Source organism: Methanomicrobiales archaeon HGW-Methanomicrobiales-1, assembly GCA_002839675.1.
Taxonomy (GTDB): Archaea; Halobacteriota; Methanomicrobia; order Methanomicrobiales; family Methanospirillaceae; genus Methanoregula.
The window spans coordinates 57,672-171,282 of the sequence record PGYM01000003.1; the positions used below are offsets into that span (position 1 = coordinate 57,672).

The 113,611-nt window shown below is 52.7% G+C and carries 120 protein-coding genes, 2 pseudogenes and 1 CRISPR repeat array (2 of these 123 only partly in view); of the genes and pseudogenes, 62 read left to right on the forward strand and 60 right to left on the reverse strand.

What is annotated here, in order from left to right; translation table 11 throughout:
• The 9 genes from CVV30_09715 to CVV30_09755 form a co-directional block, all read right to left on the reverse strand.
• On the reverse strand, positions 1 to 491 hold the 5' portion of the coding sequence (locus CVV30_09715) for a sugar kinase (GenBank protein PKL68198.1). It extends 409 nt beyond the left edge of the window; only the first 491 of its 900 coding nucleotides appear in the window; the start codon lies at positions 489 to 491; its stop codon lies beyond the left edge, outside the window.
• Positions 488 to 826, reverse strand: a complete 339-nt coding sequence (locus CVV30_09720) for a hypothetical protein (GenBank protein PKL68199.1) — start codon at positions 824 to 826, stop codon at positions 488 to 490. The genes CVV30_09715 and CVV30_09720 overlap by 4 nt, the downstream gene beginning before the upstream one ends.
• A gap of 13 nt (positions 827 to 839) precedes the next feature.
• A complete protein-coding gene (locus tag CVV30_09725; protein PKL68200.1) occupies positions 840 to 1,367 on the reverse strand; it encodes a nitroreductase in 528 nt (175 codons plus the stop codon).
• Positions 1,354 to 1,710: a hypothetical protein gene (locus CVV30_09730; protein PKL68201.1), complete on the reverse strand. Its 357-nt coding sequence runs from the start codon at positions 1,708 to 1,710 to the stop codon at positions 1,354 to 1,356. Before CVV30_09730 ends, CVV30_09725 begins: the two co-directional genes overlap by 14 nt.
• 123 nt (positions 1,711 to 1,833) lie before the next feature.
• Positions 1,834 to 2,160 carry a hypothetical protein gene (locus CVV30_09735; protein PKL68202.1) on the reverse strand — a complete coding sequence of 109 codons (327 nt, stop codon included), beginning with the start codon at positions 2,158 to 2,160 and terminating at the stop codon, positions 1,834 to 1,836.
• Positions 2,161 to 2,243: 83 nt separating this feature from the next.
• Positions 2,244 to 4,100, reverse strand: a complete 1,857-nt coding sequence (locus tag CVV30_09740) for a Glu-tRNA(Gln) amidotransferase GatDE subunit E (GenBank protein ID PKL68203.1) — start codon at positions 4,098 to 4,100, stop codon at positions 2,244 to 2,246.
• Entirely contained in the window at positions 4,090 to 5,316 is a 1,227-nt protein-coding gene (locus CVV30_09745) for a Glu-tRNA(Gln) amidotransferase GatDE subunit D (protein PKL68204.1), read from the reverse strand. The genes CVV30_09740 and CVV30_09745 overlap by 11 nt, the downstream gene beginning before the upstream one ends.
• Before the next feature lie 8 nt (positions 5,317 to 5,324).
• On the reverse strand, positions 5,325 to 6,806 hold the full coding sequence (argH, locus tag CVV30_09750; GenBank protein PKL68523.1) for an argininosuccinate lyase: 1,482 nt from the start codon (positions 6,804 to 6,806) through the stop codon (positions 5,325 to 5,327).
• 45 nt (positions 6,807 to 6,851) lie between these two features.
• Complete coding sequence (locus tag CVV30_09755) at positions 6,852 to 7,385, reverse strand: transcriptional regulator (GenBank protein ID PKL68205.1); 534 nt, start codon at positions 7,383 to 7,385, stop codon at positions 6,852 to 6,854.
• 200 nt (positions 7,386 to 7,585) lie between these two features.
• Between CVV30_09755 and CVV30_09760 the strand changes: the two genes are divergently transcribed.
• From CVV30_09760 to CVV30_09780, 5 genes are all read left to right on the forward strand, one after another.
• Positions 7,586 to 8,593 carry a sulfonate ABC transporter substrate-binding protein gene (locus tag CVV30_09760; protein ID PKL68206.1) on the forward strand — a complete coding sequence of 336 codons (1,008 nt, stop codon included), beginning with the start codon at positions 7,586 to 7,588 and terminating at the stop codon, positions 8,591 to 8,593.
• 111 nt (positions 8,594 to 8,704) lie between these two features.
• Positions 8,705 to 9,493 carry an ABC transporter permease gene (locus CVV30_09765; protein ID PKL68207.1) on the forward strand — a complete coding sequence of 263 codons (789 nt, stop codon included), beginning with the start codon at positions 8,705 to 8,707 and terminating at the stop codon, positions 9,491 to 9,493.
• Positions 9,494 to 10,255, forward strand: a complete 762-nt coding sequence (locus CVV30_09770) for a nitrate ABC transporter ATP-binding protein (GenBank protein PKL68208.1) — start codon at positions 9,494 to 9,496, stop codon at positions 10,253 to 10,255.
• 121 nt (positions 10,256 to 10,376) lie between these two features.
• Positions 10,377 to 11,114 (forward strand): 50S ribosomal protein L16, encoded by a 738-nt coding sequence (locus CVV30_09775; GenBank protein ID PKL68209.1) that lies wholly within the window; start codon positions 10,377 to 10,379, stop codon positions 11,112 to 11,114.
• A 174-nt stretch (positions 11,115 to 11,288) separates the two neighbouring features.
• Positions 11,289 to 11,573 carry a nucleotidyltransferase gene (locus tag CVV30_09780; protein PKL68210.1) on the forward strand — a complete coding sequence of 95 codons (285 nt, stop codon included), beginning with the start codon at positions 11,289 to 11,291 and terminating at the stop codon, positions 11,571 to 11,573.
• Positions 11,574 to 11,796: 223 nt separating this feature from the next.
• Here the strand turns inward: CVV30_09780 and CVV30_09785 are convergent, their stop codons facing one another.
• Positions 11,797 to 12,009: a hypothetical protein gene (locus tag CVV30_09785; protein PKL68211.1), complete on the reverse strand. Its 213-nt coding sequence runs from the start codon at positions 12,007 to 12,009 to the stop codon at positions 11,797 to 11,799.
• A 147-nt stretch (positions 12,010 to 12,156) separates the two neighbouring features.
• On the reverse strand, positions 12,157 to 12,660 hold the full coding sequence (locus tag CVV30_09790) for a hypothetical protein (GenBank protein PKL68212.1): 504 nt from the start codon (positions 12,658 to 12,660) through the stop codon (positions 12,157 to 12,159).
• Positions 12,661 to 12,918: 258 nt separating this feature from the next.
• On the opposite strand from CVV30_09790, the gene CVV30_09795 reads away from it, so the two are divergent.
• A complete protein-coding gene (locus CVV30_09795) occupies positions 12,919 to 13,191 on the forward strand; it encodes a hypothetical protein (protein PKL68213.1) in 273 nt (90 codons plus the stop codon).
• A gap of 160 nt (positions 13,192 to 13,351) precedes the next feature.
• On the opposite strand, the gene CVV30_09800 is transcribed toward CVV30_09795, so the two are convergent.
• From CVV30_09800 to CVV30_09840, 9 genes and pseudogenes are all read right to left on the reverse strand, one after another.
• Positions 13,352 to 13,768, reverse strand: a complete 417-nt coding sequence (locus CVV30_09800; GenBank protein PKL68214.1) for a hypothetical protein — start codon at positions 13,766 to 13,768, stop codon at positions 13,352 to 13,354.
• Entirely contained in the window at positions 13,765 to 14,331 is a 567-nt protein-coding gene (locus tag CVV30_09805; protein ID PKL68215.1) for a hypothetical protein, read from the reverse strand. The genes CVV30_09800 and CVV30_09805 overlap by 4 nt, the downstream gene beginning before the upstream one ends.
• Positions 14,332 to 15,180: 849 nt before the next feature.
• Positions 15,181 to 15,609, reverse strand: coding sequence for a hypothetical protein (locus CVV30_09810; GenBank protein PKL68216.1), 429 nt, complete (start codon positions 15,607 to 15,609; stop codon positions 15,181 to 15,183).
• Positions 15,610 to 15,689: 80 nt separating this feature from the next.
• Positions 15,690 to 15,875: pseudogene (locus CVV30_09815) on the reverse strand (hypothetical protein).
• Positions 15,876 to 16,322 carry a hypothetical protein gene (locus tag CVV30_09820; GenBank protein PKL68217.1) on the reverse strand — a complete coding sequence of 149 codons (447 nt, stop codon included), beginning with the start codon at positions 16,320 to 16,322 and terminating at the stop codon, positions 15,876 to 15,878.
• 225 nt (positions 16,323 to 16,547) lie between these two features.
• Positions 16,548 to 16,853: a hypothetical protein gene (locus CVV30_09825; GenBank protein PKL68218.1), complete on the reverse strand. Its 306-nt coding sequence runs from the start codon at positions 16,851 to 16,853 to the stop codon at positions 16,548 to 16,550.
• A 348-nt stretch (positions 16,854 to 17,201) separates the two neighbouring features.
• Complete coding sequence (locus tag CVV30_09830; protein ID PKL68219.1) at positions 17,202 to 17,411, reverse strand: hypothetical protein; 210 nt, start codon at positions 17,409 to 17,411, stop codon at positions 17,202 to 17,204.
• A complete protein-coding gene (locus CVV30_09835; GenBank protein ID PKL68220.1) occupies positions 17,389 to 18,015 on the reverse strand; it encodes a PIN domain-containing protein in 627 nt (208 codons plus the stop codon). Before CVV30_09835 ends, CVV30_09830 begins: the two co-directional genes overlap by 23 nt.
• A gap of 127 nt (positions 18,016 to 18,142) precedes the next feature.
• Positions 18,143 to 18,283, reverse strand: a pseudogene (locus CVV30_09840) (DUF1016 domain-containing protein).
• A gap of 208 nt (positions 18,284 to 18,491) precedes the next feature.
• On the opposite strand from CVV30_09840, the gene CVV30_09845 reads away from it, so the two are divergent.
• Positions 18,492 to 18,695, forward strand: a complete 204-nt coding sequence (locus CVV30_09845; GenBank protein ID PKL68221.1) for a hypothetical protein — start codon at positions 18,492 to 18,494, stop codon at positions 18,693 to 18,695.
• Here the strand turns inward: CVV30_09845 and CVV30_09850 are convergent.
• Together CVV30_09850 and CVV30_09855 are read right to left on the reverse strand one after the other, a co-directional pair.
• Positions 18,662 to 18,991: a hypothetical protein gene (locus tag CVV30_09850; GenBank protein ID PKL68222.1), complete on the reverse strand. Its 330-nt coding sequence runs from the start codon at positions 18,989 to 18,991 to the stop codon at positions 18,662 to 18,664. The two genes, CVV30_09845 and CVV30_09850, sit on opposite strands and share 34 nt — an antisense overlap.
• Entirely contained in the window at positions 18,988 to 19,260 is a 273-nt protein-coding gene (locus CVV30_09855) for a hypothetical protein (GenBank protein ID PKL68223.1), read from the reverse strand. Before CVV30_09855 ends, CVV30_09850 begins: the two co-directional genes overlap by 4 nt.
• A gap of 521 nt (positions 19,261 to 19,781) precedes the next feature.
• On the opposite strand from CVV30_09855, the gene CVV30_09860 reads away from it, so the two are divergent.
• From CVV30_09860 to CVV30_09870, 3 genes are all read left to right on the forward strand, one after another.
• On the forward strand, positions 19,782 to 20,423 hold the full coding sequence (locus CVV30_09860; protein PKL68224.1) for a hypothetical protein: 642 nt from the start codon (positions 19,782 to 19,784) through the stop codon (positions 20,421 to 20,423).
• A 109-nt stretch (positions 20,424 to 20,532) separates the two neighbouring features.
• A complete protein-coding gene (locus CVV30_09865; GenBank protein PKL68225.1) occupies positions 20,533 to 21,687 on the forward strand; it encodes a hypothetical protein in 1,155 nt (384 codons plus the stop codon).
• Entirely contained in the window at positions 21,675 to 22,052 is a 378-nt protein-coding gene (locus CVV30_09870) for a diadenosine tetraphosphate hydrolase (GenBank protein ID PKL68226.1), read from the forward strand. The genes CVV30_09865 and CVV30_09870 overlap by 13 nt, the downstream gene beginning before the upstream one ends.
• Before the next feature lie 38 nt (positions 22,053 to 22,090).
• On the opposite strand, the gene CVV30_09875 is transcribed toward CVV30_09870, so the two are convergent.
• On the reverse strand, positions 22,091 to 24,010 hold the full coding sequence (locus tag CVV30_09875) for a hypothetical protein (protein ID PKL68227.1): 1,920 nt from the start codon (positions 24,008 to 24,010) through the stop codon (positions 22,091 to 22,093).
• Between the two features lie 114 nt (positions 24,011 to 24,124).
• A complete protein-coding gene (locus CVV30_09880) occupies positions 24,125 to 24,340 on the reverse strand; it encodes a hypothetical protein (GenBank protein PKL68228.1) in 216 nt (71 codons plus the stop codon).
• Positions 24,341 to 24,564: 224 nt separating this feature from the next.
• Here CVV30_09880 and CVV30_09885 point away from each other — a divergent pair, with 224 nt between their 5' ends.
• Genes CVV30_09885 through CVV30_09895 form a run of 3 tightly spaced genes read left to right on the forward strand, consistent with a single transcriptional unit; the run spans position 24,565 to position 25,865 of the window.
• Positions 24,565 to 24,858 carry a DNA polymerase subunit beta gene (locus CVV30_09885; protein PKL68229.1) on the forward strand — a complete coding sequence of 98 codons (294 nt, stop codon included), beginning with the start codon at positions 24,565 to 24,567 and terminating at the stop codon, positions 24,856 to 24,858.
• On the forward strand, positions 24,855 to 25,193 hold the full coding sequence (locus tag CVV30_09890) for a hypothetical protein (GenBank protein PKL68230.1): 339 nt from the start codon (positions 24,855 to 24,857) through the stop codon (positions 25,191 to 25,193). Before CVV30_09885 ends, CVV30_09890 begins: the two co-directional genes overlap by 4 nt.
• Entirely contained in the window at positions 25,194 to 25,865 is a 672-nt protein-coding gene (locus CVV30_09895) for a hypothetical protein (GenBank protein PKL68231.1), read from the forward strand.
• A gap of 463 nt (positions 25,866 to 26,328) precedes the next feature.
• Here the strand turns inward: CVV30_09895 and CVV30_09900 are convergent, their stop codons facing one another.
• The 6 genes from CVV30_09900 to CVV30_09925 form a co-directional block, all read right to left on the reverse strand.
• A complete protein-coding gene (locus CVV30_09900; GenBank protein PKL68232.1) occupies positions 26,329 to 26,550 on the reverse strand; it encodes a hypothetical protein in 222 nt (73 codons plus the stop codon).
• Entirely contained in the window at positions 26,528 to 26,989 is a 462-nt protein-coding gene (locus tag CVV30_09905; GenBank protein ID PKL68524.1) for a PIN domain-containing protein, read from the reverse strand. Before CVV30_09905 ends, CVV30_09900 begins: the two co-directional genes overlap by 23 nt.
• A 554-nt stretch (positions 26,990 to 27,543) precedes the next feature.
• A complete protein-coding gene (locus CVV30_09910) occupies positions 27,544 to 28,662 on the reverse strand; it encodes a DUF1016 domain-containing protein (GenBank protein PKL68525.1) in 1,119 nt (372 codons plus the stop codon).
• Positions 28,663 to 28,986: 324 nt separating this feature from the next.
• Positions 28,987 to 29,709, reverse strand: coding sequence for a TetR/AcrR family transcriptional regulator (locus CVV30_09915; protein PKL68233.1), 723 nt, complete (start codon positions 29,707 to 29,709; stop codon positions 28,987 to 28,989).
• Positions 29,710 to 29,745: 36 nt separating this feature from the next.
• Positions 29,746 to 30,570, reverse strand: a complete 825-nt coding sequence (locus CVV30_09920) for a ferredoxin (protein ID PKL68526.1) — start codon at positions 30,568 to 30,570, stop codon at positions 29,746 to 29,748.
• A gap of 120 nt (positions 30,571 to 30,690) precedes the next feature.
• Entirely contained in the window at positions 30,691 to 31,089 is a 399-nt protein-coding gene (locus CVV30_09925) for a flavin-nucleotide-binding protein (protein ID PKL68234.1), read from the reverse strand.
• A 257-nt stretch (positions 31,090 to 31,346) separates the two neighbouring features.
• On the opposite strand from CVV30_09925, the gene CVV30_09930 reads away from it, so the two are divergent.
• From CVV30_09930 to CVV30_09950, 5 genes are all read left to right on the forward strand, one after another.
• On the forward strand, positions 31,347 to 31,979 hold the full coding sequence (locus CVV30_09930) for a glutamine amidotransferase (protein PKL68235.1): 633 nt from the start codon (positions 31,347 to 31,349) through the stop codon (positions 31,977 to 31,979).
• Between the two features lie 176 nt (positions 31,980 to 32,155).
• Positions 32,156 to 32,545 (forward strand): DNA-binding protein, encoded by a 390-nt coding sequence (locus CVV30_09935; GenBank protein PKL68236.1) that lies wholly within the window; start codon positions 32,156 to 32,158, stop codon positions 32,543 to 32,545.
• Positions 32,515 to 32,856, forward strand: coding sequence for a DNA polymerase beta (locus tag CVV30_09940; protein ID PKL68237.1), 342 nt, complete (start codon positions 32,515 to 32,517; stop codon positions 32,854 to 32,856). Before CVV30_09935 ends, CVV30_09940 begins: the two co-directional genes overlap by 31 nt.
• Positions 32,857 to 33,148: 292 nt before the next feature.
• Positions 33,149 to 33,970 (forward strand): hypothetical protein, encoded by an 822-nt coding sequence (locus tag CVV30_09945; protein PKL68238.1) that lies wholly within the window; start codon positions 33,149 to 33,151, stop codon positions 33,968 to 33,970.
• A 149-nt stretch (positions 33,971 to 34,119) separates the two neighbouring features.
• The gene (locus CVV30_09950; protein ID PKL68239.1) at positions 34,120 to 34,572 is read left to right on the forward strand and encodes a hypothetical protein; all 453 of its coding nucleotides are present in this window, start codon (positions 34,120 to 34,122) and stop codon (positions 34,570 to 34,572) included.
• A gap of 364 nt (positions 34,573 to 34,936) precedes the next feature.
• Here the strand turns inward: CVV30_09950 and CVV30_09955 are convergent, their stop codons facing one another.
• Entirely contained in the window at positions 34,937 to 35,683 is a 747-nt protein-coding gene (locus tag CVV30_09955; GenBank protein PKL68240.1) for an SAM-dependent methyltransferase, read from the reverse strand.
• A gap of 809 nt (positions 35,684 to 36,492) precedes the next feature.
• On the opposite strand from CVV30_09955, the gene CVV30_09960 reads away from it, so the two are divergent.
• From CVV30_09960 to CVV30_10005, 10 genes are all read left to right on the forward strand, one after another.
• On the forward strand, positions 36,493 to 36,759 hold the full coding sequence (locus CVV30_09960) for a hypothetical protein (GenBank protein PKL68241.1): 267 nt from the start codon (positions 36,493 to 36,495) through the stop codon (positions 36,757 to 36,759).
• A 312-nt stretch (positions 36,760 to 37,071) separates the two neighbouring features.
• Positions 37,072 to 37,902 (forward strand): fumarate hydratase, encoded by an 831-nt coding sequence (locus tag CVV30_09965; GenBank protein ID PKL68242.1) that lies wholly within the window; start codon positions 37,072 to 37,074, stop codon positions 37,900 to 37,902.
• Positions 37,899 to 38,462 (forward strand): fumarate hydratase, encoded by a 564-nt coding sequence (locus tag CVV30_09970; protein ID PKL68243.1) that lies wholly within the window; start codon positions 37,899 to 37,901, stop codon positions 38,460 to 38,462. The genes CVV30_09965 and CVV30_09970 overlap by 4 nt, the downstream gene beginning before the upstream one ends.
• A 76-nt stretch (positions 38,463 to 38,538) precedes the next feature.
• Entirely contained in the window at positions 38,539 to 38,811 is a 273-nt protein-coding gene (locus CVV30_09975; protein PKL68244.1) for a 4Fe-4S ferredoxin, read from the forward strand.
• On the forward strand, positions 38,808 to 39,908 hold the full coding sequence (locus CVV30_09980; protein ID PKL68245.1) for a 2-oxoglutarate synthase subunit alpha: 1,101 nt from the start codon (positions 38,808 to 38,810) through the stop codon (positions 39,906 to 39,908). Before CVV30_09975 ends, CVV30_09980 begins: the two co-directional genes overlap by 4 nt.
• Positions 39,905 to 40,693 (forward strand): 2-oxoglutarate synthase, encoded by a 789-nt coding sequence (locus CVV30_09985; protein ID PKL68246.1) that lies wholly within the window; start codon positions 39,905 to 39,907, stop codon positions 40,691 to 40,693. The genes CVV30_09980 and CVV30_09985 overlap by 4 nt, the downstream gene beginning before the upstream one ends.
• Positions 40,690 to 41,220, forward strand: coding sequence for a 2-oxoglutarate ferredoxin oxidoreductase subunit gamma (locus tag CVV30_09990; GenBank protein PKL68247.1), 531 nt, complete (start codon positions 40,690 to 40,692; stop codon positions 41,218 to 41,220). The genes CVV30_09985 and CVV30_09990 overlap by 4 nt, the downstream gene beginning before the upstream one ends.
• Positions 41,217 to 42,302: a succinyl-CoA synthetase subunit beta gene (locus CVV30_09995; protein ID PKL68248.1), complete on the forward strand. Its 1,086-nt coding sequence runs from the start codon at positions 41,217 to 41,219 to the stop codon at positions 42,300 to 42,302. The genes CVV30_09990 and CVV30_09995 overlap by 4 nt, the downstream gene beginning before the upstream one ends.
• Complete coding sequence (locus CVV30_10000) at positions 42,299 to 43,174, forward strand: succinate--CoA ligase subunit alpha (GenBank protein PKL68249.1); 876 nt, start codon at positions 42,299 to 42,301, stop codon at positions 43,172 to 43,174. Before CVV30_09995 ends, CVV30_10000 begins: the two co-directional genes overlap by 4 nt.
• An 83-nt stretch (positions 43,175 to 43,257) precedes the next feature.
• Entirely contained in the window at positions 43,258 to 44,601 is a 1,344-nt protein-coding gene (locus CVV30_10005) for a hypothetical protein (GenBank protein PKL68250.1), read from the forward strand.
• A 436-nt stretch (positions 44,602 to 45,037) separates the two neighbouring features.
• Here the strand turns inward: CVV30_10005 and CVV30_10010 are convergent, their stop codons facing one another.
• On the reverse strand, positions 45,038 to 46,507 hold the full coding sequence (locus tag CVV30_10010) for a ribonuclease II (GenBank protein PKL68251.1): 1,470 nt from the start codon (positions 46,505 to 46,507) through the stop codon (positions 45,038 to 45,040).
• On the opposite strand from CVV30_10010, the gene CVV30_10015 reads away from it, so the two are divergent.
• The 9 genes from CVV30_10015 (at position 46,473) to CVV30_10055 (ending at position 55,015) form a co-directional block, all read left to right on the forward strand.
• Entirely contained in the window at positions 46,473 to 47,321 is an 849-nt protein-coding gene (locus CVV30_10015) for a hypothetical protein (protein ID PKL68527.1), read from the forward strand. The two genes, CVV30_10010 and CVV30_10015, sit on opposite strands and share 35 nt — an antisense overlap.
• A 112-nt stretch (positions 47,322 to 47,433) precedes the next feature.
• A complete protein-coding gene (locus tag CVV30_10020; GenBank protein PKL68252.1) occupies positions 47,434 to 47,715 on the forward strand; it encodes a hypothetical protein in 282 nt (93 codons plus the stop codon).
• A gap of 57 nt (positions 47,716 to 47,772) precedes the next feature.
• Positions 47,773 to 48,186 carry a hypothetical protein gene (locus tag CVV30_10025; protein ID PKL68253.1) on the forward strand — a complete coding sequence of 138 codons (414 nt, stop codon included), beginning with the start codon at positions 47,773 to 47,775 and terminating at the stop codon, positions 48,184 to 48,186.
• Between the two features lie 78 nt (positions 48,187 to 48,264).
• Complete coding sequence (locus CVV30_10030) at positions 48,265 to 49,776, forward strand: hypothetical protein (protein PKL68254.1); 1,512 nt, start codon at positions 48,265 to 48,267, stop codon at positions 49,774 to 49,776.
• Positions 49,777 to 49,895: 119 nt separating this feature from the next.
• Complete coding sequence (locus CVV30_10035) at positions 49,896 to 51,251, forward strand: hypothetical protein (protein ID PKL68255.1); 1,356 nt, start codon at positions 49,896 to 49,898, stop codon at positions 51,249 to 51,251.
• Between the two features lie 324 nt (positions 51,252 to 51,575).
• Positions 51,576 to 52,778 (forward strand): S-adenosylmethionine synthetase, encoded by a 1,203-nt coding sequence (locus CVV30_10040; GenBank protein ID PKL68256.1) that lies wholly within the window; start codon positions 51,576 to 51,578, stop codon positions 52,776 to 52,778.
• Positions 52,779 to 52,796: 18 nt separating this feature from the next.
• Complete coding sequence (locus CVV30_10045) at positions 52,797 to 53,723, forward strand: ATP phosphoribosyltransferase (protein PKL68257.1); 927 nt, start codon at positions 52,797 to 52,799, stop codon at positions 53,721 to 53,723.
• A 6-nt stretch (positions 53,724 to 53,729) separates the two neighbouring features.
• A complete protein-coding gene (gene hisA / locus CVV30_10050) occupies positions 53,730 to 54,440 on the forward strand; it encodes a 1-(5-phosphoribosyl)-5-[(5-phosphoribosylamino)methylideneamino]imidazole-4-carboxamide isomerase (GenBank protein PKL68258.1) in 711 nt (236 codons plus the stop codon).
• The gene (locus tag CVV30_10055) at positions 54,437 to 55,015 is read left to right on the forward strand and encodes an imidazoleglycerol-phosphate dehydratase HisB (GenBank protein PKL68259.1); all 579 of its coding nucleotides are present in this window, start codon (positions 54,437 to 54,439) and stop codon (positions 55,013 to 55,015) included. Before hisA ends, CVV30_10055 begins: the two co-directional genes overlap by 4 nt.
• Before the next feature lie 502 nt (positions 55,016 to 55,517).
• On the opposite strand, the gene CVV30_10060 is transcribed toward CVV30_10055, so the two are convergent.
• The 3 genes from CVV30_10060 to CVV30_10070 all read right to left on the reverse strand — a co-directional run bounded on the left by CVV30_10060 (position 55,518) and on the right by CVV30_10070 (position 57,680).
• Positions 55,518 to 55,721, reverse strand: coding sequence for a histone (locus tag CVV30_10060; protein ID PKL68260.1), 204 nt, complete (start codon positions 55,719 to 55,721; stop codon positions 55,518 to 55,520).
• A 196-nt stretch (positions 55,722 to 55,917) separates the two neighbouring features.
• Complete coding sequence (locus CVV30_10065) at positions 55,918 to 56,682, reverse strand: phosphotransacetylase (GenBank protein ID PKL68261.1); 765 nt, start codon at positions 56,680 to 56,682, stop codon at positions 55,918 to 55,920.
• The gene (locus CVV30_10070; protein ID PKL68262.1) at positions 56,667 to 57,680 is read right to left on the reverse strand and encodes a methanogenesis marker 2 protein; all 1,014 of its coding nucleotides are present in this window, start codon (positions 57,678 to 57,680) and stop codon (positions 56,667 to 56,669) included. Before CVV30_10070 ends, CVV30_10065 begins: the two co-directional genes overlap by 16 nt.
• Positions 57,681 to 57,772: 92 nt before the next feature.
• Between CVV30_10070 and CVV30_10075 the strand changes: the two genes are divergently transcribed.
• Positions 57,773 to 59,257: a replication protein C gene (locus CVV30_10075; GenBank protein PKL68263.1), complete on the forward strand. Its 1,485-nt coding sequence runs from the start codon at positions 57,773 to 57,775 to the stop codon at positions 59,255 to 59,257.
• Here the strand turns inward: CVV30_10075 and CVV30_10080 are convergent.
• Positions 59,234 to 59,653 (reverse strand): hypothetical protein, encoded by a 420-nt coding sequence (locus CVV30_10080; GenBank protein ID PKL68264.1) that lies wholly within the window; start codon positions 59,651 to 59,653, stop codon positions 59,234 to 59,236. The two genes, CVV30_10075 and CVV30_10080, sit on opposite strands and share 24 nt — an antisense overlap.
• Positions 59,654 to 59,670: 17 nt before the next feature.
• On the opposite strand from CVV30_10080, the gene CVV30_10085 reads away from it, so the two are divergent.
• The 3 genes from CVV30_10085 (at position 59,671) to CVV30_10095 (ending at position 62,337) form a co-directional block, all read left to right on the forward strand.
• Positions 59,671 to 60,216 carry a peptidase M54 gene (locus tag CVV30_10085; protein PKL68265.1) on the forward strand — a complete coding sequence of 182 codons (546 nt, stop codon included), beginning with the start codon at positions 59,671 to 59,673 and terminating at the stop codon, positions 60,214 to 60,216.
• A 124-nt stretch (positions 60,217 to 60,340) separates the two neighbouring features.
• Entirely contained in the window at positions 60,341 to 61,030 is a 690-nt protein-coding gene (locus CVV30_10090) for a hypothetical protein (protein PKL68266.1), read from the forward strand.
• A gap of 317 nt (positions 61,031 to 61,347) precedes the next feature.
• The gene (locus CVV30_10095; GenBank protein PKL68267.1) at positions 61,348 to 62,337 is read left to right on the forward strand and encodes a histone deacetylase; all 990 of its coding nucleotides are present in this window, start codon (positions 61,348 to 61,350) and stop codon (positions 62,335 to 62,337) included.
• A 3-nt stretch (positions 62,338 to 62,340) separates the two neighbouring features.
• Here the strand turns inward: CVV30_10095 and CVV30_10100 are convergent, their stop codons facing one another.
• Together CVV30_10100 and CVV30_10105 are read right to left on the reverse strand one after the other, a co-directional pair.
• Positions 62,341 to 62,904 (reverse strand): hypothetical protein, encoded by a 564-nt coding sequence (locus tag CVV30_10100; GenBank protein ID PKL68268.1) that lies wholly within the window; start codon positions 62,902 to 62,904, stop codon positions 62,341 to 62,343.
• 169 nt (positions 62,905 to 63,073) lie between these two features.
• On the reverse strand, positions 63,074 to 63,589 hold the full coding sequence (locus tag CVV30_10105) for an RDD family protein (protein ID PKL68269.1): 516 nt from the start codon (positions 63,587 to 63,589) through the stop codon (positions 63,074 to 63,076).
• Between the two features lie 148 nt (positions 63,590 to 63,737).
• Here CVV30_10105 and CVV30_10110 point away from each other — a divergent pair, with 148 nt between their 5' ends.
• On the forward strand, positions 63,738 to 64,979 hold the full coding sequence (locus CVV30_10110) for a hypothetical protein (protein PKL68270.1): 1,242 nt from the start codon (positions 63,738 to 63,740) through the stop codon (positions 64,977 to 64,979).
• Between the two features lie 135 nt (positions 64,980 to 65,114).
• Here CVV30_10110 and CVV30_10115 read toward each other — a convergent pair whose 3' ends face one another.
• Positions 65,115 to 66,731: a pyrophosphatase gene (locus tag CVV30_10115; GenBank protein ID PKL68271.1), complete on the reverse strand. Its 1,617-nt coding sequence runs from the start codon at positions 66,729 to 66,731 to the stop codon at positions 65,115 to 65,117.
• 236 nt (positions 66,732 to 66,967) lie between these two features.
• Here CVV30_10115 and CVV30_10120 point away from each other — a divergent pair, with 236 nt between their 5' ends.
• The 5 genes from CVV30_10120 to CVV30_10140 all read left to right on the forward strand — a co-directional run bounded on the left by CVV30_10120 (position 66,968) and on the right by CVV30_10140 (position 73,935).
• A complete protein-coding gene (locus CVV30_10120; GenBank protein PKL68272.1) occupies positions 66,968 to 69,775 on the forward strand; it encodes an excinuclease ABC subunit UvrA in 2,808 nt (935 codons plus the stop codon).
• Complete coding sequence (gene uvrC, locus CVV30_10125) at positions 69,772 to 71,337, forward strand: excinuclease ABC subunit C (protein ID PKL68273.1); 1,566 nt, start codon at positions 69,772 to 69,774, stop codon at positions 71,335 to 71,337. The genes CVV30_10120 and uvrC overlap by 4 nt, the downstream gene beginning before the upstream one ends.
• 129 nt (positions 71,338 to 71,466) lie before the next feature.
• Positions 71,467 to 72,414 (forward strand): magnesium transporter, encoded by a 948-nt coding sequence (locus CVV30_10130; protein PKL68274.1) that lies wholly within the window; start codon positions 71,467 to 71,469, stop codon positions 72,412 to 72,414.
• Positions 72,415 to 72,532: 118 nt separating this feature from the next.
• The gene (locus CVV30_10135; protein PKL68275.1) at positions 72,533 to 73,096 is read left to right on the forward strand and encodes a hypothetical protein; all 564 of its coding nucleotides are present in this window, start codon (positions 72,533 to 72,535) and stop codon (positions 73,094 to 73,096) included.
• A 65-nt stretch (positions 73,097 to 73,161) separates the two neighbouring features.
• Entirely contained in the window at positions 73,162 to 73,935 is a 774-nt protein-coding gene (locus CVV30_10140) for a hypothetical protein (protein ID PKL68276.1), read from the forward strand.
• Between the two features lie 4 nt (positions 73,936 to 73,939).
• On the opposite strand, the gene CVV30_10145 is transcribed toward CVV30_10140, so the two are convergent.
• From CVV30_10145 to CVV30_10165, 5 genes are all read right to left on the reverse strand, one after another.
• Positions 73,940 to 74,428, reverse strand: a complete 489-nt coding sequence (locus tag CVV30_10145) for a peptide-methionine (S)-S-oxide reductase (GenBank protein PKL68528.1) — start codon at positions 74,426 to 74,428, stop codon at positions 73,940 to 73,942.
• A 116-nt stretch (positions 74,429 to 74,544) separates the two neighbouring features.
• Positions 74,545 to 74,958 (reverse strand): hypothetical protein, encoded by a 414-nt coding sequence (locus CVV30_10150; GenBank protein ID PKL68277.1) that lies wholly within the window; start codon positions 74,956 to 74,958, stop codon positions 74,545 to 74,547.
• A 131-nt stretch (positions 74,959 to 75,089) separates the two neighbouring features.
• Entirely contained in the window at positions 75,090 to 75,770 is a 681-nt protein-coding gene (locus tag CVV30_10155; GenBank protein PKL68278.1) for a hypothetical protein, read from the reverse strand.
• 132 nt (positions 75,771 to 75,902) lie between these two features.
• Complete coding sequence (locus CVV30_10160) at positions 75,903 to 78,473, reverse strand: calcium-translocating P-type ATPase, PMCA-type (GenBank protein PKL68279.1); 2,571 nt, start codon at positions 78,471 to 78,473, stop codon at positions 75,903 to 75,905.
• A gap of 170 nt (positions 78,474 to 78,643) precedes the next feature.
• Positions 78,644 to 79,039, reverse strand: coding sequence for a hypothetical protein (locus CVV30_10165; GenBank protein ID PKL68280.1), 396 nt, complete (start codon positions 79,037 to 79,039; stop codon positions 78,644 to 78,646).
• 213 nt (positions 79,040 to 79,252) lie between these two features.
• Between CVV30_10165 and CVV30_10170 the strand changes: the two genes are divergently transcribed.
• A complete protein-coding gene (locus CVV30_10170; protein ID PKL68281.1) occupies positions 79,253 to 81,238 on the forward strand; it encodes an excinuclease ABC subunit B in 1,986 nt (661 codons plus the stop codon).
• On the opposite strand, the gene CVV30_10175 is transcribed toward CVV30_10170, so the two are convergent.
• From CVV30_10175 to CVV30_10185, 3 genes are all read right to left on the reverse strand, one after another.
• The gene (locus CVV30_10175) at positions 81,239 to 82,588 is read right to left on the reverse strand and encodes a hypothetical protein (GenBank protein PKL68282.1); all 1,350 of its coding nucleotides are present in this window, start codon (positions 82,586 to 82,588) and stop codon (positions 81,239 to 81,241) included. It abuts the gene before it with no gap.
• A 267-nt stretch (positions 82,589 to 82,855) separates the two neighbouring features.
• Entirely contained in the window at positions 82,856 to 83,818 is a 963-nt protein-coding gene (locus CVV30_10180) for a transcriptional regulator (protein PKL68283.1), read from the reverse strand.
• 80 nt (positions 83,819 to 83,898) lie between these two features.
• Complete coding sequence (locus tag CVV30_10185; GenBank protein ID PKL68284.1) at positions 83,899 to 84,807, reverse strand: hypothetical protein; 909 nt, start codon at positions 84,805 to 84,807, stop codon at positions 83,899 to 83,901.
• Between the two features lie 271 nt (positions 84,808 to 85,078).
• Between CVV30_10185 and CVV30_10190 the strand changes: the two genes are divergently transcribed.
• Positions 85,079 to 85,294, forward strand: a complete 216-nt coding sequence (locus CVV30_10190) for a hypothetical protein (protein PKL68285.1) — start codon at positions 85,079 to 85,081, stop codon at positions 85,292 to 85,294.
• Between the two features lie 5 nt (positions 85,295 to 85,299).
• On the opposite strand, the gene CVV30_10195 is transcribed toward CVV30_10190, so the two are convergent.
• From CVV30_10195 to CVV30_10205, 3 genes are all read right to left on the reverse strand, one after another.
• Complete coding sequence (locus tag CVV30_10195; protein PKL68286.1) at positions 85,300 to 86,034, reverse strand: hypothetical protein; 735 nt, start codon at positions 86,032 to 86,034, stop codon at positions 85,300 to 85,302.
• 290 nt (positions 86,035 to 86,324) lie between these two features.
• On the reverse strand, positions 86,325 to 88,799 hold the full coding sequence (locus CVV30_10200; protein PKL68287.1) for a DNA polymerase: 2,475 nt from the start codon (positions 88,797 to 88,799) through the stop codon (positions 86,325 to 86,327).
• Position 88,800: 1 nt separating this feature from the next.
• Positions 88,801 to 89,667, reverse strand: a complete 867-nt coding sequence (locus tag CVV30_10205; protein ID PKL68288.1) for a lactate dehydrogenase — start codon at positions 89,665 to 89,667, stop codon at positions 88,801 to 88,803.
• Positions 89,668 to 89,718: 51 nt separating this feature from the next.
• Here CVV30_10205 and CVV30_10210 point away from each other — a divergent pair, with 51 nt between their 5' ends.
• Entirely contained in the window at positions 89,719 to 90,606 is an 888-nt protein-coding gene (locus CVV30_10210; GenBank protein ID PKL68289.1) for a dihydroorotate dehydrogenase, read from the forward strand.
• Positions 90,599 to 91,372 (forward strand): dihydroorotate dehydrogenase electron transfer subunit, encoded by a 774-nt coding sequence (locus CVV30_10215; protein ID PKL68290.1) that lies wholly within the window; start codon positions 90,599 to 90,601, stop codon positions 91,370 to 91,372. Before CVV30_10210 ends, CVV30_10215 begins: the two co-directional genes overlap by 8 nt.
• A gap of 146 nt (positions 91,373 to 91,518) precedes the next feature.
• Here the strand turns inward: CVV30_10215 and CVV30_10220 are convergent, their stop codons facing one another.
• From CVV30_10220 to CVV30_10240, 5 genes are all read right to left on the reverse strand, one after another.
• Positions 91,519 to 92,970, reverse strand: coding sequence for a histidine kinase (locus CVV30_10220; GenBank protein PKL68291.1), 1,452 nt, complete (start codon positions 92,968 to 92,970; stop codon positions 91,519 to 91,521).
• Positions 92,967 to 93,824 carry a hypothetical protein gene (locus CVV30_10225; GenBank protein ID PKL68292.1) on the reverse strand — a complete coding sequence of 286 codons (858 nt, stop codon included), beginning with the start codon at positions 93,822 to 93,824 and terminating at the stop codon, positions 92,967 to 92,969. Before CVV30_10225 ends, CVV30_10220 begins: the two co-directional genes overlap by 4 nt.
• Before the next feature lie 130 nt (positions 93,825 to 93,954).
• On the reverse strand, positions 93,955 to 94,548 hold the full coding sequence (locus CVV30_10230; protein PKL68293.1) for a molybdenum cofactor guanylyltransferase: 594 nt from the start codon (positions 94,546 to 94,548) through the stop codon (positions 93,955 to 93,957).
• Between the two features lie 38 nt (positions 94,549 to 94,586).
• A complete protein-coding gene (locus CVV30_10235) occupies positions 94,587 to 95,051 on the reverse strand; it encodes a cysteine methyltransferase (protein ID PKL68294.1) in 465 nt (154 codons plus the stop codon).
• A complete protein-coding gene (locus CVV30_10240) occupies positions 95,039 to 97,048 on the reverse strand; it encodes a helicase (protein PKL68295.1) in 2,010 nt (669 codons plus the stop codon). Before CVV30_10240 ends, CVV30_10235 begins: the two co-directional genes overlap by 13 nt.
• A gap of 731 nt (positions 97,049 to 97,779) precedes the next feature.
• Here CVV30_10240 and CVV30_10245 point away from each other — a divergent pair.
• Positions 97,780 to 98,193: a hypothetical protein gene (locus CVV30_10245; protein ID PKL68296.1), complete on the forward strand. Its 414-nt coding sequence runs from the start codon at positions 97,780 to 97,782 to the stop codon at positions 98,191 to 98,193.
• Between the two features lie 200 nt (positions 98,194 to 98,393).
• Here CVV30_10245 and CVV30_10250 read toward each other — a convergent pair whose 3' ends face one another.
• Together CVV30_10250 and CVV30_10255 are read right to left on the reverse strand one after the other, a co-directional pair.
• Positions 98,394 to 98,837, reverse strand: coding sequence for a hypothetical protein (locus CVV30_10250; protein PKL68297.1), 444 nt, complete (start codon positions 98,835 to 98,837; stop codon positions 98,394 to 98,396).
• Positions 98,767 to 99,009, reverse strand: coding sequence for an AbrB family transcriptional regulator (locus CVV30_10255; protein ID PKL68298.1), 243 nt, complete (start codon positions 99,007 to 99,009; stop codon positions 98,767 to 98,769). The genes CVV30_10250 and CVV30_10255 overlap by 71 nt, the downstream gene beginning before the upstream one ends.
• A gap of 158 nt (positions 99,010 to 99,167) precedes the next feature.
• Between CVV30_10255 and CVV30_10260 the strand changes: the two genes are divergently transcribed.
• Positions 99,168 to 99,359, forward strand: coding sequence for a hypothetical protein (locus tag CVV30_10260; GenBank protein ID PKL68299.1), 192 nt, complete (start codon positions 99,168 to 99,170; stop codon positions 99,357 to 99,359).
• Positions 99,360 to 99,433: 74 nt separating this feature from the next.
• Here CVV30_10260 and CVV30_10265 read toward each other — a convergent pair whose 3' ends face one another.
• The 3 genes from CVV30_10265 to CVV30_10275 form a co-directional block, all read right to left on the reverse strand.
• Positions 99,434 to 99,718: a hypothetical protein gene (locus tag CVV30_10265; GenBank protein PKL68300.1), complete on the reverse strand. Its 285-nt coding sequence runs from the start codon at positions 99,716 to 99,718 to the stop codon at positions 99,434 to 99,436.
• Positions 99,718 to 99,912 (reverse strand): hypothetical protein, encoded by a 195-nt coding sequence (locus tag CVV30_10270; GenBank protein ID PKL68301.1) that lies wholly within the window; start codon positions 99,910 to 99,912, stop codon positions 99,718 to 99,720. The genes CVV30_10265 and CVV30_10270 overlap by 1 nt, the downstream gene beginning before the upstream one ends.
• Before the next feature lie 625 nt (positions 99,913 to 100,537).
• Positions 100,538 to 101,818, reverse strand: coding sequence for an ATPase (locus CVV30_10275; GenBank protein ID PKL68302.1), 1,281 nt, complete (start codon positions 101,816 to 101,818; stop codon positions 100,538 to 100,540).
• A gap of 183 nt (positions 101,819 to 102,001) precedes the next feature.
• On the opposite strand from CVV30_10275, the gene CVV30_10280 reads away from it, so the two are divergent.
• The 9 genes from CVV30_10280 to CVV30_10320 form a co-directional block, all read left to right on the forward strand.
• Entirely contained in the window at positions 102,002 to 102,373 is a 372-nt protein-coding gene (locus tag CVV30_10280) for a hypothetical protein (protein PKL68303.1), read from the forward strand.
• 16 nt (positions 102,374 to 102,389) lie between these two features.
• Positions 102,390 to 104,570: a CRISPR-associated helicase/endonuclease Cas3 gene (locus CVV30_10285; GenBank protein PKL68304.1), complete on the forward strand. Its 2,181-nt coding sequence runs from the start codon at positions 102,390 to 102,392 to the stop codon at positions 104,568 to 104,570.
• Positions 104,571 to 104,577: 7 nt separating this feature from the next.
• On the forward strand, positions 104,578 to 105,243 hold the full coding sequence (cas5c, locus tag CVV30_10290; GenBank protein PKL68305.1) for a type I-C CRISPR-associated protein Cas5: 666 nt from the start codon (positions 104,578 to 104,580) through the stop codon (positions 105,241 to 105,243).
• A complete protein-coding gene (gene cas8c, locus CVV30_10295) occupies positions 105,240 to 107,129 on the forward strand; it encodes a type I-C CRISPR-associated protein Cas8c/Csd1 (GenBank protein PKL68306.1) in 1,890 nt (629 codons plus the stop codon). Before cas5c ends, cas8c begins: the two co-directional genes overlap by 4 nt.
• Entirely contained in the window at positions 107,126 to 107,977 is an 852-nt protein-coding gene (gene cas7c, locus CVV30_10300; GenBank protein ID PKL68307.1) for a type I-C CRISPR-associated protein Cas7/Csd2, read from the forward strand. The genes cas8c and cas7c overlap by 4 nt, the downstream gene beginning before the upstream one ends.
• Positions 107,974 to 108,660 (forward strand): CRISPR-associated protein Cas4, encoded by a 687-nt coding sequence (gene cas4, locus CVV30_10305; protein PKL68308.1) that lies wholly within the window; start codon positions 107,974 to 107,976, stop codon positions 108,658 to 108,660. The genes cas7c and cas4 overlap by 4 nt, the downstream gene beginning before the upstream one ends.
• A 54-nt stretch (positions 108,661 to 108,714) precedes the next feature.
• Positions 108,715 to 109,746, forward strand: a complete 1,032-nt coding sequence (locus CVV30_10310) for a subtype I-C CRISPR-associated endonuclease Cas1 (GenBank protein ID PKL68309.1) — start codon at positions 108,715 to 108,717, stop codon at positions 109,744 to 109,746.
• 10 nt (positions 109,747 to 109,756) lie between these two features.
• Positions 109,757 to 110,047: a CRISPR-associated endonuclease Cas2 gene (cas2, locus tag CVV30_10315; protein PKL68310.1), complete on the forward strand. Its 291-nt coding sequence runs from the start codon at positions 109,757 to 109,759 to the stop codon at positions 110,045 to 110,047.
• Between the two features lie 232 nt (positions 110,048 to 110,279).
• Positions 110,280 to 112,841: direct repeats of the CRISPR family, unit length 32 nt; unit sequence GTCACACCCTTCGCGGGTGTGTGGATTGAAAT.
• A gap of 191 nt (positions 112,842 to 113,032) precedes the next feature.
• Positions 113,033 to 113,611 carry the beginning of an adenylosuccinate lyase gene (locus tag CVV30_10320; GenBank protein ID PKL68311.1) on the forward strand. It continues 762 nt past the right edge of the window, so only the first 579 of its 1,341 coding nucleotides appear in the window; its start codon is at positions 113,033 to 113,035; the stop codon falls past the right edge of the window.

Sequence of the window (113,611 nt, forward strand, 5' to 3'; positions counted from 1 at the left end):
ATCGTCTCGAGCTGTTCCCTGGAATAATAGAAAACATCCTGCCCGGGATCGAACGAGGCAAACTCGCTTCGCTCCGCAACCCGGCAGTTGAACGTTGGATCCGCCGTTGCCATGTGAACGAACGGGAGTGACGGCGCATCGGAAGTCGCGAATGCCTTTGAAGCCCCCCACTCGAAAAAGGTCATCTGGTCGCCGCAATCATCGGTGAACATAAACGCAGTCGGGGTATGGGTGCCCGGCACCGCAAAGAACTGCTGACCGATGCCGAGTTTATGCATCCAGCGATCATAGTCGCTGCCGGTAAAATCATCGCCAATGCAGGAGACTAAGGTTACCTTCTCGCCCAGCATCGCGATACCTGCTGCAATATTTGCCGCACCGCCGCCGAAATAGATCTGCCGGTCAGAGATATGGGTCGAGCAGTTCTTTTCGGGCAGGTGGGCTACCCGGGATATATGATCGATAGCCGTGTGCCCGACAATATGGATCATTGTTCCTGCACGTCCAATAATTTTAAGGGAACATCCCGCAGGGCTTTTCCAATCGTCTGCTTGGCGATCCGGCCGGCATGTTCCGGTGTCTCGGCGCGGAAGACTTTCATCTCCAGCACGAGCCCGACAAGGGCGGTATCTGCCACAACGATTGCGCTTGAGAGCGTCTCTTCGCAGTAGGGGCAGGCTAAAAATCCTGCTTCGACTTCAACGTACTTTGCCTGGGGATTCAGGCGTTTTCCCGCTTCACTGATGGCAATCCCGATCGCGTCATCCAGCGTCTTGACATCGCGAACGAGCCAAGCGGATTCAATTGTTACAAGATAATCTGGCATTTTTCCTCTCCATTTACCACGTATTCAGGTGCACGTGCTCTCCTTCTGCCATGCGCCCGCTCAGTTGTGCCGGCGGGTGGCCTTTTCCTACGGCAAGCAGGGAGACCGGGCGGATGTGTGGGGGCAGCGAGAGTACGGTGCGTACTTCCTCGTCATCGAATGCGCCGGTCCAGCAGGACTGGAGTTTGCGTGCATGGGCGGCAAGCATCATGTACGTGCAGGCAATCGTTGCATCCTCAAGCCCGTACAGGATTCCCCGGTCCCCGTAGCGCGACATCCCCCGCACATAATTGGCACACACGACAAAGATCGCGGGCGCTTTTTCGATATGCTCCTGGTCGAGCGCAGCTTCGGCCAGCATAGCTTTTGTCTCTTCATCCGTGACCACGACCACGTCCCAGGACTCAAGATTCCCGGCACTCGGTGCGGTACCTGCACAGGTCACGAGATAATCGATCTCTTCCTGGGTCAGGGGCTCGTCACTGTACTCGCGCACCGACGAACGGCTGGTTAAAAATCCTAAAAATTCAGAGGAGTCCATGTTCTGAAAGTACCTGCCATGCTTCCTGCGCAGGCGTAGTGGATGAGCTGATTGCAGCGGCAACCTTCTGCGATGCCTGGTCGAACTCGTTGCTCTCAACCAGCGAGATCGCTTCCGAGAGCGCATTGATCGCTTTTTGGAATTCGCTCTGCCCGGTGCTCTTGAAGGCAAACTGGAGCTCGTTACGGACCTGGTCCATCATCATGATGAGCATCCGTTTTCCCCCGGCCCGCTCCTGTTCTGAGAACCCGGTCAGTGCGATACTTAACTGGGATATAATAATCAGTTCGGATTTTGCCTTTTCACCGAACTGGTAACTTCTGACTGCAGTCTTGAGATCCATACTCACCATAGTTGTTATGGATAAAAGATAGTTATCCTTGACGGAATAGATCGCAAAAAATCAATTCAAAAAACCAGGGTGGGTGGATCTTTTTTATCCACCCGGCACGGGCGTATTGTTATATTACCGTGCAGATTTTGCCTTTGCACCGAGCGCGGACACCTTGGGCCGGGCCATGCGCCTGCGGATCATCGGGTTTGCCGTTGACTCGTTCAAACCGGAGCCGCCGGACCTGTCGCCCCTGCTGCCTCCGCGCCTGCCGCCGCCACGCTTGCCGCCGCGTCCCTGCATTGCTTCTGCCATGGCGTCGACCTGCTTGACGTTTGCGCCTGCCTTGAATCGCTGGTTCGGGCCGGGAGTCTTTGCCTGTCCTTCCTTCTTCGGGACGAGCCTGATCTTACCTTTTACTCCCTTAATCTGTGCCCATATTGTTGTTCCTGTCTTGCCCATAATTAAACTCCTTATCTAATTCTGTCCCACCACTCATAAATGTTCGCGCCTGCATCCGGGCGTGCAGGGAAAAAAAGAGAGGATTATTCTTTCCTGCCGGCAACTGCCGCATCGATCTCTTTTCGTAAGATCTCGCTGACCCGCTTGCCGTCAACCGAGCCCCGGACCTCTTCCATCACGAGTCCCATGAGCGGTCCCAGTGCGGCCTTTCCCTTTTCCTTAACAAAGTCCGAACGGGTGGCGATGATCTTTCTTACGACGGTCTCGAGTTCTGCGCGCGAGATCGCAGGCGCGAGCTGGGCGAGGGCAGCATCCACGGTACTTCCGGCAGCGATACTGCGGAGAAGATCGGGGATTGCTTCCTTTGCTGCACGCCCGGTCTCCACGGCATGCCAGATCGCGAGATAACTCTCATCGGTTACCGCACGCACATCAACGCCTTCGCGCCGGAGTTCGGTTGCGGTGGAGAGGATGGTGAATGCCGCAAGCTTGGGCTTGATCTTTTCGCTGACTGCCCGTTCAAACAGCGGCAGCTTGTCAGATGCCGCCAGCTGGAGCGCGTAATTCAGGTCAATCGCATAGTCCTTTGCGTACCGCTCGGCCTTGTGCGTGAGCAGTTCCGGCACGGTGACTGCCTTCCAGCGTTCTTCCCCGATCACGACCGGCAGGACATCCGTCTCCGGGTACATCCTCGCTGCGCCGGGCAGCGGGCGCATGTACGCGGTGCTGCCTTCTTCCAGCATCTTCCGCGTCTCTTCCGGTACCGGAGAATCAGAGAGTGCCATGCCGGCCCGGATGACGACCTGGCTGAGGGCACAGGCCGCCTGCTTCTCGTTAGCTCCCGAGACAATGATCACGCAGTCCCCTGCCTCCGCGTGCATGTGGCTGCGCAGCATCGCGACTTCCTCTTCCGTCACACCGTATGCAGGCAGCTCATCGGTGTGGAAGATTCCCCCCACCCCGCATTTCTTGGCATAGTCCGACATCTCACTGCCGAGACGGCGGCCCGGCTGGATCTCGCGACCCACGATCCCGGCAAATCCTTTGAGCGTGATCGCAGAGATCCGCTTGGCCTTTTTCAGGACCGTTGATTTCGTGTCTTTGAAGAGTCCGGTCACGTCCTGTGCCGTCGCATGGGCAACCGATGCACCCTTCGCCCGCAGTTCATCGCGGATCGCAAGCAGTGCCTGCTGGCGCTGGACCTCGCGTTTCACGACTTCTGCAATCAGGTCGAGTTCCTGCACGCCTTTGATCTCAACCCGGGCACCGCTTGCAATCGAGATATTCACGTCCTGCCGGATCGTGCCGATCCCGCGCTTGACTTTTCCGGTGGAGCGCAGCACCATGCCGATATACTCGGCCATCTTCTGCACCTCTTCGGGTGTGTGCATGCAGGGCGAGGTGGTGATCTCGATCAAGGGGATGCCCAGCCGGTCGAGCGAGAAGTGATCGTCTTTTACCCGCTGCGCCGCTTCTTCTTCAAGGCAGATGGTCTCGATCTCCCCGCCGTTCGGGAGGATTCCTTTTACCGCGACAAGACCCGTGCGCTGGAACCCGCTCGTGTTCGAGCCGTCAATGACCAGCTTGCGCATCGTGTGGATCTGCGGGATGGGGGTCATACCAAACATCTTGCCGATCGTCAGGCAGACCGAGAGTGCCTCATCATTGAGCGGTGCCGGGGGTTCCTCATCATTCTCGACAAGACACGTGGTATCGTACGTAGAGTACAGGAACTTCCGGTCGCGTTTCATCTCTTCCTTAGCTGCCCGGTCGATCTCGCCCATCTCGCTCTCGGTTGCCCGGAGGTAGCGGAAGAATTCCCCGCTGTGTTCGGTAACTTCGCGGAGCAGGGTCGGGCAGTGACAGAAGAGTTTCTCCTTAGTATCCAGCTGCTGGTGGATCTCGATGCCCGCAACCAGTCCCAGCGCCTTATAATCCATGAGCAGACCTCCGGTTCAGTTCGCCTTTGCAATCGCTCTGCATCATCGCCGCCGCTTTTGTCCTGTCTTTCTCGTTGCCCAGCACCCACATCATCTTCACGAGCGCCACTTCGGGAAGCATGTCGCCGCCTTCGATGACTCCCGCGTTGAGAAGGTCGCGCCCGGTATCATAGACCCGGTCGCAGACCCGGCCATGCATGCACTGCGAGGTCATGACAACGAGCGTGCCCGCCTCGATGAGCTTCTTTATGGCCGGGATGAGCAGCGTGCTGACATGCCCGAGACCGGTGCCCGAGAGCACGAGGCCCTTGTAGCCGGCATAGGCGTTGATCAGGTCCGGTGACATGCCCGGGTAGAACTGCAGAAGTGCGCAGTGCGGTTCGAGCTGGTCGCGGAGTGCGAGTTTACAACTGCCGCGCCGGACTGCATCCGGTGTAAGTGTTACGGTGCGGGACGGGTACGCAACCGAGCCGATGGCCGGAAGGCCCACGCTCTGGAACGCGTCGCGGCGTGAGGTGTGCATCTTTCGTACTCGTGTACCCCTATGGATGGCGCAGGTGTCGTCGTTGGTGGTTGCGTGCATGACGACTGCAACTTCGCCCAGTTCACTGGTTGCTGCAGCAGCGGCACAGATTGCGTTCATCGCATTGTCGCTGGACGGCCGGTCCGCGGAACGCTGCGAGCCGACAAAGATGATCGGGACGGGCGTGTCGAGCATGAAACTGATCGCAGCCGCACTGTAGGCCATCGTGTCGGTGCCGTGCGTGACGATGATACCAGCTGCGCCGTTTTTGATCTCCGCATGGATCGCCCGGGCAAGTTCCTGCCAGATCGCCGGTGTCATATTCTCTGAGAGGATTGCGGCGAGCGGGAGCGTGCGGTAATTGGCAATCTGCGCAAGTTCGGGGATCGCGGTCAGGATATCGCTCGCATCGAACTGGCTGGAGACCGAGCCGGTCCGGTAATCGATCCGGCTCGCAATCGTTCCGCCGGTCGAGATGATCGAAAGTTCCGGCAGTCCTTCGGTTTTTTTCACTTCGCGGGATCGCGGGGGTGTCGGGACTGCCTGTTCAATGCAGGTGCAGGATACCGGCGGCACCCCGATATTGTAGCCCGAGCTGAGCTTGACTACAGCCATGCCGTCCCGGCTCGTGATGAAGATCCCCTTGTGGGTCTTGCCCCCGTATTCGCAGGACACGAGATCGCCGGATTTCATTGCGTTGGTTATGCTACCAGCCTCCGGGCATCCCTGATGAGCTCGTCCTTTGCTGTTGCCAGTTTTGCCAGCCGTTCGTCGATCAGTGCGGAATCCTTATCGAGTTGTTTCCGGCGTTCATCGAGAGCAATCTTTGTTGCAAACGGTGCCGGGCCCCCGGGCGCTTTTCGCAGCGCAACCGAGTGGACCGGATCGAGCGCCTCATCGATCTTCTGCTGGGTGAGCCCTTTCGCGGAAAGCGAGATGCCGGCATCGAGTTCTTTTGCCGCCTCATCCAGCGTTGCCAGCGAGAGGCTGCCCTTCTGCACGGCCCGGCCAACAATATTGTGGGCGGTGCGGAACGGCAGGCCATAGTTCCTCACCAGCGTGTCGGCCAGTTCGGTTGCGGTGGAAAATCCCTTGCCCGCTTCCTCCTTCATCCGCTCCGTATCGAACGTTGCGCTCGCGAGCATATCGACGAGCAGCCGCACGCAGACTTTCGCGTCATGCATGGCCCGCCAGATATTGGGCGTGAGTTCCTGGAGGTCGCGGTTGTAACTCATGGGCAGTCCCTTGACGGTCATCATGGCGGCTGAGTACGCGCCAAAGACCGAGCCGCTCTTTCCCCGCATGATCTCGGCGGTATCCGGGTTCTTCTTCTGGGGCATAATGGATGAGGTTGAACAGAAGGCATCGTCGAGCGAGACGAACTTCACAAACGAGGTGCTCCAGATGATCAGTTCCTCGCAGAGCCGGCTCGTGTTGGCCATCAGGATCGAGAGATCGGCAAGCACTTCGAGCGCAAAGTCCCGCCCGGCCACTGCGTCCATCGTGTTGGTGACAAGGCCGTCGAACCCGAGCAGGCGTGCGGTGAGTTCGCGGTTGATGGGATAGCCGGTGGAGGCAAAGGCTGCTGCGCCGAGCGGGGAGAGGTTCACCCGCACGTACGCATCTTTGAGCCGGTCGAAATCCCGGGAGTACATCTGCTCGTAAGCGAGCAGGTGGTGGGCAAGGGTGGTGGGCTGGGCATGCTGGAGGTGGGTGAAACCCGGCATGACCGTATCCCTGTTTTTCTCGGAAATGGCAACAAGCACTTCGCGCACTTTTAAGAGCGCTGCCATCTGCTTGAGGAGTTCATCGCGCAGTTTGATACGGATGCAGGTGGCAACCTCGTCATTGCGGGACCGTCCCATGTGCATCCGTCCGCCGACATCTACGCCGACCGACTCGATCAGCATGGCTTCGATCCCGGCATGCACATCCTCGAACCGGTCATCAAAGACCTCTTCGGGAATACCGTTATCGAACAGTGCCAGCAGTGCCGGGATGAGCTGCCGGGTGATATCGTGGTCAATGATCTTCTGCTTGTCCAGCATCAGCACGTGAGCGATATCCACGAGCACATCTGCATCGGCAATATGCCGGTCGGCATCCATCGAGGAGAGAAAGTGCATCATCTCTCCGGACCTCTCTCCTGAAAGGCGTCCCAGCCTTACAACATCGGTTCGCATCTTTTCACCCACCAATAGTACTTCTCTTTTTGGGCGGCGGACTGATTAAATCCACGCCTTTTTAGCCGCAAGTTCGATCGCTGCCTGGACCGATTCCCGGGGAATGATCGTTGCCACGGGAACCCGGACCAGCTGTTCGATCACACTGGATACAATAGGAGCGCAGACAATGGCGATCGCACCCTCACGCTCTGCCCGGACTGCCGCAACAATCGCATCTTCCATCGTGTGCACCGGGTATTCCCGCACCCGCATGCGGTGTCCTTCGATATCGGTCACCCGCTCCTCAACGCTCTCAAGCACCGACCGTGCAGCGATAAGGCCGATGAATGCCTCGTCGCCCACGTGATACAATTGTCGCAGGGCATGGATGATTGCCCGGAGCGTGGAAAGGTTTGGGGATCGTTTCCCGTGCATGATCTTGTAGAGCGAGCTCTGGGCAATCCCGCTCTTTTCCGAGAGCTCCCGCACGCTGATGCGCAGGTCGTGTTTGAGGAGATCATTGAGCGTGGTCACAAACTCCTCATCCGAGATCAATGCTGCGCGCATGAGCCGGTCGATTGGGTCCACCTGTGCCATATAATAGATACAATCAGGTTAATTGCAGATTAATTTTTTCTGTCTTGTCCAGTATTTTTGTAAATCGGTAATGGGTTTCTGGACAGTTATGATGAATTTATGATACAATTGTAAAAATGAAATAAGTAAATTAATACAATAGGAAAGAATTAATGTCCTGATTGAACACTTTTAAATTATCGACTGGGCAACACTCCCTTATGAACAAGATGAGGATTACAGCAATTGCACTCATTGCCATTGCTCTTTTACTGATCACTGCCGGCTGCACGCAACCTGCGACAACTCCCGGCACGACCACAACCGCAGCCCCGATCAAGGATCTCCGCATCGGGTACCAGCCCAGCACCCACCAGATGGCGGCAATAACCGCACTGGAGAAAGGCTGGTTTGCCCAGGACCTTGCGCCTCTCGGTGTCGTGAATGTGTCTGACAAGGTCTTCCCGAGCGGCCCGCCCGAGATGCAGGCAATGCTTGCCGGCGAACTCGATGTTGCCTATGTTGGTGCAGCACCGGTCCTGACCGCCCTTGCCACCGGGCTTGACGCCAAGATCGTTGCCGGGGTCAACACGCAGGGCTCTGACCTTGTTGTAAGAAATGATCTCGATTACAAGGATCCGCAGAGTCTCAAGGGCTTAACCATTGCCACCTTCCCGGCCGGCAGCATCCAGGACACCGTGCTTCGCGACTGGCTCAAGAAGAACAACCTCGTGCCGGACACGGATGTCTTCATCAAGGGCATGAGCCCGGGCGATGCCGTTACGGCAATCATTGCCGGTAAAGTCGACGGGATCTTCCTGCCAACCCCCTCCCCGAGTACGGTCGTGAACCAGGGCAAGGGAAAAGTCGTCGTCCACTCCGGTGAGATGTACCCCGACCACACCTGCTGTGTGCTCGTCGTCAGCGGCAAGATGATTCGCGAGCACCCGGAGATCGTCCGGCAGATCATCAGGACCAATGACAAGGCCGTTCTCTGGAACGAGCAGAACTTAGACGAGGCAGCAGTCATCTACTCGAAAAAGACCGGCGCCAAACTCGAAGATGTCACCGCATCGTTAAAGGAGTGGGACGGCAACTGGGCCTCTGATCCCAACATCATTGTAGCCCCGGTCCTTGACTACGCGAAGATCCAGTACGATCTCGGGTACATCAAGAAGCCGCTCACCAAGGACGAGATCTTTGATCTCTCGTTCTACTCCAAGAACTAAAAAATCCCCGACCAATCTTTTTTTCCCTTTAGGTTCATTACTATACAGAAACATTTGCGGACTACCGTCCCGGGAATTCCGGCCGGGAGCTGCAAAGAGGAATAACCCCCCATGGGCAGACACACAGACAAGAATGGCAAAGACTGGCGGCTCGGTGTTGTTGCGATCCTGCTGGCAATCGTCGCCTGGCAGTTCATTGCGGCAGTGATCATAAATTATCCCTTCATCCTCCCCGCACCTACGGATGTGTTCGCTGCATTTGTCAGCCTGCTCCAAGGCGGCGATATCTTCCTTGATATCGAAGCGAGTCTCGTCCACTTTGCCATCGGCATGGGTCTCGCACTCCTGGTCGGGATCCCGATCGGGATCCTCATCGGCTGGAGCCGCCGGGTCGAGTCGTTTTTAGACCCGCTCATCGAACTCCTCCGCCCGATCCCGCCCCTGGCCTGGATCCCGTTTGCGATCATCTGGTTCGGGCTGACCGCCTTTTCTGCAGGGTTCATCATCTTTGCCGGGGCAGTCTTTCCCATCATCATCAACACCTACAGTGGTTTCCGGGGAGTCCCCCGCGTCTTTGTCGAGGCCGGAAAGATGCTCGGGTGCACAAAGACCTGGGACCAGATACGCTACATTGCGTTTCCCGCTGCGCTCCCTTCCGTGGCCGCAGGCATACGGATTGCGACCGGTGTCGGCTGGATGTGCCTGGTTGCCGCAGAACTCTTCGGGGTCTCGAACTACGGGCTGGGCCAGAAGTTATGGTTCTTCTATTCCCTCCACCAGATGGACAGCGTGGTCGTGTACATGATCCTCCTTGGCATGATTGGCCTTGCGTTCGATATGATATTCCGGTATTATGTTGACCGGCACTTCCTGAAGTGGCGAACCGGGGAGGTGGCATAAATGGGAAACCTTGAAGTCCGCGACCTGAACCAGTCCTTCCCCCGCGACGACGGCTCGACTTTAACCGTGCTCGAGAACGTCTCGTTCGAGGTGAAGGACAAGGAGTTTGTCTGTATCCTCGGTTCATCCGGCTGCGGCAAGACAACCCTGCTGCGCCTGATCGCCGGTCTCGATACGGCCCGGAGCGGATCGATCATCCTTGAGGGAGAAGAGATCACGGGAACCAGCCCGAAGGTGGGTTTTGTCTTCCAGGAATACTCCCTCTTCCCGTGGCGCACGGTAATCGACAACATTGCCTTCGGCCTCGAGATGAACGGGATGTCCAGGGAAGACCGGTACAAGGTTGCCGAGCGGTACCTTGAGCTCATCAACCTTGCGCAGTTCCGGGACAGTTACCCGTCGGAACTTTCGGGAGGCATGCGCCAGCGGGTGGCGGTGGCCCGGGCGCTCACGCTCGACCCGGTCCTGCTCCTGATGGACGAGCCGTTCGGGGCGCTTGACGCCCAGACCCGGAACATGCTCCAGATGGAGTTGCTCCAGATCTGGGAGAAGACAAAGAAGATGATCGTCTTCATTACGCACAGCGTGGATGAGGCGGTGTTCTTATCGGACCGGATCATTGTCATGACCCCCCGCCCGGGTCGGGTCTGCCGGGTCTTCGATATCCCGCTCCCGCGCCCCCGCGATCGTACCTCTATAGAATTCGCGCAGGTCAGGCGCGATGTCCTTGACCTTATAAACCAGAATTGCGCTATCCAGTAAGGTTTAATACGACTCATCTCCATTTTATAAAAGCAGTTTGTGAAGCGTACAGGCAGGGTCATCTGATTCTCTATGGATGATTCTGCCCGCTTTTTGCAATATATTACAGGAGTAGGACGCGATGGTTAGAAAACCGGCAAAGATGTACAGGAACATTTCCAAGAAAGCCTATACCCGGCGCGAATATATGGGTGGTGTTCCCGGAAGCAAGATCGTTCAGTTCGAGATGGGCAACCTCTCGCAGGAATTCCCGACCGAAGTTGACCTTATTGTCGAAGAGTCATGCCAGATCCGGCACAGCGCACTCGAGGCAGCCCGTATCACGACCAACCGGCGTCTTATGAAGGAAGTCGGCAGGTCGAACTTCCACTTCAAGGTAAGGGTTTTCCCCCACCATGTGCTTCGCGAAAATAAGCAGGCAACCGGTGCCGGTGCGGACCGTGTCTCTGAAGGCATGCGTCTTGCCTTTGGAAAAGCAGTCGGGACTGCCGCCCGGGTCAGCGCCGGCCAGAAGCTCCTGACCGTCTACTCCACTCCCAATTACCTTGAAAAGATCAAGGATGCTCTCCACCACGCGGGCTACAAGCTCCCGACTCCCTCCCACTTGAAGGTAAGCGAGATCAAGGTCAGCGGCAGGATCATTGCAGCACCGAAGCTCGTTGGTGAGAAGGTTGTTGCAGCACCGGTCGTTGCCGAAGAGGTAGCAGCTGAGCCCGCAAAGGAAGCAATCAAGGGTAGCGGCGCAATCCATGCAAAAGGCGGCAAGGACGCCAAGGCAGCTGAGCCCGCAAAGGGAGCAGCACCGGCAAAAGGCGGCAAGGACGCCAAGGCAGCCCCTGCAAAGGGCGGCAAGAAGTAAAATTTTTTTAGATTATTTTTTTATTTTTTTTAGATTTGATTTTTGTGAGATCCCGGGTTTTGCGGATCGCCGGTTTTTAGATTATTGTTGCCTGCCCAAATCCCAAAACAACCCGTAGCAGGTAATCCCAAGAGCAACGTTAAGTGCATCTACGATCATACCAAAATACTAATCATGGACGCACTCGCCCTCCTCCGGCAAGCCGAACCGGTGGTCAAAAAACGGTACGGGGTAGCAAAGATCGGCATCTTTGGCTCCTTCGTACGCGGGGAAGAGCGGAAGGAGAGCGACGTGGACGTGCTCGTAACCTTCCGGAAAGGGCAGAAGACCTTTGAAAATTATATGGACTGCAAATTCTTCTTAGAAGACCTGTTCCAGAGGAAAGTTGATCTCGTCTTAAAAAATACGATAAAATCCCGGCTCAAGCCCTACATTCTCGGCGAGGTCGTCTATGCATAGGACGGCACTCCTCAATTACGAGATCCTCTGGGAGATCATCACCAATACCCTGCCAAAATAGAAAATACTTGCAAAAATGTGAGAAATGAAAAATAGAATTATCCTCGCTTTGGGCTGCCTTTCTTGGCTCCGGCTACGATCTTTCCTGCTACGGGAGCAGTCTTTGCTGCGGGGGCAACTACTTTCTTTGCTTTATTTGACGTGGTTATCACTTCCTTTTCAGTTATTTTTCATTGATGGTGGTATTTGCCACATATTCATGTTCTTCCGGTGCCGGGATATACGCTTTGTCCCAGTTCAGGAATTTAAACGATTTTAAAGGGCTATTTTTGTGGACGGGGGATGGGAAATGCGCCGGGAAATTTGAGGGTGGGGAGCCGGATAATTTTTCAAAAAAAAATCCCGGCAGGGGAAATTCCCCCACCGTTGTCCGCATCGCATTACTTTGGGTTGTTGCTCTCTTCCATGTGGTCGAGCACCCGGTCCCACATGACGAGGAGGCCGGGAACAATCACATACGCGAGCAGCCCGGTGCCGAGGAATGCCCCGGTGAGGATGAGTTCAGTGTCCATCATCATCACCCTCAGGCAAGTGCCGGCACGGTGTCGGCCCAGGTCTCGACCTTTGTCCGGATGCTGTCGTCCGAGTAGGACGTGAGCCCCATGCTGTCGCGGCTGAACGTGACCATGTAGATCTCCCCGTTGCCATCGTGGCACTTCAGGGTTGCCGAGAACGTCTCGTTGTCGGTGTCCCGGTAGGGCGAGCCCCCGTGCGCTGAGGTCAGGGCTGCATTTGCAAGGATCGCAGCTGCCCCGGCATTGAATCCCGCGATGGTATTGTACCGCCCGGACTCGTTTCCCACCGTGTTGGCCGCGTTGTCCTGGTACACGATCTTTGCCCCATAGTATTCTTTGGTCTTTTCCACGCCTGCATGGTTGGTGCCGGCGGTCATGTAGGCTACGCATTCGAACGGGTTGTCCGTCAGTACTGACTGGACGATCGTGTTGAACGTTGCTACATCTTCGATCGGGTTTGCGAGTTTGCGCACCGCGGTCTTTACGGTTGTTTTCTGTACGAAATCTGCCATAATCTATCACTCCTTCTTCTCTTTCCCTCATCCGGGAATCACAAAACGCCGGGCCGGCTGTGGCGAGCCGACCTCTCAAAATGCTTTTAAGATCCTCCGGATCTTTTTGTAGCATGGCAGACGAGGGCTCTTAACCGGTCCTGGCCATTTCATTCTTCCCGGATTTGGCGGGAGGCAACGTGTTGTGCAATCGCCTCCCTGTTTTGTTCGGACTTCTTTACTGTCGCGGGGCCCCTTTGACATACCAGTATACGACGTATGAGGGGATGGGTCTGGCTGAATAACGAACTGGCAGGTATATTCCGGCGATTATCCGGGCAGGATGGCGTATTCCAGGCGATATTCAGGCAGGGAGCATTTCGCAAAAACGGGAACTGGCAGGTTCTTGGTTTTCGTGCGTTTGGCACTGGCTGTTCCCACGGTCCGGCCAACAGGCCAACGGGTATCCGGACCTCACTCCAAACTGCACGGTACTGGCATGTTTTACTCTCCTTAAAAACGGTTGATCTGCCAATCCGGGTTGTTCTGTGAGGAATCCCAAAAGAACCGGCCGGGAAAACCGCTTAACTGGCAGGTTGGGGTGACTGACCCGGGGAAAATACCTCCGCATTGAGCCCGGATTAGCGTATCCGGATTATGAGCGATACCCGGTTTTCGAAAGGGAAACGGTGGCTCCATACTATTGACGTTTTCATGGCCTGACCAACTCGTACACCCGTCGTGCTGATGCGACGACGATACGGGCGGATTCCTCGTTATAGATGCAACCGTAATCAGCACCTTCCCGGAGATCCATGGCAAAAGAAAAGTGCTCCAGTACTGCCGGTTCGAGTGCTCCCTCATCAACAAGAAGGGCTTCTATCGCGTATTTCAGGCAGCGGTGGCTCTTCTCCCGGTAGCCTTTACCAAACACCTGTGACCGGAGTGAATGGAAAAGAGAATAATATCCCTGGATGATCGCCCATTTTTCCTGGTGATCCCAAAGTGATCGCTCTGCAGCTAAAAGATCTGCCTCAGCTTCGTTGAGTTCTTTTGTAACAAGGCCCTGGTCGATGGGGATTTTTACGATTTTTCCCCGTTCAAGGCATTCATCGAACCGGTATCTCACAGCTGCTCACCCGCAAGAATCCTGCCGGATTGTATCCGCTCGAACAGCGGGCGGTCACGTGTACGGAGCTGAACTGCTTCTTCCGGTGAGACAATGATAGGAGAGATCTTCCGTGGTATATCCGGTTCATACCGTGAGATGAGATTTTTTACGGCAGAGCGATCAGTTGATTCTATGTAGAGATCGATATCGCTCTCATCGGAATCTTCTCCCACCGCACAGCTGCCAAAGAGAATCATGCGTGTGATACAGGGTTGGCCGGCTGCAATGAACATTGAGAGTTCAAGCAGAGTTGCAAAAATTTTTGCTTCCCTAACGATCGGATGAGAGATATTGGCACGAAACAAGAGTGTCCTTCCTTTCTGTTCGCTGGTCACCAGACCCGATTCTGCCAGTGCCCGGAGCTGTCCGCTTGCCGAACCGGTACTGATTGAGCGTATCTTTGCGAGCTCCCGGACATAGTAGCTGTTCCGCGGGTGCCGGCCGAGGAATATGAGTGTCCCGAATGAGGGGGTTTCGAGCATGTTCATTTTTTTGAACATATGTTCAATATTATGAACCATAATATTTAGGTATTTTGTCGTACCTGCCCGCTTATTCCCAATGTTTCCTTGCAACCTCAATCCAAACTGCACAGTACTGGCATGTTTTACTCTCTTTAAAAACGGTTGATCTGCCAATACGGGCTGTTTTTTGAGGAATCCGGAAAGAACCGGCCGGGAAAACCACTTAACTGGCAGGTTGGGGTGACGGATCCTGGGAAAATACCTCCGCATTGAGCCCGGATTAGTGTATCCGGGTTGAGGGTATGGTGAGGCCGGGACGAACCTGAAAATAAGACGCGATAATTTCCGGAACCTGCATAAATCCAGATAATCTCCGGACCTCAATCCAAACTGCACAGTACTGGCATGTTTTACTCTCCTTAAAAACGGTTGATCTGCCAATCCGGGCTTTTTTGTGAGGAATCCAAAAAGAACCGGCCGGGAAAACCGACGAACTGGCAGGTCGGGGTGGCTGACCCGGGGAAAATACCTCCGCATTGAGCCCGGATTAGTGTATCCGGATCGATGGGTTGGTGAGGCCCGGGCGAGCCTGAAAATAAGACGCGATAATTTCCGGAACCTGCATAAATCCAGGGAATCTCCGGACCTCAATCCAAACTGCACAGTACTGGCATGTTTTACTCTCCTTAAAAACGGTTGATCTGCCAATCCGGGCTTTTTTGCGAGGAATCCAAAAAGAACCGGCCGGGAAAACCGACGAACTGGCAGGTCGGGGTGACGGATCCGGGGAAAATACCCCCGTATTGAGCCCGGATTAGCGTATCCCTCTTGAGGTATAGTGAAACAAAAAAGGGGTATTCCTTTTACGTTTCCCGGGAGGGGGTACCCGGTACCTGCCCGGATTACTCATCCTGGCTCCCTGGTTCCCGACGCCAAATCCCGGGCTGGCACCGGTGTTTTTAGTACCGGAGCAGTTCCCCCCGTAAGGAAAGGAGTTCCATTGGAGAGGATCTCGGAGACCCGGTCATGGTCGATGCGGAAATACTGCCAGACTCCCCACGATGCGAGAGCATGGATCTCCCGTACGATTGCGGGGTTCTGCGGCACGGTGCGGAGATCCAGGATCGTTTCCCTGAAGAGCTGTTCGATATCCCGGGGCTCGCACGCATGCATGCGGCTCCTCCGGACCCGGATGAAGACGAGCTGCGAGCCCGAAAGAAGCAGAAGATCGCCGGGAAATCCCCGCACCCGGGAGATATCCAGCACCGGCCCCCGCCCGGAAGCTATCCGTACCGCTTCTTCAATTGCCTTTGCCGGTCGTGGCCCGTGCGTCATGCCTCGCACTCCACGCAGGGCGCATTGTTGCCGGTGCCATCGCCGGGGAATTTCCATCCCGGGAATGTTTCCGGTACGCTGCTCGCCGGTGCAAGTTCCTTTGGCAGCGCCTTGACCCGGACCGAGATATTGTAATGGTGCCAGTGCGTCCGCTTGACACTGATGCGGTACACGCTGTCACCCACCCGGTTGATCTGGTACGCGATTGCCCGGGGCAGGAGGTAGAGCGGGACGGTCGTTGTTTTGCACGAGAGGCTCCGGGTCATTTAAGACCGCCTCTCATCGCGCTTCTGCATCCTGCGGTCTTCAAGCTTGTTTAACCTCCGGTCGAGCCGGTGGATCTTCCGGTTCAGCCGGTCATAGGTTCGCTCGTACCGCTCGAAGCTGGAGAAGATGAGATTTACGGATGGTTCGGCCGGGTCCGGTTCGGGAGCAGCGGGTGCCGTGTTGTTGTTCCTGGCGACACCTGCCCCCGGGCTGCAGGCCGGGACTGTTCCCGGTGCTACCAGCGTTGTCCTGCCATTATAGAGTACCCCCATTCCGAGGACGATCCGGTTTTTCTTTGCGGTCTTTTCCTGAGGTGCCGCATTTCCCATCATCCCGTGTTCAACAATTCCCGTCTTCCTTTCATTCTTCAGTCCGGTCCCGGCCACACCGGACGCTGACTGGTCCGGGTCGGCCACATCCTGACGGTTCATCAGAGAAATTTCCATACACATCACCTTTTTTTCTTGGTTTTGTTCTCCTGCATTTTTCCGGGAATTTTTTTCCCTCCCTTGGTGACCGGGATCGTATCTGCTCCCGGGTCACTGCCTTTTCAGCGCCGGTTCCGGCGGGAGCCGCAGCTCTATGCAGCGACTCCTTAAGTTCCTGTCACGATTGCACGGCAGGCTGTACCGTACGGGTGTGCCAGGAGCTTTAACGACCGGAACCGGCGGTCAATTACGACGTATACGAGAAGAGGCGGGCATGATAATTTCAGCAACGGGTCCCGCGATGATGTACCCGGTGCCGGTATTCCTGCCGGGCAGTGCGATGAGGCCGGCGAGCGTGTGCAGGAGGGAGCGGGGAGTCTCGTCTCCCAGGATCTTTGCTCCTTTCCTGCGGTGCAGGCCGGTGATGATGATTCCGCTGACAGACAGCATCGAGAGGTAGAAGAACCGGGAGTAGAAGGTCGCGGCCTTTGGGGCGACTCCGAACGCACGGATCTTCCTCGCTGTTTGTTTGCAGAACCTGTTTGACATGCTATATTCTCCTGTTTTGGAAAAGAGGTTAAAAAGGTTTTTTGTCGCTGCGGGATTTTTCGCAGTTATCGCGGGAAATCCGGCTATCGTTTGAGGAATCCGGGCGCGGATTATGATTATTTTTGCGCGGGTTACCGGGTCAGGAATTTTTGGGAGACTGAGCGCGGCAACGGCGTAGATCGGTGGATGTTTTTGCGGGGGAATTTCCCGGGATTTTTGCAGGATTTGGGGGATGGTGCCGCATCATTGAGCTAACCTGGCGGTTGGATGAAAGTAGTAAGAATGGGTTTGGGAATTTTACGTTCAAAAGGGGCTTTTCCTATCCCCCGGAATAATCTTAAAAAAGAGTTAAGCCCGTGTCTTTTTCTTCCCGTGAGCGATAACAGCAGCAAGATATTTGTCAGGATCCTGTTCAAGCCATTCTTTTCGCTCCCTGGTGTAATCTCCGCTTCCCTGATCATACATCTGGAGGAACCGGGCCGCATCAACGGGTCCAAGCACTTTCACGAGTGCATCGATACCCTGTTTGTGGATTTCATTGAGTGTCTTTGCTTCCATGTTCGTTCACCTCCATCAGCCATTCAACGGGATTTTTAACTTCAATAGTTATCTGATTACGGTGCTTCTTAATAATTTTGATGATCGTGTTATCGGTTGTAAGCAGATCTGCTCCCGCAGATTCCGCACATGCAAGATGCAGGGCGTCCGGGGAATCAATACCCATTTCTACAAATTCATGATATCGTAGGGAAACTGTTTTTGTAATTGCTACGTGCTCTTTTGCCAGATCGGTAAAATTCTGCGCTTTTTTCATCCGGGTTCTGTCAGGAATGCGTGAAATTTCAAAACTGACAGCATCACTGGTTACCAGCGTCCAGTCCCGGGTGCATCGCATCAGGATCTCCTTGATGGCTTCTGCTTCAAGATGTATACGGTTCATCTTCTGGTCGTCAAACGGTCGGCACAGGCAACACACATCGAGATAGACTTTCACTAAAACCTCCAATTCCGCGCTCTTTTCTTTGTATGCGAAAGAGTTGGTATCAGTAAGGATAAGGAGCCCTGTTGACGGGGTGAAAGTAACGTGCCGGGATGATGTCCGGGAGCACGGCGGCAGAAGAGAAACCGGGGAATTGAGATTGGGCAGACCCTGTCTGCCCAATGAGTGTTCTTTCCGGAACAAAAAGCCACAAGTTGCCTGGACCGTGTGCGTATGGAGGGTCTGGACGCTCAAAAGGGGCTTTTGCCCCCCGGCCAGCGTGGGCTTAGCCCCGGCATCGGGAGCAGTCTTAAAGTATAATCTCTTTCAACCGTGTTGTATCCGGTAATTGTTCCCTGAATTGCGGGGGAAGGGTAGGCCCGACATGGTAGGTGGAGATGGCCATCGGCTTTGACATGTCCCGCAGAGCATATTCTGCTATCACCCGGTTTGTGCGAGCAGCTCTTGCACAATTGCTATGTTACGCCATGCCCCGGTAAATTTCTGCTCAAAGGGGGCTTTTGCCCCACAGCCCGCAAAAGGATTGTTACATTCTGGATGGGCAATATTATTTTAAAAAAGTCAAAAGTTTATAGTACCCGCTGCTCTTCCTGTGACACGAACCGGTGGAAGTCCATGTAGTGAGGAACGGTATCCTCATGCGGCTTCATTTGCGCAAGAGTGAACCCCTTCTTCCGGTACCACTCAACTGCGCCGGGTTTGGAATCAACGGTAATGATCCGGCAGCCGGAAAATTGCGATACGTGCAGGACGATGATACCATTACGGCATTCACCGTATTTGGTATGAATGATTCCGATATCGCTGCTCAGTACCCGAATCTTCGTTCGTATTCCTTATGAGGCAGCCATTCCAGTACCAAGGCTATAACCTGCGTCCCGTCGCCCGCAACCGAATACATGAGCCGCCAGTTTTTATGAAAATTATATTTCCACAGGTTGTCTATCCCGTATTTCGTGATGTATAACTTTGGGATTAATCGTTTAGGTACCTGGATCCCGCAAAAGGGATCTTTGGCGATCACATCGAATGCTGTATTCAGTTGTTCAAAAATCTCTTTTTCTTCCACCCTCCCGGACTGGAGCTTAAAAAAAGCATCGCTGACCTGGTCGTCAGCGAAGTAGAGGGCGGATTTCATCGGATCTTCAGGTTATTGTTACTAAGGTATCGACTTATAAGTTCCGGGTTATAGATCCAGCAGATTTTTTTGTCGGCATCCGTTGCAATCTTTCCGGAATCCTGGAGGTAGCTGATGACCGTGGAGAATGTCTGGTACATCATCTTCTTGGGAAGGTTTTCCCACAATGCCCTTTTTTTATATTCCCCGCTGTGCTCCCTGATGAAGGATTCGACCATCAGTACGGTGTCGAGCTGGGGCGAGTGAACCGCTTTGGCCTCTGATGTCATGGGATAATTTTTGTTATATAACTATATATAACATTTGAGATCGGGATTGAGAAAAAGGAAATGGATAAGACTTTTTTTGCGTTCAATTGTATCGCACTTTAAGATCCGCTGCCGAGTAGAGGTTGGGTTCATTTTTAAGAAATTCTAAAAAGGGTGTACTCCGGGAGTGCAGCAAGAGCATTCTTACCCTGCCCGTCCGGCTTTTTTTGTCGCGAAGGATTCTTTTTGCAGGATGTTCTGGGGGAGGCTGTGGGGCCGCTCCTGTCATTATGGGTAGTTGTCTGTTTTGCGGGATGAGGTTTATGGTACCGGGAGACGTTTTGTGCGGAGATGGCGTGAATCCTCTGCACCAGAGAATTTTTAGGTTTGGGAGATTTGACGCTCAAAGGGGGCTGACGCCCCTTGCCGCGTGGGCTTAGCCCCCCTCTCACTAATAATCCGAAAAAATAAAATCTCATTATTCTGAAAACCGAACCAAAAGAACTATCGACATATGGCAATTATCAATTATCTAGCACATCATGGCAAAATTTTTAGATGGCCCCGGGGTCCAGTCAGCATTTATCGACATAATTAAAAATGCTGAAAAAAAGTTGTTGATTATTTCGCCATACTTAAAAATCCCCATACAAACGAAAAATTATCTGAAAAGCATTGATAAAAAAAATGTTCCCATCGTGATCATATTTCGTTCGGGCTCAAAAATTGTGGATGACGATCTCTTATTTTTCAAATCATTGAAACATGTTACCGTAGGTCAATGTGAAAATCTTCATTCAAAGTGTTATGTCAATGAAAAAGAAGGTTTGATTACATCGATGAATCTCCACGAACACTCCCAGACTCACAATTGGGAGATGGGGATTCGATTTTCAAAACAGGCAGATCATGAAATCTATAGTGATGCCATCAAAGAATTGAAGCACATGGTTAGTCAGGCAAAACCGTTTACGCAGCGGCAGGGAAATTGTATCCGTTGCGGAACATCTGTTGAATTCAATCTCGACAAACCTCTCTGTAATTCCTGCTATTCAAGTTGGGCCCGGTACAAAAATAAAAATTATCCCGAGAAATTTTGTTACACCTGCGGAAGTAGCATTTCTCCGATATCTTTTGGTAAGCCGCTTTGTATGAAGTGCTCTGTGGTGCTTCAAAAGAAGTGAACTGATCTGACGCTCAAAAGGGGCTCTGCCCCTTGCCGCGTGGGCTTGACCCCCGGAGTTTTATCAGCAAATAGAAAAAAGCAATATCATTCACGGACATTTGTTCACTATGCAATCGTTTGATCTCGAAAATTTCAAAACGATCAACACGATTATCGAGCGGGACAGCAAGGACACAACGTACAAATTTGCCCTGTTACGCGGGGTCATTGAGATCTCGCAGGAATACCAGCACCTGGGAAAAGAGTCCGGGGATCATGTCTCTCTCCCTCTTGGGCTCCTGATTGAGAAGTGGCTCCTGTACTATTATCCCATCATTGAAAGTCAGGATTTTTTACCACAAATGCACGGAGAAAAAATTGATTCCGTCCAAAAAAGGATCTCCTTCCGTCCGCAGTTCAAGAAAGTGACGGATTATTATGCCGGAAAGGGTGGCTTTTCCGTCTTCTATAATGATTATGTGAATGGATCTATCCCTCCAGAAATTTCTTCCACATTCAGCGAACTGATTGCAAAACTCAAAACCACCATCACAACTATGCCCATGAAACACCTGGGCCGCTCACACGGACACCGGGATTTTTCTATTTTTTCATATAACAATGATGCCCGGAGAATCCCTGCCGGGACACCGGTCGATCAGGAATCAGTGGTACACTATTCCGGGACATTTTCCTTCCGGAATGATCTGTTCCTAGTATTCCAGTACCTGGGGAGTTTCATCTCGGGCGATGATTCACTGGTCTACCAATGGGCAGAATTTACGAGCAAGGCAAGCGGAGGAGCGGTCGCAGTTGCCTCAGTGATGGAAACATTACGAACCCTGCCGGAAACCGACCGGGCGGTGCATGAGGCACGACAAGTCTATACGAAATTGTTCCAGAATTGTCACGCTCCTGAATGCGTCTGGTCGGGAAAGCCGATCAATGATATCGCGTTGCTCCACGTGGATCACATGATTCCCTTTGCGGTCTGGAAGAACAACAATCTCTGGAACTTACTGCCGGCACTGGAAAGCGTGAATGCAAAGAAACGGGATAAGATTCCCTCACCGGCGTTTATCGACAAGAGATCGGATGCGATTGTCACGTACTGGAACAGCATGTACGAGATCTATCCCCGACGTTTTTCCCGTGAGATTAATCTCGCCCTTATCGGTTCACCGGAAAAGAGGCCCGGCTGGCAGGATATGGCAATCGAACTGCTTGGGGAGAGATGCGATTACCTCATCGAGGTCCGGGGGTTCGATGCATGGAGCCTGTGAAGTGCCCGTTCTGCAATCCCTCCGCTAATGAAATCATTGCGAAAAACGATCTCTGCTATGCCCGCTGGGATCTTTACCCGGTCAGCAGGGGGCACCTGCTGGTGATTCCGTTCCGGCATACGCTGGATTTTTTCTCGATGACTCCGGAAGAGAGGGTGGCTGTGCTTGCTTTGATCGATTCTTGTAAAGACGTGATCGAGGCGAAGTTCTCTCCTGCGGGGTACAACATCGGGTTCAATGTTGGTTTGGCAGGTGGGCAGACGGTGATGCACTGTCATTGTCATGTGATTCCGCGATATGTGGGGGATGTGCCGGATCCGAGAGGTGGGATCCGGGGGGTTGTTCCGGGGAAGAGGGGGTATTAAATAATTTTTTAAGACCAAGCACCTTTCTCTCCCGCCGACTATCCTTCAACCCATCCTTCATCAATAATAATACCCACTCCCCCATCAGAAATCAACTCTTTCACCCCTGCCTCTTTCAATGCCTCGTACGTACTTTTCATTCCAATCTCATCTGGCACAAATATAATGAATCCATCCCGGCCCCGCGTCAACAATACACGGTAACTATTAGTGCGGAGCTGGTGAGGATCCTTTGCTTTATTCAACCGGGATTTCTTCGGGCTCTTCCAATGATCCTCATCCCATACAAAATCATTACCCCAACACACTATAGGAAAATCTAACTCAAGCCCCTGACATGAGAATTCCGTGACAACCTCGCGGAGTGAACAGCATGATGAAAACGAATTTGGAGGGTCATTATACCATTGACCGACTCGGATGTTACGCGTACAATTCCAATCTGTATTGATTCCGAATCGCCCCAGATTTTTTGCCTTTGAAGATGCCATCAGCCCGAACCGGGTGTCATCTTCGCCAGCGTATCGCTCTCTCACATAATTGGCTGCGACATTGATGTCGTTCGTGACATATAGATCAAAACCTTGACTGGAGAGATTCTCTGACAGCGCTTTTGCCCCTGCGAGATTATTCTCAAGCAATCGCTGCACCCAACGCGTTACATCTTCGGCAAGATGGGACCGAAGAGTAACATTCAGATCAAGAACAGGATTGATCTCACGGTCCGGAATTGCGGGGAATTTGTCAGCAATTTTATCAGGGCAATGGAGAATCCATTTTTTCTGCATCTTCGATAATGCCGTATTCCATTGCGCTAGACCAGACTCTTCGCCAATGTGAATCTCCTGCCCTTCACCAATGAGAGCGACCATCAAGACCCACGAGTTCATACGCTCGGCAAGTCGGAGGAAATCTTCCGGTTCGGATAATGTATGTTTTCGTTTCTCTTCGACACGGTCGGCATCCCACGCACGCTGCGCTTCATCAAAGATCCAGATATGCTCGTGAGGGAGCTTAGTTTTCGCTCCACCGTAGTCTTTTAGAAATCCGTGAACCGCTTGAACATAGAATTTATTTTTCAAAGCATGTTGCAGGACCTTGACGAGTGGGCCATTGCCGGAGAGAAAGACCGCATTGTTTCTGATCTCGGAGTTGTCAAGTTCGTTCTCATAGACAAGTTGAATCCCGACAAGTGTCTTGCCCGACCCGGGAACGCCGGTTACAAGCGCAAGATGGAGTTCGTTATTCTGTTTTGCCTTCCGTGCGATGGAGATAAGTTCAGCGATTGTTTTTGGAATACCGGCGCTCTCGGCACGATGGATTTTCTGCAATTTTGTCTTGTCATCCCAAAGTGTCTTTGCCGCTTTGATAAGCGATGGGAGAGGAGCATAATCTGATTCGAGCCACTGTCGAGAATCAATGAGTGGCAATGAATTAGACCCGATGAGGTTTCCGAGAGAGATTCCGAGTGTATCAGCCGATACAATGGTTGTTCCGTCATACACCCGGTCAATATTTTTTGCTCGGGTTAATACAAGGATTGGGTGAATTATGTGTGTTTGTGATCCAGCATGATAATAACGGAGATCCCGTGCATACGCATTGACCTGATCGACGTGTGCCGGTAAAATTTTCCGGTAATCTTTGAATTCAAGGACAAATATTGCCGATGAGCCAAGTATGATAACGTCAGGGCGTCTTCCCCTTTCGCGGGGTAATTCAAATTCAAAGATTATGGTGAAAGTACCAGTCACGGGTTTTACATGCACGAGGTTTTGTAACTCGGTATGGAGGACATCGAATGAGTGGGCCCATGCAGCGTGTTGGCTGTCGTCTGCCGGAGAATTCATGTTTTGTTGATGATGCTCATGGAGTGAGGTGAGCCATGCGGATTTATCTGTGGATAGGAAAGTGCTGATGGATCCAAACCAACCGCAGGGATCGTTATGAAGACTCATCAATCAAGCATCTCGATTACTGTAGGTAAGCCGGGATGAGTCAATAAAGATTCGCGTTTACCTTCCGGGGCAAGCCCACGCGGCTGGGGCATCAGCCCCATTGAGCGTAACTCCTCACACCCCATCCCGCCGCATCTGGTACACCCGGTACCCGGAAAAACCCACACAAACAACAAACACCGCCAGGAAAAAATACCAGCCCGTATCAAGGGAGCACGCTTGCTTCCCGCCGCTCCACGCCACCCACTGGCTGCACTGCCACGGCGCAATGATAAGAAGATCCGGGAGACCAATAACGGACCCGATGAACGCGAAGTGAGAAAATCCCAACACCGTGATATCTTTATTGAAAACCTATCCCTCTTATGTCCTCCGGGCGGGATCCGGCAATGCAGTCCTTGACGGAAATTTCCTGCGGCGTTAAAAGGACCGGTGTCTCCCGCCCGGGACCGGGTGCACCCAAGAGGGGGGGATGCCCCGGTTGAGCGTTAACCCATGTGCATATCCTTATGTATTCTCACAAAAAACAGAACTGGTAAGGAACTGGTGAAGAAATGAAATCGAGGGAGGAGATTATGGATGCGTTGTCCGACCTGGCTGATGAGCTCAGGAAAAATTACAAAGTCGAACGCATCGGCCTTTTCGGATCGTACGCACGGCAGGAGCAGCGCCCGGACAGTGACATCGATCTTCTGGTGGATTTTTCCGATGATGCTGATCTCTTTGACCTGGCTGAGCTGAAATACTTCATGGAAGAAAAGCTACACCACCGGGTGGATATCGTACCCGCACGGGCTCTTCGCGACGAACTTAAACGATCTGTGCTCGCTGATGTGAGTTATGTATGAGGAGTTACCGGATCTATCTCCACGACATCATCGATGCAATGGAAAATATCGAAATATTTACTCACGGAATGTCTTTTGAGGAGTTCTGTGCCGATGCAAAAACGATCAGCGCTGTACGGGACAAGCTGATAGTCATCGGAGAAGCGGCAAAGCATATACCGGTGAAAATCCGGGAGAATCATCCGGAGATTGCCTGGCGGGACATGGCCGGAATGAGAGACATCCTTACTCATGCTTATTTTAAAACCGATCTGACAATGCTTTACAAGACAAGCGTTATCAGGATCCCCCAGCAGAAACCGCTGCTCAAAAAAATGTATAGCGCAGACTCTTGAATGGTTCCATTTTCAAGGCCCCGGCGGTTGCCCTGTCAAAATGTAAGATTTTGCGGGCTTTGGGAAAAACCCGCTGATCCAAAAATCCCCCAACCCAACCCTTATGCCCTCAGCGGTACTTCTGCTTTCTATCACGAACGGAGAACCTCAATGGAACACTCGGACAAATGGGCGGGCAGCCTTCGCGAAATCTGCTATCCGGTTGAACGATATCTCCTGGGCTACCCGGTCAGGGACAAGGAACGTCTCGCCGGCGCCATCATCAGCAACGCGTTCCTCAACGAGACACCGGATTTCGAGCGGCTCAAGAACGACTCTGCCGACAAGAGCCTCGCAACCATCGGGGATTATGTGCTCGACTTTGCGATCCTCGAACATTTCCCCCGGAAGGATCGCACCACATCACAGGAGATCAATGCGTACCGGGAACGGTATGGCAACAACGCAGCGCTGCACGACTTTTCCCGGACCCATCTCCAGCTGCAGAACTTCATCCTCTGGGGGCCCGATGAGAAGACCAGGCAGGTCTGGGACCAGGGCCTGGTGCTCGCGGACCGTTTCGAGATGCTCATCGGCGTCATTTATCTTGAAAAAGACATAGGGGCCGTCAGGACGTTCCTCGATAAACATAATTTTTTCCCGGCGATTGACACCTTTGGAAAGACGAGCTGACAACGAAATACGCAACCTCCGGGGGCAAGCCCACGCGGCAAGGGGCGGAGCCCCGTTGAGCGTAAAATAAAAATCCCCGTATCCTCACACCCCATCCCCCCGCATCCGGTACACCCGGTACCCGGAAAAACCCACACAAACAACAAACACCGCCAGGAAAAAATACCAGCCCGTATCAAGGGAGCACATCTGCTTCCCGCCGCTCCACGCCACCCACTGGCTGCACTGCCACGGCGCAATGATAAGAAGATCCGGGAGACCAATAACGGACCCGATGAACGCGAAGTGAACACCGTGATATCTTTATTGAAAACCTATCCCTCTTATGTCCTCCGGGCAGGATGCCGGGATTTTTGCGGGAAAATGGGGGAGGTGCCGCCGTGATGGAGCTGACCGGGCGGTCGGGTGCTTTGTTATCTGATAACCGTACTGCTTTTCCGATATTTATGAAAAAAAGGATGATTTATTCTGAACCAGAGACCGTTTTAGCCTGTTTCTGCATTTCAAAGATCTCGTTGCATATTTCATCGAGATCGTTACTGAGCCACTGCTTGCGCTCCTTGGTATAATCTCCCTTTCCGTGATCAAACATCTGAATGAAGCGGACCATGTCAACGGGACCAAGTGTCTTACGCAGGGCATCGATTCCTTCATCATGAATTTCATGCAGTGTCTTCACTTTCATTCCTGGTCACCTCCTCATACCATGCAGCAGGATTTACGATTCGTATAGAAATTATATCGCTGTGGTGGCTCATAATGTTTTTCAATGCGTCATCAGTCGTGACCAGGACCGTCGCACCTGCCCGTTCCGCACAGGCAATATGCAATGCGTCAAGGGCCTTTACTCCCAGCTTCATAAGCCCCGCAGCACGCTCCTTTATTGCCAGATCTACGAGAATATTTGTCGTCGTCTTTGCGGCGAAGGTGCTCACGTACCGTTTTCTATCGTGATCAACAATTTTGGCAACCTCATACGTGATTGCGGAACTCCAGATAAGTTCCCAGTCCCGGGAACACCGGTTCAGGATTGCAATGACGGCTTCGCTTTCATACCGGATTCTCGGTATAAGCTGGTCGTCAAATGGCCGGCACAGGCAGCACACGTCGAGATAGACTTTCACATACGCCTCCTGATTCAACCATTCTCTTCCGGAATCAATAAATGATTCTGTTTACGGGGGATGATTCTCAAACAGGAAAATGAACATAGGCCTTTTTTGCTTTCATGTATATCGCACTTTGCAATCCGCTGCCGAGTAGATGTCGGGTTCATTTTCAAGAAATTCTAAAAAGGGAGTACTCTTCAAAGTGCAGCAAGAGCATTCTTTCCCTGCCCGTCCGACTTTTTTTGTCGCGAAGGATTCTTTTTTGCAGGATGAACCGTGGGAGGCTGTGGGGCCGCCTTCGCTGTCATTATGGGTAGTTGTCTATTTAACGGGATGAGGTTTGTGGTACCGGATGGACCTTTTGTACGGGGATGGCGTGACCGACACGAGAAACTTAATGTTAGTTGGAGAACCGGATAACGGATTGCGGTGAAATTCCCGGCATCGTACTTTTGTATTAAAAACCGATCGCTCTTATGTCCTCCGGAAAGTGTCCCTGCCGGGGCAATCCTGACCCATTTGGTAACACAAAAAAAACCGGCTGGAATGATTATTCCTTCAAATACCCCTCAACTCCCACCAGCATTTTCTGACCATTCAATCAATTTTCTCTTCAGTTCTTCTTTTGAAGGCAGGTAGAGCTGATACTGGGAAGCGTAAATGTTTGCATCTTCTGGCAGGGTGAGCCTGACGAGGGCATCATTCTTTGTCTTGCAGAGAATAATTCCAATAGTCGGGTTCTCGTTATCGAGTTTTACTTCGCGATTATAATAATTGACATACATCTGCATCTGGCCGAGGTTCTCATGCGTGAGTTTTCCGATCTTGAGATCGATCAGGACATAGCACCGGAGAATCCGGTTGTAGAAGACAAGATCCACAAAAAAATTGTCGGCATCGAAGGTGAACCGCTTCTGCCGGGATTCGAAAAGAAAACCTTTGCCGAGCTCCAGCAGGAAAGTTTCGAGTTTCCCGATAATCGCTGATTCCAAGTCGTTTTCGGAGTAATGTTCTTTCTCATCGAGACCGAGGAATTCGAGAACATAGGGATCTTTGAGCACGTCCTGCGGATTTCCGATAATCTGTCCTTTATCCGCGAGGGATTTCACTCCTTGTTTATCCCGGCTGAGGGCGAGCCGTTCGTAGATTCCTGAGTTGAACTGCCTTTTTAGTTCGGAAAGTGACCATTGGTTTTGTCCGGATTCTATTTCGTAAAACCGGCGTTCGTCCCGGTTGTCGATATTCATGAGGAAGATGTAATGGGACCAGCTGAGGGTGAAATGGGGTGTCAATTTTGCAGACAGTGTCTGCATAATTGGCGTTTCCGTCGGTATTTTGGCTGGCAATTCCCCAGACCCTGTCTGGGAAATCTGGGGGATGGTCTCGCGATATTCGATATAAAAGTCGCGCATGTATCTCAAATTTCTCGTCGAAAACCCTTTCCCAACCTCATGGGTCAATCGCTGTGAAAGTTCATCGAATATTCGCTCCCCGTATTCCGCCCGTCTGTTTCCCTGTTGTTCATACTCCACGATCCTCCGGCCAATCTGGAAGTTGGTGCTGACCTGCAGGGTGTTTATGTTCTGGCTGGCGGTCCTGCGTGCGCTTTGTACCAAATCCCGGATCTCTTTAACGAGAGGATGGAGGGGTTCTCCGGGAGGTTTTACTCTTTGGGTCCTGGGTTTCATGGTTGAATCGCGTTCCTTATCCAGTGTGTCGATACTCATGAGGATAAGGAACCCGGTTGGCGGGGTGAAAGTGATTGGTCGACACTTTATCAGGGGCTTTGACGGGAACGAGGGAGCCGGAGATTTTTCTGTTATCCGGGAGTACAGATTATGAAAAATTTCCAGCCGGGGTATACCATACGGTTCAATGCCGGTACGGGTGGGCCGGGCCACATACGTGAAGCGACCCCGTCCTCTCTTTGATTGACGGAACCGGATCGGGAGGGAGCTGTCGTCAACTGCCGGAACCGGAATCCAAACCTTAAAAAAAATTATAAAAAAAACTTACCCTCTCTTCCCCTTCTTCTTCCCCGGCACCACCGGCCCGGCCGAAATGAGCCCGGAGGTGAAATCCCCGGCATCCATTGCGTGAGATTTCTCACCATAAGAGACCGCAGGGGCAATAAACCGGAAGAATTCCCGCGAGTACTCCTCGTAGCTGAACCCCTCGGCCTCGATCACCCGTTTCCATTTGTCTTCCATGGACAGGATGCCCATGAAGGAGATCATCAGGTACATCGAGATCAGGAACGCATCGAGATCGGCCCGGATCGTACCGTCACCGATGCCCTCCCGGACAGCATCCTGCAAAATCATCCGGCATGTGCCATACCCTTTGCCGATCTCTGCGGTATACGGGTTCTCTTTTGAGAAACGTTCAGACCCGTAAAAGTGGATCAGCCGCAGGTAATCCGGGTGTTCCTCCGAAAACCGGTAATAGGCCTGGCCCATCAGGGTTACCTTGACCATGCCCGTGACCTCTGCCTCCCTGCATTCCCGGAATTTTTCCTCCAGGATCGAGACGCCCCGGAGCACAATGGCCGCATAGAGCGCCTCCTTATTTTTGAAATAGAGATAGAGGGTGGCCTTGTTCAGCTCAACCTCGTTGGCGATCCCGTCCATGGAGACATCGTCGTACCCGCGGGAAAAGAAGAGGCGCTCGGCGGTATCCAGGATCTCTTTTTTCCGCTGCTCCTTTTCCCGTATCTTTCGTTCAGAGATTCCCATACCTTTCACCCAGCTGGCCCACCCTGAATTTACTCATCATAAAAAGTATTCCGGCTCCTTTCGCTCATTATACAATGTGTTTAACCGCAACGAAGCTTCCCTGACCAGGCCGGGTTTTATCGTTCTTGCGTGTTTGGGACAGTGTTTGATGCAGGCACAGCACGTGATGCATTTTTCCGTGTCGATCGCCCTGCTGTTTTCCGGATCAATGGCCCCGACCGGGCATCCCTTTGCACACGCCCCGCACTGGACACACGCATCGCTGACCGCAATAAAATCAACATTCCAAAAGATGGAATCTTTCCGGTAAGGATGAATCGGTTCTCCCCGGTAAGGATGACCGCCGGGGATTTTTGCTTCAGGAATCCGGCCGGACAATGAACCAGACTGAAGTTTTTCAAGTATCTTTTGCCCGAACAGTTCTGCGAGTTTCCGGTCAGATGCATCCGGGCGACCAACGGCGGTTGGTGTTTCGGCAGTGGAAAAGGAGTGTTCCCCGATAAACGCTGCACCGGCGATCGGATTGCATCCACGTTCGGTCAGGATATCATTCAGCTCGAGCAGGGCATCGTCATACGCGCGATTGCCATACACGACAACGCCGACAGCAGGTGTATTATTCGCCTGTATCTCCTGCAGCCATTCGCCTGCATGTGCCGGTATTCTTCCCATATACACTGGCACGCCGACAATGAGTAAATCATCTTCCGATGTCTGTAATGGCTGCATTCTCGCAGCCGGCCGGGTAATATCCCGCTCTTCTACAGGGCCGGGATATATTCCGCGTGCGATTTCCTGGACAACCGCTTTTGTTGTTCCCGTAGGTGAAAAATATACTAATTTAATTGATGGTATTTTCATGTAACTTCCTCCTGAAGGTGCCGGATTTTCCCGGGTCATTCTCGTAATGCTCTTTTACCGGTGCGATTGTCTTTTGAGCAGCCGGGCCCTGTTCTTTCCGGCTGCTTTCCCGTCACCGCATCAGAGAATCTTTTTTCCGGGTTCAGGGCCCGGTTTAACCGCGTACACACCCGTGATCTTCACGAGCACTGCGGACTTTGGCACAAATTTCGGCCAGTTCTCCTTCATCCAGGCAATGTTCTGCCGGAAGATCTCGTCATTCGTATGGACCGTGACGGTACCTTTGATCTGGAACCCGCCTTTGTCCCCCCACCATGACAGGGCGATTGCCGGGTTCTCCTGCAGGTTCGCTAGCGTCTTGTTGAAGTACTGATCCGAGATGAGCAACGTCCCGTCATCCCGTACCTTGAACGCTGCGATCGGGACAACATTGGGAATACCTTCTTTTGACGATGTTGCAAGGAACGTGACCTTCGTTCCCTGGAGCGATTCTTTGATTTCCGGTGTCAGGGTAATCATGGAATTATCTCCTCCACTTTTGTAGTGAAATATCCTGGAATCTGCCCGGAGGCAGTTTCAGTACACAATATTCTCTCTTGGTTAAAATATAACTATCGGTTAGTTTGTAACCCGCGGTATTATTGGGAGCAATCCGGTTACCGGATTTTAGTGGGGCCGTTGCCAATTGCCGGAACCGGTGGAACCGGGAAGCGCACGAAGGATGAAACAAAAAGTGGAAGGATATTTTAACCCCGCCCCATTATCTGTAACGGTAAATCATGCGCACACTCTATCTCTATGTCCTCGATACTTTTGCCGACTGGGAGCCGGGCCATGTCCTGGCCGAGCTCCGTTCCGGGCGATTCCTGAAAGATCCGGCACTCCGGTATTCCGTTGTACTCTGCGGCAGTACCTTAGATCCCGTCACCACGATGGGCGGGCTGCATCTGACGCCGGAAGTTCTCATAACCGATATCCGCCCCGTTCCCGGCGATGTGCTCGTGCTGCCGGGAGCAGATACCTGGCTTGATCCGGCACAGGCGCCCACCCTCAAGGTGGCAAGCCGGTTGCTCGATGAAGGAATACTTATCGCCGCTATCTGCGGTGCGACACTTGGCCTTGCAAACGCCGGCCTGCTGGACAAACGCCCGCACACGAGCAACGATCCTGCTGCCCTGAAAATGTTCTGCCCGAACTACCGGGGCGAAAATCATTACGTGAACGAACCCGCAGTAACGGACGGCAATCTCATCACCGCAACCGGACTTGCACCGGTGGAGTTTGCGTACCAGGTATTCCGGAGCCTGGATGTCATGGCACCAGCAACGCTCGAAGCCTGGCACGGGCTTTATGCCACCCGGCAGCCCGAATATTTCTATGCCCTGATGGGATCCCTGGCGCAACGGTAGGGATTCCTGAGCGTGCGGGTGGAGTAGAACCGGTAACCTGATGGGGCCGCCGTCAATTAATGGAACCGGGGGCACTAAGGAGCGCCGGTACTGACGGGTCAGAGTACGCAGGATGAAACAATATATTCATCTTACAATATACGCAAAGATAGAAAACGGTAAGAGGTTTTTAAAAAATGACTCCCGATTCTGGCGAATGGTTTCGACAGGCACAATATGACCTCGGTACTGCCGAATCCCTCGTCTCCGCCGGGCGTTATCCCCCGGTGATATTCTTTTGTCACCTCGCACTCGAAAAAGGCTTGAAAGCTCTATACATTGAGAAGTTCAACGAAAATCCGGATAAGACCCACAGCCTGATCTTTCTGGTTGAAATTCTCGAACTGGAATTACCTCAGGAGTATATGGAATCCCTGTTCGTTATCAATCGTATCGGCATTACCGGACGATATCCGCATAACCTTGATGTGGTCCTTGAACAATATACCAAAGGAAAGACAGTTAAGATCCTAAACGAGACAAAGGAGATTCTTACATGGTTGACGCACAAGTTCTCGAAGCGGTAAATTTTTTCAGCGCTATAGTAAGGGAAAACGGCGTTCATATTAACGACCTTATCCTGTTTGGGTCTTTTAGTACGGGAACCGCAACACCACTAAGTGACATCGATATCGCGATTATATCCAAAGATTTTGCCGGCAAGGATATTTTTGAGCGGGCCCTCATGACAAAAGATGCGGAAATAAAGACCGTCAGGAAATTCAAAGTGGCTCTCGATGTACTTACGCTGACCCCGGAAGAATACCGGGATCCGATGTCCCTTATTGCAGGCACGCTCAGAAAAGGAATTGTTGTGCCGACTGTCTCATCAGCCTGAAATAATAGGGATGAATTTTCCCGGGACCCGCTTTTCGTCCTGACCTGTGGTGCGGACCGTCCTCTCCTTCGATCGATGGACCCGGGACCGGATTTGCAGGAGGCCATCGTCAATTACCGGAACCGGGGGTACTAATAAGAGCTGGTGCAGAAGGGCCGGATTGTGATGGAATCCAGAGTATCCCCTGTTCAGCTCTTTATCCCCGGGCTTTCTCCCTTGTATCCCGGGCAAACGCGGTTGTCCGTGATCCCCCTCCTTTTTTACGATGCTGCTAAAATATTACTGAGATACTATGACGCGTTACGGTTTCATTGGCACCGGTTCGATGGGGAGCATGCTGATCCGGAAATTCATCGGGTCCGGTCTTGTTGCACCCTCAGCTATTTCCGCCAGCTCAAAGAGCGGGATATCGGCACGGGCACTTGCCGGAAAGACCGGCATCACTGCGGCGCCGTCCAACCGTTCCGTTGCAGAAACTGCCGATGTCCTCTTCCTCTGTGTAAAACCTCTCCAGGTCAGGGACGTTCTCGATGAGGTCAGGGACGTACTGAAACCCGGTGCCCTCCTTGTCTCCATTGCAGCGTGCGTGAGCCTTGATAACCTCCATGACTGGACCGGGGATACGGTTCATTGCATCCGGATCATCCCGAGCGTGACGGCGGAAGAGAGTGCCGGTATCTCGCTTGTGGCATGGGGCCACAGAGTAACCCCGGAAGATAAAAAAATCCTGCTCGGTCTTTTGAATGCCATCGGGACAGCAGTGGAGACTGATGAGCTGAATTTTGATCCCTATACGGACCTCACCAGCTGCGGCCCGGCCCTGATCGTTGCAATGATGCGGGAGTTTGCCGGGGCCGCTGTCCGGACCGGAACCATCCGGCCCGAACTCGCGGAGTACCTGGTAAAGGAGACGATGATCGGTACAGCCCGGATCCTTGCCGGCGAACAGATGACGTTTGACGATGTTATCGGCAGAGTTGCAACGAAAGGCGGCAGCACGGAAGAGGGCGTAAAAGTTCTTCAGGCCCGGCTCCCGGAAGTGATGGATGAAGTCCTTTCAGCCCTGGATGCAAAGCGCCGGGTTGTGAGCGACAAGGTTGCCGGCGGGGAATAAGATCCATCCTGCGTAAAAAAAAATATCCCTCTCCCCCCAATCCCTATATTACCCTCCGCTCCCCAGTAAATTCTGAATAAAAACGCCGGCCCCCTTACCCCCGGGCAATTCCACCACGCTTATCACTATTCTCGGCGTATTGCTGGTGTATGAAAATTGCATTCGCCATCCTTGTGATTATCCTTGCCGTGCTTGCCTGCGGGTGCACGGCCACGGCGCCGGCAACACCGGCAGCATCGGCAGCCACACCGGCCGTAACAGCGACCACAACTATTCCCGGGGTAACCGGCATCTGGACCGGGACCACCGTAGGGCACAGCCAGCTCGAAGGGTTCCGCGAACACACCTCAGCGGTCTACAACATCTCGGCCCAGCAAGGCCACGCGTTCGCCGGTACCAAGGAGTACGTGAGGGCAGACGGCAACAAGTATACCGAGAATTTCTCCGGCACTGTTTCGTCCCGTGGGGAGATCTTCATGGGCGACAATATGGGTGGCATTGCGGACGGCATGATGACCGGGCCGGACTCCATGGAACTCGGGTATGCTGAAGACGGGCCGGATACCAAGGCCTACCTCCTGATACTCAGCCGGCAGAAGTAATGGGATCCCCCTTTTTCTTTTTTTATCGTGACAATTATCTTATGACCGGGTAGCCGGTCCCTTTGTAGTCGTACGGGACAGCTGCATGGATGTCTGCGTGCGGTGGGGCGGTGCCGTCCTCTCAGCGATTGACGGACCCGGAACCGGATTGGTACCGGCCCCGTCGTCAATTGCCGGAACCGGGGGCACTCAGGAGCGCCGGTACTGATATATTACCACGAAACGTGGGTTAAAGAACGAATACGATTTGAGCACATTTTCCTTCAATTCGGAAATAAGGAATATATAAAACGAGTCAAAAGCGAGTATTCGTTTTACGGGCTGTACCAGATTAGAGTTTTATATATCCCCCCGCTGCCTCACATCACCGCGCCATCAGCGCGAACACACCCCATCCAAGATATTCACGCGTGTACGCGGCGTAGCGTTTTGGTTCCAAAGTCAGTTTGGCCCTGACCTCTTTTACGAAGTCGTCATCGGGATTTGCTTCGAGCCATCGGCGCATGGTGAGCCACTTGGCCGCTTCGTACCTGTCCCAGCCTTTTTGGTCAGCCAGAACCATTTCTACAACATCGTAGTCGAGGTCGCTAAAAGACGCGAGAAGTTCCGGGAGCATGAGAAAGTCGGAGATAGAATTGGCATCGCATCCCTTGGCAACGTCTTCTGTCGGGGGTAACCGCGCCCAGTAGGGCTCTCCGATGAGGATGATTCCTCCGGGGCGGAGACTCTTTGCCAGAAGCCCGATGGTGCCGGCGACTCCCCCACCGATCCACGTGGCACCGAGACAGGCTGCCACATCGACCTTTTCGTTGGCAACGTAGCCGGCAGCGTCGCCGTGGATGAACCCGACCCGGTCGGCAACTCCGAGTTCTTCAGCCCGGAGTTTCGCCTGCTCGGTGAACAACTGGCTCATGTCGATGCCGACGCCGCTGATTCCGTAATCGCGTGCCCAGGTGCACAGCATCTCGCCCGAACCGCTGCCGAGGTCGAGCACACGAGCCCCCGGTTTCAGGCGCAACGCTGCGCCAAGAGTGGCGAGATTTTCTGGTGTTAACGGGTTATGGATACGGTGAGCACTTTCGGTGATGGTGAAGATACGTGGGATGTCCAATGTACAACCTCCTTTTCCTAAGTTGTGTAATAACGGGAATACATCCTTTGTGACTGTTGTGGATATGGGTTTTAATATCACACAACAGCCTCAACGTTCCCTGGTTGTTGCTCTGGTGTAAACCGGCGCGAGCGAGCTTTGGCCCGGGAAATTTTCTGCTACAACCGGAACCCGGCCAAATATTTTTCCGGCTCGTACCGGATCCGGCCGGAAAATAATCCGCTGCATTGCCGGGTCGGGTTCTACGGAGGATGGGAGCGATTGCTCCGGTATCGGTCGCATGTGGTGGGGTCGGGCCGGAGCTGATGCGGGCGGCCCTCTCACCAGATGGGAGAGGAGGCCGTCGTCACATCTCCGGTACTGAGGGTAATGAGAGGCGCCGGTACTAACGAGTCGTAAGCATGTTGGTATGGCCCCGTCCTCTATTCGGTTGACGGCCCAGGAACCGAATAGTGAAGGTTGCCTTCGTCAATGCTGGTACTGATGGCACTGAGTAGTGCTCAATAAATGGGAGAGGTCCTTCAAATGTTCTAACCTTCGCTTTCTGTCGAAAATCTATTCGTTTCAAAAAAGCTTAGAAAATGCGCGGATGATGATTTCAGACCCGTGTAATACAGCATTTATGTAATGCAGGGCATTCGTACTTTATATACTCAATTTTACATACCATTTAAGGGATCACATGATTGCAAAAAAGGGTCGAAACCCTGTATAGGTTCCGAAAACCAGAATAAATTTACCAATTATCTGTTTTTCGTTATCTTTACTTAATGGTATCGATTGTTTTTCAATCGGTGATCAGGATAAGTATGGATAACAAAAAACTTCTCATCATCGGCGGCATAATTGTCGCCGTTTACGTTGTGATCCTAATTATTGGCGGAATTGGTTCTGTTGGATCCTCAACCGGCCACTTTGTCAAGGATATCACTAATGGAACGTTTGTTGAACAACCGGCAGCTTCAATAGAAAAAGCTGGAACTGATCTGACCACTTCAGCCAATCATGCATTTGGATACTTAACTGGATTTTTAGTGCTTTGCGGACTGATCTGGGTTGGAGCAAATAAAAAATAATTTTTTTGGAAAAATTAAAAGAACAGAAGATTTTCCAAAGGTGTGTGAAAATATTATGAGTTTTGTAAAGGCATTGATTGGAATTGTAGTAGCTATTGTTTCATTCCTTATTTCATCTTGGGGAAACGATATTCACAACAATATTATTATGGTAATCTTTTTTCTCATTGCGGTAGTTGCATTCTTTTATGCGATATATGAATGGAAAAAAGGTGACTAATCTTTTTTACTTTACGGAAAATTTTGACTGGTACTTAATGGCTCTCATCTCTTGCACGCGTATTATTATCCCCCGCTCCCCAGTATAATTAAATGAAAACTCCGGCCCCCGTCTATACAGCCCTCGCCTCTGCCACCTTCCGGGCATATCGTGAAGCCGTCATCCGCCTCCCCCCGGATGTACTCCGCGTAATCGATCAAGCCGCTGCCGCCGAAACAAATCCCGTAGCCCGGGGAGAGTTTGCCAATATTTTAAACAATATCGCCATGGCCGAGAAACTCGGCGTCCCGATGTGCCAGGATACCGGCGTCCCGGTAATTTACCTCACCATCCCCCCGGATGTTCCGCTCACTCAGGAACTCTACGCAGCAGTAGCCGATGGCGTCCGGAGAGCAACGAAAGAAGTACCCCTCCGGCCGAACGTGGTCGATCCCCTCACCCGCCACAATACCAACGACAACACCGGCGCCGGCATGCCGGCCATCCACGTCAAACCCGGGGAAAAATTCTCGGTCACCGTCTTTCCCAAGGGTGCGGGTGCCGAGAATATGTCCCGGATCGGCATGCTCCTCCCTTCGCAGGTGAAGCAGATTGAAAAGTTCGTGGTCGAGACCGTCTACCTTGCGGGCTCCCGGCCCTGCCCGCCCATCGTGATCGGGGTCGGCATCGGCGGGACTTTTGACGGCGCAGCCGCGATGGCAAAAGAAGCGCTCCTCCAGCCGCTCGACCGGATGACAGACTACGAACGCGGGATCCTTGCGGCCGTGAACAAACTTGGCATCGGGCCAATGGGTCTGGGCGGCGACTTCACCGCATTAGCAGTAAAGGTCAAGACGGCCGGGTGTCACACGGCATCGCTGCCGGTTGCGGTGAATATCCAGTGCTGGGCGAACCGGCATGCAACGGTTGAGGTGACGCTATGAGCGCGAAGACTGCAATGCCCGTCCAGCTGAGGACCCCGCTTGGCGAGGAAGTGCTGGCGCTTCACGCGGGCGACCATGTCGAACTCTCGGGTCTCGTGTACACGGCCCGGGATGAGGCGCACCTCCGGATGCAGAAAGACGGCATCCCGTTCGATCCGAAAGGAGCGGTCATCTATCACTGCGGCCCGGTGATCCAGGGCAAGCGGGTGGTAGCAGCCGGGCCAACGACTTCCGCCCGGATGAACGAGCTCTCGGGTTTCCTGTTCGAAAAAGGCGTGCGGGCGCTCATCGGCAAAGGCGGCATGGGAACGCGCGTGCGGGAGCAGCTGAAAGGAAAGGGCGTGTATCTCGCGTTCACCGGCGGGTGTGCAGCCCTTGCAGCGGATCGCATGACCCTCAAGGGCGTGTTCTTCGAGGACCTTGGCATGGCAGAAGCCGTCTGGGTGATCGAACTCGACCGGCTCCCGCTCGTAGTCGGTATCGATGCGCACGGCAACGATATCTTCGGCGATGTCAGCAAACACGCGGAAGCGGAATATGCCCGGTACCGGCAGTCATGAACGCTTCCGGCAGGGCATGCATAAAGAATAGGTTTTTTTCACTACAACGGTTACATTGTACGTTAGGATATTTTCCATGAAACTCGCCATTGACGAGACCCGGTGTAAGGGTTGTAACCTGTGTACAAAGGTCTGCCCGTATAAGATCTTCCGGGAGGGCAAGAGGCTCAACCGCAAGGGTATTGCACTACCGGAACTTGACCGTCCCGAGCGCTGCACCAACTGCCGGCTGCAGAAACTCTATGGCCGGCAGCTCTGCGGGGTCTGCCAGCTCACCTGCCCAGACCAGGCAATTCACTGGATCGAGGAAGAGCCGTACGAACTCCATAAGGTGGCGATTGAATATTGACACGGACTGAATTCTGGCAGGGAAATACTGCCTGTGCAGAGGGTGCATTAGCAGCCGGATGCAATTTCTTTGGCGGGTACCCCATCACTCCCTCCACGGAAGTTGCCGAACACATGGCAGTAAAGCTCCCGAAGAAAGGCGGGGTCTTCATCCAGATGGAAGACGAGATCGCCAGCATGGCCTCGATCATCGGCGCTGCCTGGACCGGCGCCCGTGCCATGACCGCAACGAGCGGCCCCGGTTTCTCCTTAATGATGGAGAACATCGGGTTTGCCGTCATGACCGAGACTCCCTGCGTGGTCATCAACGTCCAGCGGGGCGGTCCCTCCACCGGCCAGCCTACGATGTCGGCCCAGGGCGATATGATGCAGGTGCGGTTCGGCTCCCACGGCGATTTTTCCATCATCGCGCTCTGCCCTGCAACCGTGCAGGAAATGTACGAGCTGACCGTGAAGGCGTTTAACCTCGCCGACAAGTACCGCGTGCCGGTCTTTCTCATGGCAGACGAGACGGTCGGGCACATGCGGGAAAAGATCATCGTCCCCGACAAAGTTGAGCGGGTTGAGCGAAAGCCGCTCGTTCCCGGCACCCCGCCATTCAGGGCAGATGCCGACCTCATCCCCGGCTTTCCCCAGTTCGGCAAGGGCCACCATGTCCATGTCACCGGGCTCACCCATGATGAGCGGGGCTACCCGGCGGCAACGAACCCGGGACTCCATGCAGCCCTCGTCAAGCGCCTCGTTGACAAGATCGAGAATGCCCGCTACGATATGGCGGACTACGATATCATCAACCCTGACGCCAGCCGGGTCTTCATTGCCTACGGCGGACCGGTGCGGACCGTCCAGCAGGTGATGCATAACCTGAAAGACAAGGACATCGGGTTCCTCCGGATCCGCACGGTCTGGCCGTTTCCGGAGAAGGCTCTTGCGGAGTTCAAAAACGCAAAAGCGTTTTTTATCCCGGAGATGAACCTCGGCCAGATGGCCCGCGAGATCGAGCGCCACGTAAAAGTGCCGGTCGTCAGCATCCCCAAGATCGGCGGAGAACTGCATACGCCCGCTGATCTCGTGAAAGCTTTGGAGGCGCACCCATGAGCTACGAGGACTGGTACCGGCAGGACCGGCTCCCGCATATCTTCTGTGCCGGCTGCGGCAATGGTACGATCATCAACTGCACGCTTGCAGCAATCGAGCAGATGGACTGGAAGAAGGAAGAGACGGTCTTTGTCTCCGGTATCGGCTGCTCCTCGCGGGCCCCCGGCTACATCCTCACCGACTCGCTTCACACCACCCACGGGCGGGCTATTGCGTTTGCTACCGGTGTCAAGATGGCAAACCCGGACCTGAACGTGGTCGTCTTCACCGGCGACGGCGACATGGCTGCCATTGGCGGCAACCATTTCATCCACGCCTGCCGGCGCAACATCGACCTCACCGTCATCTGCATGAACAACCAGATCTACGGTATGACCGGCGGCCAAGGCAGCCCGACCACGCCCAAAGGCTGCCTCTCGTCCACCACTCCCTTCGGGTGTAACGAGACCCCGTTCGATCTCTGCGAACTTGCAACGGCTGCGGGAGCCAACTATGTCTCCCGCTGGACCTCGTATCATGTGAAGGAGCTGGAGAAGGCAGTCAAGGTAGGTCTCGAGACCAAGGGCTTCTCGTTCATCGAGGCGCTGGTCCAGTGCCCCACGGCATTCGGCCGCCGGAACAAGTTCCGGCAGGTGGCAGACCATGTCGAGTATCTCCGTTCGCACTCGCTCCTGAAAGCAAAACGCGACCGGATGCTGGAGAGTGGCGAGCATATCCCTGAGGATATGTACATTGTCGGGGAGTTAACGAAGCGGAACCGGCCGGCCATGGGGGTAAAACCATGAGGCACGAAGTGCGGTTCTCGGGCTTTGGCGGCCAGGGTATCATCCTCTCGGCAGTGATTGTCGGGAGAGCCGCTGTCATGTACGACAACAAGTATGCCGTCCAGACGCAGGTCTATGGGCCGGAAGCCCGGGGCGGGGCCTCGATGAGCCAGGTGATCATTGACGATGACCCGATCCTCTACCCCAAGGTGGCCACACCCGACATCTACCTGATCATGTCGCAGGAAGGCTTCGAGAAGTACGGGGCCGTGGCCGAAGACCCCTCTATTATGCTGGTCGACTCGACCCTCGTCCACTCCCGGCCCAAGTGCCGGTGCATCGAGATTGCGGCCACCCATGAAGCCAAACAGACGCTCAAGAAAGATATCGTGGCAAACATCGTGATGCTCGGTGCCCTTGTTGCCGCAACCCATGTCGTGAGCGAGGAGTCCCTCCGGAAAGCCATTCTCGATTCCGTGCCCAAGGGAACCGAGGATCTCAACTTAAAAGCCATGCAGCTTGGCCTGCAGCTGGGAAAGCAATCATGAAGTTACGTGAGCATGAGGCAAAAAACGTCATCAAGGAGTTCGGGATCCCCGTCCCGGCAGGATTCCTGATCCGCACTGCAGCAGAATTACCGGCCCATCTCGATGCGCTGGGCGACAAGATCGTCTTAAAAGCGCAGGTGGATGTCGGCGGCCGGGGCAAGGCCGGCGGTATCCTGATGGCGGACAAGAAGACCGCTGTCGCAATTGCTGAAGAGCTCTTCAAAAAGGAGATCAAGGGGCTCCCGGTCAAGGAGATCCTTGCCGAGCAGCGGCTCGATATCCAGCACGAGTATTATCTCTCGATCACGGTCGACCGCTCCAGCAAGCAGCCGCTTATCCTGTTCACGGAGGAAGGCGGCGTTGACATCGAGATCACCGCAAAGGAAATGCCCGGTGCGATACGAAGAGTGATCGCAAACCCCCTCATGCGGGATCTTCCCCCCTTCATGCTCCGGGAGCTTGTCGGAAAAGCGCCAAAGGAGATCATGCCGATCATCAACAAGCTCTACCGGGTCTTTCTGGAAAAGGATGCCCTGCTCGCCGAGATCAACCCGCTCGTCACGACCCCGCAGGGAGTCTTTGCGGCCGATGCGAAGATCATTGTCGATGACAATGCGCTCGGGAGGCAGGGTATCACGGTCAACCGCGATCTCACGGATCGCGAACGCGAGGCAGAGAAGCACGGTTTCTCGTACGTGGAACTCAATGGCGCGATTGGCGTGATCGGCAACGGTGCCGGGCTCACGATGTCAACTCTTGACTTGATCGAGTTCTATGGCGGAAAGGCAGCAAACTTCCTTGATGTTGGCGGCGGTGCCGAGAGCGAACGCGTCATGCACGCGGTGCGGCTCGTTGCCAGTGTCCCGACCGTCAAAGTCATTGTCGTGAACCTGCTGGGCGGGATCACCAAGTGCGATGAGGTGGCAAAGGGCATCATTGCGGCCGGCATATCCCAGAAAGTGATTGTCCGGCTCGCGGGCACGAACGAAGCGGAAGGCCGGCGTCTCCTCACCGAAAAAGGCTACGAGATGCTCCCGACGATGGATCTCGTGGTCAAGAAAGCAGTCGAGGTGACAGCATGATCTACGGCGATAAGAAGACCGGCATTCTCGTGCAGGGAGCCACCGGCAAGCAGGGCGAGTTCCACATCGGGCTCATGAACTCGTACGCCCGCGAAGTTGGCGGCCGGGGCGTTGTTGCGGGTGTCACCCCCGGCAAGGGCGGCCAGCAGGTGCACGGCGTTCCGGTGTACAATACCGTCAGGGAAGCGATGAGCGAGCACGATATCGGGGCCAGTGTGATCTTTGTGCCGGCCGGCGCAGCAGCCGATGCGATCATGGAAGAGGCAAACGCCGGTATCGAAACGATCGTCTGCATCACGGAGCACATCCCCGTGCATGACACCATGAAGGCGGTCGCGTACGCCCGGATGCAGGGCTCTGCGGTCATTGGCCCCAACTGTCCCGGGCTCCTTTCGCCCGGCGAAGTGAAGATGGGGATCATGCCATCGGGATTATTCTCACGCGGGAATGTCGGTGTCATCTCCCGGAGCGGCACTCTCACGTATGAAGTCGTGGATGAGCTCACCCGGGCCGGCATCGGCCAGAGTTCCGTTGTCGGGATCGGTGGCGACCCGGTGATCGGCCAGACATTTGTAGACGTGCTCAAACAGTTCGAGAACGATCCGCAGACAAAGGCGGTCGTGCTGATTGGCGAAGTGGGTGGCAACCTCGAAGAGGAAGGAGCGAAATGCACTGACCTCCCGATTGTGGCCTACATCGCCGGCATCTCTGCTCCTCCAGACAAGCGGATGGGCCACGCGGGTGCAATCGTGGAGGGCGGCGAAGGCGATGCCCGGTCCAAGATTGCCCGGCTCAAGAAAAACGGCGTGCCGGTTGCATCCCGCCCCTCGGAGATTCCGGATATGGTCCGGAAGCTCTTCTGCGGGTGCTGATTTTTTATTTTTAAATTTCGTTATCACTAGGAAAAGAACATGGGGAAGGCCGAGAGAACACCCGGTAGCATCGTGGCAGGTTTATGACCGCTGCACAGGATGATCCGGTCTCCCCTCCGGCACCCGGTACGGGCAATTCCCCGAATCTCCCGATTCCTCCGTGTGCAGCCCCCGGTCTGGATCCCGAGGGCCACCGGGTGGATCTCTACCTTGACCTCGGGCGGACCCTTTACGATGCCGGGGCCTCGGTCCAGCGTATCAATGATTCCGTGCGGTACTGCGCCCGTGCCTTCGGGGATGACGATGTCCATGCGTTTGTGGGCAATGAAGCAGTTGAAGTCGGCCGCCGTACCGGAGATCGCACGCAGATCCGGATGCACGCGTTCCGGGAACCGGTGCGGGTCAATGCCACCACCCTGCAGGGTGTCAGCCGGATGCTCGCTTCTTTTAAGACCTCGTGTCCCACGCCCGGGTCAGTCAGGGACCGGCTCCAGGAATTACGGGGACTGCCCCTGGTCTTTCCGGCATGGGCAACCATCATCGCAGTCGGTGCGGCCTGTGCCGCATTCGCGTGGCTGAACCATGCCGACCTGCTCTCCCTCTGGGTAGTCTTCATCGCCGCTTCGATCGGGTTTGCCGCAAAGCTCTATGCCTCCCCCCGGTCCGGCAACCTGTATCTTACCGTGCTGCTGTCAGCACTCGTTGCATCGGCCGTTGCGCTCATCCTGCTGCCGCTCTCCCATACGGCAACCACAGAGACGGCACTCATCTCATCACTCCTGTTCCTCGTGCCCGGTACCATTCTCATCAACGGCGGGCTCGACATCGTGCGGGACCATACCGGCTGCGGGATTGCTAGGCTCACCTCCGTCATGGCACAGCTGCTGGTCATCACGGGAGTCCTGCTGATCCCGCTCTCCCTGATTGCCCCGGAAACGGGCGGTTCTTCTCTCATCTCTGTTGGGCTGGCTGGTATCCTGGTCAGTACAGTCGCTGCCGGTATTGCTGCATTCGGTTTTTCACTCATAATGAATATGCCCCTTGCCGCTCTCCCGGGATGCGTGATCTGCGGATGCGCTGCACGGATTATCCGGGAAGTTGCGATCCTTGCCGGTCTCGATCCTATCATGAGCATCTTCATTGCCATGGCGTCGGCTACGCTTCTCGCGTTTGTGATCGGCCGGTTCACCCATGTCACGGAAGTGGTGATAGCAGTGGCGGCCGGTTTGCCGATGATCCCCGGGCTTGCCGCAATCGTGGGGCTCAATGGTCTCTTCCAGCTCGCTCATCCGTCGGCAGTATTCCAGTCCGCTCTAATCCAGACAACCCTGCAGAATTCCCTGTATGCTGCGGGTGTTTCGCTTGCGCTGGTGGCGGGGATTATCTTCCCGCTCATTATCATCACGCGGGGGAAGCTGAGGATATAACGAGTGGGTTGATCTCTTTCAGGTTCGGGAGGAATCGGTGTTTCTCCCAATTATTCTTTTTAGAAACTCGCTGAATTTTCCAGTTAAAATCTAAAAGTAAAAGTTTTGCTTATGCTAAATAGTCAGATTCAGTGATGGGGGTTGAGACCCCCATTCCCCCCTCAACGATAGACCCCGCCGCCCCCGACAGGGCGCCCCCGCGGCGAATCAATGACGAACAAAAAATGAAAAAATATTTGCAAAAAAATCACATTGCCCCGCCGTGCCTAAAGAGAGGCCCTGAGGTGGGGGAGCATCGCTAAATAATTTCATGGGACTTCTGATGAACATGAGCGGATTCCTGATTATTTTATGATATCCAAAATTTCATAAAAAAGAAAAAATAGGTTGATTCTCCGGTAATCCCATGCCTTTTCCGGATCCCCGCGTATGATTCTTACGCCCTGCCGGTGCAGGCAAAGTCGACATACCCGTTCATCGGGTCGGTCTTGAGCAACCTGACCCGGACTTTCTCGCCAACCCTGAGGCCCTGCTGGCCCTGCATGACCCTGCCTTCTGCCGGGGGAGTGATCAGCCGGACATAGGTGCCCTTGTCGGAGGCACCGGTGACCAGTGCATCGAACGAGGTGCCGATCCGGTCCTGGAGTAACACGGCAGCCGCGGCTTTGCGCATAAACCGCTCGACTTTCTTGGATTCTTTCTCTTTCTCGGTGAGCCATGTTGACTGGCTGACGAGTTCTTCTAGGGTGTAGGGGCTCTCCGTCTTGTCGAGCACGGTCTTTACCAGCCGCTGGATGATGAGATCTACATAGCGCCGGTTCGGGGCGGTGCCGTGCGTGTAATCGGTGACCGCAAGGGCGAAGTGGCCGATCGGTTCTTCTGCGGGATCGAGCGGGACATATTCCCCGGCCCCCATCAGTTTTACCACGGTGAGCGACAGGTCGGGAAAGCGCTCCGGATCGGCTTCTTTCCGGCGGCTCAGGAAGTCTGTGAGTGCCTTTGCATCCGGCTTGTCGGGCAGGATCTCGCCGTACATTTCGGCGGTAAGCATAATCCCATCCCAGTGTTTCGGGATGCGGACAATGCGCTGGATCATCGGGATCCCTGCTGCTCCGAGGAATGCGACCGTGGTGCCATTTGCGGCAACCATGAACTCCTCGATCAGGTTCCGTGCCAGGTTCTTCTTCTGGACAATGAGGTCTTTTATGGTACCGTCCTTAACAATGGGTTCGGGTTCTATCGTCTCGAGCTCAAGTGCTCCCTGTTCTGTGCGGAATTTTTTTAACCGGAGTGCGGCCTCGTGCTGCAGCCGCACCTGTGCCTCGAGCCCGCGAGTGTCCCGGATGAGTTCGGGAACCGGGCCGGCGCCTTCCAGCCAGTCCCCGACTTCTTCATAGATGAGCTTGGCCTTATTGGCAACGATCGCCCGGTAGAGGCTGCCGTGACGGACACTGCCATCGGGAAGCACTGCGTACTCAATAACTACGGCCCGGCAGTCCTGTTCCGGCAGGAGTGATGAGATGCCCTTCGAGAGCCGGTCCGGCAGCATGGGGTAGGTGACGATGCCCGTATACACTGAAGTGCCGTTGTAGGACGCGTACTGGTCGGCCTGCGAGTGCTTGGGAACATAGTGATCCACATCGGCAATCGCAATTTTGACCTGGATTTCGTCACCCGGTCCCCGTTCGCAGTATTCCATCTGGTCAAGATCTTCAGAATCGAAGTTATCGATCGATGACCAGAGGAGGGCCCGGAGATCCTGCCCGTCTTTGACAGCCTCCGGGATATCCGGGTGGAGCGCATTTACTTCACGGATAACTGCTTTGGGAAACTCGGGCTTGAAACCGTATTTCTGCATGGCAAAATAGGAGATGGCCTTAAGATCAATGGAACGGTGGTGTTTCATAGGCGACAGATTGGGATTTGGTGGCGGGGAAGATAAAAGGTGTGTGCCTGGTGAAACGGATCGGGGCAGGCATTATCTGCCATCAGTTCCCGATCAGTACGGGGAGCACCAAGCGCCCGAGTCCTGCCATCTTATCATGAACGTCAAACTACCCGGGCATAGCGTGATGTATTTCCTCACCGTCGCGTTCGTTCTCGTATTGGGCATTGTTCTGGTTTTTTTCCAGTCCGCGGCAACCCATCCGGGTCTTGTCCGGGATAATGCAGGCGAATTATCGGCAGATTACCTGTACCATGTCTCGGTTGTCACCCCCCATATGTCCACCGTTTTCCTGAAACTTTTTGTATCCAATGCCGGCGTTGCCCTCTTCATCCTGCTGGTTCCGCTGTACTGGGTATGGGTCTGGTGGCTGAACCCGACCCTGCTTCGCACCGTGATCCGGCTCATGCAAGGAACGGTGTTGCTCCTGGTCCTTGCGCTTGGCTATAATTCCTTCAGCTATGCCTATGTCACGTCCAGCACGTTCCCGTTGCCCGTCTTTTTAGCCATGTATTTCCCTCATGGCTGGCTCGAGATGCTCGCGTTTATCCTTGCCGGGACTTTCTCGCTGGTATGCATCGATGCCCTGCACGAGTACCTGCCTGCTCATCGTAACGAGTCGGCACCGCATGCCGGGGAGATCGTCTGTTTTATTATTGGCAGGGTATGGCGAGTGTTTCTCGGGATCGCTTTCCTTCTTGCCATTGCCGTTGCCATTGAATGCTGGATCACCCCCCATCTGGTCACTTCAGTATGGGAACAGGTGCTGGCATAGCACGTGCTTACCCGGAGATTTGTCTCACGCTGGCGTCCGGGTACGTTCAGCGTAAACCGGGAATGGGCACTTTCCCGTTTCTTTTTTATATACCCTGTGCTGATCACTCATTATGTCTCCACGACAATCCGCGACAAAAGACAAGCCCGCCCTGAAAGCCCCGGTCAAGACCGGACCCGGCCAGGACAGGGATCGCCAGCTGGAAGATGCCCGGCACCATCCGGTTTCCCGCCCGCAACCCCACCCGGAGCACAAGCCTATCAAAAAACCGGTCCTGCCCAAAAAACATACGCCCCATTCCCATCCCCATGGCGACGAGCTGCCCGCCCACACAAATCCGCCCAGCCCTATCAAGCCCGATAAGAAGATAACCAGGACCGGCGCAAAAAAGTGATCAAATCTTCCTCTATTTTCAGATAATTATAATACTCCCTTTTGCAGATTAGACTGCATGGCACTCAAGGAAAAGATCCTGGATGTGATAGAAGGCCTGCACCCGGCCGCAGTGGCAACGGTTGCTGACGGGTTGCCGGCGGTGCGGTTCATGGCCCTGTCAGGTTTTCCCGACATGACCTTTGTCGGAGGGACCATGAAGGGAACGCACAAAGTTGCCGAGCTGAAGAAAAATCCCCATGCTGCAATTTCCATCTGGTCCGGCAAGGAATTTACCGATCCCTATGTCGAGATCAAGGCAAAGGGGGAAGTGCACGAGGATCTGGCAACCAAAAAGCGGTACTGGAACCCGATGTTCGAGCAGTATTTCAAATCCATCGACAACCCGGATTTCGTAGTCCTGAAATTCACCGCAGAAGAGGTTACGTATCACGAACCAAAAAAGATGGCACAGGAAATCTGGAAGCGATAATTGCGTGCACTTTTATCGCAAACTTTTTTTTTTAATTTTTGGTGACTAAAAAATCCGTATGCTTTTTCCCGGTTCTGCATGCCGGATACCGCCCGTTTCCGGTCCCATCGTACGATCGTTTATCCCGTCAGCGTGACAATCGATACGAACGAGCCCCACTTTATGTCAGCTACCCAGTTTTTCCCTATCCCCCCGGAACTCCTCGCTCTTGCCTGCGAGACGGTGAACCGGCGTATTGGCCCGTTGCCCTACCAGCAGGACGGCATAACCGTAACGCAGGAGCTTATCGGCGTCACCATGGAATGCCTCAACGCGGAGTTTTCCAAAACGCTTGCGCTGCATACGAAAAAAACCGAGGAACCGGCAACCGAAGGCCTTGACCAGTGCGTTGCACAGCGCCTGAACCTTTCAGAAGATATTTCCTGCTCCGATGTGATGACCGATGTGCTCTGCCGTGCGGGAATTGCCGAGAAAACGGAGGTCGTTGACCGTACATCCCATGCGCGGAGCCGCGGAGTCCGGCTGCAGCCTGCCTGGACGTGGCATAGTGCATCGGCCCCGGTCTCGCACCTGCCAACGCCGGCAGCAGAACCCGGGAGAGACACTCCTCCTGATCCGTGGATGAGTCTCTGCCCCGTCTGTAAGACGGGTATCTTAAACCGGGTGTTCGGAAAGCAGTTGTATGGCATTCCCCACACCGATTATTACGTGGAATGCACCCATTGCGGGGCAAAATTCATCCCGGAAAAAGAGAAGTTCTGCTTAGTTTCCATTGCCACCATCCGCGATCCTATCTGGAAACACCATGTGAACAGGTCTTATCTGCCCGAAGCATGGATCGAGATCGCGCGCGCCAGTGGATCGGTCACGCCAAAGCGTTCGGGCACGGTATCCCACCGGCGTTTAACTCCTGTCACGCCGTTCAGTGCACCGAACGGCCCCCAGGTTCGCACTCCTGCAGTGTCGGTAGTGCTGAAGACCGGTACGCTTCAACCCATGAAAGACGGTTCTTTGGGTGTCCCTGTGCTGGATAAGATCCTCTATTTCAAACCGGTAAAACTGATCTTTTCCGGGGGACTCAAAGAGGATGTCTTTGAAAAAGAGCAGGGGCTTTTACAAGACGCCATCAGCACGCCGGCCTATTCCCACCTTAAAGCAAAAACCGAAGAGAAGTATGCAAATTACCTCCCTCTCCGCCTCGGTCTCTTTCTCTGGGAAAGAAAAGAGAAGCACGATCCTTTCTTCCGCGAATTCCTCAACCCGTGGGGCGATGAAAAATTCGGCACTTTCATGGTGGAGGACAGTGTCCTGTCCGGCAGGAAAGGGGTATACCTTGTTGTTGCAGACGGGAAAGCCTGCCATGCCGGTTACAGTCACGATTCGTTCAAGCAGACCCTGACCCGCGAGTTCAGCCGGATCACCGCGGGGGACTGTCTCCTTGACCGGGACGGGACCCGCTGCCGGATCAATGCGCTGCTCTGCATGAACAAAAAAACCGCAGCGGTATACCTCCATGCGAGCGATAATGAGGAGGAAAGTGTACGGATTGCCGGAGCCCTGACGGGCCATACCCCGGTTTCCACGCCATAAACCATTGTTGCTGTTCTGCGATACCGATCACAGAATTTTTCATATGCAATGTAAACATTATAGTTATCTACTCTGGTTACCTGCCAAGGAGATCCTGAATGAAGTGCCCTCACTGTGGGATGAATATACGCGATAATATAGTGGAGTGCGGCTATTGCGGAGGAAAGATCCCGCAAAGCAAAAATAAAGGTTCCATAGCGGGTGGCAGGACTGTACCCAAAGCGGGTGCTGCAAAAAAAGTAACCGAACCTGTAAGGCCGCAGGATGAAGAGGCCGAAGATGAAGAAGGGGGACTCTCACCCTACCTGCAGCCGGGCGAGCAGGTACAGATCGGGTCTCTCAATGTATCAGTGAAAAAATTCTTTTTCCATGCATACCTCAGCGACAAGCGGATTTTTTTAATCGATACGCAGGAAAAGAAACTCAAGGTAACGGCCAAGGATGTGGCAAGGGATACTATCGCCGACTGCTCCAGCGAATTTTCCGAAAATTCCGATCCCGTCCTTGTAATTTCTATCCGGTCTCCTGACGATGAGATAAAGACGATGAAGATAGTCTTTGTCCAGAATGGCATGGACCGGTCCGCCGAGATTGCCGAATGGCTCTCGATCCTGCAGGACGAAAAACCGCATAAAAAACCCGCCCGGAAGGCTGTCGAAGAGCCCATCCCTGAAGAGGAAGAACCGGCCATAGTTCAACCCGCAGAAAGACCTGTACAGAGAGAAGTGATGCACCCGGTAAGAAAGCCGGCCAAGGATCACGAGAAACAACCCCCGGTAAAACGGCATCTCTCGATCTATAAGGTTTCCGAAGAAGAAAAAGAGCCGGAACGCGAAGAGGAAGAGCCCCCCCGGCGTCACCCGATCCGGCAGCAGGAACCGGTGAGACGTTCGATCTCGATCACGGGTTATGAACGGGAGATCCCCCCCACCCATGAAGAACCGGTCAAGCAGGTGAAAAAACCTGACGTGCAACCGTCAATGAAAGTTGCCATGAAGAGTGCGATGGAGCCGCTCAGGCAGCCCTCTTCACACCCGGTGCGGAGAGTTACTGCAGAGCCCATGCGCCGCCAGCCGGTTGCAGAACCCGAGCACCCCCCGTTTGTTGAAATTCTTCCGGAGGAGCAGCCGGAGCACCATGAAAAACCCGCACGGGAGGAAGTTGCCGGAAATCCCAAGTTCTGCCATAACTGCGGCAAGAACCTTCCCCACAGTGCAAACTTCTGCCCCGGGTGCGGGACCAAACTCTCGGCTCCCAAACCAGGGCATGCAACCGGAGAATCCCACTCCCCGGCAAAGTCCGAGTCGCACGCTTCGTCCGCCCCGCAGAGGAAAGTGCCCAAGATCACGGTATCCACTGCCGATGAGGATGATGAGGATAAGAAAGAAGTTGCGCCCGCCCCGGTAAAACCGCCGATAAAAAAGGCCCCCCGGGGCAGTGAAATGACGATCCTTCACAAATTCCTGCGAAGATAAAACGCTCAATGGACAATCCATTGAATTTTTTTCAACAAATTTTTCCTGGTATCTCTTACAGCCATTTTCATGTTGTTTTAAAAAAGTCCCCAATCTCCTGTTTCATACCCGGTGTAGGCATTTTTCATTCTTACCGGTAATTTTTATCTGATGGATTGTTCTTACCTCAATATAAAAAAAGCAGGAATCCTGTTCTTTCCCGGTGATAATTCACTGGAGATAAGCGCTTTTTCTATTACTCCCAATCATTTTTGGGCATCATAAGAAAACGGTTATATCACTACCAGTCCCAGTTTATTAGTACTAAGTTTCACGAGGACATCAATGAAGAGAAATATTCAGATTGAAGCATTGGACCAGATCCCCCTTGAAAAGCAGCGGATTGAACTTGTTGAACGCAAATGCCTTGGCCACCCGGACAGTCTTGCTGACGGGATTGCTGAATCGATCAGCCAGGCACTCTGCAAAACCTACCTTGAGGAGTTCGGGGTAGTGCTTCACCACAATACCGACCAGGGAGAAGTTGTTGCCGGAGAATCCCGCCCGAAATTCGGCGGTGGCAAGATGATTCGCCCGATTTACGTCCTGCTCGATGGGCGTGCAACCAAGCAGTTCAACGGTGTTACCATACCCGCAGATTCCGTAGCAGTTGAAGCTGCTCACGCATATCTCCACAAGATTCTTCCCGAACTCAATCTCAACCGGGATCTGATGGTTGACTGCCGTCTCGGAACTGGTTCTACCGATCTCCGGGATGTCTTCAAGCCCTCGCAGGGAAAAACCCCCCGGGCAAATGACACCTCTTTTGGTGTCGGGCATGCACCCTTCTCCGAAGTTGAGACGATCATCAAAGCTGCAGCCGAATATATCGATGTGAAACTCCGGAAGAAATATCCGGCAATCGGACAGGACATCAAGATCATGGGCCTGCGTGACGGCAACACGATCACCCTGACCATTGCCTGCGCTATTGTCGACAAATACTGCGCAAACATCAAGGAGTACAAGGAATACATGGTCATTCTCAATGAGGAGATCGTCAAGATCGCAAAGAAGACAACAAAGCGCAAAGTTGTTGTCCATGTCAACACCGCTGACGATATCAAGAAAGAGAGTGTCTTTTTGACCGTGACCGGCACCTCTGCGGAGATGGGCGATGACGGTTCGGTCGGTCGCGGCAACCGCTGCAATGGCCTGATCACTCCCAACCGCCCGATGAGCATGGAGGCAACCAGCGGCAAGAACCCGATCAACCACATCGGTAAGATCTACAACCTTCTCTCTACCCAGATTGCAACGGAATGTGTCAAAAAAGTGGACGGAATTGACGAGATGTATGTCCGGCTCCTGTCGCAGATCGGAAAACCCATCGACCAGCCGCTCGTAGCCAGCGTGCAGGTGCTGCCGCAGTGTGGCATCAAGCTCAAGGACATCAACGGCGAGATTCTCTCGATCGTGGATGAAAAACTTGCAACCGTTACCCATGTCACCGAGGCAGTCATCCGCGGTGAACTCAGGACATTCTGATCGTATACAGGAAAGACCGTGACAGCCGAAAAGACCAGGAAAACAACAAGGGCCGGGAAAACCGGTACCTCCACTCCTTTTTCTGATGTAGTGCGTCTTGCCATCCCCAACAAGGGCAGGATTGCAGAGCCGATCATGGAGCTGGTGGAAAAGAGCGGGCTCCATCTCGCAGAGACCGGGGAACGGCGCCTCATCACCCGCACCCTCGATCCCCACGTGGAGATCCTCTTTGCCCGTCCTATCGATATTCCGGAGTATGTAGCTACGGGTGCAGCAGATCTCGGCATCACCGGCCATGATATGGTTATCGAGCGGGAGTCCGATGTGGAAGAACTGCTCGATCTCCAGTCCGGGAAAGGAAAACTGGTTCTGGCTGTGCACGAGGATTCCACGATCACTTCGGCAAAACAACTAGCTGGAAAGAAGATTGCTACCGAATTTCCGGTCATCACCCGCACGTACTTCGCACAGCAGAAGGTAAAGGTCAATGTGGTGCTGGTCGGCGGTGCCTGTGAAGCAACGCCGCACCTCGGGATTGCGGATGCGATCATCGACCTGACGAGTTCGGGTACCACGCTTAAGACCAACCGGCTCCGGGTCATCGACGAAGTACTCCAGACGTCAACGTTCCTGATCGCAAACAAGGAATCGCTCCGGACCAAGAAAGAGAAGATCGATGAGATCCACCTTGCCCTGGAAAGCGTGATCCGGGCACGCGGCCAATGCTACCTGATGATGAACGTGAAACGTTCCTCTCTGGATGCAGTAAAACAGGTGCTGCCCGGTCTTTCAGGGCCAACCGTCATGGATGTGGCATCGAATGAAGGTCTTGTCGCGGTGCATGCCGTGGTGAACGAGGAGCGGGTCTATTCCCTCATCAATGCGCTGCGGCGGGCCGGTGCAAAAGATATCCTCGTGATGGCAATCCAACGGATGATCCGCTGATCTTTTATGAAAATTTTTCCCGCTGTTGACATCCTCGGGGGCAAGTGTGTCCAGCTGGTGCAGGGCAAACGGGAGAGTGCAACGGCGTATGGCGATCCGCTTGCCTGTGCAACCCGCTGGCTCGACCAAGGTGCCGATGCCCTCCATGTGGTGAATCTCGACGGGGCATTTGGGAGTTCAAAACAAAATGCAGAACTCATCGCCGAACTTATCAAAAAGACCGGTGTCGAGATTGAGCTGGGGGGCGGGATCCGCTCGGTTGAAGACGCCGCCCACTGGCTGAATACCGGTGTGTCGCGGGTCATCATCTCCACGCTTGCCACCCAGAAACCGGAATGTATCCGGATTCTTGCTGACGAATATGGCAGCGAACGGGTGATGGCGGGCGTGGATGCGAAAGGCAACCAGATAGCGGTGCACGGCTGGCAGGAGACCGCCGGCAACTACCTTGACTGGACCACCCGGTTCGAGGAACTGGGGGCGGGCTCCCTGCTCTACACCAATGTGGATGTAGAGGGATTGCAGCAGGGAGTACGGTTCGAGCCGGTGAAGCGGCTGATCGATCATACCCGCCTGCCGGTGGTGGTGGCCGGTGGCGTATCGGCCCGATCGGACGTTGCAGGTCTCAAAGAGATCGGTGCGTTCGGGGCGGTGCTCGGCTCTGCCCTGTACAGCGGGAAGATTGGATTAAAAGAAGCACTGGAGGAGAGCCAATGAGAGTTGTGGAAGTAAAGCGGGAAACAAAAGAGACAAAGATTGTAATTAAGCTGAATCCTGATGGCGCCGGAAAAATAACTGTCGACAGCGGTGTTCCATTCTTTGATCATATGCTCAACGCGATGGCAAGGCACGGGGGATTTGATCTCACCTGCACAGCCAAAGGCGATCTCGGGGTGGACTGCCACCACACGATAGAGGATATCGGGATCGTGCTCGGGGATGCGTTAAAGCAAGTGATGGGGGACGGTGCCGGGATAAAGCGTTTCGCCCACGCGATCATCCCCATGGATGAATCAATATCCACGGTAGTACTTGACTGCGGGGGCAGGGGATATCTTGTCTTCACCGGCGCTTTCGGTGGCAGGGCAGTAGGCAATATTCCTGCAGATATTTTCGAGCATTTCTTCTACAGCGTATGCAATCGGGCCGGTATCACGGCACATATCGCTTTTACCGGCAAGAACGATCACCACCAGTGCGAAGCAATGTTCAAGGCATTCGGGATTGCGCTTGGTGAAGCGTTGTCCATGAGCGGGGACGGGAAGGTCCGGAGTACTAAGGGGAAGTTCTGAGGAAATTCTTTCCGATATATCATAATTTTTTTAAGCAAAACATTTTCGATGAAATTTTTCATTGCTATCAGCAAATTCTTCGCTTGTATTTTGGATTGCGACTGAATTTTTTATCTCTTCTTTGAATTTAGGATTCCACCCACCCCCTTCGGGGGTCGCTCGGCCGCCTCGTCGGGGCCTCGCTGGGCAGGTCGGTTTATGGGACATCCGGTCTCTGAATTGCTCTTGGGGGCCACGGCATTCTTCTCCCGTCACTTTGGCATCCCCCATATTGCAATTGCGCTCAATATGGTGACAAGAATTCCAGAAGGGGGTCAAGGGGATGCTCCCCTTGGGCTGCCTCCCCCACTGGGGGGGAGAGGGGGTCACCCTCCCAACGGCTGTAGGGAATGAAGAATCAAGATAACAAGAGATTTTTATCGAGCCCAATTTCTTGAGAAAAACATTCCTAATAAAATTACAAAAATACTACAAACGAACCTGCGAGAAAAAAAGAGTTAATCTAGGGCTTTGCTGCCAGATCAACGTCTTCTTTCTTGATCGTCTTTCTGCCTGCGTGCTCGGCTAACTTGTTAGCTTCCTTGGTGAGCGATGCAATGTACTTCTCGGCCTTGATAACAAGTGCCTCTGCTGCATCGCTTCCCACGCGTTCGGCTCCGTTCTTCTTTGCAATCCGCACAACTGCGGCGATTGGTAAATCTGCCATGTTTCTTACCTCAAAAAGAAATCTTATTGGTATATATAAAAACTTTCTGGACAAATGTCCCAAATTACCCTGCAATATGATTTCTGGGGGCATCCCATTTAGTATGGAGAAATCGGGCTTCAGAATTTCGCAGAATATTTTTTATTTCCATTTAAGAGGTTTTTTTCGAAAAAAAGAGTGAATTTTGGGTTTTAAATTATTCTAACAAAGATGCTGCGAGCAATAGCGTATTGGCATAATTTGGTGAGGCGCGCGAACTATCCACGAAAATTCTGCTGATATTTACTACGGGCGCGCCATGACCCTGCCCGCCACCCAGAAATACGAGTGTGCGAAAGACCAGGTTACCGGAAATCCCGTCGGGTGCGATGATAAGGCCACAGGTTTCAACTGCATCTTCAATCAGGATCTCGCAGTGGGTTGCATTCCCCATGCGGGCGAGAAGTTCGGCATCGGCCATGCTCGCATCTACCAGCGGGTGCCTGCCGACATCGCCCAGACGACCGCCCGACAGGATACCGACTTTTTCCGGCAGCCCGAATTTCTTTGCAATGACCCTGCCTTTTTTGATAAGTTCGAGTTTTTCTTCAACGGTCCACCCTTCATCCACGCCAACCGGGGTGAGCAGGAACTTTTTCCCGGAAACCGTCTCAAGAAGTGCAATACGCTCGAGATGATCGACACCTGCTGCTTTTTTCAATGCTTTTAAGGTGGCATTGGCCGGCAGGGTGCCCCGCACGGCCGCATCGATCCGGCCTGCCATCAGGTCGTCGACCAGCGCCTGTTCCGGGTGGGGGTGCTCAACGATACTTACCCGGTTTCCCGCTGATTTTTTATCAACTGTGCCGGGGCTGCAATAACAGACGATTTCAAATGTCCCGCTTACGCTGTTGACACTCTGTATGACCTTTTTTGGATCTTCAGCGATCCCGATACCGATACGCTTTACCGGCCCTGGCATGCCACATCCTCTTCGGACAGGTGCATAATACCGTTTTTAATAAAATCAAAGACCTGCGTATCCTTGCCCTCGTATCGTATCCGCAGTTCCCGTGTTGCGTTGACCGTTCCGATTTCGTGGGCCGTCATTCCCACGCTGGCAAAGAGCCGGATAAGTTCCTGCACATGCGCCTTGTTTGCGGTCATGATAAAGCCCATGCCCGGGTACATCCGTACCCACTGCTCGAATGAAATATTATTATCCGACAGGTTCGGTTTTGGGATCAGGCCGAGATCGATCTCGGCGCCTTTCCCGCTCACTTCCAGCAGCATCCCCAGCGTACCGATGATACCCGGGTTGCTGATATCCTTGCCTGCGGTGACCAGATGCTTACTGCCGATCTGCTCCATTAAGGAGATCTGGGCCCGGACTTCCGCAGCGGACTTCATAGTGACCGAGTCCCAGTTAAGCGCACAGGACGGGTGGACCCGGCCCGAGATATCGATGGCGGCAACAACACTGTCGCCGACCTGCGCAGTATGGCTGTAGATGATCGAATCCATCCGGGCAGATCCCAGGATCGAGACATCGATGACGCTGTAGGGGGCATCGGGATGCAGGTGGCCGCCGACAATCGGGACGCCGAACTGTGCGGATGCATCGTGCATGCCTTTTACCACCTGTTCCTGCACGGTGTTCTTGGCAATGGAGAAAATGTCCACCATCGCGATCGGGTGACCGCCCATTGCCGCGATATCATGAATATTGACGAGCACCGAGCAGTATCCTGCCCAGTAGGGATCGGCTTCCATGAGCCGGCTCCAGATGCCGTCTGCGGCAAGCAGCAGCGCTTCGCCATTGTGCTCGATCACGGCAGCATCCTCTCCAAAGGAAGCAATCACATGCGGGGCATCGATCTTCAATGCCCGTACCATCTCACCGATAGTATGTTTGCGCCGGACACCCTCGTATTCCCGGACTACTTTTGCAATCGTCTCTGTTGAGCAGTTGTGGGTCACGGCATCACCTGAAATCGACTAAAAACAATTGTGTATACCCTAGTTTCGTTTCATCAGAGATAATTTATTTGATATAGGGTCAACGTGTCTGTATGGACTGGGCAGAAAAATACCGCCCCGTACACCTGCAGGATATTGTCGGCAATGGGTCGGCAGTCCGGCAGATTGCGGAGTGGGCGAAGAACTGGACGAGAAAATCAAAACCTCTCCTGATCTACGGCAAGCCCGGTATCGGTAAGACCTCCTGTGCATACGCGCTGGCAAATGACATGAAGTGGGAGTCCATTGAACTCAATGCAAGTGACACGCGGACCGCCGGGGTCATCGAGCGTATTGCCGGAGCGGGAAGCCAGACCGCAAGCCTGACGGGGGCCTTGCGGAAGTTAATCGTACTGGACGAAGCCGATAACCTGCAGGGAACCTCAGATCGCGGCGGTGCCAAGGCAATCATCGATTGCATAAAAAATGCCCAGCAGCCGATCATCCTGATAGCAAATGATCTCTATGGGCTCACTCCTGAACTGCGTTCCCGGTGCGAACCGGTCCAGTTCAAAGCGGTCCCGGCCCGGTCGATCGCCCCGCGGCTCAAGTATCTCTGCTCTGCTGAGAAGATTACCTGCAGTGATGCAGCGATTCACGCCATTGCCGACAGTGCAGAAGGGGACATACGATCTGCGGTCAACATGCTCTATGCAGCGGCAATCGGGCGGGACTCCATTGACGATGCGCAGGTGCACACCTCCCAGAAAGACGAACGGGTATCGATCTTCTCGCTCATATCGGCCCTGTTCGGGAATACTTCCGATGCGGAACTGCTGCGCTTATCCTATGATGTCGATGACACGCCCGAAACCATCGAGCAGTGGGTGGAGGGAAATATCGGCCAGATTGCTGACCCTTCGGCAGTTGCGCGGGCCTACCAGCACCTGGCGCGAGCCGATGAGTATCTTGGCAATACCTACCGCCGGCAGTATCATACTCTCTGGCGTTATGCAACAGCGATAATGCTGCTGGGGGTTGCCGATGCTGCCGGTGGCAAAGGCATCCATGCACGGATCATGCCCCCCGAGCGTTGGCAGAAGATGTCAACAGCCAAGAAACAGAAAGCGATCAGGATTGCGCTGCTCAACAAAATTGCCGGTACTATGCACATCCCGCAGAGTACCCTGCGCGAAGAGTACCTGGGCACCTTTTCCCTGCTGGTCGATAACAACCCGGCAGGATATGCCCGGGAGATGATGCTGGATGCAGACCAGCTCAATTTCTTCTTAAACGACCGGGCACGTGCATCAGAGATCGTAAAGGCGATTGAAAAAGAAGAGAAAGAACGGGTAAAAGAACAGGAAAAGGTTAAGGATCCGCAGAAAAAGTCAAAAAAAGAATCCCAGCCAAAACCCGGACAGTTGCCGGAGGGCGAACCTGCCCCGGCTGAGCCGGTTAAAGCAGAACCTGCAAAAGCTGAGCCCGTGAAAACAGAACCCGTGAAAGAACCGGAACCTGCAACCATTGCGCCACCTGAGCCGGCAGAGAAAAAACCCCCGGCCCGGACCCAGTCAACCCTGTTTGACGGGTTCTGAACGGACGTGATACCGGTGGAGGAGCACCCCGCAGTCAATGATCTCCCCCCCATTTTCCCAGGATTCAAAACCAAGATGGTACACGACCAGGTCTGCATTGACCCGCCGTGCAAGTTCTATTAGCGGGGGGATCATCTCTATCGCCGGGCGAATTGCGTAAATGACCTCCACACCGTCATACAGGGACAGATCGGGAGAAAAAATATCGTCCCGGGAAAAAGGAAGCCCGCTGAAAATTTCAAGCGCTTTTACATCGGTACAGCGAACGAGCCTGCCGGCATCCCTGACGATGCGGGCGGCCACTTCATTCCTGCCAATGCCGACTTCGATGGCACGGGAATAGTGCGAGGCTATGTAGTTGCCGACGCATGTCTCAATATGTTTATAGTCACGCATTCCAACAGAATATAGCGATGCATGTCCATATTTTTTGGGATGCCCAGTCACCGGCCGGGCTCCAGATGCCCGTTTCCCGGAAAATTTCTTCGATTCTTGGCGTGCCTACCACGGTCTCTGAAAACCATGTTCGCATGATGGGATATGTCAACGAGCGCCGGCAGATCGATGCGGCGGCGCTTCTTGACAGTATCCAGACGTATAAGCACCGCCACGCGATCGAAGACCCGGTGCTGCTGGTGGTGCACCAGGACCTGTTTAAAGACGGCAGCAGTTTTGTCTTCGGGCTCGCCCGGGAATCCGTTGGTGCGGCAGTGGTCTCATCGGCCCGTTTGTCAAATGAGTATTACGGGCTTTCCGGCAATGACGATGACCTGATGGACCGGATGGTAAAAGAGGGCGCACACGAGATCGGGCACCTGCTGGGCCTCGGGCACTGCAACAATAATGAATGCGTGATGTTCAGGCCAAATACTCTTGACGAACTGGACCGCAAGAAAAAACAGCTCTGTTCTACCTGTTACGAACAGATGGCACAACTCCGGGAAACCCCAAAAAAATAAGATGTTCCCTGATCGTCAAATAATTTCTTTTCCTTACACTCCTGGAATTCAATCCATCGCGCGATTCTTCAAGAATGTGATTATCACCCTATGTTTTATCTAGTGGGATAACCCAGCGGATGGTATGAAAACAATCCCTCTTGGTGTGGCAGGCAGCGGTCTCCTGATTGTCCTGCTTTTGATCGGTGGTTGTACATCTACGGCACCCCAGGCACCTCTGCCAACTCCTGCTGTTGTAACAACACCCCTGGTTACTCCGGTCCCTCCAACTCCGGTACCGTATCCTGATGCCCTGAAACTGGGCCAGGAGGCGTCCTTTGGAACCGGTGACAAGACCGGGAAGGCAACGGTCTATCGCACAAATGTGATGCAGAATTACACGTGGACTTCACCATCCTGGAACAGCCCGAGTGAACAGGCTGAAGCCGGCTCTCCGTTAGGCACGCAGCGGGGATACAATACTGCAACCCCCGGCCCGGGAAATGCGTTTCTCTTTGTGTTCATAAAAGCTGCCAGTACCGGCAGCAATTCGGTGTATGCCCCCTCCCCCAAGCAGTTCGTGGTGAGCATCAATGGCCAGACCTATACCTATCAATCGGTTGCCAGTGCTGATGTTACCATTTCCGGCATTCGACAGAATCAGTATGATTACCTGCTCGGAAATGGTGGAACCGGGGGATATATCCTGCCGGGAGTGAGCAATGCGATTGATGGTTACTTAATCTATGAAGTACCGGCATCGGTCCTGGCTGAAAAGACCTACCTCCTCTGCAACCTTGACCCGGAAACGCAGGCTGTATGGAACCTTGGCTAAAACTTTTTTTTGTTACGATCCCGGGAATACGGGTATATATTGACGATGAACCGGTTTTTGAAAAAAATCTCTTATTATATTCAAAACTTAGGCAGTAGTGCCACGAATTTTTCCCACAATTCTGGTCAGAACCAGGATTCAATAGAGACCAGCGGGAATGAAGAGATTGCGTTTTTCCGGTTGCCCCGGTAATGAAGGAGCGGCAATACTCCGGAGAAATTGATGGATCACTTCGTCAGTTCTGTTCAACGCAAAACGGATATTCCGGAAACGTTGATAGAGAATTATCCTTCCTTACGGGTTGATGGAGAACAAAAATGACGCGTTGTTCCGCAATCACCAATCCACTCTCTGTCTGGCATGCTGCCCCGGGTCACCCGGAATGCCAGGCACGGCTTGATGCAGTTATGTCTGTTCTCCCTCCCTCTCTCCCCCTCTATTCCGCACCTCCTGCCCCCCTCGAGGATGTGGAACGAATACATGACCCTTATTTTCTCCGGTGGCTTGCAATGCAGTGTGAAACCACCCCCTCGGTATACTATCTCGATCGGGATACCTATATTACTCCCCGTTCATTCGATGTGGCTCTCCATGCAGCAGGTGCCGCGATTGCAGCAGCGCAAAGGGCAATGAATGGCGAACACTGTCTTTCGCTCACCCGTCCCCCGGGCCACCATGCGGAACGCGATCGTACCATGGGGTTCTGCCTGCTCAACAATGCCGCAATTGCTGCAAAGCACGCACTGGGGAGTGTTGACCGGGTTGCGATCATTGACTGGGATGTCCACCACGGGAACGGCACGCAGCAAGCATTTTACCACAGCGACCGGGTGCTCTACTGCTCCGTCCACCAGAGAGGAATGTTCCCCTATTCCGGGGATGTCAGTGAGTCGGGAACAGGAGCTGGTGCAGGGTATACCATCAACGCGCCGCTCGCTGCAGGTGCCGGTATCGGGGATTATCAAGAGGTCTTTTCCGGGATCTTCTGCCCGGCACTCCGGCGTTTCCGCCCGGATCTGGTCATCATTTCAGCCGGGCAGGATCTTCTTTTTGACGATCCGCTGGGCTGGATGCGGATCCGGCCCGGGGATTGTGCAATCCTGACCCGGCTTATAATGGATGCTGCGGAAGGATCGATGGCATTTGTCCTCGAAGGGGGGTATGGCCCGTCCCACGGTGAGGCAGTCCGGCAGATCCTTTCCGCACTTACCCGGGAGCGGGATATTCCGGTACCCGGCAAAATTTCCGTATCACAAGAAACGCGGGCAGTAGTCTCGCAGCTCAAAAAAATTCACGGGTTACCCTGAAGGTCAGGCCGTGGGCAGGATATCGATCTCCATCTCGCTGATCTCCTGGTACACTTTTTTCATCTTGAGTATCGGCCAGAGCTCGTAAAGAAGCACGGTGACCGGTTCCCACATGGCAGCCCACCCGATGATCAGGAGTGCGTCGGCAAAGATCTGTGCTGCCAGTTGCTGGCTCAGGTGGGAAACCATCTGTCGTGCCAGAAGCGCAATGGTCAGGAATGAAAGACCGATCAACATTGTAGTTCTGCCATGCCGAAAATGCAATCGGAATTTACGGTCTGCACTCATCACCCGGTATTCGAAATGGTGCTGGATCGCGGGTTTTATCTTTCTGGCCTGCTCGCTCTCTGCCAGTTCTTTTGGCAGGTAGATGACTATTTTGAACTTCGTTTTTGCGGGAAAATCCTTGACGGCATCGATAATATAGTGTTCTGCGGCTGTATCGAGTTCCTTTTCATGGAATGGTGCAGGATCAAAAGAATTGAAGAGCTGCATGATGGACGAGAGTTTGATCTCGATGAGAATTTTGCCATCTTCTTTTTTATACAGCGATTCGATACCCGTCATGTGCACGTGCCTTAGATTGCGTAGAGTGGCAGAACCAATAAACCTGCCTTTGTTCCCGTGTTATCCCCGGAATGTCCTGAAGCAAGTGCACCCCGCAAAAACCCGGGAAAACTCCCCCAAAAAAAGGGACACAAGGATAATTAAAAATATCCGGCCTGCAGATTAAAAATTATTCTTTCTCTTTGACGTACAGGACCCCTTCGGGTTCTTTATAGTCAGTCTTGATAACTATGGTATTGGAAATACGGTTGAAGACCCGGAGTTTTGTATTGGGCATGGCTAGCCACCCGATAAGGCAGTCCAGCGGCAGGAGAAATGCCTTTCCGATGCTTTCAATTGCCGCTGCGCCATAGTGGATTTTTGTCCCGTCGCGGTTGACGACTTTTAAGTTCATCACCATCTTGCCGATGGACTGGCCCCGGAATCCCTCCATTACCGTCCAGTAGAGGAAGAAAAAGATTGTCTCGAAGCCGATGGCAAAGATCTCCCAGTGGCCGTAATCCCACAGGAGAGGGAGTTTCCAGAATGGATCAAATATACCACGAATGATGTTCAAAAACAGAATTACGAGAATTACATCCACAAGCCAAGCCCAGAACCGTGCGCTCCACTTGGCAAGATGAAGGGTTCTTTCAGGAACCGGGCTGATGCATATGGGTTCCGTTACGATCGTTTCATCCGACATTTCAATAAATCTATGTGCAGCATGAGCGAATGAAGTTTACTCTTTTTTTATAAATGCAAAAAAACTTCCCCTTTTCCTGAGAAGAAACTATTTCTGCCCGGGGTATGGAATCAGATTAAGGATACTTATACGGAGTGAATGCGCTACTATGACCGACGCTGTCATCACTGAGTTTGCAGGAACCCGCAGGAATGGTACGATATCCCGCTTCTACCAGTATGGCAGTGGCGGCGTTAAGGTACTTGACGGGAAAAAGTGCTTAAAAAGACTGTATCGCTTTGATCCGGCATCGGACATGATGACCGAACACGATCCCGCCCGGCCGGACCGGATCCTCCGGCGTTTTGTCTTTGACCGGATGGGCATGCTCGAAGAGACCTTCTCGTCCGGGAGCAGGCCGCGGACATACCGCTACGAGCAGGGTGGCCAGCAGATTGCCGTTCGCGAGGGAGGCGATTACGGCCAGGTGGGAAAGACCCTCACGTTCGAAGGTAAAGGCATTGCAGAAACGGCATGGGGGCGGAACGGGGAGATCGAGCGGGTCTTTATTTTCGAGGCCGATAATTCGATCACGGAACGGGCTGGAGGATGGTTTGGAAATGTTGAACGGACCATTATTATTGACGGCGTCAGCGCATCACTCTTCCGGGAACCCGAAGCATTCCTCCAGTTTTTGGTCTTCTCGGAATGGAGCGCCAATGACCGGGAGGAAGTCATCGAGGAGCAGGTAACGAAAATCCGGGGCGGGGGATCGGCAACTTCCGGTCGGAGCCCGTACGCATTTACCGGTGAGCGGCATGCTTCAATCGATACCGGGGAATTGATGGGACGGGGATCTGCCCCGCGTATGCCGGTACAACGGCAGGATGCACGACCGGGCCGGTCTTCAGGTAGTACCGCGGATGCAGGTATTGACTTCATACCGGAAGGTGGCAATCCCGGGCAGGATACCCCGCGCAGGATCGTGCCGCCGTCACGCCCGAGCCGAAATATCTCTTTTGAGGAACGCCTGAACCGTGAAGATCCGGATGATAAGCGCTTTTCTGTGGGAAGAAGTACCGAAATTCCCCTTGAGGAACGCTTCGGGAGCTCACGAGGCGAACGCGAACCTCTCTCGAGAGGCAGGAGTGTTGATATTCCCCTTGAGGAACGCTTCGAGAGCGCACGCAGTGAACGTGAACCGCTGTCAAAAGGCAGGAGTGTCGATATTCCCCTTGAGGAACGCTTCGAGAGCGCTCGCAGTGAACGGGAACCTCTCTCGAGAGGCAGTAGTGTTGATATCCCGCTTGAGGAACGTTTTGAGAGTGCACGCGGTGAGCGGGAAAAGTTATCAAAAGGGAAGAGTGTCGATATCCCGTACAGTGAACGCAGGGGCGGCCGGGAACGCTGATTTTTATTGACCGGTCAAGGTCGGCCTCTCTCATAATATCATGGATTTTCAGGATTTGGGTATGATTTCTCGTTCATGTCCGTTTCGACAATGTAAAATTCTCGTATTCCTGTAAAAAAGTTTTTAGTGCTTTCCTTAGATCGCACGGAGTTTATCGCCAAACCACGGGATGAGATCCTTTTTCCGGGACATCATGGTTGCCAGGTGGATCGGTTGGTCCTTCAATCCCAGTTTTGTTAAAAGCCCGCTTTCAGCTGAGGCAAAGAGCTCGCTCCCGTTTTCGATGACACTGGTGAACAATCCCAGGTAGATGTCGGTTCCCTGCTGCACGCGCAAACGTGCGAGTTCCTTCTGAATCTCATCTGCATGTGCCTGCGGGTAGGCAAACGACGGAACCATCACCTGGGAGATGATCACTTTCTTGCCGAACAGTTCGTACCGTTTCGTGTCCCGCACCAGGAGATCTTCCATGGTTGCCCCTTTGATATTCATCCCCCGTTCCAGCAGTTTTGTGCCAAATGAGACCGGGTCGAGTCCGGTTATCGCAGCGAGGTATGCCACCATCTTGTGATCTTCGGGAGTGGTGGTGGACATTTTCAGGATCAGGGTGTCGGAGAGGATCCCGGCAAGCAGGATCCCGGCAATCTCCGGAGTGGGTGTGATGCCACTTTCTGCATATTTTTTGGTGATGATCGTTGAGGTGGAACCTACCGGATCATTAAGGAACTTGACCGGTTTTAACGTTGAGATGGCCCCGAGCCGGTGGTGGTCGATGATCTCGATGATCTCTGCGGTGTCGATACCCTCAACTGCCTGGGCAAATTCATTGTGATCCAGGAGAATGACCGGCCTGTGCACATCGTCAATGAGGGTTGTGCGGGTTACAATTCCCCTCAACATCCCGTCTTTTTCGACAACGCACGCGGAACGGAACTTGGATGAGTACACGACCTGTTTTGCGTGTGCCAGCGAATCGTCGAGACCGAGCCGGGGGATGTCAGTCTCCATCACCATCCGGGCCGGAAGAGAGAGATTGATCATCGTGCCTACGCCAAATGCATCGAGATAGGTTGCCAGTACCGAAACTCCTTTCTGCGTTGCTTCGCGGATCACCTGCTCACTGACCGGTGCCTTGTCGACAATGATGAGGGCTGCGATTCCTGCGGCTATCAGCGAAAGCTGGACCGGCTCGTTATCGCCAGCGATTGCAATGTCCTTGTCCGTCAGGTTCTTTGAGCGGACCGTGGGTGCATTGATGGCAATAAAAACCCTGCCCCCGAGGGTATCTGCTGCTTTCACCACCACACGGGCACTGAGTATCCTTGCCAGGGTATCGAGTGGAAGGGGCATGATGGCTAGTTCGCCGATGTTTTGTCTTTTGACATAGGCTTGGGCAAGCCCGTGTTCCCCCACAATACCGACAAGCCGTCCCACTTCATCGGTGATCGGCACATTGCGGATATCATGCGCATCCATCAGCGCCGCTACGTCGACCGTCGGTACATCCTGTGTCACGCTGATCCGGTGGATGGCAAGATCGGAGACCCGGGGCTCGATGCTATCGATAAGCACCGGGGCTTTCAGGCCGAATGTCTCAAGGGCAAAACACGTCTCCGCGTTCAGTTCCCCGCACCGGGCAGGAATGTATTTCCCCGGTTCGGCAAGGTTTAAAAACGCTGCATACCCTGTCACGCTGGCAACAGAGTCCGTATCCGGCTGACGATGGCCGATGATCACCACTTTTTTCCCCATGTATCGCCCCTCCCTTTCATTAGTATTGCGGGATGGTGAATAATTAATGTCGCTCACTACTTATGGGTCAAAAAATGCGGGCGGGGTATCCTGTGGATGTTGCATAACGGCGGATCCTGTTCCCCCGGACATGAGACGGGCGTCAGGAACCTTCAACCATTCTTTAGTGCCTGCTACACTTTCATGCCCCAACCCTTACCCTGATAAGCTCCTGAGCAGATTCGTACAGCATACCAATGAAAAATATTATCATCAAAGGTGCCCGCCAGCACAATCTCAAAAATGTCAGTGTCGAGATCCCCCGCGACAAGCTCGTTGTCATAACCGGCGTATCCGGTTCCGGGAAATCCACGCTCGCATTCGATACTCTCTATGCTGAGGGACAGCGGCGCTATGTTGAGTCACTCTCCACGTACGCCCGCCAGTTTCTCGGCATGATGCACAAGCCGGATGTTGACAGTATCGAAGGACTGTCACCCGCAATTTCGATCGAACAGAAGACCACGAGCAAGAATCCCCGCAGCACGGTAGGAACGACCACCGAGATTTACGATTATCTCCGCCTGCTGTTCTCCCGTATCGGGACACCGTACTGTCCCGAGCATAATATCCCGATCGCTTCCCAGACCCCCGACCGGATCGCCGATCAGATCGCAGCAGAACACCCGGGCATGGTGACCATCCTGTCCCCGGTAGTCCGGCAGAAGAAGGGCACGTACCAGCAGCTCTTGAAAGACCTGAACAAGGAGGGGTATGCACGGGTCCGGGTGAACGGGAAGATTATCCGCACCGATGAGGAGATCAGCCTCGACCGGTACAAGAAGCAGGATATTGAGATCGTGATCGACCGGCTTGCCTCATCCGACCGATCGCGCCTTACCGAAGCGGTCGAGAACGCGCTCAAAAAATCCGAAGGACTGGTGCTGGTCACCGGCGAGGATGAAAAAGAGTCCACGTACTCCTCGCTTATGGCCTGCCCGGTCTGCGGGCTTGCCTTTGAGGAACTCCAGCCCCGCATGTTCTCGTTTAACAGCCCGTTCGGTGCCTGTGAGGACTGCCATGGTCTCGGCGTAAAGATGGAGTTCGACCCGGATCTTATCATCCCGGATCGGACGCGCTGCATTGCTGACGGGGCCGTTGCCCCGTACCGGAACCCGATGGACGGGTTCCGGGGGCAGTATCTCGCTACTGTGGCAAAGCATTTCGGGTTCGACGTGATGACCCCAATCAAGGATCTTACCGAGAAGCAGTACAATGCCCTGATGTTCGGATCCTCAGAACGGATGCACTTCGCCATGAGCATGAAGAACGGGGATGCCCAGTGGTCCCATAACGGGGAATGGGAAGGGCTCCTTCCCCAGACCGCCCGGCTGTACTCCCAGACCCAGTCGGAGTGGCGGAAACGGGAACTGGAAAATTATATGCGGATCTTTGACTGCCCTGCCTGCAAAGGCCAGCGGCTCAAGGACAAAGTCCTCGCGGTCCGGATCAGCGGAAAATCCATCATCGATGTCACGGATCTCTCCATCAGCACCAGCATCGCGTTCTTCAAAGACCTGAAACTTACGGAAAAACAGACAGAGATCGCCCACCAGATCATCAAGGAGATCCGTTCCCGGATTGAATTCTTGGAAAAGGTCGGACTGGGATATCTTACGCTCTCCCGCAATGCCGGCACTCTCTCCGGTGGGGAAGCCCAGCGCATCCGGCTTGCCACCCAGATTGGCTCGAACCTGATGGGGGTGCTCTATGTACTTGATGAACCCTCTATCGGGCTGCACCAGCGGGATAACCGGAAACTGATCGAGACGCTGCGGACGCTCCGCGATCTCGGCAATACCGTGATTGTTGTGGAGCATGACGAGGATATGATCCGCTCTGCGGATCACCTGATCGATATGGGTCCGGGGGCGGGTCTTCATGGTGGCGCAATTGTTGCCGAGGGAACGCCCCCGCAGATCCAGAAGAACAAGAAGTCCTTAACCGGCCAGTATCTTGCGGGTACCAAAAAGATCGATATACCGGCAAAACGCCGCACATCAAAGAAATATATCACGGTGAAAGGCTGCCGGGAAAATAATCTGAAAAAGATTGACGCGAAGTTCCCGATAGGTCTCCTCACGGTCATCACCGGGGTCTCGGGCAGCGGGAAATCCACGCTCGTGTACGAAACGCTCTACAAGGGCATGATGCAGATCCTCAACCAGTCCCGGGACCAGCCCGGTGCCCATGATCGGATCGTATTCGATGCGGAGATTGACAAGGTGATCGTGATCGACCAGTCACCCATCGGGAAAACCCCCCGGTCCAACCCTGCCACTTACACCAAGGTATTTGATGAGATACGGACCGTTTTTGCCGAGACAAAAGAGGCAAAGATGCGGGGCTACAAACCCGGCCGTTTCTCGTTCAATATCAAAGGCGGGCGGTGCGAGGCCTGCGAGGGTGACGGGCTGATACGGATCGAGATGAACTTCCTGCCCGATGTCTATATCGAGTGCGAGGAGTGCAAGGGCAAGCGGTACAACCGCGAGACGCTCGAGGTGAAGTACAAGGGCAAATCAATCGCCGATGTGCTGGACATGAGCGTGGAAGAAGCCCTTGCCCTGTTTACCAATATCCCTTCGATCCGGACCAAGCTCGAGACGCTCTCCCGTGTCGGGCTCGATTACATCAAGCTCGGGCAGAGTTCCACAACTTTGTCCGGGGGCGAGGCCCAGCGGATCAAGCTCACCCGCGAGCTGGCCAAGAGGGCGACCGGAAAGACGCTCTACCTGCTCGATGAACCCACCACCGGGCTCCATTTCGATGACACGAAGAAACTGATCAAGGTGCTTGACGACCTTGTGGAAAAAGGAAATACGGTCGTCGTGATTGAACACAACCTCGATGTGATCAAGTCCGCCGATCATATCATCGATATCGGACCCGAAGGCGGGGATGGTGGCGGGAAGATCGTGGCAACGGGAACTCCGGAGCAGGTTGCAAAAGTGAAAGGAAGTTATACAGGAGAGTTCCTAAAACCCATGCTACAGTCCGTATGATCGATCTGGCAAATCTTCCCCACGCCCCCGGCTGCTACCTGTTTTCTGACGAAGCCGGCACCATCATCTACGTGGGCAAGGCAAAGGATCTTAAAAAAAGGGTCACGAGTTACTTCCAGAAGACCGATCACGATACCAAGACCGAAAAACTGGTGGAACGGATCACCGCGATCGATTTTGTGGTGACCAATACCGAAACCGAAGCTCTTCTCCTGGAAAATAATCTCATAAAAAAGCATCAGCCGAAATACAATATCGACTTAAAGGATGCCAAGCGGTTTGCCTACATCGAGATCAGCAATGACCCGTTCCCGCGAATCGGGATTGCCCGCAAGAGGACAAAAGGAGCCGCCTATTACGGGCCGTTTGTTTCCGCTGCAGAGCGCGATGCGGTACTCCGGACCATTAAACGTACCTTTACCCTTCGTTCCTGTAAAAAACTCCCGAAACGTGCCTGCCTCCGGTATCACATGCAGTCATGCAGTGCCCCCTGCATCGGGATAATCAGCCCGGAAGAGTACCGCGTACAGGTGGACCGGGCAGTGACCCTGCTCAAAGGGAAAGGGGGCGAGGTTGTAAAACAACTTCGCGAAGAGATGGCTGCCTGCTCCACGGCGCAGGATTACGAGAAGGCGCTGTCCCTGCGCAACCAGATTGCAGCCATTGAGCGTTTATCGGAACGGCAGTCGGTTGAGCGGCCAAAAGAGAGCGACCAGGATGTGATCGCGTACACGGTTGCAGACGGGATTGTGTCGCTGATGGTCTTTGCCGTCCGGAAAGGCTCGCTCACCCAGAAACAGGAATATTCCTTTGAAGCGGTTGAAGATTTTTTCGAGGAATTCCTTGTCCAGTATTATGCTGATCATCCGCCTCCCACGGAACTGATCCTCCCCCATGATGTGGATGCTGCCCTCAGCGAATATCTCGCCGAACGCCGGGGCCGGAACGTGCAGGTCACCGTGCCAAAGATGGGTGAGAAGAAGAAGCTGCTCGATCTGGTGTACACCAATATCGAGCTCAGCTTCCGGCGGGGAGCCCTGAAGACCGGGGATCTCCAGGCTGCCCTTGAATTGCCCGATACCCCGCACGTGATCGAATGTTTCGATATCTCGCACCTGTCGGGCACATCAATGGTCGGGTCCATGGTGCAGTTCCGTGACGGGGCACCGGATAAGAAAAATTACCGCAGGTTCAAAATCAGGACCGTTGAAGGGATTGATGACTTTGCATCCATCGCAGAAGTGGTGAAGAGACGTTACCTCAGGCTGTCCGGAGAAAGTGCAGATATGCCCGATCTCATCGTTATTGACGGGGGCAAGGGACAACTGTCAGCAGCTCTTGGGATTCTCAATGAACTTGATGTGGAGATCCCGATCATTGCGCTTGCCAAGCGAGAAGAAGAGGTGTACGTGCCCGGCGAGACACTCCCGCGCCATCTCGACCCAAAAGGAATAGCATTACGGTACCTGCAGGAGATTCGTGATGAGGCACACCGGTTTGCCGTGGCATATCACCGGTTATTGCGCGGGAAAAACCAGAAAGGGGAAATGATCTCCCGGTAAACGGTATCCGTGTACTTCCGGTGCAAAAAATTTTCTATAAATAGTAGGAAAGTAAACACCCTCAGTACTATAGTGAGTACAAACTCTCGTGGGTTTTTCAGTCAATAATAGAGGAGGAAATCCAGTATCATGATGCAGATTTTTAAGACCCGGAAGGAATCCGAACCCGCTGTTACCGACAAAATAGAGGTGATTGAGCCGGGCTGCTGGATACAATTGTTCAACCCTACCGAAGAGGAACTCTTTGCTGTTACCCAGAAATGCACCATTCCTCCGGAATTTTTAAAGGCTGCCTTGGATGATGAGGAGCGTCCCCGCATTGACCACGAGGAAGGAGTAGCGCTCGTTGTCATGGATATTCCGGTCACCAATGTGAATGCCGAGATCAATAACTTAACCACTCACCCGCTGGGCGTGATCATGACCGATGATCACATCATCACGGTGTGCAGCCGGCAAACCCAGCTCCTGGATGACTTTGTCGCCGGTAAAGTGCGCCACTTCAATACCATCAAAAAAACCCGGTTCCTGTTCCAGATCTTTTACCGGAACGCGTCCAATTATCTCCACCACCTCCGGCAGATTGAGAAATCAATTTCCCGTATCGAAGTCGAACTCCACCGCTCCATGAAAAACGAGGAACTGTTCCAGATGATGGAACTTGAGAAGAGCCTTGTTTACTTCTCAACATCCCTGAAAAGCAATGAGGCGGTTCTTGAGCGGATTCTCCGGACAAAACCCCTGAAGATGTACGAAGAGGATGCCGAACTTCTCGAAGACGTCATCATTGAGAACAAGCAGGCAATGGAGATGTCCCAGATCTATTCCCACATCTTAAACAGCATGACGGAGACCTTTGCCACCATCATTTCAAACAACCTCAACATCGTGATGAAATTCCTCGCATCGGTGACGATCATTCTTGCCGTCCCGACGATGATTGCCAGTTTTTACGGGATGAACGTGGTGGGAATCCCGCTGTCCCAGACGCCCTTTGCCTTTGAGACCATTTTCGGTATTTCCTTTATGATCTCCCTCTGTCTCGGTATATGGATGTGGAAAAAGAAGATGTTCTGATCTTTATCCATCACTCCTTTATTCCTGAAAAATAAGGAGAATTGTGCAGTTATTTTTCTGCAACAAAAATGGTTATCTCTTTTGTTAACAGTAATAATAGGCATCAAGGGAATCACGTATGGAAAAACCAGACACAACAGAACCTTCTGCACAGGGCGGAAAAGCTCTTGCCGATCAGGGTATTATTGAGAATATTTTTGAACGGGCGCTCTGGAGTGTGCGTTTCGTTGTAATTCTCGGGGTAATCTTTAGCGCATTCGCCGCAATTGTCCTGTTTCTTGCCGGCTCGATAGAGATCATCAATGTTCTTACCGATTTTGTTCATAGCGGTGGTACGGTCGACAAAGTGGATATCCTGATTGGGATCATCGGTGCTGTGGACTATTACCTGATCGGTCTCGTTCTCCTGATCTTCAGTTTCGGTATCTACGAACTCTTCATCTCTGAAATTGATATTGCACGGGTTGAGAGCGGGTTCGGGAGCATACTTGATATCGACAACCTTGACGATCTCAAGAACAAGATCCTTAAAGTCATCATCATGGTTCTGATTGTGACATTCTTCCAGGTGATTCTTCTTAATTATCACGATATAAAAACACCTCTCGAAATACTGTATATGGCAGTCTCGATATGTCTGATCTGTGTCGGTGTGTACTTCCTCGGAAGGCATGGAAATTGATTTTTAAAAAAATCCTGATATTTTTTTTAGATCCCCTTATAATCTAAAAAGAGATATTTCCCTGTATGGATATCGAGCTGCGGGATCGTTTCATTTCCTTATGGCAGAACTATTTTCCCGGTACAGAACTTCCGATCACCTTTGAGTTCAGGAAAGAATCAGACCCTCAAAGGAAAGTCCCCCCACCGGATGGCTGGCGCTGCATCATCTGCCAGATTGGCCGGGCCAGGAACGGGACTTCTCTTGCCCTGGATGAAAAGTCCGTTACCTGCAGGGGTGGACTCATGTATTCGGGCTATTCACACGAGCGGTCCCCGGATTTCCTGAATTTTCTCTCCAAGGGAACGCCGGGAGGCGTAGAAGGAGAACGATACAAACAGACGCCGGCTATTGTCGATGCCTGGCAGAAAATGATCACTGCTCTCCCTTCGCAGGGAAAGGATCTCCTCGTCACCCGCTGGGATCAGCTGACCGAAGCTGACAATCCCGAAGTGGTTATCTTCTTTGCCCGCCCCGAAGTGATGAGCGGGCTCTTTACCCTTGCAAATTACGACCAGTCCGATCCAAACGGCGTGATATGCCCGATGGGGGCCGGGTGCAGTTCCATCATCTATTACCCGTGGCTGGAACAGCAGAAAGATAATCCTAAAGCGGTGCTGGGTATGTTCGATCCTTCCGCCCGGCCCTGTGTTCCGCCGGATATGCTCACCATGGCCATTCCGATGAAGAAGTTTGTCAGGATAATTGGGTATATGGAGGAGAGCTTCCTGATCACCAAATCATGGGATACGGTAAAAAAGAAGATCGAACGGAGTGCCTCACTCCACCAGAAGACCTGAAAAATTATTCCCAACATTTTTTGCTGGCACAATACCCGCGCCCGCTCTTTTCAAAATACTGCTGGTGATACTCCTCCGCTTTCCAGAACTGTGATGCAGGAACAATTCCGGTTGCGATTGTTTTTCCCCGGTATTTTTCCAAAGCCGCGAGCCGGGCTTTCGATGCCTCTGCTCGTTTCTTCTGCTCGGGGGAATGGTAAAAGATTGCAGACCGGTAACTGGTGCCGACATCCGGCCCCTGCCGGTTTACCTGAGTGGGATCATGGATGTCCCAGAACGTGTCCAGCAGTTTTTCATAGCTGACAACCGCGGGATCGAAGAGGATGGCCACGGCTTCAGCATGGCCGGTGCGGCCTGAGCAGACTTTCTGGTAGTCAGGTTCGGGAATGGTTCCGCCCGTATATCCTACGGCCGTTTCAACGACTCCCTTAATCTGCCGGAAGGCTGCTTCGACTCCCCAGAAACAGCCGGCGGCAAAGGTTGCCTGCTCCAGTTCTTTTCCTTCATCCATGCAATGGAATGACTCGCGAAAGATGATGGACATTGCGGTGCGGGCAATCAGCTTTACCGTATTCTGGAGACGTATTGTGACAAAACGGAATGCGGTAATTACTCTGCCGGGAAACCGGCCGAGACCCATGACTGGTAATTATCCTTGAGCCGGTATACCGGCGAAAACCCGGCATTTGCCAGTTTTGTGGCTCCGGCAATGCTGGATTCATCGGAATGACAATAGACCAGGTATGGTCTTGACCTGTCGAGTGTTGGGATCTTTGCATCCAGAGCATCGAGCGGAATATTGACTGCCATAGGCAGGTGCCCGTCTGAGTACTCTGATGAGAGATCGATGATCACGAGTTTTCCCTCGCTGGCATGCTTGACTGAGCGTGCCTCCTGTGCCGTGACATCGTTGTATCCTGCTGCGGTCTTTGTGCCGGACTGTGCCGGCTGCATGCACCCGGCGCCAATTATCATAAGAACAACGAGGAGAATTAATCCTCCGTGCAGGGGCCGGAATACCATAGTTACCGGAGAAGTGATCTGTACCGGAGAATGATTAATATGCTGAAATGAGACGGGATTTTCATGAAAAAAAGATTGTGACCGGTGATGTCTTCGGTCGACAAAAGAGTTGTGATTTTCTGAAATACGGGTTATTCTTTCTTTTCTTTATCCGGGTTGTCGGTTGCTGCGCAGGCACGGGCGGTCCGGAAGATCCCGACAATGATCGAGGCAACCGCAAAGAGCGAGAGTGCGATGATTGCATAGATGATATAATTGAAGTTCTGCTGGACAATGGGGATGCCACCAAAAAAATACCCTGCTAAGGTAAAGCCGAGTATCCAGAGAGCTGCGCCGATCACGTTATAGGTGAGGAACCAGCGGTAGCTCATCTTTCCCACGCCGGCAAGGAACGGGGCGAATGTCCGTATGAAGGGAATGAACCGGGCGATCACGATGGTTACTCCGCCATAGCGGGTAAAATATTCCTGGGTTTTTTCCAGGTGCTCCCGGCGCACAAGGCTGTAGTTCTTCTCCAGCAGTTTCATACCGGTGGTGTTCCCGATCCAGTAATTGACGGTATCTCCTATCACCGCAGCCGCAAAGAGTGACAGGAGCAGGATCTCGATATTGAGGTAACCGGCCCCGGCCATTGCCCCGGCAACAAAGAGAAGCGAGTCCCCGGGAAGGTACGGCATTACTACGAGACCGGTCTCGCAGAAGATGATCGCAAAGAGGATCAGGTACGTCCAGATACCGTAGGCATCGATGATGCCCGGGAGGTACTTATCGAAATGAAGTACCAGGTCAATGATGGAGAAAACGGGATCCATTTCCCGTTATATTGGCGGTAAGGTATCATAAACACAATGGCGTGATCCGGATATCCTTCATGGGGGTGATGTAAGCAATGGAGAGATTTGTATCCTGGTAAACTCATGGGTTCCGGTTGAAAAATAGTGAGATTACCCGGGCAGGGATTTTTTCCCTGCATGAACCGCGTGGTACCCGATCCTGAGCAGAAACCCGATGACCAGTACGGATGCAGTTGCCACAACGATGGTTATCCACTGGTTAAGGGAGAGGGGAACGGTGCCGAATACCGCCCCGCCGTACTGGATGATCAGGATTTGGGCGAGGACGACAATGCCCATGACGGCAAAAAATGTCGGGTTGCCCCGGAAAAATGAAGGCATCTTCCCGTCAAGTGCACGGCAGTTGATGCCGTTCCAGACTGCGGCGATGATAAACGCGGCAAAAAAGACCGTATTGATCTCCGCTGCTGTCGTACCTCCCAGGAATCCTGTAGCAATCTGGAGCATGCCCCCGATGATGAAAAATGCTCCCATGACGATGATGGATACCCACATGAACGGTGTGATGATCTTTGCGTCATGCGGTATCGGCCGGTGTTTCATGAGACCGGCATGCGGGGCTTCCGAGCAGAGGGCAAAGGCGGCAAGCGTGTCCATGATGATGTTGATCCAGAGGATCTGGATGATGGTAAACGGTTCCGGGTAGCCCATCACCGCTGCAATGAAGACAAGGATGCAGGCCGAAAAGTTGATCGTCAGCTGGAAGAGTAAGAACCTCTGGATGTTCTCGTAGAGTGAGCGACCCCACAGGACTGCGTTGGTGATCGAGCCGAACGAATCGTCGAGCAGGATAATATCGCTTGCTTCCCGGGCAACTTCGGTCCCGGCGATTCCCATCGCAAGGCCCACGTCCGCATGTTTGAGTGCGGGCGCATCATTGGTCCCGTCCCCCGTCACCGCTACAACGGCCCCGGTCTTCTGGAGTGCGGTGACGAGCAGGAGCTTGTCCATCGGTTCTGCCCGTGCCATCACATCGAGCCCCTCGGCAGCAGTCACCTGCTGGTCGTCGGTGAGCGACCGGAACTCCGGGCCGGTGACAACTGCACCCTGCTGCAGGATTCCTGCATCCCGGGCTATGGCCCGTGCGGTCTCCGGGTTGTCCCCGGTTACCATGCGGATCTTTATTCCTGCACTCTGGCAGGTGGCAACCGATGCGGCGATATCGTCCCGGAGCGGATCGCGTATCCCGACATACCCGTCCCAGGTAAGGCTGGTCTCGCTCTCGTCTCCGTTAATTATCTCCTTGTGAGCAAATGCAAGCGTCCGCATTGCCCGCGATGCGAGTTCGCTCACCCCCGAGAGATCGGGTGTGGCCGTACAGAGCCCGCTGATAATTTCCGGCGCACCTTTTACGAGAAGGTACGGTGTTCCTTTCTGGTGGACAACGGTGGACATCCGCTTGCGGTTCCCGTCAAAAAGGTATTGCTTTGCTACGGTGGTCTCGGCACGCAGCTGCTGGTAATCGAGGGTGTACTCCCGCAGCCAGCGGTTCAGGGCACCTTCGGTTGAATTGCCGATCACAATGATCTTACCCTCGCGTTCTTCGAGATGTGCCGTGCCATTGACTGCGGCATTTAAGGTGATCCATTCCGCAGGTGTGCCCGGGAGATCCCCAGGGTGAACAGGATTTCCGGCTGAAGATGCCACAACCTGCATTTGGTTTTTAGTGAGGGTACCCGTCTTATCGGTGCAGACGGTTGTGGCCGAGCCGATGGTTTCGCAGGCAATCAGGCGCCGGACCAGACAGTTGGCCCGGGTCATCTTGCGCATGGCAAGCGAGAGGGAGAGGGCAACACTCATCGGTAGACCTTCCGGGACTGCGGCGACAACGATGACCACGGCGAGCATGATGTAGTGCAGGAGGTGATTGGCAGTGCCGATGTCAAGCCCGGTGATTTCCCCGAACATGAGGCCCCGGATGAACAGGGTACCGAAGATGAGTACGGCCATGGCATACCCGAATTTGCTGATGATACCGGCAAGGGCTTCGAGTTTCTGTTCGAGAGGTGTCTGGGTGGCGTGATCGATGCCAAGGGATGCAGCGATCAGACCCATCTCGGCCGAGTCCCCGACAGCAGCGGCAATCATGCGACCTTTGCCTGCGGTAACAAATGCACCTTTTAATACCCGGGCCTGCATGTCCTTACGGACCGGTTCGCTCTCCCCGGTAAAGGCGGATTCGTCACTGTACAGGGCATCTGATGCCGAAAGATACCCGTCTGCCGGAACTGCATCTCCGGCTTCGAGTAAGATGAGATCACCGACAACGATGTCGCGGGCGGGAACCGAAGTCGGGTGTCCGTCCCGGATCGCCTTCACCCCCATGTCATCCCGGTGGGCGTTTAAGATGTCGAACTCCTTACTGCTCCGGTATTCATTGAAAAACGCGATGCCGGTTGCAAGCAGGATCGCGAGGATGATCCCGATGGTATCTAAAAAACCGCTGCCCTGCACAAGGGAGACTACCAGGGAGATTGTGACGGCAAGGAGCAGGATCTTGATGATAGGATCATCAAAATTCTGTAAATATTGTTTCCAGAGGGATTCCCGGACCGGAGGCGTCATCGCATTGGCGCCATATTTTTTCCGGAATTCTTCTACCCGGGAAGATTCCAATCCTGAATCCCCGGCCAGCTCGATAATCTCGTCGAATGTTAGCATTGTTGATGTCCTTTTTTATGATAGAACGAATAGGTAAATGCAGTATCTAGTGGACTCTTCCGGACTATAATCCCGATTATGGAAGTACTCTTCCGGCAACTGATCTCTTACTGGTCCATCATCAAATTTTTCCCGTTGGGTAATCATCGGGAAAATTGTTGTAAAAAAAATCAGAGGGTTGTATCAATGATTGTTTTTTGTGAACCGTCCGAGAAGTAACCGGTAATAAATACCCGGTCGTTTCCGTCAAAATTACCGGTGAAGGTATGCGAACCCCCGTACTGGATCGGTGTTGTTGCAAGCCGTGAACCCATAGATTCGGTTTTTACCTGCCCTTTGCTGTCAGTTACGGAGATCTCCATCTCCACGAGTTTGTCTGTCTGCGGACTTCCCGGGTACGTGATGAGGATGTGCGTGGTGTCGGGCTGCGTGACGGTTACCACTGGTGTTGCCGGGGAACCTGCAGGCAGCTGTGTGCAGCCGCAGGACACGAGCAGAAGCGAGAGTACGGCAAAAAAACAGAGAGCCTGCATTCCATTCCGGTGTTTGAATATTCCGTTCTTCATAAGGAGTCATTGGAGTGCCGTTTTTTATTAAGATTGCTTTGTGGCAGCACCGGTTTTTCGTCCGGAGGATCGCAGGATGGATCAGGATCCTTATTGCGGTCCGGTACCTTGCACTCTTTTTTCCGGGCTGGTTCCGGTAACCGGTGAGAGCACCATCACTTTCCTGCCGCATCCCTATCCCTTTTAATATCACAACCCGAGATCCTAAGCACCGTGACTGAGTTCGAGCTCGTCTCAACATTCGCACCGGCCGGCTCCCAGCCGGAAGCCATAAAGGAGTTAACCGATGGTCTGGAGAAAGGCGAACGACTCCAGACGCTGCTGGGAGTGACCGGCTCAGGCAAGACCTACACGATGGCAAACGTGATCGCACATGCCGGTCGCCCCACGCTCGTGCTCGCCCACAACAAGACGCTCGCTGCCCAGCTCTATGCCGAGTTCTGTGACTTCTTTCCCCACAACCGCGTTGAGTACTTCGTCTCTTATTATGACTACTACCAGCCCGAGTCCTACATCCCGTCGAAGGACCAGTATATCGAGAAAGACTCGGCCATCAATCCCAAGATCGAGATGATGCGCCTCTCGGCCACCGCTTCGCTATCGTTCCGGCGCGACGTTATCGTGGTTGCCTCAGTCTCCTGCATATTCGGGCTTGGCAATCCCGAGAACTTCCGGAACATGGGGTTCGAGCTCGCGGTTGGCCAGAAGTGCTCCCGCACCGACATCATGAGCAAGCTGCTCGACATCCTGTTCGAGCGAAACGATATCGAGCTGATGCCCGGCCGTTTCCGGGTCAAGGGAGATACCATTGATATCATCCCCGGATACTTCAACGACATCATCCGGATCGAGATGTTCGGCGACGAGATCGAGCGGATCAGCGAAGTCGACAAGAACACCGGCAACCGGAAGGAACAACTCAAATATTTCTATGTCTATCCTGCCCGTCACTTCGTCACTCCCGAAGGTGCCCGGAAAACCGCGGCCGCATCCATACGAAAAGAGCTAGACGAAGTCCTGCCAACGTTAGGGATGATCGAGGCGCACCGTCTCGAACAGCGGACCAATTATGATCTCGAAATGATCGAAGAGACGGGATCCACCAAGGGCATCGAGAACTACTCCCGGCATTTTGACGGACGCTCGGCCGGTGAGAAACCCTACTGCCTGCTCGATTATTTCCCGGACGATTTCCTGATGATCATCGATGAGAGCCACCAGACCATCCCGCAGCTCCATGGCATGTATAACGGCGATCGCTCCCGCAAGAAAGCCCTGATCGATTACGGGTTCCGGCTGCCGAGTGCGTACGATAACCGGCCCTTGCAGTTCCACGAGTTCGAGCAGTACATGGCAAGCACGATCTTCGTCTCCGCAACGCCGGGCGATTACGAGCTGAAACACTCGGACCGGCTCGTGGAGCAGATCATCCGCCCGACCGGACTTGTCGATCCCCATGTCGAGGTACGCCCGATTACCGGGCAGACTGATGATGTGATCCGCGAGGTGCAGGCAACCATTGCCCGTGGCGACCGGGCCCTGATCACCACGCTCACCAAGAAACTTGCCGAAGAACTCTCCGAGTTCCTTGCCGACCGGGGCATCAAGACCCGGTATCTCCACTCGGATATCAAGACGCTGGAGCGCACCGAGATCATCCGCCAGCTCCGGCTCGGCAAGTTCGATGTGCTCGTGGGCATCAACCTGTTAAGGGAAGGCCTTGACATTCCCGAAGTCGGGTTCATCGGCATTCTCGATGCGGATAAGGAAGGGTTCCTCCGCGATGCCCGGAGCCTGATCCAGATCATCGGGCGGGCTGCCCGTAATGTCAACAGCAAAGTCGTATTGTACGGCGATAACATGACCGACTCCATGAAGCGGGCAATTGCCGAGACGAAACGGCGGCGCGAGATGCAGGTCCGCTACAACACCGAGCATGACATTGTGCCGCTGACGATCATCAAGCCGGTCAAGGAAAAAGAAGTTGAGATTACCGATACGAAACACGTGCCGAAAACAGAGATTCCCAACGTCATTATCGATATCGAAAAACAGATGCGCGATGCTGCAGAGAATCTCGATTTCGAGCGGGCGATTGCGTTGCGCGACCAGATCAAGAAACTCAATGAACGGCTGAAAGATGTGGGAAAAAACCCGCAAACAAAATCGCCTGGCAAAACGCGGAAAAAGACCGGATAATTATGTGCGCCGGTATTTTTTCTTCGGCGCGGTCCCGGGTTGTTCCTTATCCTCAGGATCCTTTTTGTAATAGCGTTTGATGAACTCACGCACTTTATCAGACTCGATCCAGCCTGCATCCAGCTGCGTGACAATCCGGTCGATCTCCCGTGACTGGAGAATGATCTTATCAGTAATCTCCCCCGGTGCCAGGCTGGAAAGACCCATGATGACGGCAAGCGGGTTCCTGATGTGGTCGCCGAGAATGGCGAACTGTTCGATGTTCTGCCCGATCTCCTCGAGCTCTTTCCTCCTCTCATTCTCCATCTGCCGGCGATCGGTGATGTCGATGAAGGATGCCATGATGCAGATCGGTTTTCCGGTCTCATCGTTCACCATATTTATCCCCATCTGGGCAAAAAAGGGAGTTTTGTTATTTTTTACCAGGGAAACTTCGCCGAACCATCGCCCCTCCTTTGGCAGTTCTTCGCGAATCGTGTCAAAAACCTGTTGCGAACCAAAGAACCGGCTGGAGGGTATCCCTGACAATTTCTCATCCTGCTGGTAATCCATCATGGTCAGGAGCGACCGGTTCACATACCGGATAGTGAAATCAAGGCAAAGGATTGCAATTGCGTTGATCGACGAGTTGATTGCATGGGCCTTGATGAGCAGTTCCTCTTCAGCCTTTTTGCGATCCGTGATATCGATAACAGAACAGATCAACTTCTTGCCCGGAAGTGTCCTGGCAGAGACCAAAACCCACCGTTCCCCGTCAATCCGTGACTTGAATCGCGTTTCGGAATAGTGCACATTTTCCTGATTAACGAGACTGGTGAAAAAGGTCTCTTTTGCTGCAGGTTCCAGCCAGAGATCGGCAAAAGAGATTTTTGTGAGTTCATCCCGGGAATATCCGAGTATTTCTGCAAACCGCTTGTTTACTTCTGTTATCGAAAGGTCGGTCAGGTTGACAAGGCCGAACCCCGTTTCTGTATTGCTGAAGATATCCTGGTACTTTGCATCGTTCTTCCGCATGTGGATGGCAAGGCCTGATATTACGACCGATACGCCGATAAGAACAAAACATTTGAAGGCTGATGCGATCAACCCCCCCATTTCACCCTGTGTAACAGAGTATACGATTCCCAGGTATGCAAGGGAGATAATTCCCGCAAAAACGGGACTTCGGTTAGGATACCAGTACGCGGCAATAATCACTGGGATATAGAGCAGTTGAAAAGCAACATCCTGCGTACCATAGGAGAAACTCAGAATATTTATCAGAAGTGCAAGAATCGTCGTGATAATGACAACAAAAAACCAGAGATTCCAAAAAAATTCCCGCCCGACAAAAAAATTCTCGCCCGTCATGTATTATTCCATCCCAGTGCTCTCATTCTGCTGTACCAGCCTTCAGATGGATAGTAGTGTCCACGAGAGATATGCAACCTAATTGCACCAACCGTTATTAATATATTTTGTTTTCCTCTGTTTCTGGCTCGTTGTTACTTTTTTGTTCCTTAAAAAAATCCAATGTTTCCTTTCCGGATGTATGAGTATGATGCAGGAGCATGACAGGAATTCGTAGTGATTATTTACCCGTTTTCCCGATAGATGGATAAAAAGCGAAAAATGGGATCAGTGTCCCGTGTCAGGAAGTGAATCCGGTGAAAGCCGGATCAGGTTCTCGCGTCCTTTCTTCACTTTGATGATAATGCCGCGTGTATGAAGGTCGTTGAGTACCGTGCTCACCGTGGATTTGGGCAGGCCGATCATCCTGACGATGTCCGACTGGAACAGTTCACCCCCCTGGGACCTGAGCAGCTGCACGATCCGGTCCTCGATACTCATCAGCTCGGTATCTGTCAGGGATACGGGAGCCAGGGTTTCATTGGCAGTGTTCCCGCTGTTTCTTATGTGCCTGCGGTAGACCGCAAAACCGGCAAAGGCGATTACGATGATGAGCACGAGACCCGCTGCAACCGGCAGCAGGGGAAATGCCGGTTGTTCGAGCACCACCCGTGGTTCGCCGGCCCCGAATGAACGCTGGCCGTACCAGACCAGACCATCCCGGGAATCGTCCGGTGCCGGTTCGGCCCGTACTACGGTGTATCCCTCGGGACCATGGATAACCAGCGAGTTGTCCTTTTCAAGGTACAGTCCGCCGGCAAATGCATCCCCTATGGTCATTGTGGCACCGGGCCGGGCAAACCCCTCCCAGCGGGCCGTGTATACTACGACACCGTACCTGCCGGTTGGTGAATCCTGTGTAACTGCATCACCGGTCACACTGGTTATCTGCATGTTCCGGCCGGTGGCGACGGCGGCTTGGGCAGCCGAACGCTCCATAAGTTCCCGGAACTGGGGGAGGTAGACCCCCGAAAGGTCACGGGCATATTCATTGAAATCCGTAGCATCAGTATCGGAGAGCAGGAGCGTGCGATACTCCACGCGCCAGAGTGCTGATCCGTCATCTGCGACCGTGACCGTGTACGCGATCGAGTAGTCAGGTGTTGCTGCCGCGGCGGCAAAACCGGTCAGGGCAACGGGCAATACCAGTAAGATAAACAAAAGGAATCTCTGCCACAGTAGTTGTTTCATGGTTCACCTCCGCGTATCTTGTGGGTATTTTGTTGTGAGATATGAAAATATTTGGGGATTTTTTATCCATGCGGTAAAGTTCATGTTCTACCGTTTTTCCCGGTTTCGGGAGCCGGGTGGATGGTCGGATTGCGCCCGCTATTCCCGTCAGAATTGCCGTTATTACCGGTTCCGGAATTTCCACTTCCTTTATCATCTGTAGTGCGGGCTGGTGTGATTGTCACAGTAGTCTGGACCTTTTGCTGGCCTTGGGATGACGGCTTTACCGTAACCCGGTTCTGTCCCATGGAGTTATCCATTCCATTGCCCGTTCCCTGCTGAACCTGCTGGGTCTTTTGTACCTGGAGGGTCTGGTTCTGGCCGGCATTCCGGGTATTCTGTTGCTCGCTGGTTTCAAGCCTGACCGCTCTTACGATCGTGGCGTTGTTCTTTTGCATGACTCGTTCGAACCGGGTCTGTGTCTTCTCCTGGAATTTCTGTTCCAGTGAGAGGCTGTTGTTGTACGCCCGCATCAGGCCCTTGTTGCCCGGATGGGTGTCTATCAGGTTGGCAAGCACGAGCTGGTTTTTCATGTTCATTCCCTGTGCAAACAGGAGACCGGTTACATTTGACCCTGCATTGGTCTGTAATTGCAACCGGGTCATGTTGGTCTTCTGCCCGTAGATATTAAGAGCACGGTCGGCAGCATCCGTGTTGTTCAGCTGCAGTTCCCTCCGCGCTTCTGACAGCCGCAGCCGGTTTGTGTTCATCTGCAGGTTGAAGCGTTCGGTCTCGTTTGCTGTAAATGACACGTCAAGGTCTTCAAACGCGATCTTGAGGCCGTACAGCGGGCTGCCCGGCCCGATTGGCCCATCATAGGGTGCCACATCATCGACTATTACGGCCCCATCCGTAATCGTCCCGGTATCTTCCTGTGCTGCTGCTGCACCTGCGATGCAGAGCAGGGCAAGCATGAAGATGCCGGCCATCCATCCGATATTTTTTTTCATGGTTCAATCTCCTGTTTTTTTTCAGCGTGTAGCCGTGTAATCAATAATCGGTGATGAGTGGTATAAGCCCAGTGAAAATTCAGAAAAAAAACGGACCGCCCGCAGTTGTTCCGTTGCTGAAACGATCGTTCATGATTGTTCAGTTTACCGATCCGGGCACGTAGTATGGAAATAAAAATCGCAGAAAATCGGGCGGTATTGTATCATTTTTTTACCGGGAATTGCAATGAGCGCGTGAAAAGAAAGTGGAGGCCCACTCAGATTCTGGTAAATGCGGGCACACAAACAGGCTTTCCTCCGCGGGGGATCATCATCCCTCAAAGAAGCGGAATCATATCCTTCATCCTGTCCCAATGGCGGTGGAATCTATCGTGGGGGGAGTGTCCGCTCTCTCTTTGTAATCAATACGATACATGCAAACATGAAAAATGTCAAAAGAGCCGTAAAAAAGAAAAAATTCTGGTTGTGTTTTTTTTCCAACCGGTGATTACTTCAGGTTGTGTCAGTAGTCTGGGATCTCGCATTCATTCCCTTGCCGTGCTGCTGGGATTGCCCCTGGGATCTATTCCCGCAGTCAGCTGCATTCTGTCCCTGTGCATTTACTGACTGCCGGTTCTGCCGGAGTTGGGCCTGTGAACCATTCCCGCAGTCGGCCGCATTCTGTCCCTGTGCATTTACTGCCTGTCGGTTCTGCCGGAGTTGAGCCTGTGAACCATCTGTGCAGTTGGCCGCATTCTGTCCGTGTCCATTTACTGCCTGCTGGTTTTGCCGGAGTTGGGCCTGTGAACCATTCCCGTTTCCAACTGCATTCTGGATATGGTTTTTTACGGTTTCCCGGTGCTGGAGGAGCTGTTCCTGTGATAAGATCCCACTCTGCATTGCCTCCTGTACCTGGGCACGCAGTCCTTGGATCGCAGTTCTTGCAGTCTCCGCATCACCGGTCTGGGCTGCGGACTGTGCCGCATCCAGTGAGGCCTGGAGGGATGTTACATCATATCCCGCCTGGGAAAGGGTATTGATCTCATCGGAGAGAGATCCAAAAGCGTTCCACGCCGTTGCGTTTCCTCTCATGTATGCAGACTGATCTGCCGGTCCTGCAGCCTGTGCAGGTACGATGGCACAGAAACTGATAATGAGCATCAGCGCCGTGCCAAGATAGAATCCACGTGTTTTCATTTTTTTACCTCCTAATTTTGATGGTGAGAGATGCTGCAGGGATTCCTGCATCCGGGTGTTACCGGATGGTTAAGAGCCCTGCAAAGTGTCTGATGTTCATACAGCACCTCTGCAATCGCGGTGTATCCCGCGGTAGGATTGCATCGGGTTTGGCATGGTAAAAGGGCCGCGACAGTTCTGGAGTATTCCTGTTATCCAGCATGGTCTCGATCTGCGGATAACCGTTCATTCAGGTTCAGAAATCGTATCCGGTTAAAAAATGAAGAGAAAAAATCGGATACAAATCGGGCGGCAATTATGGGATATTGGATACGTATCCGGTCGGCCGCGCAAAAAAGGAATTATCCGATTCCCCACTGGGCAAGGGTAGTCCGCGAGGGATCGACATCATCCCAGCTCCACCCGAGCGCTTCAATAATGCGGGAGATCGGCTGCTTGATCGTCTTGTCCAGCATCAGTTCCAGGTCAACGACAAACACCGGTGGCACCTGGTCGCCGTACTCAAAGCAGAGCACATCCGTTTTCGGGTATTTCGAAGTCACCGTCCGGATATAGATCCGCTTGGGTTTACTCCCCTTGCCAAACTCGGTATGGAGATGCTGGTTGGCATATTTTGCTCCCCGCACCTGGGCGTCATCATTCCCGTAATCATCAAGGGATTTGCCGATGCCTCCGGGAATGCCGATCTCATCAAGGGTATATTTTCCCGCCCGGTACTTCGTGATCACATCAGAGAGGAACGCCTTGATCCCTGCATATTCCTCTCCTTTCAGGATCATCTCCATCACGCGCTGCTGCACGACTTTGGTAATCTGCGGTGTATCGCTTCTCTTGATCTCAAAGCCCACGATATCCACTTCATCGACATCCTTGCCCTCTTTCCAGACAAGGTGCCCCGCATACCGCTTCTTTTTCCCGGCCTGGAAGAACCGTTCATAGATCTTCTCGAACTTGATCGAGAAGTAGTGGACATCGGCATTGAGTTCTTTATGGGCGAACTCCTGGTAACTCTCATTGAGGCGTTTTTCAATTGCCCGGGCCGTGGCAATGGTTGCTTCCCGGTCAAGGTTGGGGGGCAGGTGCACCATGCACGAATCGGTATCTCCATAGATCACCGTGTAACCCTGCTGTTCGATCACGCGCCGGGTATGCTCGATGATCGCCCTGCCCACTGAGGTAACTGCGGACCCGATCTCCCGGTCAAAGAGCCGGAAGCGGGTGTAGCCCGAAACGCCGTAGTACGTGTTCATGATCACCTTGAGCACATTCTGCTGCATGTCGTAAAGCACGTAATCCGGGGACCCGAATTCGTACTTGTTGCGTAGCGCCTTTTTATCGTCACGCTCTTTGAGCAGTTCGGATATGATGCTCCGTGTCAACCCGTCTGGATGTTTCTTGAACCGGATCCCGTTGGGTGCCACAAGTTCGCCGGCGGGATCTTTTGTCTCCATCGAGGCGTTGATGGTCATCATCGCCATCGGGTAGAGCGATTTTAGGTCAAGTACGATTACGTTCTCCCGCACACCCCTGCTCGGTTCGAAAACGGTTGCTCCTTCGAACTCATCTGCGTTTGCGAACCCCTTGGAGGGCAGGACATATTTTCCGGATGCCTTTCTCAAGATGTAGACATCGATCACGCTCGATGAGTTCAGGGTCTTGTCGAGAGGACAGCCGACATAGCGGGCGATCTCGCGGTAGAACTCGATGATATTGTTCTTCTTGTTGATTGCAACGCAGAGTTCCACGTCTTTGAAATTGTACTCTACCAGAAGGGCCGGCTGTTTTTTCCAGAGATCTGATGTGGTGCCGGTATAGCGCACCTTGTGCTCGCCTACTTCATCGAGGGCAACTGCATCGAGGCGGTAGGACTCTTTCTGGGTGAGGTGCATCTTCTTGTACCCCATCAGCAGATCAAAGAGTGCCCTTCCTCTCAACGCATTACGTTCAGTCTGGCCCGGCAGGCGGGCGAGATGGGTGGATGAGAGCCCGAGCCGTTCCATCCTGCCGGTGATATAGGGCATATCGAAATCGACAAAGTTCCAGCCGGAGAGCACATCGGGGTCCCTTGCAACAATATAGGCAGAGAATGCCCGGAGCATCGACACTTCATCCGTATAGGTACAGATCGTGTGCATCTCTTTCCGGAAACAGCCGTTGACAAGTCCTCCTTCTGCCTCTTTTTGGGCAACTTCCCCAGTATCCTCCCCCCACCTGAAAAGGAACGTGGTATAATCATTATCGAACGAATCATAGCAGGTGATGCAGGTGATCGCATCCCTCTGGGGATCAGGAAATCCCCGTTCATCCTCGCATTCGATATCGATGATGCAGCTTCTGGCTGGTGCATCGACTTCGGCGGGAGACAGGTCGTGGTAATCAACGGTTGCTGCGGGGGCAGATACTCCCCCGGTCAAACCACAGTCGATCATGAACCGGGTGGCAAACGGGATGTCCGCTTCAAAGTGACGATACCGTTCGCGCACCTCCCGCACATCGCCCGGCTGCTGGACATATATCCGGCGCAGCGGTTCGGAGCGGATCGAGCGGTATTCGGTCCCCTCCTCTAATGTGGCCTGTTGGGGAAGTGCAGCCCCCTCTGCCTGATCTGCGGGTATGTAGAAATAGGGCCGGAACCCGGTGACATCGATCCGGACTGCTTTACCCTGAGCATTACGGCCAAAGATATGAATGATCGGGCCGTCCGGTGCCCGGCTGTATTCCACCTGGTTAATCGCAAGAGCGATGTTACCGGAGAACTGATCGAGCGTGCAGGGAGCGTTCATGCAGGTATCCGTGCGCTGGGTCTGGGATGCCATATCAGGAGATCGCCTTCCGGCAGAGTTCCCCAACGAATTTTCCTGCCTGGTCCATCTTATCCTGCTCCCATTCATCGAGGTGCCATTCCTCGATTGACTGGATCCCGTTTTTGCCGATCCTGACCGGAACCCCGAGCGAACAGCCGGAGATCCCATATTCCCCTTCCAGTACCGATGAGCAGATCACCAGTTCCCGGGCATCCGAGAGTATCATGCGGGTGAGGTGTGCAATATGCAGGGCCGGACCAAAGACCGTCCCTCCCTTGCCTTTGATTACGTCCATGCTCGAGCCCCGCAGCTCGGCAAGGATCTCTTCCCGCATGGGGAGGGGAATCTGGCGGGACAGGGTAGAGAAAACAGGTACCTGGTGCTCGCCATGCTCTCCTAACACAAAGGAAAACCCCGTAATGCCCCGGGAGCGCAGCGCGAGAGAGAATCGCGCACTGTCAAGCTGGCCACCAAATCCTATGCACCGTTCCCGTGGTATTCCCGACTGTTTGCAGAGCAGGTAGTTATTGGCATCCATGGGATTTGTCACCGTAATGACAATGCCATCGAACCCTTTGAGCAGCGCTGCGCACTCGTTGACTGCGACAGCATTTGCATCGAGCAGGTCGGCGCGGGTTTTTACCGAAGGATTGCGGGGGAGGCCGGCAGAACAGATACAGACATCCGCGTCCCGGATTGCCTGTTTATCGGTGATGATATCGGTTTCAAGCCCGGTGTGCTGCAGATCAAGTACCTGCGCTTTGAGCAGTTCCGGTGCACTGTCATACAGGACCAGTTCATCGGCAATTCCCATGGAAGATGCGAGATAAGCGACCTCGCCACCGATTCTGCCAACTCCCACTACCGCAAGGCGCGCCATCTGGTATCAATATGGGTTATGCTAATAATAAATAACGACCATTTCCTGTGGATGGTATTGATCAAACCCGGGCCGGTGAATGTGGGTGGCGTAGCGCTCAATAATCACCTCATACTCGCAGCCGGTGTACTGGGAACAACCGGCACATCACTTGCGCGGATGCTCTCCTTGGGAGCCGGTGGCGTTGTGACCAAATCCATTGGTCCTGAACCCAAGGAGGGTCATGCCGGGCCGTGCCTCGTGGTGCTGGAAGACGGGCTGATAAACGCCATGGGCCTTCCCAACCCTTCGAAGGATTTTATCGAAGAACTCGGGCCTCTTGCACAACAACCCGTTGTTGCAAGTATTTTTGGAGGCAACCCCGAAGAATTCGCGACCGTTGCCGGCTGGTTTAAAGGAAAAGTATCCGGTTTTGAGCTCAATCTCTCCTGCCCGCATGCCGAAGGATATGGCGCTGCGATTGGCAGCGACCCGGCACTGGTGGAAGCCTGCACTCGTGCAGTGAGCAGCACCGGTGTCCCGACGTGGGTCAAACTTACGCCGAATGTCACCGATATTACTGCGATCGGGAAGGCAGCGGAACGGGGCGGGGCAAATGCGATCGTTGCAATCAACACCTTAAAGGCCATGCGCATCTCGACCGGTATCCGGCGCCCCGTGCTCGGCAACCGGTTCGGCGGGTTATCCGGCAGTGCAATTTTTCCTGTTGCGGTCCGGTGTGTGTATGAACTCTATGCGTCGTGCAAAATCCCCATCATAGGTTGTGGGGGCATATCGACCGCTGACAATGTTGTCGAGATGATGATGGCAGGAGCCAGTGCTGTGGAGATCGGCAGTGCGGTTCACGGCGATGTGAACGTCTTTGAGACGATTGCAAAGGAGCTCTATTCCAAGGACGGAATTGATATTGGAGAGATCGTGGGGTGTGCTCATGAGTGACAACGATAAAATGGGACATGTCCCGGTAACGATCGCCCGGGTTAAAACAGAAACTCCGGCTATCCGTTCCTTTGTATTCGAAGAATCTTTTCCTCACGCTCCGGGGCAGTTCGTCATGGTCTGGGTGCCGGGTGTGGATGAGATCCCGATGGCCCTGTCCTCTGAGAACTGCATTACGGTCCAGAAAGTCGGTGATGCAACGAGTGCGCTTTTCGATCTCGGACCGGGTGCAAAGCTGGGGATACGCGGTCCCTTCGGAAACGGGTTTACCAAAGGCGAGAAGATGCTGGCGATTGCCGGGGGTGTTGGTGCAGCCCCGCTCCTTCCTCTTGCCCGGGCAGACTGCGTCATGACGATGCTGCTTGGCGCAAAGAACGAATCCGAACTGCTCTTTGTTGACCAGCTGGATGAATGCACGGATGTGCTTATCGCAACCGATGATGGCTCTTTAGGGCAGAAGGGGTTTGTGACCACCCTCATGGACGATCTCAATCTCGGAGCGTACGACCGGATTGCAGTCTGTGGCCCGGAAGTGATGATGCGTTCTGTGCTCTCGAAAGTCGATGAGAAAGGGATTGCCCATAAAACCGAGTTCTCCCTGCACCGGTACATGAAATGCGGGGTCGGCGTCTGCGGTTCGTGCTGTGTTGACCCCTCCGGGCTCAGGGTATGCCGGGACGGCCCAGTCTTTTCCGGCGACAAGCTCATAAAAAGCGAGTTTGGGAATTATATGCGGGATGCGAGCGGCAGGAAAAAGAAGATTTAAGCTCCGCCCTCACAATTTTCTCTTTTTAAAAATTGTTTTTTCAAATAACTCAATGGTGCCCATCTGAAAATTACGGGCCAGATTTACTGAAAATACGGCACAAGATAAAAACGAGTATCCGGAAATTTCCGGAATCACCACTCATTTCAGGGTGTTGGGATACGGAACGCATTTTGGGGTACGCGAATCTCGAAACGTGCCCCCTCACCCGGCTCGCCGTTTTCTTTGATCGTAAGCCCGGTGATACTTAAAATTTCCCTGGCAAGGAACAGGCCATAACCGGTATTGCGGTAATATTCGCGCTTTAAGATCCGCTCTTTAGATTTCACCGGAATCCCCACCCCGTTATCCTCGTAAATGAGAATGACTTCGTCAGGTGTTTCTTTATAGGAGAACCGGATCCTGGAAACCTTCTCACCGTGGCGCAGTGAATTGTCGACCAGATTGTAGAACACTTTTTTGAGAAATAAATCGGAATAAATTTCAAGATCCCCGAGATCGATTTCGACAGCGATATTGTCGAGATCCAGATTAGTGATCGCTTCTTTTACTGTTTCGTTAACGTTCAGCCACTGGGGAGAACTCGAACCGATATTCTGGTAATCGCGGGTGAACTGTATCTGTTTCTGGATCAACTGGGTAACCTCCTCGATCTTCTGGAGGTGTTCCTGTGTTGTGGGATCGTCGACTAACTCTCTCACAAGGGAGAGGTACATGACAATCGCTGTTATCTGGTTGAGAATGTCATGCCGGGTGATGGATGAAAGCGTGTTAAGTTTCCGGTTTGCCAGCTGGATGGCAGCTTCGAACCGTTTGCGTTCATGGATCTCGGCCTTGAGTTCATCGGTTGAACGTAAAAGTTCCTCTGTCCGCTCCAGTACTCGCTGTTCCAGATCATCCCGGGCTCTCTGGATCACGCTTTCTGCCAGTTTACGCTCGGTGATATCGATTGCAGAACAGACAACAGTATCATCATCTGCCCGTGATGCGGAAACAAGGAACTGGCGTACTGTACCATCACGGGTGTGGAAGAACAGTTCAACCTCAATGGTATTGGTATGGGCCTCGATCTTGTTAATGAACGAATCAAGGCTTAATGGATCCACAAGAATTGTCGATAGGTCCCTGTCGATGAGCTCGGCACGGTTATATCTCAGCATCTGTTCGCATTTCCCGTTCAGCTCCCGGATGCGCAGGGAGATGAGATCGAAGGTAAAAATACCCGCCTGGGAATTTTCAAAAATCCCCCGGTATTTCCGCTCTTCAGTCTTGAGTCCCTGAGCAAAAGATGACGTGACAACACCGATTGTGACAAAGATCACAAACCAGGCTGTGGATACCGCTACCATATTCGGATTAAAATTGCTGAAATAATAGACGAGCAGCAGGTAAATTGTGCTGATAATTAACGAAAAGGCGATACCCCGGCGCGGGTAGATATAGACAAAGAGAATGATGGGCAGGAAATACAGGAAGGAAAATACTTCATAGATTCCATGGGTGAGTGAATAAATGGTTGAATAAATGGAAAGAATGATCGTGATACCAATAGCCAGCGCCCAGTAAACCTGTTTTTTTTTGGAAGCAGGAACCGTCAATTATCTTCCTCTTCGTCATCTACCTGTTTCCCTGACAGGATCGTGCTTTCAAACCGCCTGCGTTCAAGGATCTCGGCCCGCAGTTCTTCATTCATCTTCTCGAGATGTACGGTGCGTTGTCGTACCTGTTCTTCGAGATCCTCTAAGGTTTTTCGTATCTCCTCGTCTACGATCTTGCTTCCGGTGATATCTATGACAGAGCAGAGCAGTTGTTCATGCGTTTCGAGTATTGCAGATATAACAAATCGCAGAAGGGTCCCATCATGAGCCACAAATATCGCTTCAGTCTCGGTGTTGCCCAATCCTTTTTTTGCATTGGAAAAAAACTGCTCCTGTCCTTTTTCGTCAGTCCATATGAGAGAGATCTCTTTTCCTATGAGATCCTGTCTGTCATACCTGAGCCAGCGGGCGCATTTGGCATTTATTTCACGGATACGCCTGGTGCGCAGATTTAGGTAGAAAATACCATCCTGTGAATTTTCGAGAATATTTTTTATCCTGTTACTTTCTTCCTGCAACCTGTTGGCATAAGACGATGCCACAACAGCGATGGTGATAAAGATCGCAAACCATGCAGTGGCCGTAACAACTATAGCGGAGTTGGAAAAGCCGAGCAGGTAAACAAGGCAGATATACATCAGGCTTAAACCAAGAGAAAAAATTACTGCCCGCCGGGGGTAAAAATATACCGCGAGTATGATCGGCAGAATATACAGGAAGGGATAGACTTCAAGGATTCCATGGGTGAGAGAAAAGATGGTGGTGAGGATTGCACCGATACATGCCGCTGCGATGATAAACAGGCGCAGGATCTCTTCATTCTCGCTGGAAAGATGCTCAATTCTGTGCTCCATGAAAAATTACCCCGTTGTTCTGCAATGTTCTCTTATAGTAGTCGATGATTTCATTGCATATATTCTTGCAGGACAAAAACCGTGTTTTTGCATTCCAAAGCAGAAGCAGGGTGCGATAACTGCACCGTTCTTAGTTCCGGACACTATTAATCCGTTCCAGGTCTTCGATCTTATTGATGTTGGTAAACGTGGTCAGTTCGTGATCAATGGCCCGGATCTCATCGATGGAAATATAGTTGGTATTCATACCTTTTACCATGGAACGCAGGGAGAATGAGGTGTGATCTTCAAGATAAGTAACGAGTGCGGTTCTCCGGTAGACTGCATGCAATGGTTCGAGCATATCCGGGTTCCAGCAGGGAATCGCGGCATCATAGCCATCAATCCGGTTGAACAACAGGGTGACAATACGGGGGTCCACACAGGGCATGTCGCAGGCGGATACAAAAATCTCCTCACCGCGCGCTGCCAGGGTCCCGGCATGAAGCCCGCCGATAGGCCCGGTTCCTGTGCGGATGTCGGTGATACACCGGACTCCTTCAATGCGGTTGAACCGTTTGCATTGTTCGGGATCCCGTGCTACCAGGATGATCTCGTCAACAACCTGCGAGAGCGTTTCGATCAGCCGCTCAATGAAGGTCTTGCCCTGGTACGTGAAGAAATACTTCTCCTGGCCGTTTGCGCGACGGGCTTCCCCTCCAACAAGAATCACTGCTGATCTCAAAATCGGCTCTCCGTTGCAAGCTAATTGCTTTTCCTTAATCAGCTAGACTTTTTACCCTGTAGTATTTTACGCATTCCTTTTGCTTCCATGCCAAGCAATGCTTCTTTTATCTCAACGGATGGTGAAAATCCCCCGATACCATTCACTGCAACGATCCGGTGGCAGGGAATGACCAGCGGCGTGGGATTGCGGGCCATTGCCTGTCCAACCACTCTCGGCGCTGTGCCCACGTTTTCTGCAATCTCCCCGTACGTTTTTGTTGTTCCATACTGGACGGTTCGTACTTCCTTGTAAATCCGGCTGTACATGGTGTCATCATGAAGGGCGAAGCTGTCAAGGGCAGAGCAGTCAACGGGTTGCCCCCCGCAGTATTTCCGGATCAATGGGGGGACATCCCCTTCAATTGCGGTGGTGGAAAAATGCACGCGGTGCACTGCTGTATCGTTCCACCAGATCTGGACATACCACAAGCCGAACCGGCAAGAACCGCTTACGATTTCCATTTGCTGATCAGCTCGCGGAACCTGATAACATCGCATTCGATCATCTCTTCCTGCATCCAGCCGGGGAGGGCGTAGCGTACCCGCCGTTCAAGAAACCGTTTCTCCCCCAGCACCAGTACACCGCGATCCTCGGGCGTGCGTAACACCCGGCCGAGCGCTTGCAGGGAGCGGTTCATTGCCGGGAGCGTGTAGCTGATAAATTCCCCCTCCTCTCCGAACTTGTGCCGGAAGTACTCGATCGTCATCTTCCTGACCCGGTTGAACGGTGCGAGCGGTAGCCCGATTACCATGGCACCGTTCAGCATCTCGCCCCGGTAATCGAGCCCTTCGCTCCATTTCCCGCCACAGACGGCAAACATAATGCCGGATTCTCCCCGTGCGGGAAGTGAGAGGAATTCGGTGAGGGCCGATGCAGCAGTAGCAGCATCGCGGGGTTCGACATAGACCTTCTTTCCCCGGAGATGGGGGACTGCGAGGTTTGCAAAGTTTTCGAGGATCTGGTAGCTCGGAAAATAACACGCCCGGTTTCCTTTGAGGGCGGCAAAAGCTTTGATGTAGTCGCTGACGCGGGAGGTATTGTCCTTGTTCTGCCGCATGGAAAATGCCGTTGTGATGTCGTTTGCGCAGGCCACCAGCCGGTTCTCTTTGGGAAATGCGTTGGGGAGCGAGAGTGTGGTTACTTTTGCATCTCCGAAATAGTAGCGCCGGAAACTTTCAACAGGAGAGAGCGTGCCGGAGATCAGGATGCAGCAGGAGTGCGAACCGCAGACTTCGGAGAGAGATGCGGCCGGGTCGATATTGCGCACTTCGAGCGTTATCCCGGCTTCTGTTTTGCGGTATACCGTCAGGTAAGCCGGATCCGTTGAGGAATGGGAGAGCCGGACCATGAATTCAGTCAGCCGTTCTATGGCCGTTTCCCGGAATTCCCCGGCCTGCTGGTTCTTCTCCCGCATTGTTTCAGACAGCCCCATCAGATCGTCAACGATCTCGTCCATCTCTTTGTAGAGGGATTCCCGGACAATCATCCGGTCAAAGATTGCCGGATCAAACCAGTCTTCGGCTTCTACGGAATTGGCAAGACCCCGTATGAACTCAGTAAGCCGGGGCAGCACGTGTTGCACGGCTTCAGCTCCCTTGTGCCGCTTGCGCATGCCGGAAAGTTCGCGGGATGCCTGTTCGAGATCACTCTCCACTAAGGTCACGCTCTCGATACCGGTGATCACATCGCCGCAGTTATGTGCCTCGTCGATGAGGAGCAGGACATCCTGCGGTTCTACCCCGAGATTGGCATAAAGCTGTTCGCGGATGTCGCGATCAAAAAGGTGATGGTAGTTGAGGATGACGACATCGGTGTTCCGCGCTGCCTGCATCATCAGCTCGTACGGGCAGCAGGCACCGGAGAATTCGCTCAGTTCCCGCGGGGGAACTGGATGTGCAATCACCCGGTCGGCTTTGGCCCGGAGTTCTGTTGAGGGCACCATCTTGACCCCCATGGTGTCTGCAGGAACGAACATCTTGCTCGTGATATAATACGGGCAGAGGAGCGGGTGTTCCTTGTCCTGCTTACGGATCTGCTGGATGATGAACGGATCTTTTGCTGGGATAAGTGCCCCCTTATCCGCACGGTCCCGCATGAGGGAGGAGGAGAAAGCCTTGACCCCTTCGCACTTGCGATAGATATCCCCATCCCCGCCAAGCGGGCACATGCTCTTCTTGCCGACAAGGTACACTGTTTTGAGGTGTGGGGCCTTTTTGCGCACCAGTTCGAGTTCGCGGATGAAGGTAGTCAGCTGGCTGACGGTCCGCACCGCGATCACGATCTTCTTCTTGTTCCGCTCGGCAAGGAGTGAAGCAACAACACTCGATTTCCCGCTGCCGGTGGGAGCATCGATCATGGCAATCCCGCCCTCCCGGGCAACCTGCGCCGCGACTTCGAGCATGTGGCGCTGGCCCGGGCGGTATTCGCTGTACGGGAAGTAGGTGTCGATGCTGTCCATTTCGCTTAGTAGGTTTGCTGCTGAAGGTTTTATGGGTGGGGGTGCGGGGCGAAGGTGAGAGAATTTCTTTGGAATGAAAAAATCCATGCTCAACGATCGTTTTTTGGTAAAAAATTCGTGTGTGGATCTGACGCTCCTGGGAGCTAAAGCCCCCGCCGCGTGGGCGTCCCCCTCGAGCGAGATATTACCTGATAGACAAATGAAACCGATCTGATCCGCCGCAGGGGGCGCCCCGCGGGGAGCGGCGGGGGCATCGTTATTGGCGTAAAAGAGTCTCAACCCCCATCATTGTATTTGAAGAGCGGGATTTTCGGACTCAGGCCGTTTCTTTTATGACATTTTGGCATTTATGTTTCCCGCAGTTTTCAGCGTCTGAATTCTGTTACGGCAACAATTCCCTGTTCGTTTCGTGAATTTTTTCCTGCTTCAGACAAGCGTATATATCCAGATGTATTATGACATGGAGATGCACCGATCCGGTAAAGGCTGTTCGCACATCCCTGAAGGAGAAGGAGGCCCGCCCGGTATCAGGATTTTTGCCAGCAAATCACACGGAAGGAGATTATCTTGGAAGCAAATGTAGACAAGGCAACTGATGCGGCAGCACAGAAAAACTATCAGCCCGGCATAATTCCGGACAATCATCCGGTCGCAGAAAAGATATGCATCATAAGAGCGAAGACGGGAGTTATGAGAAATTCCTGCATCCGCACAACACCCGGAGGAAGTTCATGACGCGTGGACGCCCTCCGCTCCAGGCACAGGAGGATGCAAATCCCATCGCAGAGAAGCGTGGGCTGGTCCGCCATTACCAGCACGAGAAAGGAACGGTCTGCGACTTTACCATCATGAACCCGGAACGGGTGGCTTTCGTCCAGGTACGGCGGGTGCGCCGGCTCTGCTGTTCTATCGAAGAACTCGTTCGGGTTTTTTCAGCAGATATTGCGGCGCTCCGGTTCATTGTATCATCGCCCGCGATCTCCCGCGAACTCTGGCTCTGCTCGCCAAAAGGTGTCTGGCGGTTCTTCCGGATCTGCGATCAATCGATCCTTGAGCTGGGGCGGGATGGGATGCCGCTTGCACCGGCCGCACCGGCACTGACAAAGAAAGTCGTTCCAGTGGATCCTGTACCGGCAGCGAAATGAGTGAACAGGTCAACGAGGGTTATCTCAACGTATGCCTTCGATGGTTTCGACGACTATTTATCTTTTTTGGGATGTGACTTCCTGATGAGAGTGTAATTTTTAAAAATTAACGGTCTGTGCAAAAAATGAAACCGATTGTATCAATCCCGCATCTTAAAACGCTCGTGATGGAAATGTCCATCTATAAGATCCAGAAAATTTCACGGATATCCCCGTACCTCAACGCCCATTGTTGAAAAATGCGTATCATTCGTGACAACCGCAGCCCCAACCGATATTGCCGATGAAGCGATGATCGCATCTGCCACGGAAATTCCTGACTGTTTCAACATACCGGCCTCAACGGCAATCTCGGGTGACAGCGGGATAAGGTTCAGCTTCGAGTTCTGGATCTGCATAACCCGGAGCCGGGCGGTTGCAGCATCCGTTTTTCTTGCGTAGATATACGCGAGTTCGGTCAGCGTGATTGTTGCAACGAATCCCTCAGTCTCCCCGCTCTGGACAGACTCAAAGAATTTTCTGATAACCTCCGATCCTTCTTCGCGGCTGAAAAACGCGAGGAACGCGTGCGTGTCAAAGAGCAGTCTTGCAGTCGAGCTCATCGTCCCACTCCTTCCGCATCTCTTTGAGCATGGTTCCGGCATCTTTCATCATGTCAACGCCCCAGAGTTCGGCAATGTTGACAAGCGGCTGGAGCCGGATACCATCGTTCTCCTCCACGAGCACGAGCGAGTCGCCTTCTTTTAAGGAGAATTTTTTCCGGACTTTCGCAGGGATGACGATCTGCCCCTTGGAGGAAAGGGTGACTACTTTCATTGTAAGATATTCATTATTTTGTAAGAAAATATAGTTTTGGCTTACTAGTAAGGTAATTTTGGAAATGTAAGAAAAATTATCTGTGAGTACATGCACCAGGGGTTATACGAGAAGCTCATTCCGGTTGCAGTAATCCCCGACACATTCTCTGACAATGGATGGGGTGGTGCCTGGAACCGGAGCATGATCGCCCGGTGCGGAAATATCCGGAAATACCGGAGTGCTCGCGGTCGATAACAGCCGGGACCGGGACGCTTCTCGCTGGTACACCGGAGATGATGACTTCTGGGACAGAAGGAAAACTCAACAAGATCAACAGCGGTCACACTCTTCACGGGTGTGTAGATTGAAATTAAATCGAACTATTCGGAAATTCCCAATAGTTGAATCACACCTCGCGATACAAAGATTGAAATCTTCTGATTTATAACCGACCATACTTTTTATGAGCACGTTCGATAGTATCGAGATAAAAAATAAAAACGATATCATTTTCAATACGATACAGTGCGGTGTAACTGTGGCTGATATGCAAACGATAAACGGGTTTTTTGCCACGGCAGGTAAACTTTTCTTTATCTCCACCTTTTCCGGGCCAGGGGTCCGTTTTAAGGAGAGATAGTTTTGTCCTTACGATGTGCTGAGTTTTTTCCGGGAGACTCTCAAGAAATGCCAGGGCTTCATCCTCAATGTTGGTTATGAATGACACTATTCAAGCTCCACAAAGTGACCATCCCGCATTTTACGATCAGCATCTTCAAATAACCGGCGGCGTTTCTCCCTGGCTACCATATCTGAGAGGACCTGATCAAAGGTCTGTCCCGGCTCGCGGAGTTCGTAAAGTTCCTCCCACGTGCTTGGGCGAACCGGTATTCTTTTTGTTGAGCATTCAGAAGCGGACATAAGTACCACGTGGGTGCTGTAAGGATTTACTTATTTGCAATAATTCCTTAATTCCTTAACAAAATCACATCCACAAATGCAACATTCACCAAAATATTGAGGGAAACGCTGAATTCGCTTATGGAAAGATTTCATCAAAAATATATTGTGTAACGCCATAAAAAAATTGTGATAAGACGTTTTTCGCTATATCCCCCCTCCGGTCCCCTGCATTGATCAACAGCTTGTCCACGTCCGCACGAACCAGTTAATCCCGCTGACACACCTTCCTCCAGATGCAGTCATGTCCGGGGGTGTCTCGATCCGGGGTCTCCGTCGGGAGTGAGATCCCCCGGGAGTATCGAAAAGGGACCCGGACTCATTTTTAAAATCGGGCTCCTTTTGGCAAATGGGGGTTGAAATGAGCGATTTAAAAAAACCATTTTTCGCTTGATCCCGGGAAAGTGCCGAATTCGTATAAAATGGAGCTATATATTTTCTGATTCGTTCATTTTGGACGCTTTTCGAGGTTAATCCCTATAATATGAACCCGGAAAAGTGCGCTAACAGGCTCTTTTGGATTGACGATCGGGATTGGGATCACGGGAGATTACTGGCAGGGGGTCCGGGAAGGGGTTTTTGTATTCTACTCCGGAATGTTCAGGATATTTTCCTCAAGAAGCCACTTCCAGACCGGTTTGATGATAATAGTTTTCCCGTCGGATTCCAGCATATCCTCTTGATCGTACGTAAGGATCATTCCCTGCGTTAACTTAAATTCGGCCATTGCCTTAAGCAGGCCTCCGGTCTCCCGGTCCCGGTTTTCTTTCGTGAATTCATAGCAGACCTGGATCGCACCAATGATCTTCTTTTTGTCTTTGAGAATGAAATCGCATTCCTGGTCCCCGGCAAAGTAAAAAATTTCACTGCCTCTCCTCATGAGATCGATAAAGACAATATTTTCAAGGACTCTCCCTTTATCCGGGGAAAGGGAAAAGCCGCTTATAGCACTGAATGCCGTATCGATGATATAGATCTTGCGGGGAGAATTGAGCTGTTTTTTTACTGAATAATCGAACCGCAGGAGTTCAAAGAACAGGTACGCACCACTGAGATACGAAATATATTCCTTGACCGTGATCGCGTTCATCAGCCCCAGGGTTTTTTTCAGGGAATTGTACGTGAAGGGAAGTGTGACGGTGGAGGCGAGGATTCCCACGAGTTCCCGTACGAGCCGCTGTCTACGGATGGAGTACCGTGCAATAATATCGCGGTAGAGGATGTTGTCATACAGGGTCTGGATATAATCGGGGTCATTGTTTGCGAGGTATTCCGGCATCCCCCCGCTTTCGGTATAGCGACCGAACAACCTGATCAGGTTTACTTTCTCTTCCGGAATGTACAGCGATTCTTTCTTCATCGTTGTCTTCTGGAACCGGAGAAATTCAACAAAGGAGAACGGGTAGACTTCGAAGAGCTTGTATCTGCCGGTAAGCCGGGTGCCGAATTCCCGGCTGAGCAGGGAGGCGTTGGAGCCGGTGAGGATAACTTTTTTGCCGCTGTCCTGGAGCCGCCGGACAAATGTCTCAAACTTTTCCACGTTCTGGACCTCGTCAAAAAAATACGTGCCGGCCGGCCCATACACTTCAATGAGAACCTCATCGAGTATGCTGAAATCTTCCGCACGGAAACTCAGCAGCCGCTCGTCTTCGAAATTGACGTAACAGTAATCCTTCCGGGTCTGCATGATCTGCTTTAAGAGCGTGGACTTCCCGCATCTCCTTATGCCCGCCAGGATGATCACCCGGTCATCGTCAAGTGCTGCGAGAACCTGGTTAAAGAGCGAGCGCTCGACAAAATCCCCCCTCTTTTCGATCTGGATTTTCTGCTGGATCACGAGATGCCGTAACAGCTCTTTCGAGACCATACTAATTACTAATTAGCAGAGATGATAAAAGTTACTCATTGGTAATTAGTGGAAATGGGTTCTTGCTCCCCTGGTATCTTCACGGGGTCCGTCGGTGATCGGGGAAGGCGATCCTGCGTTTGGGGATGTGACCTGTGGGAGATCTGCGACTTTTCAAAATGCGCTTATTTTGGCAAACGGAGGTTGAAATGGGAGAATCGGAAAAACCCGGATTTTGCAAAAAATCTGAAAAGTGTCGAATTCGCGGAAAATGGAGCTATATATTTTCGGTTCTATTCATTTTGGACGCTGTTCGTCTTAAATGCATCTAATCTGGACCCGGAAAAGTGCGCTAACAGGCGCTATTGGATTGAGGATAGGATCCGGGGTTCCTGGAGATACTGGCAGAGGGTCCGGGAGGTGTTTTCTAGGATGTCCGGAAGAGGGAAAGATATGTTTTTCAGACGTATGATGTTGTGCGGGTCTCACTTTCGCGGCGCGATAAGTAATGTTTATCGTGTGATGCGTGGACAAGTCATTCACCTGAGAAAAATGTTGAGATTGACTGAATTTTAAAAACCAAACTCTTGCTATGTTTTACGCACATACCACAAAAAATCCAAATAAATCTGACTGGCAACTTCTTGAAAAACATCTCACCAATGTTGCAAAAATTTCTCAACAGTTTGCCAATGATTTCAACGCGGGTGATCTGGCATATACCAGTGGACTCCTTCACGATCTTGGAAAATATTCCCCGGAATTCCAGAGACGTCTTGAGGGTGCCAACATCCATGTTGATCATTCCACTGCTGGCGCAATTGAGGCTGAAAAATTATTTCATAAATCATACGGATTGCTTTTTGCATATGCGGTAACCGGACATCATGGGGGCTTACTGAATTATGGCAGCAGTGAGAGCGGCCTGGGCGAGCGTTTACACAAATCAGGTTTACCGGATTATTCTTCTTACAAAAATGAAATAACAATTCCGGACCAAAACGCGTTTCATCTTACCTTGAAACCATTCCCGAAAAAAAATGGATTTTGTATTTCTTTTTTTACGCGGATGCTTTATTCCTGCCTGGTGGATGCGGACTCCCTGGATACGGAGAAATTTGCAAATCCGGAAAAAACTTCTGTCCGGGGACAATATGAGACGTTCGACATACTCAGTAAAAAATTCGAAGAGCACATGCGCATAAAAAATTCTGGCGCTGAAGATAACCGGATAAACCGGGAACGAAAGAAAATTTATGCGCAGTGTATTGAGGCCGCTCCCCTTCCCCCGCAGATGTTTTCTCTGACTGTGCCTACGGGTGGGGGCAAGACACTAGCTTCAATGGCATTTGCGCTTGAGCATCTGAAGAAAAATAATCTGAAGCGGATCTTCTACATAATTCCCTACACCAGCATCATCGAGCAGAATGCCAAGGTTTTCAGAGATATTTTTGGGAGCCGGAATGTACTGGAACATCACAGCAATTTCGATCCGGGAAAAATCGATACCGATGATGTGGATAACGGGAAAGAAGCACTCCTCATTTCCACGGAAAACTGGGACATGCCGATTGTTGTTACAACCAATGTCCAGTTCTTCGAGTCGCTCTTTTCCAACAAACGATCACGATGCCGGAAGCTGCATAATCTGGCAAAAAGTGTAATCATTCTTGATGAAGCCCAAATGCTGCCAACCGGGTACCTGGAACCCTGTCTCGCAGCATTGTCGGAACTCGTCCGCAACTATGGCACAACGGTAATCATCTGTACCGCGACGCAGCCGAAACTTGGCGACCTTCTGGATGAAAGTGTCAGGCCCCGGGAGATCATGCACTCACCGGACCAATTGTACGAATCGTTCAAGCGGGTACGGGTGACAGAACTCGGTGCGATAAACGATACCGATCTCTCGATCAGACTGCGGGAACACCGTCAGGTATTGTGCATAGTGAATACACGGAAGCACGCGAGGAACCTATTCGATGTACTGGAAAAATCCGGGAACTGTTATCATCTCAGTGCGAGGATGTGCCCGGTTCATCGCAGAGAAAAAATTGCGGAAATCAAAAAACTCCTCAAGGATGGATCTGACTGCCGGGTTATCTCCACGCAGCTTATCGAAGCGGGTGTGGACATTGATTTCCCTGTAGTGTACCGGACGATGACCGGAGTCGATTCGATTGCACAGGCTACCGGGAGATGCAACCGCGAAGGGAAATTACCGGAAGGCGAGGTATTCGTTTTCAAATCCACGGAGACGTATGGGAAAGCGACTTCGTGGCAAAATCTTGTTGCAGATGTTGGCGAAATGGCTCTTGCTGGATCACGCGATCCTCTCTCGCTTATTACGGTGGCGGATTATTTCAGACGATTATATCATTTCAAGGAAGATGGTGGTTTGGACGAAAAGAAAATTTTAGAGATGCTGAGAGATCCTGATGGTGAATTCGCATTTCCTTTTGAAGAGGTCGCGACGGCTTTCAGGATAATTGAAGAAGGAACAAAGGATCTGATCATTCCGTACGATGACAACGCCAAATCAAAGATCAGCAAACTTCGTACAACGGATTTTCCCTGGAAATTAGTCCGGGAACTTCAGGGCTACACGGTCAGTATCTATCCCAATGAATTCAGGGAGCTGGAACATGTGAACGCGGTTGAAACTATTGGCGACCGGTTTTATATTTTGAAATCTTGTGACGATTACTCTTGTAAAACTGGCCTGAAGAATCGTACAGATCAGAAGACTGAAGGATCATTGTTAATCTTTTAAGGAGGTGGTGGATATCGGATTTGGAATCAAACTGAAAGTATGGGGGGATTATGCCTGCTTCACACGCCCCGAAATGAAAGTTGAGCGGGTGAGTTATGACGTGATGACACCCTCGGCTGCCCGGGGAATTCTTGAAGCGATTTACTGGAAGCCTGCGATTGTCTGGGAGATCGACCGCATTCATGTCATGAAACCGGTCAGGTTCGACAACATCCGCAGGAACGAAGTGCTGGGAAAAATTCCTATGGATTCTGTAAAAGGAGCTTTCCAGGGACGTGAAGCTGTGCTCTTCAAGGATGCCAATGACGAGCGGGTCCAGCGTGCCTCGCTGGTTCTCCGGGATGTTTGCTATTACGTCGAGGCGCACTTCAACATGACTGACAAGGCCGGCCCGGAAGATTCTGTGGAGAAGCACTACAATGTTGCCCTTCGGAGAATGCGAAAGGGGCAGTGCTTCCACCACCCGTATTTCGGATGCCGGGAATTCCCGGTGCAGTTCGAGTTTGTTGACGGTGAGATTCCAAGATCTGAATTGGACGGGAAAAAAGATCTCGGGCTCATGCTTTGGGATATCGACTTTGCCCACGACATGAAAGCGATCTTCTTCAGGGCCGAGATGAACGAAGGTGTGATCGATGTGCAGAAGAGTCTCCGCAGCGGGGTGTTCTCGTGATCATCCAGTCCCTTGTCCGGTATTATGATATTCTTGCTGGAGATGATTCGGTAACAATATCAAGACCCGGCTATAGCCCAGCAAAGGTTACTTTCGCACTCGTGATTTCGACAGATGGGAAACTATCAAATATCATTGATCTCCGGACCGACGGGAAGAAAAAACAGCCAAAAATATTCGAAGTCCCTTACCAAAAGGATCACTCAAACAAAGTCGAACCTCATTTTGTTTGCGACAATTCGAAGTATGTTTTTGGCGTAGACAAAATGAAAAATGACTTAAAAAAGAAAAATACTCCTCCGAAATCTGATGAGGTGACGATACTTGAAGATAAAGAGAATGAAGCGATTGTAACAACTAAACGTTCTCTGGAATGTTTCGAGCAATTCCGGATTTTTCATCATGTGTTATTGAAAAATACAGATGATACAGAGATCAAATCATTTCTGAAATTTCTCGATAACTGGAAGCCGGAATTATTTCTTGAAAATCCTAAAATTGTTGAATTTAAAGATGAGATCCTTAATGGTGGAAACTTTGTATTCGATATTGCAGGTAATTACCTCCACAAGAATTCTGTGGTTAAAATTGCGTGGGAAGAGAACGGATCATCAGAAGCATCCGGAGAAAAAACGGTTGCACAATGTCTTGTAAGTGGAAAAATAGGACCGATAAGCCGTCTGCATAAAAAAATAATAGGAGTTTACGGCCCTAATGCTCAGTCATCGGGCACATCTCTTGTCAGTTTCAATGATGATTCTTTTTGCTCGTATGGTAAAGAGAAGAGTTACAACGCTCCAATCAGTGAATCGGTGATGTTCAAGTACACGACTGCGCTGAATCACCTCCTCGAACGTGAAAGCAAGAACCGGCTTCAGATCGGCGACACAACAACGATATTCTGGGCCGAAACCGATAAAAAAAAGTATGTAAATCTTGCTCTTTGCTTTATCGATCCTATCGAAGATCAAGCAGAGTCTATTGGGGAACCACAATCGGAGACAAAAAGACAGGACCGTCAGACCCGCCAGCTTGTCAGCGATATTCTCCAGAAAGTCAGGAGCGGGGAGCATCTGGAAGAAAAAGATCTTGGTGTGGACCCCGAGAAGACGAATTTCTTTATCCTTGGATTATCGCCCAATAATGCACGGCTTGCCGTCCGTTACTGGTACCAGGATAATTTCGGGAATTTCATCGCGCGTGTTGCACGCCACCATCTCGATATGGAGATCGATCGGGATGATCGCGGACCGCAGTACATTTCTGTGTATCGCCTGCTGAGAGAGACCGTTCCCCAGAATTCCAGCGACAAGGCGTCGTCCCCGCTGCTTGGGGGTCTCCTCATGCGGTCGATTCTTGATAATACGCCGTACCCCGTACCGATGTACAATGCAATCCTGAACCGGGTGAAAGTCGAACGATCGATCAATTATGCCCGGGCCGGTTTTATCAAAGCCTGCCTGATCCGTCTTGCACGAGCTAGGGCAAACCATGAAGAGGATATGATTACCGTGAGTCTGAACGAAGAAAGCCAAAATGTGCCATACCGCCTTGGAAGATTGTTTGCGGTACTGGAAAAGACGCAGAGCGATACGAACAGGGAGATGAAGAGCACCATCAACAGCAAGTACTTCAGCAGTGCGTCAACGACACCGGCTGTTGTGTTCCCGGTGCTCCTGAAACTTGCCCAGCACCACATCGCAAAATCGGATTGGGGATTCAAATCGAACCAGTGGATTGAGGATGTTCTGATGGGAGTCGATGCATTTCCAACGTACCTGAACCTTGAGGAGCAGGGAATGTTCATGCTCGGGTACTATCACCAGCGGAAAGCGTTTTTCAAAAAGAAAGAGAGCAGTGGAGAAAAAATGGAGGATAAAAAATGAGCGAAGTCATCAAGAACCGGTATGAGTTTGTATTGTTGTTTGATGTCGAGAACGGAAACCCTAACGGTGATCCCGATATGGGGAATATGCCGAGAGTTGATCCCCAGACCGGGTACGGCATCGTGACCGATGTCTGTCTCAAGCGGAAGATCCGGGATTATGTCGATATGGTGAAGGAAGGAAAAGAGGGGTATGACATCTATGTCAAAGATGGCGTTGTCCTCAATGAACAGCACACGAAAGCATATGCCGCTCTTGGGAGGAAGCCGGATTCGAAGAAACCCAAAGATGATGAGCTGACGAAATTCATGTGCAAGAATTTCTTTGACATTCGCGCATTCGGCGCAGTTATGGCTCTTGAAGTGAACTGCGGCCAGGTCCGGGGGCCTGTCCAGCTCACGTTTTCCCGGAGCCAGGACCCGATCTTCCAGCAGGAAGTAACGATCACACGGCAGGCCGTTGCAAATGCAAAGGACGCCGAGAAAGGTCAGACGATGGGTAAGAAGCAGATCGTGCCGTACGGCCTGTACCGTGCGGAGGGTTACATCTCCGCACACCTTGCAAAGAAGACGACCGGATTCTCTGAAGAAGATCTGGCCCTGCTCTGGGAGAGCCTTGTCAATATGTTCGAGCACGATCATTCAGCCTCCCGGGGGAAACTCTCCGCGAAGAAACTGATTGTCTTCAAGCACGACAATGAACTTGGGTGCTGTCAGTCTCACATCCTATTCGACAAGGTCAAGGTCGAGCGACTCGCAAAGGATCTCCCGCCACGCTCGTTCGGGGATTACAAGGTTACAATTGCAAAAGATGTTCCCAAAGGTGTCGAGATTATTGAAAAGTTATGAGCGATAAACGCCATACCGATGACGAACTGCTGATGTTATCCGGCATCCAGCATTTTCGTTTTTGCAAACGGCAATGGGCTCTTATCCACGTCGAGCGCCAGTGGGAAGACAATCTCCGGACCGCAGAAGGCCACATTATTCACGAACGAGTCGATGATCCATTCCTGAATGAATCCCGGGGGGATGTTGTGATCTCCCGGGCTTTCCCTCTTGTCTCATACTCATTGGGACTGAATGGCGTCGCCGATGTGATCGAATATTCCCGCTCCGATCAAGGCATTCCCATACTCGGTTTCGAAGGACTTTGGACAATGAAGCCAGTGGAATACAAGCGGGGCAAGCCGAAGATCGATGAGCGCGATGAAGTCCAGCTCTGCGCACAGGTCATGTGCCTGGAAGAAATGTTTGGCGTGAGGATCGATGAAGCAGATTTTTACTATAACGAGATCCGTAGGAGACAGCACCTGAAGATTACCGATGAATTACGCAGCCTTGTTTCATTGCTGGCAGAGGAAATGCACACAATATTCCGGAAAGGTATCACACCGGCAGCTGAAAGTGGGATGAATTGTGCTCAGTGCTCCCTCATTGATGTTTGTGTTCCGAAACTGACAAAGAAAAAGAGTTCAGTTCGCAATTATATCGGGAGGCATATTGAGGAGGCTCGCGCTCTTGATTGCTGATATTGTTTCTATTTTCCGTGAAATTGGTCCAGCCGCCCATGGAGTTTTCAAATTATGAAAAAATTGCTCAACACCCTTTACGTCACAACTCCTGATTCATTTCTTCACCGCGATGGAGAGAATGTCATCATCAAGGTTGGCCATGAGGAAAAATTCCGGATCCCCATCCATAATCTTGAAGGAATTGTCTGTTTCGGTTACATGGGTGCGAGTCCCCACCTGATGCAGTTGTGTTCAGAAAACCACGTCGGTCTCTCATTCCTTACACCCTATGGAAAATTTCTCGGGCGGGTGAGTGGCCGGGTCAGGGGCAATGTCCTGTTGCGACGTACCCAGTACCGCATCGCAGACAATAGCGAGGGATCGTTGGATATCGCAAAATGTTTTATCGCAGGAAAGATCGTCAATTGCAGGACGGTTCTTGGGCGGAGCATCCGCGATCACGGTGAAGTGGTTGGCCGTGAAAAGATCCGGTGCGCTGACAATCTTCTCATTGAGAACCTGATGAAAATAGAAGGTTGTACAAATGCTGACACACTCAGGGGCATCGAAGGAAATTCCGCGAAATTTTATTTCGATGTTCTGGACGAGCTGATCCTCAAGCAGAAAAATGATTTCTTTATCCGCGACAGAAACCGGCGGCCTCCCCGAGACAATATGAATGCCCTTCTATCATTTCTCTACACCCTTCTTGCACATGATATGGAATCCGCGCTGGAAACGGTTGGACTCGACCCGTATGTTGGGTTCTTCCACACTGACCGGCCCGGAAGGGCAAGTCTTGCATTGGATATGATGGAAGAACTCCGGCCATTCATTGCGGATCGTCTTGCGCTGAACCTGGTGAATTTGCAGCAGGTGTGTGGCGATGATTTCCTGAAAAAAGAAGGAGGGGGGATACTCCTGACTGACAAAGGGCGTAAGGAAGTGCTTGGTGCCTGGCAGAAGAGGAAACAGGATGAGATCACTCACCCCTACCTGAACGAAAAAATTCCGATCGGTCTCCTGCCGTACGTGCAGTCAATGCTGATGGCCCGGTACCTGCGTGGGGATATTGACGGTTATCCGCCGTTCTTTATGAACTGAGGTGTCGAAGATGATGGTTCTGGTTACCTATGATGTAAATACGGAAACTCCGGAAGGAAGAAGGAGACTCCGGCAGGTTGCGAAGGAATGTGTGAACTATGGCCAGCGGGTTCAGAATTCAGTATTCGAGTGTCTTATTGATCCTGCCCAGTCTGCAAAGCTTAAACATTCCTTATGCAGTATTATGGATAACGAGAAGGATAGCATTCGGTTCTATTATCTTGGGGCAAACTGGCAGAACCGGGTCGAGCACTTTGGGAACAAAACGGGATATAATCCCGAAGGATTGTTAGTGACTTGATTGGTGCGAACCTTAAGTGATCATGCTCTTCCCGAGACCTTCGCGGAGAAAAATGGAATCTGATATTTATTTTTGTTGTCGATTCTCCTTTTTAGGATTGCTTTTTAGATTGTGATAAGAATGCCAGAACCGGAATTTTCCTCAAGGTATTTCATGCAAATTTTCGTTCGTTTTTCATTTGATGGATGATTATGCTTTAATTCTATGGAAACAATGATCTGAATAATTTGCAGTCACACCCTTCGCGGGTGTGTGGATTGAAATCGGACATGCTACACCACCAACACGCAGGACTTTTGGTCACACCCTTCGCGGGTGTGTGGATTGAAATTCCCGGATAGCTGGCATTAAAGGCCGGTAGGAATCGTCACACCCTTCGCGGGTGTGTGGATTGAAATATAAGGGTTTCAACGCCTGAATTATACTTGTAACAGTCACACCCTTCGCGGGTGTGTGGATTGAAATTGGATCGTCTGGATACTTGAAAATCTGCCAAAACGTCACACCCTTCGCGGGTGTGTGGATTGAAATAAGGGGGGGGTCAAGTATACCTGTTTTAACATCAGTCACACCCTTCGCGGGTGTGTGGATTGAAATACGTCCATAATTTTGCCCTCAAGGAGCACAATCTCAGTCACACCCTTCGCGGGTGTGTGGATTGAAATTGTCGTGGTTTGCTTTAGATACTTGTGACGCTCCGTCACACCCTTCGCGGGTGTGTGGATTGAAATCGGGACGACCCCACCCGGACAGTAAACCTGTGCCGTCACACCCTTCGCGGGTGTGTGGATTGAAATAGGAGCGCCTGCTCAAGCCGGTGCCGTCCGTCGAGTCACACCCTTCGCGGGTGTGTGGATTGAAATAGCTCTATCCGCTGTCGAGGGGTGAGGATTATCAGTCACACCCTTCGCGGGTGTGTGGATTGAAATAATTATGGTGGGATCTGAAGGTAAAGTCATCGCCGTCACACCCTTCGCGGGTGTGTGGATTGAAATTGCATGTCGTCTACGTTGTTGAGATTGTACCGGCAGTCACACCCTTCGCGGGTGTGTGGATTGAAATTTTTTCATTGTCTAACCTTTACCTCCTAAGTCAACCGTCACACCCTTCGCGGGTGTGTGGATTGAAATCACTAAACACATATATAACAGTATTTCCATAAAGTCACACCCTTCGCGGGTGTGTGGATTGAAATAATTATGGTGGGATCTGAAGGTAAAGTCATCGCCGTCACACCCTTCGCGGGTGTGTGGATTGAAATCCACTTAGACGTCGGCAAAATAGGTTGTACAATAGGTCACACCCTTCGCGGGTGTGTGGATTGAAATAGGTCAAGAGAGACATGGCGTCCCTGCTACATACAGTCACACCCTTCGCGGGTGTGTGGATTGAAATAGGGTTTTATGAGGTGGCGTGAGGCGGGGCTATGAGTCACACCCTTCGCGGGTGTGTGGATTGAAATTATCTCACTCCGGTTGAACTGAATGCAGCCGTGCGTCACACCCTTCGCGGGTGTGTGGATTGAAATTTTCTTTGCCGGGGATACTTAACGATCCCCATACGTCACACCCTTCGCGGGTGTGTGGATTGAAATTGATCAGATGGCAGATGCAAAGAAAACCCTGTTGAGTCACACCCTTCGCGGGTGTGTGGATTGAAATCTGATAGTCAATATAGAGGGAACGTGTTTTCGGATATGTCACACCCTTCGCGGGTGTGTGGATTGAAATTAATTAAGTTAGTGCGTCCGGTCCCGGCGGATTGTGTCACACCCTTCGCGGGTGTGTGGATTGAAATCCAAAAGGGAACCGCGTATTGTTCAGGGTGAATACAGTCACACCCTTCGCGGGTGTGTGGATTGAAATCATGACGATAGCGCAAGTATGCGCGGCAATAGTCGTCACACCCTTCGCGGGTGTGTGGATTGAAATTCTGTAACCATGATGGGACAAGCGCAGGGGATGAAGTCACACCCTTCGCGGGTGTGTGGATTGAAATATGACGCAAACAATTGGGAACCCCCAACACCAGACCATGTCACACCCTTCGCGGGTGTGTGGATTGAAATTTCGGTCATTGGCCCTCCGAATATGCGATATCGAGTCACACCCTTCGCGGGTGTGTGGATTGAAATACTATCCAGTTCGGATTACTGGGTGCCGGTGCAGTCACACCCTTCGCGGGTGTGTGGATTGAAATCCGCTGAAATGCTGCTATGCAATCCACGCACCGGGTCACACCCTTCGCGGGTGTGTGGATTGAAATTGCTCTCGGGGTGTTGACCACGCCTGATCAACGTCACACCCTTCGCGGGTGTGTGGATTGAAATAGCGTGTTTGTATGGCTGATAGCCAGATAAGCCCTGTCACACCCTTCGCGGGTGTGTGGATTGAAATCAAGTGCCCATTGGTCTACAGGAAGCAGGAAAAGTCACACCCTTCGCGGGTGTGTGGATTGAAATCCCTCAGCTGTAATGAGGCTCCGCACAGGTGCTTCGTCACACCCTTCGCGGGTGTGTGGATTGAAATAATGAGGAACAAGGTTGCCGGGACAATCCCTGCAAGTCACACCCTTCGCGGGTGTGTGGATTGAAATACATCATAGGCCATCGTTCCCAAGAAAAAGAAGAGTCACACCCTTCGCGGGTGTGTGGATTGAAATGTCCAATCAACACCAGTACCAGCACCAGCAGCGGCGTCATACCCTTCGCGGGTGTGTGGATTGAAATCCGATGTACTGGGCGATCAATAAAAAATTTTGCAGTCACACCCTTCGCGGGTGTATGGATTGAAATGGAAACGGAACTCTTGGCGTTGGTGTTGGAGTGGGCAGTCACACCTTAACCGGTGTGTACTTCAACTTCCATTTTCCCCGCTATCCCATTATCAATAACCCAAAAATAAAAACAAACCACTGTTCTTTCAACCTTCTCCCGGCAGCAACATCCCCCCAACCACTATATCCCAAAACATCCCATTTCTACCCATGGCAGTCCACCCCATCGAAGAGCGTTATGGCACGAAAGAGATGCGTGCCGTCTGGAGTGAGAAGAACCGCTTTTCCTGTATTGTCAGCGCCGAAGTTGCGCTGGCAAAAGCCGAGGCACACCACGGCATGATCCCGGCAGCAGCGGCAGTTGAGATCAGTGAGAAGGCCCACGATGCCTCGCTCGAACGGGCAAAGGAAATTGAGCTCGAGATCAGCCACGATATGATGGCGATTGTCAAGGCAATATCCGAAGTAACCGGTGAATCCGGGCGCTGGGTGCATTACGGTGCAACAAGCAATGACATCCTTGACACGGCAACCGGGCTTCAGCTCGGCCAGACGCTCGATTTGATCGACCAGAAACTGCGCCAGTTATTAGGTGTGCTCCTCAAACGCTCGGTCGAAACAAAATTATTGGTCTGTATCGGGCGGACGCACGGGCAGCATGGCGTGCCAACAACGTACGGGCTCCGGTTTGCCATCTGGGCAAGTGAGATCGGTCGGCACATAGTCCGCCTCGAACAACTGCGTCCCCGGGTCGTGGTCGGGCAGATGACAGGTGCGGTTGGTACGCAG

Excerpts from the sequence above, each read along its gene's own strand:
- CVV30_10250 (PKL68297.1), bottom strand. The coding sequence starts at position 98,837 with ATGCCGGAACCATGCTCAAAGAGATGCGGAAGGAGTGGGACGATGAGC.
- CVV30_10275 (PKL68302.1), bottom strand. The coding sequence starts at position 101,818 with ATGGTCTCGAAAGAGCTGTTACGGCATCTCGTGATCCAGCAGAAAATC.
- CVV30_09935 (PKL68236.1), top strand. The coding sequence starts at position 32,156 with ATGACTCCCGATTCTGGCGAATGGTTTCGACAGGCACAATATGACCTC.
- CVV30_10100 (PKL68268.1), bottom strand. The coding sequence starts at position 62,904 with ATGACGGGTATCGAATCGCTGTATAAAAAAGAAGATGGCAAAATTCTC.
- CVV30_10030 (PKL68254.1), top strand. The coding sequence starts at position 48,265 with ATGCCGGATACCGCCCGTTTCCGGTCCCATCGTACGATCGTTTATCCC.
- CVV30_09940 (PKL68237.1), top strand. The coding sequence starts at position 32,515 with ATGGTTGACGCACAAGTTCTCGAAGCGGTAAATTTTTTCAGCGCTATA.
- CVV30_09785 (PKL68211.1), bottom strand. The coding sequence starts at position 12,009 with ATGCGGACAACGGTGGGGGAATTTCCCCTGCCGGGATTTTTTTTTGAA.
- CVV30_10190 (PKL68285.1), top strand. The coding sequence starts at position 85,079 with ATGCGGGCACACAAACAGGCTTTCCTCCGCGGGGGATCATCATCCCTC.
- CVV30_10160 (PKL68279.1), bottom strand. The coding sequence starts at position 78,473 with ATGCTAACATTCGACGAGATTATCGAGCTGGCCGGGGATTCAGGATTG.
- CVV30_09970 (PKL68243.1), top strand. The coding sequence starts at position 37,899 with ATGAGCGCGAAGACTGCAATGCCCGTCCAGCTGAGGACCCCGCTTGGC.
- CVV30_10015 (PKL68527.1), top strand. The coding sequence starts at position 46,473 with ATGGCCTTAAGATCAATGGAACGGTGGTGTTTCATAGGCGACAGATTG.
- CVV30_10010 (PKL68251.1), bottom strand. The coding sequence starts at position 46,507 with ATGAAACACCACCGTTCCATTGATCTTAAGGCCATCTCCTATTTTGCC.
- CVV30_10270 (PKL68301.1), bottom strand. The coding sequence starts at position 99,912 with ATGTCCGCTTCTGAATGCTCAACAAAAAGAATACCGGTTCGCCCAAGC.
- CVV30_09745 (PKL68204.1), bottom strand. The coding sequence starts at position 5,316 with ATGAAATCCGGCGATCTCGTGTCCTGCGAATACGGGGGCAAGACCCAC.
- CVV30_10105 (PKL68269.1), bottom strand. The coding sequence starts at position 63,589 with ATGTCGGATGAAACGATCGTAACGGAACCCATATGCATCAGCCCGGTT.
- CVV30_09760 (PKL68206.1), top strand. The coding sequence starts at position 7,586 with ATGAACAAGATGAGGATTACAGCAATTGCACTCATTGCCATTGCTCTT.
- CVV30_10235 (PKL68294.1), bottom strand. The coding sequence starts at position 95,051 with ATGGAAATCGTAAGCGGTTCTTGCCGGTTCGGCTTGTGGTATGTCCAG.
- CVV30_09790 (PKL68212.1), bottom strand. The coding sequence starts at position 12,660 with ATGGCAGATTTCGTACAGAAAACAACCGTAAAGACCGCGGTGCGCAAA.
- CVV30_09725 (PKL68200.1), bottom strand. The coding sequence starts at position 1,367 with ATGGACTCCTCTGAATTTTTAGGATTTTTAACCAGCCGTTCGTCGGTG.
- CVV30_09990 (PKL68247.1), top strand. The coding sequence starts at position 40,690 with ATGAGGCACGAAGTGCGGTTCTCGGGCTTTGGCGGCCAGGGTATCATC.
- CVV30_09770 (PKL68208.1), top strand. The coding sequence starts at position 9,494 with ATGGGAAACCTTGAAGTCCGCGACCTGAACCAGTCCTTCCCCCGCGAC.
- CVV30_10075 (PKL68263.1), top strand. The coding sequence starts at position 57,773 with ATGGACTGGGCAGAAAAATACCGCCCCGTACACCTGCAGGATATTGTC.
- cas4 (PKL68308.1), top strand. The coding sequence starts at position 107,974 with ATGAGCGATAAACGCCATACCGATGACGAACTGCTGATGTTATCCGGC.
- CVV30_10060 (PKL68260.1), bottom strand. The coding sequence starts at position 55,721 with ATGGCAGATTTACCAATCGCCGCAGTTGTGCGGATTGCAAAGAAGAAC.
- CVV30_09875 (PKL68227.1), bottom strand. The coding sequence starts at position 24,010 with ATGAGTCTTCATAACGATCCCTGCGGTTGGTTTGGATCCATCAGCACT.
- CVV30_10155 (PKL68278.1), bottom strand. The coding sequence starts at position 75,770 with ATGGATCCCGTTTTCTCCATCATTGACCTGGTACTTCATTTCGATAAG.
- CVV30_10175 (PKL68282.1), bottom strand. The coding sequence starts at position 82,588 with ATGACGGGCGAGAATTTTTTTGTCGGGCGGGAATTTTTTTGGAATCTC.
- CVV30_10205 (PKL68288.1), bottom strand. The coding sequence starts at position 89,667 with ATGGCGCGCCTTGCGGTAGTGGGAGTTGGCAGAATCGGTGGCGAGGTC.
- CVV30_09925 (PKL68234.1), bottom strand. The coding sequence starts at position 31,089 with ATGATTACCCTGACACCGGAAATCAAAGAATCGCTCCAGGGAACGAAG.
- CVV30_10130 (PKL68274.1), top strand. The coding sequence starts at position 71,467 with ATGATGCAGATTTTTAAGACCCGGAAGGAATCCGAACCCGCTGTTACC.
- CVV30_10185 (PKL68284.1), bottom strand. The coding sequence starts at position 84,807 with ATGAAAAAAAATATCGGATGGATGGCCGGCATCTTCATGCTTGCCCTG.
- CVV30_10110 (PKL68270.1), top strand. The coding sequence starts at position 63,738 with ATGACCGACGCTGTCATCACTGAGTTTGCAGGAACCCGCAGGAATGGT.
- CVV30_09830 (PKL68219.1), bottom strand. The coding sequence starts at position 17,411 with ATGGAAGCAAAGACACTCAATGAAATCCACAAACAGGGTATCGATGCA.
- CVV30_09910 (PKL68525.1), bottom strand. The coding sequence starts at position 28,662 with ATGAAACCCAGGACCCAAAGAGTAAAACCTCCCGGAGAACCCCTCCAT.
- CVV30_10025 (PKL68253.1), top strand. The coding sequence starts at position 47,773 with ATGGCACTCAAGGAAAAGATCCTGGATGTGATAGAAGGCCTGCACCCG.
- CVV30_09960 (PKL68241.1), top strand. The coding sequence starts at position 36,493 with ATGGATAACAAAAAACTTCTCATCATCGGCGGCATAATTGTCGCCGTT.
- CVV30_09915 (PKL68233.1), bottom strand. The coding sequence starts at position 29,709 with ATGGGAATCTCTGAACGAAAGATACGGGAAAAGGAGCAGCGGAAAAAA.
- CVV30_09735 (PKL68202.1), bottom strand. The coding sequence starts at position 2,160 with ATGGGCAAGACAGGAACAACAATATGGGCACAGATTAAGGGAGTAAAA.
- CVV30_09820 (PKL68217.1), bottom strand. The coding sequence starts at position 16,322 with ATGGAAATTTCTCTGATGAACCGTCAGGATGTGGCCGACCCGGACCAG.
- CVV30_10020 (PKL68252.1), top strand. The coding sequence starts at position 47,434 with ATGTCTCCACGACAATCCGCGACAAAAGACAAGCCCGCCCTGAAAGCC.
- CVV30_09780 (PKL68210.1), top strand. The coding sequence starts at position 11,289 with ATGGACGCACTCGCCCTCCTCCGGCAAGCCGAACCGGTGGTCAAAAAA.
- CVV30_10180 (PKL68283.1), bottom strand. The coding sequence starts at position 83,818 with ATGAAACAACTACTGTGGCAGAGATTCCTTTTGTTTATCTTACTGGTA.
- CVV30_10095 (PKL68267.1), top strand. The coding sequence starts at position 61,348 with ATGACGCGTTGTTCCGCAATCACCAATCCACTCTCTGTCTGGCATGCT.
- argH (PKL68523.1), bottom strand. The coding sequence starts at position 6,806 with ATGCGAACCGATGTTGTAAGGCTGGGACGCCTTTCAGGAGAGAGGTCC.
- CVV30_10200 (PKL68287.1), bottom strand. The coding sequence starts at position 88,799 with ATGGCATCCCAGACCCAGCGCACGGATACCTGCATGAACGCTCCCTGC.
- CVV30_10005 (PKL68250.1), top strand. The coding sequence starts at position 43,258 with ATGACCGCTGCACAGGATGATCCGGTCTCCCCTCCGGCACCCGGTACG.
- cas7c (PKL68307.1), top strand. The coding sequence starts at position 107,126 with ATGAGCGAAGTCATCAAGAACCGGTATGAGTTTGTATTGTTGTTTGAT.
- CVV30_10115 (PKL68271.1), bottom strand. The coding sequence starts at position 66,731 with ATGGGGAAAAAAGTGGTGATCATCGGCCATCGTCAGCCGGATACGGAC.
- CVV30_09845 (PKL68221.1), top strand. The coding sequence starts at position 18,492 with ATGCGGCTTCATTTGCGCAAGAGTGAACCCCTTCTTCCGGTACCACTC.
- CVV30_09765 (PKL68207.1), top strand. The coding sequence starts at position 8,705 with ATGGGCAGACACACAGACAAGAATGGCAAAGACTGGCGGCTCGGTGTT.
- CVV30_09950 (PKL68239.1), top strand. The coding sequence starts at position 34,120 with ATGAAAATTGCATTCGCCATCCTTGTGATTATCCTTGCCGTGCTTGCC.
- CVV30_09975 (PKL68244.1), top strand. The coding sequence starts at position 38,539 with ATGAAACTCGCCATTGACGAGACCCGGTGTAAGGGTTGTAACCTGTGT.
- CVV30_10310 (PKL68309.1), top strand. The coding sequence starts at position 108,715 with ATGAAAAAATTGCTCAACACCCTTTACGTCACAACTCCTGATTCATTT.
- CVV30_10035 (PKL68255.1), top strand. The coding sequence starts at position 49,896 with ATGAATATACGCGATAATATAGTGGAGTGCGGCTATTGCGGAGGAAAG.
- CVV30_10120 (PKL68272.1), top strand. The coding sequence starts at position 66,968 with ATGAAAAATATTATCATCAAAGGTGCCCGCCAGCACAATCTCAAAAAT.
- CVV30_09995 (PKL68248.1), top strand. The coding sequence starts at position 41,217 with ATGAAGTTACGTGAGCATGAGGCAAAAAACGTCATCAAGGAGTTCGGG.
- CVV30_09805 (PKL68215.1), bottom strand. The coding sequence starts at position 14,331 with ATGGTTCATAATATTGAACATATGTTCAAAAAAATGAACATGCTCGAA.
- CVV30_10000 (PKL68249.1), top strand. The coding sequence starts at position 42,299 with ATGATCTACGGCGATAAGAAGACCGGCATTCTCGTGCAGGGAGCCACC.
- CVV30_09985 (PKL68246.1), top strand. The coding sequence starts at position 39,905 with ATGAGCTACGAGGACTGGTACCGGCAGGACCGGCTCCCGCATATCTTC.
- CVV30_10260 (PKL68299.1), top strand. The coding sequence starts at position 99,168 with ATGGGGTGGTGCCTGGAACCGGAGCATGATCGCCCGGTGCGGAAATAT.
- CVV30_10255 (PKL68298.1), bottom strand. The coding sequence starts at position 99,009 with ATGAAAGTAGTCACCCTTTCCTCCAAGGGGCAGATCGTCATCCCTGCG.
- CVV30_09775 (PKL68209.1), top strand. The coding sequence starts at position 10,377 with ATGGTTAGAAAACCGGCAAAGATGTACAGGAACATTTCCAAGAAAGCC.
- CVV30_09825 (PKL68218.1), bottom strand. The coding sequence starts at position 16,853 with ATGTCAAACAGGTTCTGCAAACAAACAGCGAGGAAGATCCGTGCGTTC.
- CVV30_10165 (PKL68280.1), bottom strand. The coding sequence starts at position 79,039 with ATGAAGAACGGAATATTCAAACACCGGAATGGAATGCAGGCTCTCTGT.
- CVV30_10150 (PKL68277.1), bottom strand. The coding sequence starts at position 74,958 with ATGGTATTCCGGCCCCTGCACGGAGGATTAATTCTCCTCGTTGTTCTT.
- CVV30_10240 (PKL68295.1), bottom strand. The coding sequence starts at position 97,048 with ATGGACAGCATCGACACCTACTTCCCGTACAGCGAATACCGCCCGGGC.
- CVV30_10055 (PKL68259.1), top strand. The coding sequence starts at position 54,437 with ATGAGAGTTGTGGAAGTAAAGCGGGAAACAAAAGAGACAAAGATTGTA.
- CVV30_10085 (PKL68265.1), top strand. The coding sequence starts at position 59,671 with ATGCATGTCCATATTTTTTGGGATGCCCAGTCACCGGCCGGGCTCCAG.
- CVV30_10040 (PKL68256.1), top strand. The coding sequence starts at position 51,576 with ATGAAGAGAAATATTCAGATTGAAGCATTGGACCAGATCCCCCTTGAA.
- CVV30_09720 (PKL68199.1), bottom strand. The coding sequence starts at position 826 with ATGCCAGATTATCTTGTAACAATTGAATCCGCTTGGCTCGTTCGCGAT.
- CVV30_09890 (PKL68230.1), top strand. The coding sequence starts at position 24,855 with ATGAGGAGTTACCGGATCTATCTCCACGACATCATCGATGCAATGGAA.
- CVV30_09855 (PKL68223.1), bottom strand. The coding sequence starts at position 19,260 with ATGACATCAGAGGCCAAAGCGGTTCACTCGCCCCAGCTCGACACCGTA.
- CVV30_09740 (PKL68203.1), bottom strand. The coding sequence starts at position 4,100 with ATGGATTATAAGGCGCTGGGACTGGTTGCGGGCATCGAGATCCACCAG.
- CVV30_10285 (PKL68304.1), top strand. The coding sequence starts at position 102,390 with ATGTTTTACGCACATACCACAAAAAATCCAAATAAATCTGACTGGCAA.
- cas2 (PKL68310.1), top strand. The coding sequence starts at position 109,757 with ATGATGGTTCTGGTTACCTATGATGTAAATACGGAAACTCCGGAAGGA.
- CVV30_09965 (PKL68242.1), top strand. The coding sequence starts at position 37,072 with ATGAAAACTCCGGCCCCCGTCTATACAGCCCTCGCCTCTGCCACCTTC.
- CVV30_10135 (PKL68275.1), top strand. The coding sequence starts at position 72,533 with ATGGAAAAACCAGACACAACAGAACCTTCTGCACAGGGCGGAAAAGCT.
- hisA (PKL68258.1), top strand. The coding sequence starts at position 53,730 with ATGAAAATTTTTCCCGCTGTTGACATCCTCGGGGGCAAGTGTGTCCAG.
- CVV30_10245 (PKL68296.1), top strand. The coding sequence starts at position 97,780 with ATGACGCGTGGACGCCCTCCGCTCCAGGCACAGGAGGATGCAAATCCC.
- CVV30_09885 (PKL68229.1), top strand. The coding sequence starts at position 24,565 with ATGAAATCGAGGGAGGAGATTATGGATGCGTTGTCCGACCTGGCTGAT.
- CVV30_09850 (PKL68222.1), bottom strand. The coding sequence starts at position 18,991 with ATGAAATCCGCCCTCTACTTCGCTGACGACCAGGTCAGCGATGCTTTT.
- CVV30_10080 (PKL68264.1), bottom strand. The coding sequence starts at position 59,653 with ATGCGTGACTATAAACATATTGAGACATGCGTCGGCAACTACATAGCC.
- uvrC (PKL68273.1), top strand. The coding sequence starts at position 69,772 with ATGATCGATCTGGCAAATCTTCCCCACGCCCCCGGCTGCTACCTGTTT.
- CVV30_10065 (PKL68261.1), bottom strand. The coding sequence starts at position 56,682 with ATGCCAGGGCCGGTAAAGCGTATCGGTATCGGGATCGCTGAAGATCCA.
- CVV30_09870 (PKL68226.1), top strand. The coding sequence starts at position 21,675 with ATGGAGCCTGTGAAGTGCCCGTTCTGCAATCCCTCCGCTAATGAAATC.
- CVV30_09795 (PKL68213.1), top strand. The coding sequence starts at position 12,919 with ATGAGGGGATGGGTCTGGCTGAATAACGAACTGGCAGGTATATTCCGG.
- CVV30_09860 (PKL68224.1), top strand. The coding sequence starts at position 19,782 with ATGGCAAAATTTTTAGATGGCCCCGGGGTCCAGTCAGCATTTATCGAC.
- CVV30_09900 (PKL68232.1), bottom strand. The coding sequence starts at position 26,550 with ATGAAAGTGAAGACACTGCATGAAATTCATGATGAAGGAATCGATGCC.
- CVV30_09730 (PKL68201.1), bottom strand. The coding sequence starts at position 1,710 with ATGGATCTCAAGACTGCAGTCAGAAGTTACCAGTTCGGTGAAAAGGCA.
- CVV30_09895 (PKL68231.1), top strand. The coding sequence starts at position 25,194 with ATGGTTCCATTTTCAAGGCCCCGGCGGTTGCCCTGTCAAAATGTAAGA.
- CVV30_09810 (PKL68216.1), bottom strand. The coding sequence starts at position 15,609 with ATGACGCACGGGCCACGACCGGCAAAGGCAATTGAAGAAGCGGTACGG.
- CVV30_09945 (PKL68238.1), top strand. The coding sequence starts at position 33,149 with ATGACGCGTTACGGTTTCATTGGCACCGGTTCGATGGGGAGCATGCTG.
- CVV30_10140 (PKL68276.1), top strand. The coding sequence starts at position 73,162 with ATGGATATCGAGCTGCGGGATCGTTTCATTTCCTTATGGCAGAACTAT.
- CVV30_09755 (PKL68205.1), bottom strand. The coding sequence starts at position 7,385 with ATGGCACAGGTGGACCCAATCGACCGGCTCATGCGCGCAGCATTGATC.
- CVV30_10195 (PKL68286.1), bottom strand. The coding sequence starts at position 86,034 with ATGCAGGAATCCCTGCAGCATCTCTCACCATCAAAATTAGGAGGTAAA.
- CVV30_09920 (PKL68526.1), bottom strand. The coding sequence starts at position 30,570 with ATGAAAATACCATCAATTAAATTAGTATATTTTTCACCTACGGGAACA.
- CVV30_10215 (PKL68290.1), top strand. The coding sequence starts at position 90,599 with ATGAGTGACAACGATAAAATGGGACATGTCCCGGTAACGATCGCCCGG.
- CVV30_10090 (PKL68266.1), top strand. The coding sequence starts at position 60,341 with ATGAAAACAATCCCTCTTGGTGTGGCAGGCAGCGGTCTCCTGATTGTC.
- CVV30_10210 (PKL68289.1), top strand. The coding sequence starts at position 89,719 with ATGGTATTGATCAAACCCGGGCCGGTGAATGTGGGTGGCGTAGCGCTC.
- CVV30_09865 (PKL68225.1), top strand. The coding sequence starts at position 20,533 with ATGCAATCGTTTGATCTCGAAAATTTCAAAACGATCAACACGATTATC.
- CVV30_10225 (PKL68292.1), bottom strand. The coding sequence starts at position 93,824 with ATGGAGCACAGAATTGAGCATCTTTCCAGCGAGAATGAAGAGATCCTG.